General features: G+C 62.3%; 98 protein-coding genes, 1 tRNA gene, 2 pseudogenes and 2 riboswitches (1 of these 103 only partly in view). Of the genes and pseudogenes, 62 read left to right on the top strand and 39 right to left on the bottom strand.

Annotated elements, in window-relative coordinates:
• Positions 1-171: the 3' portion of a membrane protein insertion efficiency factor YidD gene (gene yidD / locus M0D65_RS24235; protein ID WP_091017557.1), read on the top strand. The gene continues 60 nt to the left of window position 1, outside the view; 171 of the gene's 231 nt are visible here — the last part of the coding sequence; its start codon lies beyond the left edge, outside the window; the stop codon is at positions 169-171.
• Between the two features lie 30 nt (positions 172-201).
• On the top strand, positions 202-1872 hold the full coding sequence (yidC, locus tag M0D65_RS24240) for a membrane protein insertase YidC (RefSeq protein ID WP_266254909.1): 1671 nt from the start codon (positions 202-204) through the stop codon (positions 1870-1872).
• A 119-nt stretch (positions 1873-1991) separates the two neighbouring features.
• Here yidC and M0D65_RS24245 read toward each other — a convergent pair whose 3' ends face one another.
• A complete protein-coding gene (locus M0D65_RS24245) occupies positions 1992-2414 on the bottom strand; it encodes a helix-turn-helix domain-containing protein (protein ID WP_170275890.1) in 423 nt (140 codons plus the stop codon).
• A 343-nt stretch (positions 2415-2757) separates the two neighbouring features.
• Between M0D65_RS24245 and mnmE the strand changes: the two genes are divergently transcribed.
• Positions 2758-4158: a tRNA uridine-5-carboxymethylaminomethyl(34) synthesis GTPase MnmE gene (gene mnmE, locus M0D65_RS24250; RefSeq protein WP_266254910.1), complete on the top strand. Its 1401-nt coding sequence runs from the start codon at positions 2758-2760 to the stop codon at positions 4156-4158.
• Between the two features lie 226 nt (positions 4159-4384).
• On the opposite strand, the gene M0D65_RS24255 is transcribed toward mnmE, so the two are convergent.
• On the bottom strand, positions 4385-4552 hold the full coding sequence (locus M0D65_RS24255; protein WP_170275873.1) for a hypothetical protein: 168 nt from the start codon (positions 4550-4552) through the stop codon (positions 4385-4387).
• A 692-nt stretch (positions 4553-5244) separates the two neighbouring features.
• On the opposite strand from M0D65_RS24255, the gene sap1 reads away from it, so the two are divergent.
• Both sap1 and M0D65_RS24265 read left to right on the top strand, forming a co-directional pair.
• The gene (gene sap1, locus M0D65_RS24260) at positions 5245-5586 is read left to right on the top strand and encodes a surface attachment protein Sap1 (RefSeq protein WP_266254911.1); all 342 of its coding nucleotides are present in this window, start codon (positions 5245-5247) and stop codon (positions 5584-5586) included.
• 275 nt (positions 5587-5861) lie between these two features.
• Positions 5862-6416 carry a YaeQ family protein gene (locus M0D65_RS24265; protein WP_266254912.1) on the top strand — a complete coding sequence of 185 codons (555 nt, stop codon included), beginning with the start codon at positions 5862-5864 and terminating at the stop codon, positions 6414-6416.
• 24 nt (positions 6417-6440) lie between these two features.
• On the opposite strand, the gene M0D65_RS24270 is transcribed toward M0D65_RS24265, so the two are convergent.
• The gene (locus tag M0D65_RS24270; RefSeq protein WP_266254913.1) at positions 6441-6866 is read right to left on the bottom strand and encodes a VOC family protein; all 426 of its coding nucleotides are present in this window, start codon (positions 6864-6866) and stop codon (positions 6441-6443) included.
• A gap of 499 nt (positions 6867-7365) precedes the next feature.
• Between M0D65_RS24270 and ada the strand changes: the two genes are divergently transcribed.
• The 4 genes from ada (at position 7366) to M0D65_RS24290 (ending at position 12051) form a co-directional block, all read left to right on the top strand.
• Complete coding sequence (ada, locus tag M0D65_RS24275; RefSeq protein WP_266254914.1) at positions 7366-8475, top strand: bifunctional DNA-binding transcriptional regulator/O6-methylguanine-DNA methyltransferase Ada; 1110 nt, start codon at positions 7366-7368, stop codon at positions 8473-8475.
• On the top strand, positions 8364-9392 hold the full coding sequence (locus tag M0D65_RS24280) for a DNA-3-methyladenine glycosylase (RefSeq protein ID WP_266255066.1): 1029 nt from the start codon (positions 8364-8366) through the stop codon (positions 9390-9392). Before ada ends, M0D65_RS24280 begins: the two co-directional genes overlap by 112 nt.
• A gap of 246 nt (positions 9393-9638) precedes the next feature.
• Complete coding sequence (gene gshA / locus M0D65_RS24285) at positions 9639-11252, top strand: glutamate--cysteine ligase (protein ID WP_266254915.1); 1614 nt, start codon at positions 9639-9641, stop codon at positions 11250-11252.
• Positions 11253-11544: 292 nt separating this feature from the next.
• A complete protein-coding gene (locus tag M0D65_RS24290) occupies positions 11545-12051 on the top strand; it encodes a hypothetical protein (RefSeq protein ID WP_266255067.1) in 507 nt (168 codons plus the stop codon).
• Between the two features lie 33 nt (positions 12052-12084).
• On the opposite strand, the gene M0D65_RS24295 is transcribed toward M0D65_RS24290, so the two are convergent.
• Positions 12085-13650, bottom strand: coding sequence for a DHA2 family efflux MFS transporter permease subunit (locus tag M0D65_RS24295; protein WP_266254916.1), 1566 nt, complete (start codon positions 13648-13650; stop codon positions 12085-12087).
• Between the two features lie 138 nt (positions 13651-13788).
• On the bottom strand, positions 13789-14313 hold the full coding sequence (locus M0D65_RS24300; RefSeq protein ID WP_091016949.1) for a MarR family winged helix-turn-helix transcriptional regulator: 525 nt from the start codon (positions 14311-14313) through the stop codon (positions 13789-13791).
• A gap of 242 nt (positions 14314-14555) precedes the next feature.
• Between M0D65_RS24300 and M0D65_RS24305 the strand changes: the two genes are divergently transcribed.
• Both M0D65_RS24305 and M0D65_RS24310 read left to right on the top strand, forming a co-directional pair.
• Positions 14556-14930 carry a hypothetical protein gene (locus M0D65_RS24305; protein ID WP_266254917.1) on the top strand — a complete coding sequence of 125 codons (375 nt, stop codon included), beginning with the start codon at positions 14556-14558 and terminating at the stop codon, positions 14928-14930.
• A 276-nt stretch (positions 14931-15206) separates the two neighbouring features.
• Positions 15207-16817: an efflux transporter outer membrane subunit gene (locus tag M0D65_RS24310; protein ID WP_266254918.1), complete on the top strand. Its 1611-nt coding sequence runs from the start codon at positions 15207-15209 to the stop codon at positions 16815-16817.
• A gap of 30 nt (positions 16818-16847) precedes the next feature.
• Here the strand turns inward: M0D65_RS24310 and M0D65_RS24315 are convergent, their stop codons facing one another.
• The 8 genes from M0D65_RS24315 to gspG are packed head-to-tail and all read right to left on the bottom strand — an operon-like array spanning position 16848 to position 22960.
• On the bottom strand, positions 16848-17627 hold the full coding sequence (locus tag M0D65_RS24315) for a type II secretion system protein N (RefSeq protein ID WP_091016956.1): 780 nt from the start codon (positions 17625-17627) through the stop codon (positions 16848-16850).
• A gap of 31 nt (positions 17628-17658) precedes the next feature.
• Positions 17659-18162 carry a type II secretion system protein M gene (gene gspM / locus M0D65_RS24320; RefSeq protein WP_266254919.1) on the bottom strand — a complete coding sequence of 168 codons (504 nt, stop codon included), beginning with the start codon at positions 18160-18162 and terminating at the stop codon, positions 17659-17661.
• The gene (gene gspL / locus M0D65_RS24325; RefSeq protein ID WP_091016959.1) at positions 18159-19541 is read right to left on the bottom strand and encodes a type II secretion system protein GspL; all 1383 of its coding nucleotides are present in this window, start codon (positions 19539-19541) and stop codon (positions 18159-18161) included. The genes gspM and gspL overlap by 4 nt, the downstream gene beginning before the upstream one ends.
• Positions 19542-19569: 28 nt before the next feature.
• The gene (gene gspK, locus M0D65_RS24330; protein ID WP_266254920.1) at positions 19570-20772 is read right to left on the bottom strand and encodes a type II secretion system minor pseudopilin GspK; all 1203 of its coding nucleotides are present in this window, start codon (positions 20770-20772) and stop codon (positions 19570-19572) included.
• A 35-nt stretch (positions 20773-20807) separates the two neighbouring features.
• Positions 20808-21506, bottom strand: coding sequence for a type II secretion system protein J (locus tag M0D65_RS24335; protein WP_266254921.1), 699 nt, complete (start codon positions 21504-21506; stop codon positions 20808-20810).
• Entirely contained in the window at positions 21484-21888 is a 405-nt protein-coding gene (gene gspI / locus M0D65_RS24340; protein ID WP_266254922.1) for a type II secretion system minor pseudopilin GspI, read from the bottom strand. Before gspI ends, M0D65_RS24335 begins: the two co-directional genes overlap by 23 nt.
• A 10-nt stretch (positions 21889-21898) precedes the next feature.
• Entirely contained in the window at positions 21899-22438 is a 540-nt protein-coding gene (locus M0D65_RS24345; protein ID WP_266254923.1) for a GspH/FimT family pseudopilin, read from the bottom strand.
• Between the two features lie 57 nt (positions 22439-22495).
• Entirely contained in the window at positions 22496-22960 is a 465-nt protein-coding gene (gene gspG / locus M0D65_RS24350; protein WP_091016972.1) for a type II secretion system major pseudopilin GspG, read from the bottom strand.
• 170 nt (positions 22961-23130) lie between these two features.
• Here gspG and M0D65_RS24355 point away from each other — a divergent pair, with 170 nt between their 5' ends.
• Entirely contained in the window at positions 23131-23541 is a 411-nt protein-coding gene (locus M0D65_RS24355) for a type II secretion system protein N (RefSeq protein WP_091016973.1), read from the top strand.
• Positions 23542-23588: 47 nt separating this feature from the next.
• Here M0D65_RS24355 and gspF read toward each other — a convergent pair whose 3' ends face one another.
• Genes gspF through gspD form a run of 3 tightly spaced genes read right to left on the bottom strand, consistent with a single transcriptional unit; the run spans position 23589 to position 28589 of the window.
• Positions 23589-24806 carry a type II secretion system inner membrane protein GspF gene (gene gspF, locus M0D65_RS24360; protein ID WP_266254924.1) on the bottom strand — a complete coding sequence of 406 codons (1218 nt, stop codon included), beginning with the start codon at positions 24804-24806 and terminating at the stop codon, positions 23589-23591.
• Positions 24807-24810: 4 nt separating this feature from the next.
• Complete coding sequence (gspE, locus tag M0D65_RS24365; protein ID WP_177228322.1) at positions 24811-26313, bottom strand: type II secretion system ATPase GspE; 1503 nt, start codon at positions 26311-26313, stop codon at positions 24811-24813.
• Between the two features lie 5 nt (positions 26314-26318).
• Entirely contained in the window at positions 26319-28589 is a 2271-nt protein-coding gene (gene gspD, locus M0D65_RS24370; RefSeq protein ID WP_266255068.1) for a type II secretion system secretin GspD, read from the bottom strand.
• Positions 28590-29152: 563 nt separating this feature from the next.
• Here gspD and M0D65_RS24375 point away from each other — a divergent pair.
• Positions 29153-29605 carry a lytic transglycosylase domain-containing protein gene (locus M0D65_RS24375; RefSeq protein WP_091016982.1) on the top strand — a complete coding sequence of 151 codons (453 nt, stop codon included), beginning with the start codon at positions 29153-29155 and terminating at the stop codon, positions 29603-29605.
• A 203-nt stretch (positions 29606-29808) separates the two neighbouring features.
• A complete protein-coding gene (locus tag M0D65_RS24380) occupies positions 29809-31098 on the top strand; it encodes a GTP-binding protein (protein WP_266254925.1) in 1290 nt (429 codons plus the stop codon).
• A gap of 157 nt (positions 31099-31255) precedes the next feature.
• Here the strand turns inward: M0D65_RS24380 and M0D65_RS24385 are convergent, their stop codons facing one another.
• A complete protein-coding gene (locus M0D65_RS24385; RefSeq protein WP_091016988.1) occupies positions 31256-31534 on the bottom strand; it encodes an HU family DNA-binding protein in 279 nt (92 codons plus the stop codon).
• Between the two features lie 428 nt (positions 31535-31962).
• Here M0D65_RS24385 and mnmC point away from each other — a divergent pair, with 428 nt between their 5' ends.
• From mnmC to M0D65_RS24420, 7 genes are all read left to right on the top strand, one after another.
• Positions 31963-33930 (top strand): bifunctional tRNA (5-methylaminomethyl-2-thiouridine)(34)-methyltransferase MnmD/FAD-dependent 5-carboxymethylaminomethyl-2-thiouridine(34) oxidoreductase MnmC, encoded by a 1968-nt coding sequence (gene mnmC, locus M0D65_RS24390; RefSeq protein WP_266254926.1) that lies wholly within the window; start codon positions 31963-31965, stop codon positions 33928-33930.
• An 822-nt stretch (positions 33931-34752) separates the two neighbouring features.
• A complete protein-coding gene (locus M0D65_RS24395; RefSeq protein ID WP_266254927.1) occupies positions 34753-35955 on the top strand; it encodes a cation:proton antiporter in 1203 nt (400 codons plus the stop codon).
• A gap of 76 nt (positions 35956-36031) precedes the next feature.
• Positions 36032-37147, top strand: a complete 1116-nt coding sequence (locus M0D65_RS24400) for a YbdK family carboxylate-amine ligase (RefSeq protein WP_091016996.1) — start codon at positions 36032-36034, stop codon at positions 37145-37147.
• A 611-nt stretch (positions 37148-37758) separates the two neighbouring features.
• Complete coding sequence (locus M0D65_RS24405; RefSeq protein WP_091017567.1) at positions 37759-38403, top strand: MarR family winged helix-turn-helix transcriptional regulator; 645 nt, start codon at positions 37759-37761, stop codon at positions 38401-38403.
• Between the two features lie 26 nt (positions 38404-38429).
• Complete coding sequence (locus M0D65_RS24410) at positions 38430-39143, top strand: glutamine amidotransferase (RefSeq protein WP_266254928.1); 714 nt, start codon at positions 38430-38432, stop codon at positions 39141-39143.
• A gap of 133 nt (positions 39144-39276) precedes the next feature.
• Positions 39277-40389 carry an NADH:flavin oxidoreductase/NADH oxidase gene (locus M0D65_RS24415; protein WP_266254929.1) on the top strand — a complete coding sequence of 371 codons (1113 nt, stop codon included), beginning with the start codon at positions 39277-39279 and terminating at the stop codon, positions 40387-40389.
• 183 nt (positions 40390-40572) lie between these two features.
• A complete protein-coding gene (locus tag M0D65_RS24420; protein ID WP_266254930.1) occupies positions 40573-41088 on the top strand; it encodes an SET domain-containing protein in 516 nt (171 codons plus the stop codon).
• Between the two features lie 31 nt (positions 41089-41119).
• On the opposite strand, the gene M0D65_RS24425 is transcribed toward M0D65_RS24420, so the two are convergent.
• On the bottom strand, positions 41120-42625 hold the full coding sequence (locus tag M0D65_RS24425; RefSeq protein ID WP_266254931.1) for a sensor histidine kinase: 1506 nt from the start codon (positions 42623-42625) through the stop codon (positions 41120-41122).
• Positions 42626-42799: 174 nt separating this feature from the next.
• Positions 42800-43486 (bottom strand): response regulator transcription factor, encoded by a 687-nt coding sequence (locus M0D65_RS24430; protein ID WP_075155370.1) that lies wholly within the window; start codon positions 43484-43486, stop codon positions 42800-42802.
• A gap of 117 nt (positions 43487-43603) precedes the next feature.
• Here M0D65_RS24430 and M0D65_RS24435 point away from each other — a divergent pair, with 117 nt between their 5' ends.
• Positions 43604-43828 carry a DUF3717 domain-containing protein gene (locus M0D65_RS24435; RefSeq protein ID WP_091017004.1) on the top strand — a complete coding sequence of 75 codons (225 nt, stop codon included), beginning with the start codon at positions 43604-43606 and terminating at the stop codon, positions 43826-43828.
• A gap of 108 nt (positions 43829-43936) precedes the next feature.
• Here M0D65_RS24435 and M0D65_RS24440 read toward each other — a convergent pair whose 3' ends face one another.
• A complete protein-coding gene (locus M0D65_RS24440; protein WP_091017006.1) occupies positions 43937-44242 on the bottom strand; it encodes a 4a-hydroxytetrahydrobiopterin dehydratase in 306 nt (101 codons plus the stop codon).
• 277 nt (positions 44243-44519) lie between these two features.
• On the opposite strand from M0D65_RS24440, the gene M0D65_RS24445 reads away from it, so the two are divergent.
• Positions 44520-45011 carry an Lrp/AsnC family transcriptional regulator gene (locus M0D65_RS24445; RefSeq protein WP_096721974.1) on the top strand — a complete coding sequence of 164 codons (492 nt, stop codon included), beginning with the start codon at positions 44520-44522 and terminating at the stop codon, positions 45009-45011.
• 147 nt (positions 45012-45158) lie between these two features.
• Here M0D65_RS24445 and M0D65_RS24450 read toward each other — a convergent pair whose 3' ends face one another.
• On the bottom strand, positions 45159-45695 hold the full coding sequence (locus M0D65_RS24450) for a class IV adenylate cyclase (protein WP_091017010.1): 537 nt from the start codon (positions 45693-45695) through the stop codon (positions 45159-45161).
• 237 nt (positions 45696-45932) lie between these two features.
• Positions 45933-46832 carry a LysR family transcriptional regulator gene (locus M0D65_RS24455; RefSeq protein ID WP_266254932.1) on the bottom strand — a complete coding sequence of 300 codons (900 nt, stop codon included), beginning with the start codon at positions 46830-46832 and terminating at the stop codon, positions 45933-45935.
• Positions 46833-46980: 148 nt separating this feature from the next.
• Here M0D65_RS24455 and M0D65_RS24460 point away from each other — a divergent pair, with 148 nt between their 5' ends.
• From M0D65_RS24460 to M0D65_RS24590, 27 genes and pseudogenes are all read left to right on the top strand, one after another.
• The gene (locus M0D65_RS24460; protein ID WP_266254933.1) at positions 46981-48504 is read left to right on the top strand and encodes a CoA-acylating methylmalonate-semialdehyde dehydrogenase; all 1524 of its coding nucleotides are present in this window, start codon (positions 46981-46983) and stop codon (positions 48502-48504) included.
• Between the two features lie 60 nt (positions 48505-48564).
• The gene (locus M0D65_RS24465; protein ID WP_266254934.1) at positions 48565-50286 is read left to right on the top strand and encodes a GMC family oxidoreductase; all 1722 of its coding nucleotides are present in this window, start codon (positions 48565-48567) and stop codon (positions 50284-50286) included.
• Between the two features lie 277 nt (positions 50287-50563).
• Positions 50564-51343 (top strand): ABC transporter ATP-binding protein, encoded by a 780-nt coding sequence (locus M0D65_RS24470; protein WP_091017019.1) that lies wholly within the window; start codon positions 50564-50566, stop codon positions 51341-51343.
• Positions 51340-52101 carry an ABC transporter ATP-binding protein gene (locus M0D65_RS24475; RefSeq protein WP_091017020.1) on the top strand — a complete coding sequence of 254 codons (762 nt, stop codon included), beginning with the start codon at positions 51340-51342 and terminating at the stop codon, positions 52099-52101. The genes M0D65_RS24470 and M0D65_RS24475 overlap by 4 nt, the downstream gene beginning before the upstream one ends.
• 41 nt (positions 52102-52142) lie before the next feature.
• Entirely contained in the window at positions 52143-53357 is a 1215-nt protein-coding gene (locus M0D65_RS24480) for an ABC transporter substrate-binding protein (protein ID WP_096721986.1), read from the top strand.
• Positions 53358-53448: 91 nt separating this feature from the next.
• A complete protein-coding gene (locus tag M0D65_RS24485; protein ID WP_091017025.1) occupies positions 53449-54333 on the top strand; it encodes a branched-chain amino acid ABC transporter permease in 885 nt (294 codons plus the stop codon).
• Positions 54333-55304, top strand: a complete 972-nt coding sequence (locus M0D65_RS24490; RefSeq protein WP_266254935.1) for a branched-chain amino acid ABC transporter permease — start codon at positions 54333-54335, stop codon at positions 55302-55304. The genes M0D65_RS24485 and M0D65_RS24490 overlap by 1 nt, the downstream gene beginning before the upstream one ends.
• A 602-nt stretch (positions 55305-55906) precedes the next feature.
• Positions 55907-56056 (top strand): annotated as a pseudogene (locus M0D65_RS24495) (branched-chain amino acid ABC transporter substrate-binding protein); the annotation flags it as partial.
• Between the two features lie 201 nt (positions 56057-56257).
• Complete coding sequence (locus M0D65_RS24500; RefSeq protein ID WP_266254936.1) at positions 56258-57421, top strand: ABC transporter substrate-binding protein; 1164 nt, start codon at positions 56258-56260, stop codon at positions 57419-57421.
• 185 nt (positions 57422-57606) lie between these two features.
• On the top strand, positions 57607-58662 hold the full coding sequence (locus M0D65_RS24505; protein ID WP_266254937.1) for a branched-chain amino acid ABC transporter permease: 1056 nt from the start codon (positions 57607-57609) through the stop codon (positions 58660-58662).
• Between the two features lie 4 nt (positions 58663-58666).
• Complete coding sequence (locus M0D65_RS24510) at positions 58667-60451, top strand: ATP-binding cassette domain-containing protein (RefSeq protein ID WP_266254938.1); 1785 nt, start codon at positions 58667-58669, stop codon at positions 60449-60451.
• Positions 60451-61218, top strand: coding sequence for an ABC transporter ATP-binding protein (locus tag M0D65_RS24515; protein WP_266255069.1), 768 nt, complete (start codon positions 60451-60453; stop codon positions 61216-61218). The genes M0D65_RS24510 and M0D65_RS24515 overlap by 1 nt, the downstream gene beginning before the upstream one ends.
• A 175-nt stretch (positions 61219-61393) precedes the next feature.
• Entirely contained in the window at positions 61394-63364 is a 1971-nt protein-coding gene (mnmG, locus tag M0D65_RS24520) for a tRNA uridine-5-carboxymethylaminomethyl(34) synthesis enzyme MnmG (protein WP_266254939.1), read from the top strand.
• On the top strand, positions 63361-64077 hold the full coding sequence (gene rsmG, locus M0D65_RS24525; RefSeq protein WP_266254940.1) for a 16S rRNA (guanine(527)-N(7))-methyltransferase RsmG: 717 nt from the start codon (positions 63361-63363) through the stop codon (positions 64075-64077). Before mnmG ends, rsmG begins: the two co-directional genes overlap by 4 nt.
• Positions 64078-64132: 55 nt before the next feature.
• Positions 64133-64903 carry a ParA family protein gene (locus M0D65_RS24530; RefSeq protein ID WP_266254941.1) on the top strand — a complete coding sequence of 257 codons (771 nt, stop codon included), beginning with the start codon at positions 64133-64135 and terminating at the stop codon, positions 64901-64903.
• A 38-nt stretch (positions 64904-64941) separates the two neighbouring features.
• Complete coding sequence (locus M0D65_RS24535; RefSeq protein WP_091017046.1) at positions 64942-65829, top strand: ParB/RepB/Spo0J family partition protein; 888 nt, start codon at positions 64942-64944, stop codon at positions 65827-65829.
• 54 nt (positions 65830-65883) lie between these two features.
• Positions 65884-66990 carry an SLC13 family permease gene (locus M0D65_RS24540; RefSeq protein ID WP_266255070.1) on the top strand — a complete coding sequence of 369 codons (1107 nt, stop codon included), beginning with the start codon at positions 65884-65886 and terminating at the stop codon, positions 66988-66990.
• Between the two features lie 280 nt (positions 66991-67270).
• Entirely contained in the window at positions 67271-67807 is a 537-nt protein-coding gene (locus M0D65_RS24545; RefSeq protein WP_091017048.1) for an ATP synthase subunit I, read from the top strand.
• 157 nt (positions 67808-67964) lie between these two features.
• Positions 67965-68816, top strand: a complete 852-nt coding sequence (gene atpB / locus M0D65_RS24550; RefSeq protein ID WP_091017051.1) for a F0F1 ATP synthase subunit A — start codon at positions 67965-67967, stop codon at positions 68814-68816.
• Positions 68817-68896: 80 nt separating this feature from the next.
• Positions 68897-69169: a F0F1 ATP synthase subunit C gene (atpE, locus tag M0D65_RS24555; RefSeq protein WP_091017054.1), complete on the top strand. Its 273-nt coding sequence runs from the start codon at positions 68897-68899 to the stop codon at positions 69167-69169.
• Positions 69170-69305: 136 nt separating this feature from the next.
• Positions 69306-69776 (top strand): F0F1 ATP synthase subunit B, encoded by a 471-nt coding sequence (locus tag M0D65_RS24560; protein ID WP_091017057.1) that lies wholly within the window; start codon positions 69306-69308, stop codon positions 69774-69776.
• A 2-nt stretch (positions 69777-69778) separates the two neighbouring features.
• The gene (locus M0D65_RS24565) at positions 69779-70318 is read left to right on the top strand and encodes a F0F1 ATP synthase subunit delta (protein WP_091017058.1); all 540 of its coding nucleotides are present in this window, start codon (positions 69779-69781) and stop codon (positions 70316-70318) included.
• Positions 70319-70376: 58 nt separating this feature from the next.
• The gene (gene atpA, locus M0D65_RS24570) at positions 70377-71918 is read left to right on the top strand and encodes a F0F1 ATP synthase subunit alpha (protein ID WP_091017059.1); all 1542 of its coding nucleotides are present in this window, start codon (positions 70377-70379) and stop codon (positions 71916-71918) included.
• Between the two features lie 105 nt (positions 71919-72023).
• Complete coding sequence (gene atpG / locus M0D65_RS24575) at positions 72024-72911, top strand: F0F1 ATP synthase subunit gamma (RefSeq protein WP_091017062.1); 888 nt, start codon at positions 72024-72026, stop codon at positions 72909-72911.
• Positions 72912-73002: 91 nt separating this feature from the next.
• A complete protein-coding gene (gene atpD / locus M0D65_RS24580; protein ID WP_091017064.1) occupies positions 73003-74397 on the top strand; it encodes a F0F1 ATP synthase subunit beta in 1395 nt (464 codons plus the stop codon).
• Positions 74398-74509: 112 nt separating this feature from the next.
• Positions 74510-74935: a F0F1 ATP synthase subunit epsilon gene (locus M0D65_RS24585; protein WP_087738538.1), complete on the top strand. Its 426-nt coding sequence runs from the start codon at positions 74510-74512 to the stop codon at positions 74933-74935.
• Positions 74936-75158: 223 nt separating this feature from the next.
• Positions 75159-76889, top strand: a complete 1731-nt coding sequence (locus M0D65_RS24590; RefSeq protein WP_266254942.1) for an AMP-binding protein — start codon at positions 75159-75161, stop codon at positions 76887-76889.
• Positions 76890-77713: 824 nt separating this feature from the next.
• Here M0D65_RS24590 and M0D65_RS24595 read toward each other — a convergent pair.
• Complete coding sequence (locus M0D65_RS24595; RefSeq protein ID WP_266254943.1) at positions 77714-78526, bottom strand: transporter substrate-binding domain-containing protein; 813 nt, start codon at positions 78524-78526, stop codon at positions 77714-77716.
• 239 nt (positions 78527-78765) lie between these two features.
• Here M0D65_RS24595 and hemE point away from each other — a divergent pair, with 239 nt between their 5' ends.
• From hemE to M0D65_RS24625, 6 genes are all read left to right on the top strand, one after another.
• Entirely contained in the window at positions 78766-79878 is a 1113-nt protein-coding gene (gene hemE / locus M0D65_RS24600) for a uroporphyrinogen decarboxylase (RefSeq protein ID WP_266254944.1), read from the top strand.
• Between the two features lie 443 nt (positions 79879-80321).
• Positions 80322-82658, top strand: a complete 2337-nt coding sequence (locus tag M0D65_RS24605) for a primosomal protein N' (protein ID WP_266254945.1) — start codon at positions 80322-80324, stop codon at positions 82656-82658.
• A 201-nt stretch (positions 82659-82859) separates the two neighbouring features.
• Positions 82860-84284 (top strand): YeiH family protein, encoded by a 1425-nt coding sequence (locus M0D65_RS24610; protein WP_266254946.1) that lies wholly within the window; start codon positions 82860-82862, stop codon positions 84282-84284.
• The gene (locus M0D65_RS24615) at positions 84281-84547 is read left to right on the top strand and encodes a hypothetical protein (RefSeq protein ID WP_266254947.1); all 267 of its coding nucleotides are present in this window, start codon (positions 84281-84283) and stop codon (positions 84545-84547) included. The genes M0D65_RS24610 and M0D65_RS24615 overlap by 4 nt, the downstream gene beginning before the upstream one ends.
• Before the next feature lie 494 nt (positions 84548-85041).
• Positions 85042-88998, top strand: coding sequence for a trifunctional transcriptional regulator/proline dehydrogenase/L-glutamate gamma-semialdehyde dehydrogenase (gene putA / locus M0D65_RS24620; RefSeq protein WP_266254948.1), 3957 nt, complete (start codon positions 85042-85044; stop codon positions 88996-88998).
• An 88-nt stretch (positions 88999-89086) separates the two neighbouring features.
• On the top strand, positions 89087-90235 hold the full coding sequence (locus tag M0D65_RS24625) for a branched-chain amino acid ABC transporter substrate-binding protein (RefSeq protein ID WP_091017082.1): 1149 nt from the start codon (positions 89087-89089) through the stop codon (positions 90233-90235).
• Between the two features lie 114 nt (positions 90236-90349).
• Here the strand turns inward: M0D65_RS24625 and M0D65_RS24630 are convergent, their stop codons facing one another.
• The 11 genes from M0D65_RS24630 to M0D65_RS24680 all read right to left on the bottom strand — a co-directional run bounded on the left by M0D65_RS24630 (position 90350) and on the right by M0D65_RS24680 (position 104619).
• Complete coding sequence (locus M0D65_RS24630) at positions 90350-91015, bottom strand: hypothetical protein (RefSeq protein ID WP_266254949.1); 666 nt, start codon at positions 91013-91015, stop codon at positions 90350-90352.
• On the bottom strand, positions 91012-91653 hold the full coding sequence (locus M0D65_RS24635; protein ID WP_266254950.1) for a glycosyltransferase family 32 protein: 642 nt from the start codon (positions 91651-91653) through the stop codon (positions 91012-91014). Before M0D65_RS24635 ends, M0D65_RS24630 begins: the two co-directional genes overlap by 4 nt.
• A gap of 28 nt (positions 91654-91681) precedes the next feature.
• Positions 91682-93145 (bottom strand): tetratricopeptide repeat protein, encoded by a 1464-nt coding sequence (locus tag M0D65_RS24640; RefSeq protein WP_266254951.1) that lies wholly within the window; start codon positions 93143-93145, stop codon positions 91682-91684.
• A gap of 206 nt (positions 93146-93351) precedes the next feature.
• The gene (locus tag M0D65_RS24645; RefSeq protein ID WP_266254952.1) at positions 93352-95061 is read right to left on the bottom strand and encodes a thiamine pyrophosphate-binding protein; all 1710 of its coding nucleotides are present in this window, start codon (positions 95059-95061) and stop codon (positions 93352-93354) included.
• Positions 95062-95260: 199 nt separating this feature from the next.
• Positions 95261-96649: an L-serine ammonia-lyase gene (locus M0D65_RS24650; RefSeq protein WP_266254953.1), complete on the bottom strand. Its 1389-nt coding sequence runs from the start codon at positions 96647-96649 to the stop codon at positions 95261-95263.
• A gap of 26 nt (positions 96650-96675) precedes the next feature.
• On the bottom strand, positions 96676-97842 hold the full coding sequence (locus M0D65_RS24655; RefSeq protein WP_266254954.1) for an alginate lyase family protein: 1167 nt from the start codon (positions 97840-97842) through the stop codon (positions 96676-96678).
• A 98-nt stretch (positions 97843-97940) separates the two neighbouring features.
• Positions 97941-100877 carry an aminomethyl-transferring glycine dehydrogenase gene (gene gcvP / locus M0D65_RS24660; protein WP_266254955.1) on the bottom strand — a complete coding sequence of 979 codons (2937 nt, stop codon included), beginning with the start codon at positions 100875-100877 and terminating at the stop codon, positions 97941-97943.
• Between the two features lie 73 nt (positions 100878-100950).
• Positions 100951-101331, bottom strand: a complete 381-nt coding sequence (gene gcvH, locus M0D65_RS24665) for a glycine cleavage system protein GcvH (protein ID WP_091017095.1) — start codon at positions 101329-101331, stop codon at positions 100951-100953.
• A gap of 56 nt (positions 101332-101387) precedes the next feature.
• Complete coding sequence (gcvT, locus tag M0D65_RS24670; protein ID WP_266254956.1) at positions 101388-102506, bottom strand: glycine cleavage system aminomethyltransferase GcvT; 1119 nt, start codon at positions 102504-102506, stop codon at positions 101388-101390.
• 79 nt (positions 102507-102585) lie between these two features.
• A riboswitch (glycine riboswitch) is annotated at positions 102586-102719 on the bottom strand.
• Positions 102720-102752: 33 nt separating this feature from the next.
• A riboswitch (glycine riboswitch) is annotated at positions 102753-102857 on the bottom strand.
• Positions 102858-103046: 189 nt separating this feature from the next.
• The gene (locus M0D65_RS24675; protein WP_091017099.1) at positions 103047-103397 is read right to left on the bottom strand and encodes a hypothetical protein; all 351 of its coding nucleotides are present in this window, start codon (positions 103395-103397) and stop codon (positions 103047-103049) included.
• A 172-nt stretch (positions 103398-103569) separates the two neighbouring features.
• Complete coding sequence (locus M0D65_RS24680; protein WP_266254957.1) at positions 103570-104619, bottom strand: oxidoreductase; 1050 nt, start codon at positions 104617-104619, stop codon at positions 103570-103572.
• 267 nt (positions 104620-104886) lie between these two features.
• Between M0D65_RS24680 and M0D65_RS24685 the strand changes: the two genes are divergently transcribed.
• Both M0D65_RS24685 and M0D65_RS24690 read left to right on the top strand, forming a co-directional pair.
• Positions 104887-106983 (top strand): UvrD-helicase domain-containing protein, encoded by a 2097-nt coding sequence (locus tag M0D65_RS24685; protein ID WP_266254958.1) that lies wholly within the window; start codon positions 104887-104889, stop codon positions 106981-106983.
• Positions 106984-107097: 114 nt separating this feature from the next.
• A complete protein-coding gene (locus M0D65_RS24690; RefSeq protein WP_266254959.1) occupies positions 107098-107715 on the top strand; it encodes a nuclear transport factor 2 family protein in 618 nt (205 codons plus the stop codon).
• Between the two features lie 134 nt (positions 107716-107849).
• Here the strand turns inward: M0D65_RS24690 and M0D65_RS24695 are convergent.
• Positions 107850-108464: pseudogene (locus M0D65_RS24695) on the bottom strand (cytochrome c5 family protein); the annotation flags it as partial.
• Positions 108465-108770: 306 nt separating this feature from the next.
• Here M0D65_RS24695 and M0D65_RS24700 point away from each other — a divergent pair.
• Positions 108771-108846: transfer RNA gene (locus tag M0D65_RS24700), tRNA-Arg, on the top strand.
• 20 nt (positions 108847-108866) lie between these two features.
• On the opposite strand, the gene M0D65_RS24705 is transcribed toward M0D65_RS24700, so the two are convergent.
• The gene (locus M0D65_RS24705) at positions 108867-109898 is read right to left on the bottom strand and encodes an AraC family transcriptional regulator (RefSeq protein ID WP_266254960.1); all 1032 of its coding nucleotides are present in this window, start codon (positions 109896-109898) and stop codon (positions 108867-108869) included.
• A 178-nt stretch (positions 109899-110076) separates the two neighbouring features.
• On the opposite strand from M0D65_RS24705, the gene M0D65_RS24710 reads away from it, so the two are divergent.
• Complete coding sequence (locus tag M0D65_RS24710) at positions 110077-111003, top strand: triacylglycerol lipase (protein WP_266254961.1); 927 nt, start codon at positions 110077-110079, stop codon at positions 111001-111003.
• 79 nt (positions 111004-111082) lie between these two features.
• Here the strand turns inward: M0D65_RS24710 and M0D65_RS24715 are convergent, their stop codons facing one another.
• The 3 genes from M0D65_RS24715 to M0D65_RS24725 all read right to left on the bottom strand — a co-directional run bounded on the left by M0D65_RS24715 (position 111083) and on the right by M0D65_RS24725 (position 113692).
• Positions 111083-112099 (bottom strand): NAD(P)-dependent alcohol dehydrogenase, encoded by a 1017-nt coding sequence (locus M0D65_RS24715; protein ID WP_266254962.1) that lies wholly within the window; start codon positions 112097-112099, stop codon positions 111083-111085.
• Positions 112100-112305: 206 nt separating this feature from the next.
• Positions 112306-113154 (bottom strand): AraC family transcriptional regulator, encoded by an 849-nt coding sequence (locus tag M0D65_RS24720; protein WP_266254964.1) that lies wholly within the window; start codon positions 113152-113154, stop codon positions 112306-112308.
• A 289-nt stretch (positions 113155-113443) separates the two neighbouring features.
• Positions 113444-113692 (bottom strand): hypothetical protein, encoded by a 249-nt coding sequence (locus tag M0D65_RS24725; RefSeq protein WP_266254965.1) that lies wholly within the window; start codon positions 113690-113692, stop codon positions 113444-113446.
• 196 nt (positions 113693-113888) lie between these two features.
• On the opposite strand from M0D65_RS24725, the gene M0D65_RS24730 reads away from it, so the two are divergent.
• Both M0D65_RS24730 and M0D65_RS24735 read left to right on the top strand, forming a co-directional pair.
• Positions 113889-114581, top strand: coding sequence for a DUF4336 domain-containing protein (locus M0D65_RS24730; RefSeq protein WP_266254966.1), 693 nt, complete (start codon positions 113889-113891; stop codon positions 114579-114581).
• Positions 114582-114702: 121 nt separating this feature from the next.
• Positions 114703-115305, top strand: coding sequence for a TetR/AcrR family transcriptional regulator (locus M0D65_RS24735; RefSeq protein WP_266254967.1), 603 nt, complete (start codon positions 114703-114705; stop codon positions 115303-115305).
• Positions 115306-115343 lie beyond the last annotated feature (38 nt).

Genomic DNA, 115343 nt, shown 5'->3' on the forward strand with positions numbered 1-115343 from the left:
GGCGACCGGTGCCGTTTTTATCCTTCCTGTTCCGATTACGCGCGCGAAGCAATCCAGTATCATGGCGCCGCGCGCGGAACTTACCTCGCCGCCAGGCGCCTGTGCCGCTGCCACCCGTTTTCGGCGGGCGGCATCGATCTCGTCCCGCCTCCCACTTCTGAAAAGCGCTGACGCGCCGTTCCCTCGACACTGAGACAACGCATGGATATCAAACGCACCGTCCTATGGGTCATCTTCTTCATGTCAGCTGTCTTGCTGTTCGACAACTGGCAGCGCGACCACGGACGTCCGTCGATGTTCTTCCCGGGCGCCACGCAGACGCATACCGCGGCAGGCGCCGCGCCGGGAACAACGACACCAGGAACCCAGTCCGCCGATCTGCCCACGGCCAATACGGCTGCGGGTACAGCGGCGCCCGGTAGCACGACGCCGGCCGCCGCCCAGGCGCAGCTGGTTCCGTTCAGTACCGACGTCTATAGCGGTCAGATCGACACCCGCGGCGGCACGCTGTCCAAGCTGTCGCTGATCAAGCATGGCGACGGCTCGCAGCCGGACCTCGTCATCACGCTGTTCGATCACACCGCCGATCACACGTATCTCGCGCGCACGGGCCTGCTCGGTGGCGATTTCCCGAACCACACTGACATCTTCACGCCGGTGCCCAACCAGCCGCACGATCTGACCGGCGACGCGAAGACGTTCCAGCTCAGCTTCGAATCGCCGGTAAAGGGCGGTGTGAAGGTCGTGAAGACGTACACGTTCACGCGCGGCAGCTACGTGATCGGCGTCGATACGAAGATCGTCAACGTGGGCACCGTGCCGGTCACGCCGACCGTCTATATGGAACTGGTGCGCGACAGCCAGCCGGTCGAAACGCCGCGCTTCTCGCACACGTTCATCGGACCGGCGGTCTACACGGCTGAGCATCACTTCCAGAAGATGACGTTCAGCGACGTCGACAAGAACAAGCAGGACTACGCGACCTCCGCCGATAACGGCTGGATCGCGATGGTCCAGCATTACTTTGCGACGGCGTGGATTCCGCAGCAGGGCGCGAAGCGCGACATCTATGTCGAAAAGATCGACCCGTCGCTGTATCGCGTGGGTGTGAAGGAACCGGTCGCGACGATTGCACCGGGACAGTCCGCTAATGTATCCGCGGAGCTTTTCGCTGGTCCGGAAGAAGAGCGCATGCTCGAAGGTATCGCGCCGGGTCTCGAACTCGTGAAGGACTATGGCTGGGTGACGATCATCGCGAAGCCGCTGTTCTGGTTGCTCGAGAAGATCCACAGCTATGTCGGCAACTGGGGCTGGTCGATCGTGCTGCTCACGCTGCTGATCAAGGCCGTGTTCTTCCCGCTGTCGGCGGCGAGCTACAAGTCGATGGCCCGCATGAAGGCGATCACGCCGCGCATGCAGGCGCTGCGCGAACGCTTCAAGGGCGATCCGCAGAAGATGAACTCGGCGCTGATGGAGCTGTACAAGACCGAGAAGGTCAATCCGTTCGGCGGCTGTCTGCCGGTGGTGATCCAGATCCCGGTGTTTATCTCGCTGTACTGGGTGCTGCTGTCGTCGGTGGAAATGCGCGGCGCGCCGTGGATGCTCTGGATTCACGATCTGTCGCAGCAAGACCCGTTCTTCATCCTGCCGGTGCTGATGGCTGTCTCGATGTTCCTGCAGACGCGTCTCAACCCGACGCCGCCGGACCCTGTGCAAGCCAAGATGATGATGTTCATGCCGATCGCGTTCTCGGTGATGTTCTTCTTCTTCCCGGCCGGTCTGGTGCTGTATTACGTGGTGAACAACGTGCTGTCGATCGCACAGCAGTACTACATCACGCGGATGATGGGCTCGAAGAAGAAGGCTGCCTGAGTCTGAGTTTGTCGGGCGAAACGGGAGACGTTGCCCGTTTCGCCCCAGTAAAAAACCGCCCGGTGCAGTTCATGCACCGGGCGGTTTTTTTATGCGGGTACGGCTTCCGCTTGCTGCGCTCAATCCTTGTCGGCGTCGCCGTAAAACTGCGAAATCAGTTCCTGCACGAGATACCGGTGATGCGGCGTCAACGCTTCGATCTTCGATGCGAGTTCCAGCGCCTCGGGAGACAGCGGATACTTCTCGCCGCGCGCTCTCGGCTTCGGCACCGTACGCTTCGCGTCGCCAGGTGGCGGCCCGTAGTGCAGCCAGTGCAGATCGACGTCGAGCCATTCGGCTAGCGTCTGTAGTTTGTCGGCGGTGGGGATCGTGCGGCCGCTCAACCACTTGTGCGCGGTTTGCGGCGAAATCGGATGCGCGCCGCGATACCGCAGATTGAAATGCAGCGCGAGCTCGGTTGGACCTTGAGGCGTCTCGGGGGCACGGCGCATCGCGAACTGCAGACGTTCGGTGAAGGCGGCTTTTTCTTCGGCGGTAGGCATGGCCGGATTGTGCAATTCGAGTGGTGTGACGCCGACAACCAGTTGCGCTATATTTATCTCTATTTAGTTATAAATAGCCCAACAATTGACTGACCTGGGACGAAACCCGGAACAGTCCGGCCACGCACGAAGCTCATTCTGGAAGCATGCGAGCGCAATTGTCGCGACAGATTGCCCGGCTCGCGATCAACCGCCATTATCTCAATTAAGATACTTCCTAGCCATTCTGACCGAAGACCGCGTGCAGACGCGCTCCAGCGCCCGTCCAAAGCGCCGAAAGCGCGCGCGTTACAATGCGTCGCACTTCATACAGCCCGCCGTCGACCACCTCCCTTCGTCCATCATGCTCGCCACCGATTCCGATCCCATCGTCGCCATCGCCACCGCTCCGGGCCGGGGTGGAATCGGCGTGGTGCGAATCTCGTTCGGACGAGCTGGCAAAGCGGCCGGCGCATTAATCGAGGCGCTGACGGGCCAGGCGCTCGCGCCGCGGCATGCGAGCTACGTGCCGTTTCTCGATGGCAAGGGCGAAGCGCTCGATCGCGGCATTGCGCTGTATTTTCCGGCGCCTCACTCGTACACCGGCGAGCACGTATTCGAACTGCAGGGACACGGTGGCCCGATCGTGCTGCAACTGGTCCTGCAGCGTTGCATCGACGCCGGCCGCGCATTGGGCCTGCGCCTCGCGGAACCCGGTGAATTCACGCGTCGCGCGTTCCTCAACGACAAGCTCGATCTCGCCCAGGCGGAAGCCGTCGCCGATCTGATCGAGGCGAGTACCGAAGCTGCTGCGCGTTCTGCAGGCCGCTCGCTCGATGGTGCGTTTTCACGTGACATCCATGCGCTCGTCGAAGAAACGATCACGCTGCGGATGCTGGTCGAAGCGACGCTCGACTTTCCGGAAGAAGAGATCGACTTCCTCGAAGCCGCCGATGCGCGCGGCAAGCTCGCCCGGATCCGCCAACAACTCGCGAACGTGCTCGCCGAAGCGAAGCAGGGAGCGCTGCTGCGTGAAGGACTGTCGGTAGTGCTCGCCGGGCAACCGAACGTCGGCAAATCGTCGCTACTGAATGCGCTTGCGGGCGCGGAGCTGGCCATCGTCACACCGATTGCCGGCACGACGCGCGACAAGGTCGCGCAGACCATCCAGATCGAAGGCATTCCGCTGCACGTGATCGACACCGCGGGTCTGCGCGAAACCGACGACGAAGTGGAAAAGATCGGCATCGCGCGCACGTGGAACGAGATCGAGCGGGCCGACGTCGTGCTGCATCTGCTCGACGCGCGCAGCGGCATGACCGACGACGACGTTACGATCGCCGCGCGATTTCCCGCCGGCGTGCCGGTCGTGCGAGTGCTCAACAAGACCGATTTGACGGGGCTTCCGGCTGCGGTGACGTTGCCCGGAGACGGTGCCGCCGGTTCGGATCTGCGCGAAGTGCGGCTCTCGGCCAAACAAGGCGACGGTATCGGGTTGTTGCGCGAAGAACTGTTGCGTATCGCGGGCTGGCAGGCGGGCGCGGAAAGCGTGTACCTTGCGCGCGAACGGCATCTGATTGCGTTGCGCGCGGCGCAGGAACATCTGATGCTGGCGGCTCAACATGCGGATCAAAACGCGCAGGCGCTGGATCTGTTTGCAGAAGAGTTGCGTCTCGGCCAGGAGCAGCTCAATTCGATCACCGGTGAGTTCACGTCCGACGATCTGCTTGGGGTGATCTTTAGCCGGTTTTGCATTGGGAAATAACGCGTATCGAGGCGCTTGCCTCGCGCGTCCCAATTGCAAAATGTGCAGCAACGTCAAAGATGGTCAATTCCACGCTTAAGAACTTGCCTGCGACCGCACACACACCCAGACTCTGGCAGTGACGTGCATGTATGGCGTTATGTGTGTGGTTAGGCCGCAGTTCCACGAACGCTGCGGCTTTTTTTTGCCCGCACGTTTTGTGCTCGACACCAATGCGCCGTCGCGTTCAGTGAGGATGCCGCAGGCTGCGAATCGGATGGCGCCAGTCGATGCGTCGTGGCGGCGATTGCTGCTCGCGGTCGCGATGTTCCTGCCATAGCTCGTCGGAGAATAGAAACGCGACGATCAATAGCGGCACGACCAGAAATGCGCCCAATATCAGGTGCTCGATCACGATGGCCTCCGATCTTCGTCACGCTGTTCTTTCATTGTAGGCGCACTGCGCGGCGAGTAGGTGAGCTGCCCCTCATACGCAGTCAACTGGCAGTCCGGCACCGGTTACCACCAACGTCTCGGGGTCACTGAAGATCATGACCGATCCCACTCCCGAAGCCATCGCGAACGGAAGCCCGTGAGGGAGTGTCATACCGTTATCCCCGAAGGCCGCCCGATTTATCGACGAACTTTTGCGCGGCGCCAGCGCCTCCCCAACCGTCAAGCCGCTCATTCGCAGGTCCGCAAAAATGAACCTGGCATCATTTTTATTCTGCGCGCGCGACTTTCTAGTGGTTTTACGCTTAATTCACTAAACGACTTTGTGTGCGCCGCATCAAGCGGTTGCGGCATTTGTATTAAGTCGCTTAATTGAGTCTCCGCGTTTACGCGAATCACCGCGGCAAACCGTTGCAATTAAAGGGTGAGACTAAAAGCCATTATTGAAAACGCATCATCGCTGTGGTGCTTTCACCCCACTTTCAGAGGTAAATCGGCGGACTGCGCAGGGTGCGACAATTCGCCACTGTTGCAAGCGCACACAAGATGTGCTTGTACTCGGCGCTGCATTTTATACAGTGCAAGGTGCGGGTACCCCATTGAAGTTAAATACATAGCTAACCTGAGTAATATCGCCCGCACGGAGGCAGTAACATGATCAAGCGTGTCGCTCTTCTTTTTGCAGTTGTGGGACTGGCTGTCGCGTCGGCGGTTCAGGCGCAGGATAACGTGATCAAACCGCAGCAGACGATCCAGTTCAAGCCTAATGCGTATGGCTGTCTGTCGAAGGACAAACTCGATGCAGCCGATCAGCACGCCCAAGCCGGCGAGCAGCAGAAAATGCAGGAATTTTTCTCCGGCTATCAGTGCTTGTCGACTCCTGAAAATGCGAGCTTCCGCGTGGTACGCGTGGTCGGACACGATATTGAATTCGTGAATTCCGGCAACAGCGACACGGAGGGGCTCTGGGCCAACGATAGATTCATCAAGCAATAACGCTGCATCTAGCGCTATTGGCGAATAGCCGATAGGCCGAACGTGCAGAGATTATCCGGCCTTTTACGGGCCAGCGTTGATTCGCGTATATAAAAGGCGGCTGGGAATTATCCCAGCCGCCTTTTTCATTGTGGCTCGTTTTCCCGCGCCGCCGCCCACCTTGCAGCACAGATGCCGCGCACATTCGGTATCATCACGCGCTGACTACCCAGACTTGGCGGACCCGCCACTCTTCGATTTCTCTCAGGCCCGTCACATTGGGCCCCTGGTGCTGCATGGCTCTCAAATCGACCATCTACAAAGCCGATCTACAGATCGCCGACATGGACCGGCACTACTACGCCGACCATACGCTCACGATCGCCCGCCATCCGTCCGAAACCGACGAGCGGATGATGGTTCGCGTCGCCGCATTCGCGCTGTTCGCGCAGGAGCGTCTGGAATTCTCGAAGGGTCTGTCCGATATCGACGAGCCGGATCTCTGGCAAAAGGACCTCACCGGTGCAATCGAGATGTGGATTGAAGTCGGGCAACCGGACGAGCGCCGCATCGCGAAAGCGAGCGGGCGCTCGAACGAGGTCGTTGTGATCGCATACGGCGGCCGTACGTCGGAGATCTGGTGGCAGGGCGTGCGCAGCAAGGTAGAGCGCCTGCGCAACGTGACGGTGTGGTCGCTCGGCGACGACGTCGCGGCCGCACTCGGCAAACTGGCGGAGCGCACGATGCGTCTGCAGTGCACGGTACAGGACGAGCAGGCGTGGCTGGGTTCGTCGGAAGCGGACCCGGTGCCGATCGAATGGACGGTGTTGAAGGAGCCGGCCAACGCGTGACGTCTCACGCGTTCGGCGCAGCGCTTAGAGCGAAGTGGCCCGCGCAGCGTCCGGCGGACCTTTGAGTTCGACCATGTTGCCCTCCGGATCGAACAGATACAGCGACGTGCCAAAGCCATCCGCGCCATAGCGCGTCCCCAGCTCGCCGATCCGCGCGCCGCATTCAGCGAGGTGTTTTTCCAGCGCAGCGGCATCGAACGGTTCGACGCGCAAACACAGGTGGTCCATGTTGCGTCCCGCGCCGGGCACGCCGTTCTCCACACGATCGATTTTGCTGCCCACCGCCAGCAGATCGATCAGCGACCGTCCCGCACGCAACTGCACGAGCCCGATTTCGCGCTGCTCCTTCTCGACGCTGCATCCAAGTACGTCGCAATAGAAGCGGGTCATGGCCTCGAGATCGGCGGAACGAAGCACGACGTGGTCGATCTCTCGAATGTGAATCTGCATGGAGCGCACTCCCTTACCGGTTCAGTCCGCGGGTTATTCCGGCTGCGGCTGGCTAGTGGAAGTTTAAAAGAAAGACCGGGTATCTGCCGGCACGACGAAGAGGCGAAGCGGCAAATGGCGCGCTCGCGTACGGTTTCATGGAGCTGACCCGGGCGCTGCCCCGGCGGAGGATTGCCCGGAACGCAGGCGAAAAAAAGCCCGCTCACTGGGAGCGGGCTTAATCCATATCAGGAGGAGACATGGAGGAGACAAGAGTGACTATACACACGGGGTTGGTGCGACGCAATAACTTTTTAAGGGAAAACCCGGAAATTAACATTCCCTGACAACTCCCCACTGCAAGCGGGGTCGGAGCCCGCTTCGGAACAGTTGCGGATGGCCACCCCACGGGCCTGAAGGGCTTCACGACGGGCTCCAATGACAGAGCAAGATCCGGAGCGTACTGTGTCGACCTGCGGACTAAATTGGTGAACATCGAAACTGTCTCCCGGAATCCACGATGAAAACCGCCTATACCACCTCTGCCGAACGCTGGGCCGCCGTCACAGGCCGCGACACCGATGCCGACGGTACTTTCTTCTACGGCGTCAAAACGACCGGCGTGTTCTGCCGCCCGTCGTGCGCGTCGCGCCAGCCGCGTCGCGAGAACGTCGATTTTTTCCCGTCCACCGATGAAGCGCGCGCCGCCGGCTACCGCGACTGCAAGCGTTGCCAGCCAGGTCGCCTGCCGCGTGAGATCGAGATCGTGAACCGCGCATGCGCGGCGCTCGACGCCGATCCGCAGGAACGTCTGACATTGCAGCAGTTGAGCGATCTCGTGCACGTGAGTCCGTTTCATCTGCAGCGTCTTTTCAAGCGTGTCGTCGGTGTGTCGCCGCGGCAGTATCAGGCCGCGCAGCGCGGCGCCGCGTTGCGCGATGCGCTCGCCCGCGGCACAGCAGTGACGCGTGCAAGCGTCGATGCGGGCTTCGGCTCACCATCGCGGATGTACGACAGCGCCGCCGCCGAACTCGGCATGGCGCCGTCCGCGTATCGCCGCAAGGGCGCGGGCCTCGTCGTGCACTACGCGAGCGCCTCGACGCCGCTCGGCCTCGTGCTCGTTGCCGCGACTGGCAAAGGCATCTGCAAGATCGCATTCGGCGATGACGCTACGACACTCGTCGACGAACTGCGCGGCGAATTCGCCAACGCCGAATTCATCGACGATCCCGCGCGGCTCGCACCGTTCATCGAACAGATCGATGCGTATCTGCACGGCACCCGTGAGCGCATCGACCTGCCGCTCGACATCGCCGCCACCGCGTTCCGGCAGCGTGTGTGGGAAGCCTTGCAGCGCATTCCGTACGGCGAGACGCGCAGTTACTCGGACATCGCCGAGGAGGTCGGCTCGCCGCGCGCCGTGCGCGCGGTGGCAAGCGCGTGTGCATCGAACCCGGTAGCGCTCGCGATTCCATGTCATCGAGTGATACAAAAGGGTGGCGCACTGGCCGGCTATCGCTGGGGTTTGCCGCGCAAAGCCGCGCTGCTCGATGCGGAAGCGCACCACACCGGCGCGACGTCCGCCCCCGTTACGATGGCAGTCGCCGCCGACCTGGATCACGCCGCTTGACGACCGATCTTGCTCATAGCGCCTCGCTCGAGTTGCCGTTCAAGGCGCCTTTCGACTGGCCGCGCTTGCTGCGTTTCTTCAAAGGGCGCGCGACGCCAGGCGTCGAAGCGGTCGAGGACGGCGCCTATCGCCGCGCGATCGACTGGGCCGGCGACGCCGGCACGCTGACCGTACGACTGCATCCACGCAAGCGCTGCATCGTCGCCACCATCGACGGCGCCGCGAGCCGGCACGCAGACGCGCTCGCCGCGCCGATCGCGCGCATGTTCGATCTGCACGCGAACCCGAAGGCAATCGGCGCGCATTTCGCCGAAGACCCATGGCTCGCACAGCTCTTCGATGCCGCCCCAGGATTACGCGTGCCGGGCGCGTGGTCCGGCTTCGAACTCGTGGTGCGCGCGATCGTTGGTCAACAGGTCAGCGTGAAAGCCGCGACGACGATCATCGGTCGTCTCGTGCAACGCGCCGGCGAACGTATCGACGATCATCCGCACGAACACACCGCGTGGCGTTTTCCAACGCCCGCCGCGCTCGCCGCCGTCGACCTCGCAAAGATCGGCATGCCCGGCAAGCGGGTTGCCGCGCTGCAGGGTTTTGCGCAGGCGGTCGCGAGCGGCGACGTGCCGCTCGACAACAGCGCCGTAGACGCAACTGCGTTGCGCGCCGCGTTGCTCGCATTGCCGGGCATCGGCCCCTGGACGGTCGAATACGTCGCGATGCGCGCGTGGCGCGACATGGACGCGTGGCCCGCATCGGATCTCGTCCTGATGCAATCGATCGCGGCACGTCATCCGTCACTGGTACGTCCGACGCAGCAACGCGCGCGTACCGATGCATGGCGACCGTGGCGCGCGTATGCGGCGATGCATCTGTGGAACGAAATCGCGGATCGCGCGGGCGCGGCACGCGGCGGCTAGCAGGCAAAGCAGGGCAGGGCAGGACAGGGCGCGACAAGGCACGCATCGAACGACGACCACAACCCGAAACGCATCGGCAGTGCCGCGCAAAAAACCCTGTCATGGCACGTAAAAGCAGCGCCGAGGGCACCTCAAGCAGGTCTCGTGGCGAGATGTTAAAGTGCCCGCTACCAAGAATCCGCCGAACGTTGTCGGCCGCCGCCGGCGGTCATGGCGGCAGACAACGCCCGACCTGCAACTGCATCGATGCCAAATACATCTTCTCCCCATACGACCGACGTGCTGTCCCATCGCCTGTCCGTGCTGAGCGCGGGCCCGCAGGCCGATGCGCTGACTGCCGGCCTGCGCGGCATCGAAAAGGAAAGCTTGCGCGTTACGCCTGCCGGTCGCCTCGCGATGACGGCGCATCCGCGCTCGTTCGGCTCGGCGCTCACACATCCGTCGCTGACTACCGACTATTCGGAAGCACTGGTCGAACTGATCACGCCGGCGGAACAAGACGTCTCGATGACGCTGGAGCAGCTCGATACGCTGCATCGATTCGTCTATACAAAGCTGGACAGCGAAATCTTGTGGAACAACTCGATGCCCGCGCTGCTGCCCGCGGACGACGAGATTCCGATCGCGCGTTACGGCACGTCGAACATCGGCGAGCTGAAGTATGTGTATCGCGTCGGCCTCTCGTTGCGTTATGGCCGCACGATGCAATGTATCGCGGGGATCCATTACAACTACTCGCTGAGCGAAGAAGTGTGGCGTCTGCTGCACGCGGACCAGCAATCTACAGCGAGCCCTGTCGATTTCCAGTCGGAGCGCTATCTCGCACTGATTCGCAATTTTCGACGCACCAGCTGGCTGCTGATGTACCTGTTCGGCGCGTCGCCCGCGCTCGACCGGCGCTTTCTGCGCGATCGTCCGCACACGCTCGAAACCTTCGATGCCGACACGCTCTATCGTCCGTATGCGACGAGCCTGCGCATGAGCGATCTCGGTTATTCGAATACGACCGCCCAATCCGCGCTGCGCGCCGACTACAACACGTTGCCGGGCTATCTCGACGCGCTCACGCAGGCCGTGAGCCAGCCGTATCCGCAGTACGAAGCGATCGGCACGCATCGCGACGGCAAGTGGGTGCAGATCAACACCAACGTGCTGCAGATCGAAAACGAGTTTTATTCGACCATCCGCCCGAAACGCGTCACGTATCCCGGCGAGCGCCCGCTGCATGCGCTGGCGACACGCGGTGTGCAATACGTCGAAGTGCGCTGCATGGACATCGATCCGTTCGAGCCAGTCGGCATTTCGCTCGAAACCTCGCGCTTTCTCGATGCGTATCTGCTCGTCTGCGCACTCGACGACAGTGCACCGTTGCCGCCCGATGCGTACTGCGAAGCAAACCAGAATTTCAGCGCCGTGACGTCGGAAGGGCGCAAGCCGGGGCTCGAGTTGACGCGCGACGGCAAGACCGTGTCGATGATCGACTGGGCGAATGAGTTGCTCGCAAAGATCGATCTTGCGGCGGCCAGGCTCGATGCATTGCACGGCGACGATCGTCACGCGCGCTCAGTCACTACACAACGCGCCAAGCTCGCCGATGTGTCGCTGACGCCCTCGGCACGCGTACTGAAAACGATGCGTGAACGCGAACAAAGCTTCCTCGCGTTCGGTCTCGCGCAAAGCGAAGCGCATGCGGCATGGTTCCGCAGTCGTCCGCTCGATGCAGCAAAAGAGAAAGAGATGACCGAACTCGCCGCGCAATCGCTCAGCGAGCAGGCCACGCTCGAGCGGGAAGAGGTTGGTTCGTTCGATGCGTTTATCGCCGCGTATCGCGCGTATACGTTGAACCGCTTTAGCGTGTAGGCAACCGGTCGCCATACGGCTGTATCGCAGCGAGGTCCGGCAGGTGGCAGCGGCGTCAGAAGAAAGAGGGCAGTCCAGACGGACTGCCTTTTTGTTTGCGCCTCGCTATCAGAGATCGCGACATCGCAACATCGCACCGCAACCGATAAGCACCACGGCACGGCGATTGCTGCAAAAAAAGGACTGGCAGGATTTCCCGGAATCGCGAACCCGTTGAAACACGCGTGCCTTACGGGAGTCCAACGACTATGCTCTTTCCAGCGACCCGCTTCGCCAACGGAGGAATACCTTGATCAAGCAATACCTGTCGATCGCCGCGCTCTGTACTTTCGGCACGCTCGTCGCCGGTTGTTCTACCCGCGGCCAGGTCCAACCCGATGTCATGCAGATCGCCACCGCGCCGCTAACGTGCTCAAGCAAGGCGGAGTGCGATCTCTGGTGGCAGCGCGCGCAAACATGGGTAACGGGTCACTCGCGTTATCCACTTGAATCGAGCAGCGATACGTTGATCCAGACCACCGGTCCCGACGGCGGCAAACGCGCCCTCGCGTACGAGATCACGAAGACGCCAAACAACGACGGCACCTCGACGATCGGCTTCGCAGCGCATTGCGATAGCGCGCTCGGCTGCAAACCCGACCCGTGGCAAGCCGGTGCGGACTTCAAGCTGTTTGTGCGCAACGGCACAGCGAACGCGCCCGCACCGGGCAGCACGCCGGCTCCCGCCGCAGCGCTGGCACCGGACGCGATGCCCGCACAGTCGATCGCCTCGCCAACCGGAGAACCGGCTTCTCAGTGATCGGCAACCGCACACTGTTCGTCTCGCGCGGCGTCAGTGCCCCATTGACGCCGCCGCGCCTTTCTTCGGCTTCGTGATCCAGACCAGCGCCGCCAGAAAAATAAAACCGACGCACGAGATGCGGAAGAAATCGTTGGTCGCCATCATGAAGCCCTGCTGCGTCACGATCTCGTTCAACTGTGCAGTCACGCTTTGTCCCGCAACGCCGAGCGAAGACAACGCATCGCGATAGGCGTTCGTGTTCTGCGAATACACATTGACCGATTCCGACAACACCGCGTGGTGATAGATCGCGTCGTTCTCCCAATACGTCGTGCTGATCGCAGTACCGATTGCGCCCGACAACGTGCGGAAAAAATTCGACAGACCGGAGGCGCTCGCGAGCCGTTCGTCGGACATGCTCGATAGCGTGATCGTCGTCATCGGCACGAAGAAACACGCCACGCCGATGCCTTGCACGAGCCGTGGCCAGATCACATGGTTGAACGGAACATCGAGCGTGAAGGTCGAGTTCCAGAACGATACGAATGCGAACACGACGAAGGCGAAACTCGCGACCAATCGCACATTGAGCCGGTGTATGTTGCGGCCGATCAGCGGCGAGAGGATCAGCGCGAGAAAACCGACCGGCGCGGTAGCGAGCCCGGCGAGCCCTGGGGTATAGCCCATCACCGTCTGTAGCCACAGCGGAAAGATCACCACCGAGCCGAAGAACGCCATGAAACCGCCGGCGATGATCAATACGCCGAGCGCGAAGTTGCGATCCTTGAACAGCGTCAGGTCGACGATCGGTTCCTTCTCCGTCAACTCCCAGACAAGCAAAAACGCAATCGATACAACCGCGGTGATGGCAAGCCCGACGATGAAACTGGAATTGAACCAGTCGCGATCCTTACCGAGGTCGAGCACCATCTGCAGACACGACACGCCGATCACGAGCAACGCTAACCCGATCGCGTCGATACGCTGCTTCGCCGTCTTCGTTTCGCGGCCGCGCAGCAGGAAGAATGCGCAGGCGCCCGAGAACAGACCGATCGGCAGATTGATGTAGAAGATCCATGGCCATGTGTAGTTGTCGGTGATCCAGCCGCCCATCACCGGCCCGAAGATAGGCGCGACGATCACCGTCATCGCCCATAAACCGAGTGCGAGCCCGCGTTTCTCGGGCGGATACGAGCGCATCAGGATGGTTTGCGACAGCGGCACCATCGGACCGGACACGAGCCCTTGAAGCAGCCGGAACGCGATCAACGATTCGAAGTTCTGCGCGAACCCGCACGCCGCCGACGCGATCGTGAACAGCACGACCGACAGCGTGAACAGCCGCACCTCGCCGACCCGCCGCGCGAGCCATCCAGTGAGCGGTACGGCGATCGCCGATGCCACCGAATACGACGAGATCACCCACGTACCTTCGCTCGTCGACACGCCAAGGCTGCCGGAGATGGTCGGCACGGCGACGTTCGCGATCGACGTATCGAGCACTTCCATGAAGGTGCCGAGCGCGAGGCCGACGGTCAGCAACGCGAGCCTGCCGCCGGCGAGCGGGGCAGGTTCAGCGGGCGCGGCAGGCGCGGCGGCGGAAGCCGTGGCGGCCATAATTTCTCCTCATCGGGCCAACACTTGTCGTGGCACCCATATGCTGTTGCTATTAAGCAGATATTTCATGCACCTGCACTCTCTGCCCAGACAGACATTCGATTAAAGCAATGGCGCCCGAAAGCGCCCCCGACTGACTTACTCGTCGCCTTCCTCCGACGACTTTTCCCGCACCCCACACACCCCGGCGAGCACATTGCCAGGAGCCTGCGCGCCGGTTCCGTTCGCGATGAAACGACCGAGCAGATTCACCAGGGTGGCGACTTCGTCGGCGGAGAATCCGTGCAACTGTTCGTTCAGCACCGCTTTGCCGAGTGCCGGCAGTTGACTCGCGGCTTCGCGCCCGGCCGGCGTCAGTTCGAGCTTGACGATACGCCGGTCGGTTTCGCTACGCGTACGTTCGATAAACCCCTTCTTTTCCAGCCTGTCGAGCATCCGCGTCATCGATCCGCTGTCGTACGACATCACCCGCGACAGCTCGAACGGCGTCGTCGCCCGACCACACCACAACAGCATGACTACGCCGACCTGCGGCGCGGTCAATCCCAGCGGCTTCACGGCCCGATCCATCCGCTCGAGAAATACCTCGCGTGCCTTCGCCAGGTAATAGCCGAGGCTCGATTCGATAGGTGTCTCACCTGTGCGATGGGGACTGTCATTCATGGGAGTCGTACGTGGAGCCGAAAAATTGCAGCGGATTTTATTTACCTGGACCGATTCGCCGGTCGACGCCTGAGCCAAAAACAACAAGGACTGTCAGGTTAAGCGGAAGTATCTTGAAATTTGATTGCATAGTCAATATTATTGCAGGCAACGAGTTACGCGCGTTTTCGCGCCACCCGAGACCATGTTCTGACCGCTTTGCCGCGTACAGCGTCCCGCTGCCACGCATAAGGATTCCCGCGATGCTGTACCTGAAAAACACCCTCGGCGGCCTGGGCCGCTCCATCACCGACACCGCACTGCACACGTTCCAGGGCTCGCATCGCTGGTGGAAGCTGGCGCTGTATGCGGCGATGTTCGTGTTGCCTGGGGGATCGCTGGGTGTGCTGCTGCTCGCGTGGATCGAAAGTCGTCGGGCGCGTCGCAACGGGCCGGCCGGGGCAGCGGCGGTGGAACGGCTGGGGGCGCTTCAGCCTGCCGTCGCGGGCAAAGGATCGGGAGCCGCAGCCGCATCGCTGGTGCCGGGCGCATCGGTTTGCCAGTCGCGCGGCAACGCGCCGGTGTGCCGTGCCGCCGCGGGCAAGCTCGCGCGACAAAGCCTCAGCGAACGCGTCTGAATCGCAACACGCGGGCCAAGGTCGGTTCGCCGTTGCACGACCATCTCTGCCGGTATCCATTGCGGTTGCCTCCTCGGCCAGGTAACGCCACGTAACCGGCCGGAACTCCCGGTAACACACCCAAGCCTCGCCCCACATTACTCTTCCTGTTTTCCGCGCCGGAGGCGTCGCGTAAGCTACCATTCCGGTGCCGTCGCGACACACCGTCTTCTCGCCTCGCGGATGACCGCCCGGCCGCCAGAGCGCCGGCCGGCCGAATCGACAGGAACCCTTTGCATGCCGTTTGACCGTATCTCGCACCCGCTGGTAGTTGCGCCACGCATCCTGACGCTCGCTGTGGCGGCAACGGTCGCGACCGTGCTCGCCGGTTGCGCGGTCGGGCCGAACTACAAGCGGCCCGATGTCTCGGTTCCGGCGGCGTATAAGGAAGCCGCGCCGGAAGCAACGCAGCAAGCTGCGGACGGCTGGAAAACCGCCCAGCCCGCCGATCAGCATGATCGCGGAGCATGGTGGACCATCTATAACGACGCGCAGCTCAACGCGCTCGAAGACAAGTTGAACACCGCGAATCAGACCGTTGCGCAATTCGCGGCAGCGTACCGGCAGGCGCGCGCGCTCGTTGCCGAGGCGCGCGCATCGTATTTCCCGGTCATTAGTGCATCGGGGTCCGGCTCGCGGAGCCGCGCGGCGACGGGGACGAACAACAGCAGTTCCACACGGCCGAATTCGAGCGTCATCGGCAACAACTTCAGCGCATCGCTCGACGCCACCTGGGAGCCCGATCTGTGGGGCAAGGTGAGCCGCACGGTAAGCGCGCAGGAGGCCGGCCAGCAAGGCGCAGCCGCCGATCTCGCCAACGCCCGGCTGTCCGCGCAGGGCACGCTCGCCCAGACCTACTTCTCGCTGCGCTCGCTCGACGCCCAGCAAAAGCTGCTCGACGACACCGTCGCCGCCTACGAGCGTTCGCTGCAACTCACGCAGAACCAGTACGCCCAGGGCGTCGCCGCGCGTTCCGATGTGATCCAGGCACAGACGCAGTTGCAGTCCGCCCAGGCCGCGGCAATCGATAACGGCGTCGCACGCGCGCAGGACGAACATGCGATAGCGGTACTCGTCGGCGAACCGGCGTCGACCTTCTCGCTGGCCCAGGTACCGCTCGACGCCACGCCGCCTCCCGTCCCCGAACAGATGCCATCGGCGCTGCTCGAACGGCGGCCCGATATCGCTTCGGCGGAACGCAAGGCGGCGGCAGCCAACGAGCAGATCGGCATCGCGATTGCCGCGTTCTTCCCGACCTTGACGCTGTCCGCGAGCGGCGGCTTCCAGAACTCGGTGTTTTCGCAACTACTGACGGCGCCGTCGCGTTTCTGGACCGTCGGCCCGCAGCTCGCGGCGACGCTCTTCGACGCCGGTTTGCGTAGCGCGCAGACCGATGCCGCACGCGCCGCCTACGACCAGCAGGTCGCAACCTACCGGCAAACCGTGCTGGCCGCGTTCCAGGACGTCGAGGACAACCTCGCATCGCAGCGCATCCTCGCGCGGGAAATCGTCGTCCAGCAGCAAGCCGTCGATTCAGCCCGCCAGGCACTCGACATCATCACGAACCAGTACAAGTCAGGCACCGTCGCCTACCTGAGCGTACTGACCGCGCAGACCACCGCGTTCACGGCGGAACAGAAGCTCGCGAACCTTGCGGGCCAGCGGATGGTGTCGTCGGTGGGACTGGTGAAGGCGCTGGGCGGCGGCTGGGATGTGTCGCAGATGGCTCGCGAGACGGGGGCTGTGGCGGCTCCGGCGGCGGGTGCTTCGGGCGTGTCGGGAGCCTCGGGCACGTCGGCTGTATCGGCCACGCCGGTCGCGCAAAGCGGGGCGGTTATCAGCAACTAATCGCGGCGGAGTCCCCGCCGCGTCAGCCCATCACCGCGTAAAAGTCAGCGCAACCGTACCCGGCCCATTCGGACGCCCGAGCAGGTTCAACAGCCCCGCGAGGTTGTCCTTCTGATCAGGCGACGCGCTCGCCGTACCCTGAAACGACGATCCGCCATTGCCCAGCGTGCCATGCCCATCGAGCAGCAACGGCCCCTTTAACGTCGACAGATCGAGCGTCGACGCCGCGCCCTCCGCCTGAAACACCACCCGGTACGATCCCAACGGCTTGACCCGCGAAACACGCGAACTCATATCGTTGAGCGTGACGGTCAACTGACCGAACGACTGGCCGCGAAACGCGCGCCAGTCGGTCCACGACAGCCGCACGTCGCCTTGCAGATCGAGCGTATTGAACGGTGCGCCGAGCCCCGTCAGCAGCGAAGCCGGCACGGCAATGCTGCCCGCCGACAGCGTCGCGCTACTCGCCGCGGCATCGACGTTCACCGGATCGGGCATCGCCTCGCTCTGCCGCATCTCCATCCGCACCCGGCCGATAAAGAGCGGCCAGAACGCCGTGCGCCATTCGATCCGCCCAGGCAGCAGCGTCGCCGCGCTCGCATCCGGTCCCGCAGCGAGCATCAGCGTCGCCGAGCCGTGCCACAGCGAGCCCGCCGGATCGACGAGGTTGATATGTCCTTGCGTCTTCTTCGCGAACTGCGGCGTGATCCAGGCAGCCGGCAACATCGCCAGCAGCACGACCGCGCACGATACCGTCCCCACCAGCACCCACGGCAGCACGACGCGGGCGCGTCGTATCCAGAGACTCATGCCAAACCTTGTGCTTGTGCAGTGATAGCGGTCATTTCGTGGTCGACGGTTGCAGCGACGCCGTCAGGTCGACCTGACCGTCGGCCTTCAGCGCCGTCACGTGCGCCTCGGCCACCTGCACTTTCAACTGCTTGCGCACGTCGTCGAGCCACTGGATCCATGCCGGAAAGGACGCATTCTTCAACTGCACCTGAACGACATCGCCGAGTACCTGCACCTGGGTGGGCGCGAGACCGTGTTCGGTGAGCGAGGTGGACAGTGCATCCTTGAGCGCACCGCCGGTTGGCGCCACGCCTTGCGCGGCGCCCGACAGCGCCTGCGCTTCGTTGGCCTGCGCGGTCATCTCCGCGAGATGCCGCTGCATCGCGGGCAAATCGTCGCGCAGATGCGCACGGCCCTGCTGCGCCGGCGCCCACAGCACCGACCAGCCGATCACGATGGCCAGCGCCACGCCGCCCCACGTAAGCAGCGCCTTTTCACGCGCATTGCGCGCGTCCCAGAATGTCGCCCAGGCTTCGAGTAATTGCGCTTTCATTGTGCGTTCCCGTGCTTGATCGTCCACTTGCCGACGGTGTCGCTATCGACCGTGCCGGACAGCCCGTTACCAGCAAGCCGCTTGGCCAGATCCGGATCGACCTTGACCTCGGGCTTGAACGTCACGTCGAGGCGCCGCTCGTGATAATCGAGCGCAGCGACCGCGTTCACCGGAATCGGCCCGAGCGAACGTGCCAGACCGTCGGCCAGCGACAGGAAATCGTCCGGCGACAGTTCGCCCGCGGCTACGCGCAGTTGTTGCAACTGGCGCGTCATCTGATCGGGCGCATCGAGCACGACGGTCGTCTTCGGGAACGCATTCAGCAGCAGTTCGGTCATCTGCGCGCTCAACGCGTCGCGTTGCCGCGCGAGCATCAGCCATTGCACATTCGTACAGATGATCGCCACCACCAGCGCCGCCACCCCCAGCAACACGGGGACACGCAAACGCCGCAGCGTCGCGCGATCGAGCCGCCACGGCTGCGACGCGAATTCGAACTGGCACAGGTCGAAGCGGCTCTCCAGCGCGCGCCGCGCCAGGGTTTCGAACGGTAGCGGCTGCGCACCGGTTACGTACGACGCGAGACTGCCGCGCGCATTTCCGGCAAGACGCGGCTCGCTGCCCGGCATGTCGGTCAGTACGTGCAGCTTGACGGGAGCGGCGCCCGATAGCGCGGTAAGGGTCGTTTGCACCGTGCTCGCGGGCACGGCCAGCCCTTCGCCGAGCACACCGCGCAGCACAGCCAGTTCGACACGCGGCGCGCCGGTGTCGAGCGCGGCCTCGCCAAGTAGCGCCGGTGCAGTCGACACCACCGTGCCAAGCACCGCGGCGACCACCGTCGTCAGTTCAGCCGCAGCGGCGGCCAGTTCTTCGACGCTCGGTTGCGCGGCCTCGGCGTCGCCGGGCTCGGTTGCCTTCCCGGGTGCTCCTAGCGGCGCCGCGGACGGCAGACAGCGCGTCACCGGTACCGCACGCAAACTGCGATGTCCCGCAGCGGTAAACGATTCGGTGATGAACCTGAACCAGCCGCGATCGATGATCGCAACCACATGCCGACGCTCGTCGAGCGGCTTGGGGTCGACGGCGATGTGACAGGTTTGCGGGTCCTGGATCAGTTGATCCTCGACGATGTTCGGCAACGCCTGACGCAACCGCGGGCCCTTCAACGGCGGCAACGCGGTGGCAAGCATCAGCACATCGCGCGCAGCGACCATCAGCACGGTCGACGATGCGCGCGGCAGCAACGCGAGCGCCGAACGGCCCGCGCGTTGCGTGCGCCCGGACTTGTCGAGCAGCAGAAACGGCAGCTCCGGCAGTTGCCATTCCTGCGATGGAACCGCCGGGTCGCGCGGCGGCAGTAGAACGATCAGTGTGCTCAAAGGCCACTCTCTGCGGAAAAGGCGTTGTTCATAGTTGGTCTCGCACCCGCACGATACGGGTGGTATGCGTCAACGAGTCGCGATAGACGAGCGTCGTGCGGTCCACTTCCGCGCGCTCGTGCTGCACGCGGCCGTGGACCAGGAAATAACTGGTGTTCACATCGAGCTGGTTCGGATCGATCAATACGTTCTGCACGCCGGCGGCCTGCAGCGCGAGCGTCACATCGCCGACGTTGCGGAAGAACACTGTTTCGCGGCGTGCGACCAGTGCCTGCGCGTTCGACAGATTCATGCCGGGCACAACGGCGGCGATCACTTCGGCGGTGGCGGTGTTCATGTTGATCGGGGTGGCTGTTGGCAGCACGGTCACGAACGGGCGCAGGCGGGCGACCTGTTCCGATGTGAAACCGGGCACGTCGAGCAGCGAATCGACGCTGGTCATCTGCAGCGGCGGGACACCCGTGTCGCTGCTGTCGTCGTCGATGCCGGGCTTGTCGGTGAAGTTGCTGCCATCGCCACCGCCCCCACCGCCGATCGTCTGCGTCGAACCCGGTCCGCCCGTAAGCGGCGGCGCCTGAAAACGGGTTGCCGAGTGCAACAGCGCGAGGCGCACCTGGATCGCCGTGGTCTTGGCGAGCTGGCCGTTGATGCCGAGCATCGTGAGCAAACGCTGGAATGCCTGGATCTGCGCGATGTCGAGTTGCAGCGTGCCGGGCGCAGGGCTCGACACGAGATTGCGCAGATTGAATTTCGCTTCGGCGTCTTCGATCGAACCGGACAGATACGTGTCCGAGCCTTCCTGTGCACGTTTTTCGCCGATCTGCCCGAGAAAATCCGAGAGCCGTGTCTTGGCGATGGGCACGCCCCATACGCCACCGAGGTACGTGATACCGCCCGAGCTATCGGCTTCCGAGCGCAGGATCAGACGGGTCCAGTCGAGCGCGCCGCGCGACACCCATTGCGCCTGCGCGAGCAGACGCTGGTTCTCGATGCGACGGATCTGCACCTGCTGGCGATACAACATGCCCGACACGAGGATGGCCGACAGCGCGACGACCAGCAGTGCGCTGATGATGGCCGCGCCACGCTCGCGCCCTGCTTGACGAGGACCACGCAGAGGACCACGCAGAGGACCGTGTACATGCGGGCCGCGACGGCGAGCGCAGGCGCGGCCGGGGGCAGTGCCCCGCCGGACCGGCAGCCATGCTCGCATCGCCTCAACGCCCCTCATGTCTCACTCCATCGCTCCGTCGCTCCAGCACCTGATCACTCGCCGACCAGAAACACGCGCGTCACCGGCTTCGCCAGCGACGTCGCTCCGATACTGACCTCGAGCCCGCTCACGGCACGCGGCAACGGCGCATTGCCAAGCTGCGGCACCTTGAGGTTATTGGCGTTCTCGGTAATCGCGGACTGCACGTCGGTCATCTGTGTGGTCCAGCCGACTTTCGGCACGTAGAGCCGTGCGTTGATCGCTCCAACGCCGCTCATCAGCGCCACCGAACTCCAGTCATTCTCGCTGCCCGCCTGCAACGCACGCTGCAAGTCGTTCAGGTTGCCGAGCGGCGGCGACACGTAGCGGACCACTCGCCCATTGCCGATGCGGTAACGCACCACCTCCAGACGCGGCGCGACACCCGGTGCATTGAGCTCGCGAACGATCTGCAGCACATTGCCGCGCACCGATACCGCCGGCTGGCCCGCTTCGTCGTCGGTGGCCGCCTGGCGTGCGTCGATGCGCATCTGATCGAACATCTGCGCGAACACGCGCTCGTCTTCCATCGCGTTGGTAATCGTCTGCCGGCCGCGCATGATCTGGTCGAGCCCGCGCCACGACAACACCGCAATGACCGCCATGATCGCGATTGCCACCAGCAACTCGATCAGCGTGAAGCCGGCCACCGTCCTGCGACCGGTTCGCACGGTCTCGGGTCGGCGGCGCTCAGAGCGAACGATTGGTTTCATTCGCCACCACCGTCACCATCTCCGCGAGATTGCCCGGACGTCCGGACAACGTCACCGTCACTTCCACGCGGCGGAATAATGGGTTCGGCGTTCCCGCCACATTCTCCGTGCACGTCAGCTGCAAATTACCTTGCGAACAGTCGAAAGTCTGCGACCCGATATCGGGCCATGTATGTGTCAAGCGCAACTGCGCGAGCGCATTGTCGGCGCTCCAGCCGGCCAGCAAGCGTCGGTGCAGATCCGCTTCGCCGGTGGCGAGACTACCCACCGCGCGCAGCGACGCCGACAACGCCACCGCGATGATCGCGAGTGCGACGAGCACCTCGATCATCGTGAAGCCACGCGCGGCCGCACGGCCCACGACGCGGCTCCGACCTTCCATTCGCCGCATCTCAACGCACCTCATAGCGGCCATTGCCCGTACCGATGATCGTCGCGCGGTTACCCGTCGCCGAATACAACGTGACCTGCACCGGTTCGTCGATACTCTCGGTGCCGAACACGATGCGATCCGGATGCGTGTCCGAGCCGGGATAGTCGATCGCTACACCGGTCACGCCACCTTGCCATTGACGCTGGCCAAGCAGATCGTCGCGCAACGGACGCCAGCCGTCTTCGGAATGCACCTCGAAGCGAAAGCCGCCATCGAGCGGTTGCCATGCGATCGGCCGGGCTCGCACCTGCGCCTCGTCGCCCGCCGATTCGAACAGCAACGCAAGACGCTGCGCCTCTTCGTTCAGATCGGTACGCGGATTGCGGTTCAGCGACATCGACGCCAGCGATAGCAGCAGCCCCGCGATCACCAGCACCACCATCATTTCCAGCAGCGTAAAACCGCGCTGCCGCAGCGCGCGCCGCGACGCCGCATGCGGCGCGCATGGTACCGACGCCTCGCACGAAACGTCGGCATGAAACGGGCAGGGCATACGCATGGTGCGAGCGGTCGTGCGAAAGGGCGAGTGGACGCGGATCAGAAAACTATCGGCGCGTTATTGCCACGAACCCACGTCGGCGTCGTTGCCTTCGCCTCCGGGCTTACCGTCTGCTCCATAGCTGAACACATCGATGTCGCCGTGCACGCCCGGATTCAGATACTGATACGCATTGCCCCACGGATCGTTCGGCAGGCGCTCGAGATAACCGCCGTCCTTCCAGTTGTTCGGTACCGGGTCGGTGGTCGGCTTTTCGATCAGTGCGCGCAGGCCCTGGTCCTGAGACGGATAACGGCCGTTATCGAGGCGATACAGTTTCATCGCCTGCATGACGGTGCCGATGTCCTGCTTGGCGGCGACACGACGCGCTTCGTCCGGGCGGCTCATGATCTTCGGCACGATCAGCGCGGCCAGAATACCGAGAATCGCGATCACCACCATGACTTCGATCAACGTGAACCCCCGTTGACGGCCAGCGCGCACACCCGCGATTTCAGCGCGGCGATTGGTCCACATCTGCATAGCTTGCTACCTCGTTCAAAAAATTGGGCTCTCGATTTTGCCGGGTCAGGGCGCACTTCGCTACGTCGCGTGGGACGCTATTGAACACGCCCGACCGGTCATTTTAATGTCATGTGGTTGCAGGGTTTCAACTCAACGCAAAATTCACAATAGTCCGTACAATATGGCGCATGAACGCTATCCAAACCCGCCTCCTGTCGCTCGCGCTGTTCGCCGTATTCTGCGCGACGCTTACGTACTGGATCGTCACGCTCACGTCGCATCCGGCGCCTGTGCCGGCTGCGGCAGCCCGCGTTCCGGTGTCCACCGACCAGGCCGCCACGATATTCGGCGGACAGCTCACACGCAGCGTCAATCAGAACGTGCGGCTGTTCGGCATCCTTGTGCTAAACGGCGGTTCGTCCGCGATTGTCAGCACCGGTGACGAACCGCCGCGGGCCGTGTCGCTCGGCGGTAAGCTTATGCAAGGAGCAACGCTTGCCGAAGTACGCCCCCGCTCGATCATCATCGATCGCAACGGTGCGCATTCCGAAGTGTTCCTGCCCGCCAACGCACCTGGCCCTACCATCTACGTTCGCTAACGTTCGTCGATACTGCGCGGTACCGAGTGCCGCGCTTTCGCATCACATCACTGCACCAGATTGTTCAACTCGATGATCGGCAGCATCACCGCCAGCACGATCACCAGCACCACACCACCCATCGCGAGAATCAGCAGCGGCTCCAGCAGACTGGTGAGAAACATCGTGCGCCGTTCGAGCTCGCGCGATTCGCCTTCCGAGGCGCGATCGAGCATCGTCGTCACGTCGCCGGTCGCTTCGCCTGAGCGGATCAGGTGCACGAGCACCGGCGGAAATGTCTTCGTATTGCCGAGCGCGCGCGACAGCGACGTACCTTCACGCACACGCACGATCGCATCGTCGATGTTGTTGCGCATCGCCTTGTTGCTCAGTGTTTCGCTTGCCGCCTGCAACGCGCGCAGGATTGGCACACCGGCTGCCGTCAGGATGCCGAGCGTACTCGCGAAGCGCACCGTGTTGTAGCCGCGCACGAGTTTGCCGGCGAGCGGCGCCGTGAGCACCCAGCGGTCGAACGCGAGGCGTGGTCCGGCCTGTCGCAGCGTCGCGCGCACGATGTAGGCGACCACCGCGATCGCGATCAACGTCGCCCACCACCAGTGCCGCACAAAGCCGGACAACGCCATCATCATGATGGTAAGAAACGGCAGCTGCTGCTTGGTACTCGCGAACACGCTAACCACCTGCGGCACCACGTAGCTCAGCAGGAACGTCACGATGCCGAAGGCGATCAGTGTGACGATGCCCGGGTACGTGAACGCGAGCACGATTTTCTGCTTCAGCTGGTTGCTCTGTTCGATGTAGTCGGCGAGGCGCGACAGCACGAGGCCGAGCTTGCCGGTATGTTCGCCCGCTGCCACCAGCGCGCGATAGATCTCGGGGAAATCGCGCGGATGCTGGGACAGCGCATTCGCAAGCGAATGGCCACCGAGCACTTCTGCGCGAATCGACGCCATCAGCTCGCGGATGTAATCGCGCTCCGACTGATCGGTGAGAACGGACAGCGCTTCGTCGAGCGGCAGGCCGGCGATCAGCAGACTGGCGAGCTGGCGCGTGACGATAGCCTGCTCGCGTTGCGACAGCCGGCGACCAAGCGAGAGCCGCTGCTGCCGCTCGCCGCGCGTGCGGGTCGCGGCCGGTTCGACCACCAGTGGCGTCAGTCCCTGGGTACGCAACTGCGTGCGCGCACCGCGCGCGCTGTCGGCATCGAGTACGCCTTTCTGCGCCTTGCCGGCCGCATCGATTGCTTCGAAACGAAATGCCGGCATGCTTTTACACTCCGCCTGTCACGCGAATCACTTCTTCAAGCGAGGTGAGTCCCGACGCGAGCCAGCGGTCGCCGTCTTCGCGCAGCGTGCGCATGCCCTGCTCACGACCCGCCTGGAGAATTTCGGCATCGGGTGCGTTGCGGTGAACCAGCGTGCGGATGTGGTCGTCGATCAGCAGCAATTCATAGACACCGCGACGTCCCGCATAGCCGGAGTGACCGCACTTGTCGCAGCCCACCGGATGCCATTGTGTATGCCGTTGGCCGTCTTCGCCTTCCTCGATGCGCTCTTCCTTGCAGACCGGGCACAACCGTCGTACCAGCCGCTGCGCGAGCACGCCGAGCAGCGACGACGCGAGCAGGTACGGCTCGACGCCCATGTCGGTCAACCGCGTCACCGCCGATGCCGCATCGTTCGTGTGCAGCGTGGCAAGCACAAGGTGACCCGTCAGCGAGGCCTGCACCGCGATCTGCGCGGTTTCAAGGTCGCGGATTTCACCGATCATGATCACGTCCGGGTCTTGCCGCAGAATCGAGCGCAGTGCGCGCGCGAACGACATGCCGATACGTTCGTTCACCTGCGTCTGGCCGATGCCGGACAGGTCGTATTCGATCGGGTCCTCGACGGTCATGATGTTCGTCGTCGTGGTTTCGAGCCGCGACATCGACGCATACAGCGTCGTCGTCTTGCCCGAGCCGGTCGGCCCCGTGACGAGCACGATGCCGTGCGGCCGCGAGATCAGCTTGTCGAACTTCACGAGCGTGTCGGCGGCCATGCCGAGTGCTTCGAGGTTCAGCCGGCCTGCGTCTTTTTCCAGCAGACGCAGCACCGCGCGTTCGCCGTGGCCCGTCGGCAGCGTCGATACGCGCACGTCGACCGGACGGCCGCCGACGCGCAACGTGATGCGACCATCTTGCGGCAGACGCTTCTCGGCGATATCGAGCTGCGCCATGATCTTGATCCGCGAGATCAGTGCGCCGTGCAGTGCTTTCTTCGGTCGCACGACATCGCGTAGCGTGCCGTCGACGCGAAAACGCACCACGGAGGCATTCTCGAACGGTTCGATGTGAATATCCGATGCCTGTTCGCGCGCGGCCTGCGTGAGCAGCGCGTTGATCATGCGGATGATCGGCGCATCGTCTTCCGACTCCAGCAGATCCTCGACCTCGGGAATCTCCTGCATCAGTCGCGACAGATCGACTTCGCCTTCCACTTCGCCGACCACCTGCGCCGCGCTACCGTCCTGGCGCGCGTACGCCTGGTTGATTGCCTGTACGAGGTCGTCGGGGGGTATGCGCAGCACCGACAGCGCGCCGAAATTGCGTCCCACTTCGGCGAGCGCGGCATCGGTCGTGCGTTCGCTGATCCACACTTCGAGACCATCGGCGTGCTGATGCGCGATCAGGATCTGACCGGCCTTCGCGAAACCGTAGGGCAACAGGCGAGCGGCAAGCGGCGAGGGCGGCTCGCGCTCGCCGGAAGCTGTTGCAGCCGGTGCCGGTGCCAGCGTGCTCACGGATGGGCTCCTGGGGATTCGAGGGGGGCGGCGGGGGTGCTTGCGGGGGTGGAGGCACCAGGCAGCTGCCGGGTCGCCTGCTCACGCCGCATCTTGTCGATATCGAACAGGTTCAGTTTCGATCCACCTTCCGCAGGACCGATCGGCATCGGCGGAGTCACCGGATCGTCCTTGTCCAGGATCAGGTTGTTGTCCGACTTGTATGCACCCTGTACGCCCTGTATGTAGTCATAGCGATTCTGCGTGATCGCCTGAGCGGTAGCACGGTCGTTGATGATCACAGGACGTAGAAACACCAGCAGGTTGGTCTTCGTGCGGCTCTTCGATTCCGAGCGGAACAACTGGCCGATCCACGGGATGTCGCCGAGCAGCGGAACCTTGCTGTTGTTGACCTGATAGTTGTCCTGCATCAAGCCACCCAGCACGATGATCTCACCGTCGTCGGCGAGTACCGTCGACTGAATCGAACGCTTGTTAAACGTCGGACCGTTCGGGTTGAGCGCCACGTTCTGCGAACCGTTGACGATGTTCGAGTCTTCAGTAGCGAGTTGCAGTTTGAGAAGCCCGCCTTCGGTGATCTGCGGCTTGATATCCAGCGTCAGGCCGACGTCGACCCGATCGACCGTGTTGAACGTACTGGGGTTGCTGCCGCTGGTACTGGTGAGGTTCGCATACGACCCGGTCGTGATCGGCACGTTCTGGCCGACCACGATCTTGGCTTCTTCGTTGTCGAGCGTGATGAGGTTAGGCGTCGACAGCACGTTCACATCACCGGACTGGGACAATGCCTGCAGCAACGCGCCCAACCCCTTGACGCCGAAGACGTTGTGAAGCCAGCCTACGTTGAGCCCCTGCGAGATGCCGTTCAGCACCCCCGCCGTGCCGGCAGCGCCTCCGGCCAGGCCTGCGGTCAGGCTGGTGATCGTGTTGCCGCTGTTTGAAAAATTAGTACCGGCGAGGAGTGCATTGTTGCCGATCTGCCATTGGATCCCGAGGTCAGCATTGTTATTCGCCGACAACTCAACAATCAGCGCTTCGATGTAGACCTGTGCACGCCGCGCGTCCAACTGATCGATCACCGCCCGCAGGTTGCGGTATATCGCGTCCGGCGCAGTGATGATCAGCGAGTTGGTGGCCGGGTCGGCCTGGATCATGCCACCCGCCTGGTTATCATCACCCTTGTCCTTGTCACCGCCGAGCAGGCCCGCGGCGGCGGTGCCACCGCCTTGCGAACCCGACGAGCCGGACGAACCACCGAACGACGACGATGAACTGCCAAGCCCAGACGGCAGCGGCGGCGTGCCCGAGGAACCTGTCGAGAAACTCCCGCCGCTCGACGACGACGAGTTACCGTTCTGGTTGAACGAATTCGCATCGTTGGAGCTGGCCGACGAACCGCTATCACCGCCCTTGCCCATCATGCCGCGCAACGTCTTCGCGAGCTTCACTGCATCCGCGTTGCGCAATGGCACCACATGCATGTTGCCCATCTTCGAGGTCGGTGCATCGAGTTCTTTCGCGAGCTCTTTCGCTGCGTTAAGCCGTGCAGTATTCGACGCACGCAGCAACAGCGAGTTAGTGCGGGCATCCGCAGTGACGGAAACCTTCAACGTCGTATCCGTACTACCGATCGCACCCGGATCGAGCATCTTCGACAGCGACTGTGCGGTGTCGAGTGCATTCGCGTTACGCAGCGGTATAACGGCCACCTGCTGACCCGCCGCCGTATCGACACCCGCGATAATCTGCGCGATACGCCGCACGTTATCCGCGTAGTCGGTCACGACGAGCGTGTTGTTCGCAGGGTAGGCGGCCACCGTGTTGTTCGGCGAGATCAGCGGACGCAGCACCGGCAACAGATTGTTGGCCGATTCGTTCTTCAGCTGGAACACCTGCGTGATCACCTGGTCGCCGCGCGCGGCAGGTGCGTTGCCGACATAAGTCGGCACACCCTGCAGCTTCGCATCGGCTTCCGGCACGACCTTCAATACGCCGTGATCCTGGACCAGAGAGAACCCTTGCATCCGCAACGCGGATTGCAATGTCTTGAGCGCCTGATCTTCAGGCACCGGGTTTTCCGAAACGAGATTGAGTTGACCCTTTACGCGCGGGTCGACAATGATCGTTTTGCCAGTCGCTGCGCCAATTGCTTTCGCCACCTGATCAATGTCAGCGTTGACGAAATTGAGTGTCACCTGTGCGTGTGCAATCTGCGCGGTGATCAGTCCAGCAACCAGCAGCGCAGTGGTAACGCGCCGCAATGCCATACGATTTATTCTCATGGAATGTGATGTCGATACCGGCGACTATCTTCAGTCACCGACGGTCATGCGCGGCGGATATCCGGGCAGCGGCAACCTCCTCGCTTGCTTTCACGCTCTGGAACAGCGATGGAGCCCAGTCCAGGTGCGTGCTACCCAATATCCTAAAAGTTTGCACAGTAGCAGCTTTTCATGTCGAATTTGTCACAAAAGAATTGACGCAGTGAATTTCCTCTAATCGTCGGTCTGTGCCGTTAAGTTTTCGAAAGTTATCGAAAGTTTTCGACATCGCGATTGCCGATTTCGGGCTCGCCGTCGTTATAACAGAGACAGACGTCCGGAAGATTTCGCTTTTTCGATGCCTATGTCGGTCAGCCAACTTGACGCATGCCAGCCTGCCGGTATGATACGGGCGGTTCGGCATCGAAAGGCGTCGCTTGAACCGGGGTTTTCCCGTATTCCAGTTAGTGCGCTGCTCCAAAAATTTGGGATTTTCGAACGCGTCGCATGTTTTCCATGCATCCGGCCTGGCAATCCTGAACGTTCCACTGGGATGTCTTATCTGATCGATGAAACTGGCTGCCTTCACCGTTGCCGCTGCCGTTGCGCTAGGTGCACTGTGTGCCGCCGGGCCCGCGCGCGCGGATTGCTTCGACGAGGCGGCAAACTATCAGAAGGTGAACCCGCTCATCCTGCGCGCCATCGCGTGGCAGGAATCGCATAACCGGCCGGAAGCGCTGCATAAGAACGCGAACGGCTCGACCGACTACGGCGTGATGCAGATCAATTCGATCCATCTGCCCACGCTCGCTCACTACGGCATTTCATCCGATACGCTGATGCAGCCGTGCAAGAACGTCTACATCGCCGCCTGGCATCTGCGCCAGAAGATGAACAAATACGGGAATACCTGGCAGGCGGTCGGCGCGTACCACTCGGAAACGCCGTCGCTGCGCGATCAGTACGCGAAGCAGATCGTCGCCATTCTGCAGAAATGGAACCTGTTGCAGGCGTCGCGCTGAGTAGCGCGCGTCACGTTGCCGGTCAACCCGAAGCCTTCCACCTCACGCTTTTCGTCGTGCCCCAGGCTACCGCGAACCTCGGGTGCGCCAGGCGGCCGCGCGGCGTTTGATGCACAATGCGGCTTCGTGCTGCCGCCGGGCGTCCAGGGTCTCATTACGCCGGGGCCGGCCGCCTCCCATTTCCTCCTGCTTTCCGTACTGCGATGAACCAGCCGCCACTGCCCGTCACCGTGCTCTCGGGTTTTCTGGGCGCGGGCAAGACCACGCTCCTCAATCACATCCTCGCAAACCGCGCGGGCTTGCGCGTGGCCGTGATCGTCAACGATCTCGCCGCCGTCAACATCGATGCCGCACTCGTGCGCGATGCCGCCGCGTTGTCGCACGTCGAGGAACAGCTCGTCGAGATGTCGAACGGTTGCATCTGCTGCACGCTGCGCGACGATCTGCTGACCGAGATCCGGCGGCTTGCCGGCGAACAGCGTTTCGATGCAATCCTGATTGAATCGACCGGTATTGCCGAACCGATGCCGATCGCCGAAACCTTCACGTTCGTCGACGACGACGGCGTGTCGCTATCCGACGTTGCGCGGCTCGATACGATGGTGACTGTCGTCGACGCGTTCAACTTCCTGCGCGACTATGCCTGCGCCGATGCGCTCGCCGAACGCGGCCTCGCCGCCACCGACGAAGACGATCGCACGCTCGTCGAATTGCTGATCGAGCAGATTGAGTTCTGCGACGTACTGGTAGTGAACAAGACCGATCTCGTCAGTGCCGACGATCTCGCGCGTCTGCAGCACATTCTTGCTCACATCAATCCGCGTGCGGTACAGGTTTTGAGCCGCTTTGGCGTAGTTCCGCTCGCCGAAGTGCTCGATACGAAACGCTTCGATTTCGACGAAGCGTCGAATGCGCCGGGCTGGCTCGCCTCGCTGCAACACGATCACGACCACGCGCATCACGGCGAAGCCGACGAGTTCGGTATCGGCAACTTCGTTTATCGCGCGCGCAGGCCGTTTCATCCAGAACGTCTGTGGGCACTGCTGCATGAAGAGTGGAAAGGCGTACTGCGTAGCAAAGGCTTTTTCTGGCTCGCGACGCGCAATGACATTGCAGGTTCGCTATCGCAGGCAGGCGGCGCATGTCGCCATGGGCCGGCGGGAATGTGGTGGGCCGCGCAGGACCATAGCGAGTGGCCCGAGGGCGACGACGAGCTGCTCGCGGAAATCACCGCCGACTGGCACGGCGATCTGCAGGATACGAGTATCGGCGACCGTCGTCAGGAACTGGTGATGATCGGTGTCGATATCGATCCGGCGCTGTGGCGTGGAAAATTCGATGCGTGTCTGTTGAACGACGACGAGTACGCGCAGGGAGCCGAAGCCTGGTCGCATTTCGCCGATCCGTTCCCCGCGTGGAATCTCGATGCCGAAGACGATCATGACCACGATCACGATCACGGCGATGGAGAAATCGTGCATCGGCACGACTAGAACGACTCAACAAAAAAGACTGGCGACACACGTCGCCAGTCCACATGCACACACCGAAAAAGCCGATAAAAAATCGCCGCGCAAAAAACGAAAACAAAAAACGCGGACGAAAAAAAACCCGCCTGAGGCGGGCGTCAACAAAAAAGCAACCGGGTGCTTAACGCTTGTTTACTGCGTCCTTGAACGCTTTACCAGCCGTGAACTTGACAGTCTTGGCGGCCGGGATCTTGATAGTTTCGCCGGTCTTCGGGTTGCGGCCCGTACGTGCTGCGCGCTTGCCCGAACCGAAGCTGCCAAAGCCGATCAACTGGACCGAGTCACCTTTTGACACAGCCTTCTTGACCACTTCAAGCAACGTGTCCAGCGTTTCACCGGTTTGAGCCTTGCTGGCGCCCGTCTGTCCTGCGACGGCGTCGATCAGTTCCTGTTTGTTCATTAAGGTTCCTTTCTGAGTTTAGGTTGACACGAACAGCGCGAACGCGCCGATTATACGTGCGCGAGCCGCGCCATTGAGCAGCGACGGCTCCGGAAGCGGTCCGGACAAATGCGTCGCGCAAGGTACTGCATGACGGCCGTGCTGCCGCTTCCCTCCGCGGCGCTTGCTATGATAGCGCAGCGCAAACCCATGCAGGATAAGGGTTTCGAAGAATTACAGCGTTCTTTACGCGTTTCTCCTATGGAAAGTGCCGTTTTTGACCTCGACGGAACCCTGCTTACCGCGCGACACCAGTTTTTGTCGCCGTCGAGCGTTGGTTTTTGCCAACGCGGCGCGCCCAGAATCGCGCCCGCAGTCCGCGAAACCCGCACTGGGCGAGCCTTTCCCGGCAGTCTCCCGATGTCTGTTCGAGTGTTTTTTCACCACGCATGACCGACCCGCTCATCCCTGCGACGCTCGCATTTCGCGATAACGGCACACCGTTTTCGCCGCGTCACGACGACATTTATCACAGCGCGGTCGGCGGTTTGGCTCAGGCCGAATACGTGTTCTTGCACGGCAATGGTCTGCCGGAACGATGGCAAGGTCGGCGGATTTTCACCGTGCTGGAAACCGGCTTCGGCATGGGAATCAACTTCCTCGCGACGTGGGCCGCGTGGCGCGCGGACCCTGCGCGCTGCGAGCGGTTGCATTTCGTTTCGACGGAAAAGTACCCGTTTACCGAGGCCGATTTGCGTGCGGCTTACGCGGCGACGGTTGCGGAAACATCGATCGTGGAGCTTGCACAGACACTCGCCGAGGCGTGGCCGACACTCGTGCCCGGTGTGCATCGACTCGAATTCGAGGGCGGTCGTGTCACGCTGACGCTCGCCTTCGGCGATGCGCTCGAGACACTGCCGTCGCTGTGGTTGCGTGCCGATGCGTTCTATCTCGACGGTTTCTCGCCGGCGAAAAATCCCGAATTGTGGACGCCGCCAATCTTCAAGATGCTCGCGCGCCTCGCCGGTGACGACGCAACCTTCGCCACCTACACAAGCGCCGGCGATGTGAAACGCGCGCTCACGCAAACCGGCTTCGAGTATCGCAAGGTGGATGGTTTCGGCTGGAAACGCGCGATGCTGGTCGGTCGTTTCGCGCCGCGTTGGCGCGTACGCCGACACGAGCCGCCGGTACCACTCGCCGTCAACGCACGACATGCCGTCGTGATCGGTATAGGGCTCGCGGGATGTGCAGCAATCGAACGACTCGCTGCGCGCGGCTGGCAAATCACGTCGCTCGAGCGACATGCCGGCATTGCACGCGAAACATCAGGCAATCCTGCGGGCGTTTTTCATCCGCAGCTTTCGCGCGATGACAGCGGCACGTCGCGCATTACGCGCGCCGGTTTTGCGTACGCATTACAGCGCTGGATCGCACTCGAACACGCAGGTCATGATTTCGCGCGCAGCACCCAGGGCCTGCTGCAACTCGCCGCTGACGACGCCGAACTGCAAGCCATGACCGACGCGTTCACCGCGTTCGCGTGGCCGCGTGATTTTGTCGCACCGCTGTCGCGCGACGAAGCACAACGTATCGCGAAGGTGCCGCTCGCATACGGTGGATGGTTTTACCCGCACGGCGGCTGGCTCGATCCCGCTGCGCTATGTACAGCGCAATGCGCCGCGGCCGGCACGCAGCTCGAACGGCGTTTCGGTGTTGAAGTTGCACGGATCGAACGCAGCGGCGATCAATGGATCGTGATCGATACGTCGGGTCGCGCAATCATTTCGGCGCCTGTGGTGATCGTAGCGAACGCACATGAGGCCGCCCGCATCGCTGGCCTCCAGCATGCCGCGACACAGCGTGTACGCGGCCAGCTCACCCTACTGCCGCGCGGCAGCATCGTGACGCCGCACGTGCCGGTCATCGGTGCGGGCTACGCTGTACCGCTCGCCGACGGCGCTACGCTGAGCGGCGCGACCTACCACGTCGACGACATGGACACATCCGTGCGCTCCGCTGATCACCTCGCGAATCTCGAACGCCTCGCGGAAATGATGCCGTCGCTGGATCCCGCATTGCGAACACAAGACCCGTCGACGTTCGCGGGGCGCGTCGCGTTTCGCTGTGTCGCACACGACCGCCTGCCGATGATCGGTCAGCTCGCCGACGAAGCCGCCGCTACGCGCGACGCCGAACGTCTGCGCGGTGCATGGCCGCTGGATCTACCTCGCGCGGACGGTCTATATGGCGCGTTCGCTTATGGCTCGCGCGGTCTGGTGTGGGCGGCGCTCGGTGCCGAACTGATCGCCTCGCAGGTCGAAGGCGAGCCGTGGCCAATCGAGCGCGACCTCGCCGAAGCCATCGACCCAGCGCGCTTCCTGCTACGCGCGCTGCGACAAAGCACGATCCGCTGAACCAATCCCCCTTCATCTCCTTCAACGCGCACCAGACTTGTCCACGCCAGGCTGTGGATAACTATCGGGAATGCGCGCGCAACTCGTGTGGACTCGATGTGGACGTAAACGGGGTAACTTCGTTTCGGCGCGCGCCGCGGCAAAGTTATGCAAAGAAGCCAGCCGCTGTCGCATACGCTTTGCGTCCGGTTATGCGTTCGCCAAGCAGATGATTCATTTCGGTAAACCGGGGTTGTCCACAGAAATGCGACCCCTTTGTTAACTGCTACTACGTATACATACAGGTAAACCATTTAAACCAAAGGGCTGCACGAGTTGTCCGACGATCGCAGCCGAAAAACAACCTGCATGTCCCATCGATCTATCTCTGCTAATGCAGTGAAACCGGATGAAACCCCTTTCGATAGCCGGTCGCTTTTTCCTTCAATCCCGCACGATCGCGGTTGGTTTTACCGTTTTGCAAGCATGTTCGAGACACTTTCAGTCGAGTACGAAAAAGCTGTGGCACAATCGCCGTTCTTCCCGCGTTGCCGTTGCTTCGAGCGACGGACGCATCAACGGAACGGTTGCCGGTCAATCAGAATCTGATTCGAAAGTCGACGGCGTTCTTTTCATACGGGCCGACTGCTCCCGCTGCGCGACATCCGTTGCGACAGGCAGTGATGCAGTACCGGTTCGTTCTGTTTTCATCCGATCGTTGACAGCTCGCGATGTGGATCGGCCGCAGCGTATTCGCCATGAACGCGGTGTACGCTCAGTCCTCCACAACGCTCCCCGCACGAGGCGGGTACAGCTGTCGCTGCCAAAGGAGAAGCCACCACGATGAAGTCGGCGTTTTCATTTTTTCCCGCGTGGCCACTCATGCCCGACGCAATTTTCTGGGCCGGTCTGGCATTGCTCGCAGCAGGGCTGTGCGGCGAGCTCTGTTATCGCGCGTGGCATCTGCCACGTATCTCCGGCTATGCGGTGATCGGTCTGATCGCCGGTGCGGCGGGCTCGGGTGTGATCGATGCGAGTGCGGCATCGGCTGCTCGACCGCTGCTCGACGTCGCGCTCGGGCTACTGCTGTTCGAACTTGGCAGCCGGCTCGACCTACGCTGGATGCGCCGCAATTACTGGCTGATTCTCTCGAGCTTCGCCGAGTCGACGCTGACCTTCATCTTCGTACTCGTCGTCTTGCTGTTCCTCAAAGTGCCGACGATGGTCGCGATGGTGCTCGCATCGATCGCCATGGCAACGTCGCCCGCGATGGTGATCCAGCTGAAGACCGAGTTGCGCGCAGAAGGGCAGGTGACGCAACGTCTGATGGCGCTCACTGCGCTGAACAGCATGTATGCGGTCGTGATCGAAAAGCTCGCATCGAGCTGGCTGCATCAGGAGGTGTACGGCAACGTATTCGCAACAATCCTGCAGCCGTTGTATCTGCTGATCGGTTCGTTGATCCTGGCATATGGGCTCGCGCGCGCCTGTAATTTCTTCTATCGACGCATGAACATGCAGGACGAGCATTCGTTCGTCGCATTGTTCGGTCTCGTGCTGCTGGCCATTGCAGTCGCGCATCTGTTCAAGCTGTCGACGATCCTGAGTCTGCTCGCCGCCGGCATCATCGTGAAGAATCTCGAAGCGCGTCCGCAACTCTGGCCGCAGCATTTCGGCACAGCCGGATGGCTGCTGACGGTGATCCTGTTCGTGCTGACGCTCACCACGTTCGAGTGGAAAGATATCGCGCTCGGTGGCGTCGCCGCAGTGGGATTGATCATCGCGCGGCTCATCGCCAAACTGCTCGGCGTGCTAGCCTTCGCGAAACCGAGCGGGCTGAACTGGAAGCAGGGCGTCGCGCTCGGTTTGTCGTTATCGCCGATGTCGGCGCTTGCGTATCTGCTCGTCGACGACACCTACACGCTGTACCCGAATTTCGATCCGATGCTGCGCGCGGTGGTGATGTGCTCGATCGTCGTGTTGCAGATCGTCAGCCCGTGGCTGGTCTATCGCAGTCTTGCGCTCGTTGGCGAGCGCCGCGAGTAGACGAACACCTTCATATACCGCTTTGCCATGGCCGGATGTCTTCGAAACATCCGGCCGATTTGACCCAGGGAACGCCATGTCACTCGAACCCTTCGTCGATTCGAAACCGTTCACATTCGGTATCGAACTCGAAATGCAGATCGTCAACACACACGATTACGATCTGACCAAAGCCGGCACCGATCTGCTGCGGCTCATCAAGGATGAAAAAATTCCGGGCAACATCACGCCGGAAATCACCGAGAGCATGATCGAGCTGTCCACCGGCATCTGTACTTCGCACGAGCAGGCCGTCACCGATCTGCGCACGATCCGCGACACGCTCGTTGCAGCCGCCGACCGCCTGAACGTCGGTCTGTGCGGTGGTGGCACGCACGCATTCCAGCAATGGAGCGAACGGCAGATCGTCGATACGCCGCGTTTCCAGTACCTGTCCGAGCTTTACGGCTACCTCGCGAAACAGTTCACGGTGTTCGGCCAGCACGTGCACATCGGTTGTCCGGATTCGGATAGCGCGCTGTATCTATTGCATTCGATGTCGCGCTTTATTCCACATTTCATCGCGCTGTCGGCATCGTCGCCGTTCGTGCAGGGTGTCGACACGGGCTTTCATTCGGCTCGCCTGAACTCGGTATTCGCGTTTCCGTTGTCGGGCCGCGCACCGTTCGTACTCACGTGGGACAGCTTCGAGGAATACTTCTCGAAGATGGTGAACACGGGCGTCGTCAACAGCATGAAAGATTTCTACTGGGACATCCGTCCCAAACCGGGCTTCGGCACGATCGAAGTCCGCGTGATGGACACGCCGTTTTCCGTCGACCGCGCTGCGGCGATCGCCTGCTACATCCAGACGCTGGCACGCCACCTGTTGCTCGATAAACCGCTGATGCCGAAAGAGGACGACTACCTCGTCTACACGTTCAACCGTTTCGAGGCCTGCCGCTTCGGTCTGGCGGGCACCTGCATCGATCCGCAGACCGGCGAACGCAAGACGATTTCCGAAGACATCATCGAGACGCTCGAGCGCATCGCACCGCATGCCGAAGCACTCGGTTCCGGCCGGGCGCTCGACGAAGTCGGCGCGATTGCACGTAGCCAGATCAACGATGCGACCTGGCTGCGCGGCGTCGTTACCGAAGAAAAATCGTTGCACGAAGCAGTGCGGCAGCAGTGCCTGCAATGGCGGGCGTAGCAAACGGGTACGCGGAAATCGTGTCAACCCCAGGTCTTGAACCCTCATGAACCCGCTTTGTGCGGGTTTTTTTATTTCCGACAGGACCTTCCCAAGGTTTTTATAGAACTGATGTATACGTTTGTAGTAGTAGTTAACAAGGGTCGACGGCTTCTGTGGACAACCCGATAATTCCCTGCAGAGTCATCGTGCTGCACGCAGCACAACCGCGCGATTCGTCTGTGTGCAGAGCACGCGGAACGCGGATAACCCGAGAGGCCGGCCGATCGCCCTGCGAGTTGTCAAGAAACCGTGCACAGGTTGTTAAGCGCTTGTCCCGTAGTTATCCACAGATTCTGTCGGATAACTTAGCTGTACGATTCGCCGCTCTCGAATAGAATGTTGTTTCCGTACTCCGCGTCGTCGTTCGAGTGGATGTGTCCCACGAGTAATGAAATGAAAGAAGCGCGAGAAAACAGTACGGTACTTTTTTGAGATACTTTATAAATTAGTAGATGTAAGAAGTCGACCCGCCCGGGATTCAGGCGGAAGTGCCCCCACCAGGCTGCCGGCGTTTTGACGCATGGCGACCGACCATGCAGCGAAAAGCTGTCAACAACCAAACAAAGATCATGAGCGAAGGCGTTTACGGAGAGCAGGCGATGGGACGTGTCACCCACAGCCTGTTACGACTGAGCACGGCCATGCGGAGCCAGGCATGGGAATGGGCGGAAGGTGCGGGTCTCACACCGACCCAGGGAGAAATCCTCGTGCTGCTGATGCAGCGCAAGGGGCCGATGCGACTGGGCGAGATCGCCCGTGAAACCGCACTGACCGCTGCCACGACGAGCGACGCGGTAAGCACGCTGGAAGGCAAGGGGCTTGTCGAAAAACGTCGTGCACTCGACGACGGCCGCGCACTGGCGGTGCGTCTAACCACACGCGGACGAACTGCGGCGAAACGCGCGGCGCAATGGCCGGACTTCCTGTCGAAAGCGGTCGGCACGTTGCGCGCCGACGAGCAATCGGCTTTCTATCGCACGCTGCTGAAGACGATTCGCCAGCTCGAAGCACAGGGCCACATTCCGCTACACCGCATGTGTGTGACCTGCACGTATTTCGAGCCGAGCAAGAATCCGAAGAAGACGCCGCATCATTGTGCGTTGCTCGACCTGTCGCTGGCGGATACCGATCTGCGTCTCGACTGCTCGGTTCACGAGACGGCTGATGTCGCGACACAGAAAAAGACCTGGAAGGTGTTTGTCCAGCACGTCTGAGCTCAACCTGACGACGGAAGCCGCCGATGAATCCAGAAGTTCTGGCCATCCGCCATGTGCACTTCGAGGATCTGGGCAGTCTCGAACTGGTCCTCGGCGAGCGTAGCCGTCCGGTGCGCTATCTCGACGTGGGGTTTGCGCGCATCGAGGCGCCGGACCCTGTTGCGCCGTCCCTGATGGTCGTACTGGGCGGCCCGATCAATGCCTGCGACGATCTGCGTTATCCCGCGCTGGTGCCGCTCGTCGAGAAGATCGAGAAGCGTATTGCGGCAGGCCTGCCGACGCTCGGCATCTGTCTCGGTGCGCAGCTCATCGCACGTGTGCTCGGGGCGCGTGTCTACAAGGGTGCGCAGACCGAACTCGGCTGGTCGCCGCTGACGCTGACCGACGCGGGTCGCGCGTCGCCGGTGCGGCATCTGGATGCTACGCAGACCTCGATGCTGCACTGGCACGGCGACACTTTCGATCTGCCGGACGGTGCCACGCGTCTCGCATCGACAGCAGTGTGCGAGAACCAGGCGTTCGCGTGGGGAGATCATGTGCTCGGTTTGCAGTGTCATCCGGAGATTCGGGCGGACCGCTTCGAGCCCTGGCTGGTCGGTCACGCTGCCGAAATCGCCGCCGAAGGCGCGGACGTTCTGCAACTGCGCGACGACACGGCGCGTCTCGGACCGGCTCTTGAAGCCGCCGCGCGTCGCATGTTCGGCGAGTGGCTCGATCAGGTCGACGCGAAGCCGTAACGCTTGCTCGAGTGCCGGTTTAGCGGGGCTATCTGCGCGTTCGCGTGCCTCCGGTAGCGCGGTCCGGCGCCCTGCAGCAAATTAACCGCGGTGCTATCCTCGGTCGCTCATTCGCCTTCCCGGATCCCAATCCATGAGCGCTCTGTTTTCTTCGCTCACGCTGCGCAGCGTGACGCTTCCGAACCGTATCGTCGTCTCCCCGATGTGCCAGTATTCCGCCGAACGCGGCGAAGCCACCGCATGGCACATGATCCACCTCGGCCATCTCGCGCTGTCGGGCGCAGGTCTGTTGTGCATCGAAGCGACGGCCGTCGAACCGGACGGTCGCATCACTCCCGGCGATCTCGGATTGTGGGACGACGCCACCGAAGCGGCGCTCAAGCCGGTGCTCGCCGCGATTCGCAAGCACTCCCATATTCGCGTCGCGATGCAGCTTGCTCACGCGGGACGCAAGGCATCGAGCGCCGCGCCGTGGGACGGCGGCCAGTTGATTCCGGTGGCGGACGGCGGCTGGTTGCCGCATGCGCCTTCGGCGGTGCCGCACAAGGATGGCGAAGAGCCGCCGCTCGCGCTCGACGCGGCCGGCCTTAACCGCATCCGCGAAGCGTTTGCCGCAACGGCCCGACGCGCAGTCCGGCTGGGCATCGATGCACTTGAGGTACATGCCGCGCACGGCTACCTGCTGCACCAGTTCCTGTCTCCGCTCGCGAATCAACGTACCGACGAATACGGCGGCTCGCTTGAAAACCGGATGCGTTTTCCGCTGGAGATTTTTGACATCGTGCGCGCGGTGTTCCCCGCCGATAAACCGGTCGGCGTGCGCGTTTCGGCGAGCGACTGGGTAGAGGGCGGCTGGACGCTCGACGACACGCTCGCCTTTGCCGCCGAGCTGAAAAAACGCGGTTGCGACTGGATCGACGCATCGTCGGGCGGTGTCTCGCCGCTGCAGAAGATCCCGCTCGAGCCGGGTTATCAGGTGCCGTTTGCACGCGCCATCAAGCACGCGACAGGTCTGCCGACCATCGCCGTGGGTCTGATCACCGAGGCCACCCATGCGGAGCAGATCATCAGTGAAGGCGCTGCCGACCTCGTCGCGATGGCCCGCGCGATGCTCTACGATCCGCGCTGGCCGTGGCATGCAGCAGCGCAACTGGGCGCCAGCGTCGAGGCTCCGCCGCAATACTGGCGCTCGCAGCCACGCGATCAGAAGGCGTTGTTCGGCGAGATTTCGTTTGGGCAACGCTGAGCAGGCTTATTGACTGTTGAACGAAGCCAGTCCAAGCGTGTAGGATGCCGATTGTGCCGCACATGCGGCACAGGTCGACGCGGCGCCCGCAAGGCGCCGCGTTTGCTATGAGCGTCGCGAAGGCCGGCGCATCGTCGCCGTGACTGGACTTTTCACCTCCCGTTTTTCACAAGGATTCATTCAATGGGTTCACGCAGGATCGCCGTGCGCCGTTCAGGCGTACACGGCAAGGGTGTATTTGCCACCGGAGCGATCGCGACGGGTGAGCGCGTGATCGAGTACAAGGGCGAACGGATCTCGTGGAAGGAAGCCTTGCGCCGTCATCCGCACAATCCGGCTGAACCGAATCACACGTTCTACTTCGCACTCGATAACGGCGACGTGATCGACGGCAAGGTGGACGGCAACAACGCGCGCTGGATCAACCATTCGTGCGGGCCGAACTGCGAAGCCGAAGAGATCGACGGGCAGGTATTCATTCACGCGCTGCGCGACATCGAGGTCGATGAAGAACTGTTCTACGACTATGGCCTCGTGATCGATTCGCGCCAGACGAAGAAGCTCAAGCGCGAGTACGAGTGCCGTTGCGGATCGCGCAAGTGCCGCGGCACGATGCTCGCGCCGCCGGACAAGCCCGAAAAATCGTCGAAGAAAGACGCGTCGAAAAAGGACGCAAAGAAAGGCAAGAAGAAGAAATAGGGCAACGCTGCGCGATGCGCGCAGCCCGTTGCTAGAAATCGATCGGCGCCTGGTGCGCCGATTTCTTTTCGCTGCGCCGTTCGTCGCGGGCACCGGTATCGGCCGCGCTACCTGCTGCAACCAGCGGGATCCGCACGATGAAGCGCGCACCGCCCTCCGGCGCGTCCTCGTAATGCACACTGCCGTGATGCAGCGCCATGATGTCGTGGACGATCGCAAGGCCGAGACCCGCGCCGCTGTCCACGCCGCCATCGCTCTGACCGTCGCCGCGGAAGAACCGTTTGAACAGATCGGCCTGCTGGTTCTTCGGCACACCCGGCCCGTTGTCCTCGACGATGATCTCCGCTGTGGCCACATCTTCGATCAATACCTGCGATACCGTGACCGTGATGCGGCCGCCGTCGAAGCGCGACGGCGGTACGTACTTCAGCGCGTTGTCGAGCAGGTTCGCGATCACCTCGTGCAGCAGCACGGGGTTGCCGCGGGCAATCAGCGGATGGCCGTTTTCCGGATCGTCGAGACGCTGGAAGCCGAGGTCGACGTGCACGCCGAGCGCGCGCGGCACCCATTCCGCACCGGTTTCGAACGCGAGTGCCGCCATGTCGACGCTCACGAAGCGCGCAGCCTGTTCGCCCGGTTCCGCACGCGCCAGCGACAGCAACTGGTTGGACAGCCGCACCGCGCGATCGGCTGCGGCGCGCAGCTCGTGCACAGCGGCCAGCGCCAGTTGCGGGTCGCGCGCGACGGCGGCCTGCTCGGCATGCAGCTTGACCGCGGTGAGCGGCGTACGCAGCTGGTGGGCGGCGTCGGCGATGAACTTGCGCTGGGCGTCGAGGGCGGTTTTCAGGCGTCCGAGCAACGCGTTCAGCGCACCTGTCAGCGGCCGGATTTCGACTGGCACATAGGTTTCGTCGACAGGCTCGAGCGAGGTATGGGTTTGCCGGTTCAGCGAATCGGCGAGATCGGTCAACGGGTTGAGCTGCTGGTTCACGACGCGCCAAACGATCACCCAGCCGGCCAGCAGCAGCAAAAGCAGCGGCATCATGATGGCGACGAGGAATTCCGCGGCGATCTGGAAGCGGTGACGGACCGGCTGGCCTACTTCGACGACGATCGGATTGCCCGCCGGCTGATCGACGCGGACCTGAGCCACGCGCACCGTGGTGCCTTCATGTTCGGCCTCGAACACGTACGCGTAATGCATGCGGCGCACGCTGACACCTTGTAGCGGCAGCTTCGGGTCGCCGGCAATTTCAGTTTCGCCGTCGCTGATCCGGTACACGAGCTGTTCGACGGGATCGGAGAACATCGCCTGCGCGAGCGGCGGCACGGTGATCGACGCATCGGGACCGGCGATCTGGATCTGCTTGGAGATGGCGGTAGCGAGATCGGCCAGCGAGCGGTCGACGACATGCTGCGTGTATTGCCACGCAAGCCAGTACGCAATCAGGCCGCTCATCAGCGCGAGCAGCGAAAGCGGGGCGGCGAGGCGGCGCAGCAACGAGCGCCGCAAGCTGTTTGCGGCTGGGTAGGGCATGGTCGTGGACAAGCTCGACAGCGGGTCGTGGGCGAAAGAACCGCGCTGCGTCGGCCTGAGCCGGCGCAGCGCGCAGCAAGCCTGCATCATAGCGTGCATTGCCGGGCGCGCGCCGCTGTCCCTGCCCAGGGCGGGCAGGGAGGAGTCCCGAGGGGCTCCGATATCGCGCCGCGGTTATGCCGCCTGGCGGATTTCCTGCAGCAGGTAGCCGAAGCCGCGCACCGTGACGATTTCGACGCGGCAGCTCTCGAGTTTCTTGCGCACGCGGTGCACATAGACTTCGATCGCGGTATCGCCGAGATCGCCGCCGAAGTGCGTCAGGTGATCCTGCAACTGCGCCTTGCTGACCACGCGGCCGTGGCGCAGCAACAGCATTTCGAGCACGGCGAATTCGCGCGGCGACAGTTCGAGCGGCTTGTCGTCGTTGAAGATGCGGCGGTCGACACCCGACAGGCGCACACCGCCCAGTGACACTTCCGGACGCGGCATATCGCCGTGCGGACCGCTGCGGCGCATCACGGCGCGGATGCGTGCTTCGAGTTCGGCGGGTTCGAACGGCTTCAGCATGTAGTCGTCGGCGCCCGAATTCAGGCCCTGCACACGGTCGTTCAGCTCGTCGCGCGCGGTCAGCACAATGACCGGCGTGTGCCGGTTGCTCTGGCGAAAGCGCGACAGCAGCGTCATTCCGTCGATGCCGGGCAGACCCAGATCGAGGATCACGAGTTCGTGGCGGTTTTGGGTGAGGGCCTGTTCGGCGAAGATGCCGTCGTGGACCATGTCGACCGTGAAGCCGGCTTGTTCGAGGCTGCTTTGGATGCCGCGTGCGATGGGGCGGTCATCTTCGATCAGAAGGAGTCGCATGGATTTCGCTCAAGTACAATGGGTTAGGCATATCAGGTCACGGTTCGCCGCGGTGTCTGCTGCGCGGGAACCGTGCAGCGTTGCCGTACGATACGCCAGTGTGCAACCACGAGAATCATGTCCGATATTACGATCCACGAACTGGAAGCCGCGATCAACTTCTGGCGCGCCCGCTCACCTGCAAGCGGCGACGAACTTGTTCTGTGCAAGGAGGCTAGCGCGCTCTCCAAGCCCTATGCGCTGATGATTGTACAGCGTCAGAACGCGCTGGCGCGGGAACGTTTAGACCCCATCGCCGGCGATGCCTGGGATTCTTACACCCGCCTTAAGAATGGCCTGTAGAACTGAAGGTTTGCACGCCTGCCAACCTCCAAACCCCTTTCATCCTCTGCGCGCGGCCTGTTCCGGCCGCTAATTGCGGGTCTAAATCAACCCGGCGCCAGCCCTGCATCAGTCCCGCGACGCCGTTTTCGCAATCCCGTCAATAAACTGCGCGAGCTTGATATCCCGCTCGGTCAGACCATTCGCCTCGTGCGTCGACAGCGTGATTTCCACCTTGTTATAGACGTTGAACCACTCGGGATGGTGGTCCATCTCCTGTGCCTTGATGGCTACGCGCGTCATGAAGCCGAAGGCCTCGTTGAAATCGGCGAAGCTGAACTGGCGCTGGATCGCGTCGCGGCCCGTAGCAGCGTTCCAGCCGGCAAGGCTCGCGAGTTGGGTCGCGCGTTCTTCGGAAGTCAGTTTGTGGATCATGGTGTCACCTGCCTGTAGATGGATCGGGCGCGCCGGGGGCAGTAGAGCGCCGCTCCGGTTGACTTGGGCGCATGCCCCGAGCCATCCATTCTCACGCTTTTCCGCGCGGTGGGTACTGGGGATGCGGGGATGCGCGCGGCGCTGCAGGCACGGGCCGATTCAGGTAGATTTGCAGGCTTAGAGCGGGCATCGCGCTTAATGAGCGCATATTCGTCAGTTTAAATTCGATCAATGCGATTAGTTCGCATATCAGTCGAGAAATACGCGGAGAGGCTTCATGCTTGAACTGGATCACTTCGATCTCGCGCTGCTGGAGGTGTTGCAGCGCTTCGGCCGGGCTACCCATCAGCAGCTCGGCGAGCAGGTGCCGCTGTCGCCGTCGCAGATCGGCCGCCGGCTCCAGCGGCTCGAAGCGACCGGCATCGTGGATGGTTATCGCGTCGTGCTGCGGCCGGAGAAACTCGGTCTCGGTGTCACGGCCTTCACCAGTCTGAAGCTCGCGCATCACGGCGATTCGATCATCGAGCAGTTCCAGCAGCAGATCGACGCGCTACCGGAAGTGCTCGAATGTCACGCCGTGGTCGGCGATGCCGATTATCTGCTACGCATCGTCGCGCCGGACCTCGGCTCGCTGTCGTCGTTCGTGATGAAGAAATTGATGCGGGTGACGGGTGTCGACAGCGTGCGCTCGAATATCGTGCTGACCACGTTCAAGCGCAACGGGCCGCTGCCGCTCGGTCATCTGGCGGCTGGGGCGGCGCCGGCCTGATATCCCCGGCCTGCGGGGCCGCACACGCCTTTGGGTGCGAGGGCCTCGTAACCGGACTTCATCCGGCAGCTTGCAGCGACCTCCGATTCGATCGTCGGGGCGTTCCAGCTGCCCCGATTCGACCATCGAGCAGTTCTCGCAGAAGAATCACGCAGCCTGCAACGGCTCCGAATCCGCGTTCAGCAAGTCCACATAGGCCACGGCCACGAGATCCGACTCCGGCACGCCGAGCTTCGCGAACATCGCGTGAGCTTCGACTTCACCGCCTTCTTCGTCATCGTCCTGCGCCAGCAGCACTTCGAGTTCGATGAAATCGCCAAGGCCGTCGACGCGATCAAGATGAATCCGCGTGCGCCCCACCACGTACACATGCCTTTCCTTGGTCACGATGCCGCGCGTCGTGAGCGCGGTGGCGAGCAGCGAATGCATCGCTTCCGGGTTCGTCACGGGGCTGCGCGTGTAGTACGAGGCTTTCGGACCGTCGCGGTCGTCGCGCTGGTAGAAGATCAGTTCGGCGGGTGTGCCGTCGTCGAACTGGCGCAGTTTCAGGCGCCCGCGCGGCACGTCGTAGAAGAAATCCTGCTGGCGAAAGATCAGCGGCGCTTCAGGCGAGAGTTCGGCGGCGCGGGCGAGCAGCTGGTCGAATTGCCGCGCGCGGGCCTTGATTTCGATGTTGCGTGCCATATGAAGCTCCTGGTGAAACGACGGACGATGGATGGCTGAACCGCAGCGCTCGCAATAACCTGGCGACGTATGCGGACCGGAACCGGGAGTAAAAACGGCTGTACGGCGGGGAGGCGCCGTGCACAAAGTCTGAATCTAGCAAAAAGCGCGTGACGGTGTTGTTACGCCGGCCTTTATCAGCGCTGCTCATATTGCAAACGATACCGCGGTACCTCGCGCGCCGTCAGTCATGCGGTGTCAAGCGGACCATTGCTGCTCGATCAGCTTCAGCGCCGCGGTGATCGCGGGTTCCTCCTTGCGCGCAGCCAGCGTGACGAATGCGAGTTCGGTCGGCACCGTAATGCCGTCGACGATCGTTAGCGCATGGGCATGCGCCTGAGCCAGCGCGGTGGCATCGCGGGCGAGTGTGAGGCCAACGCCCGATTTGACGAGATCAAGCATCGACGGCTCCTGGTCGACTTCCGCGACCTTGACCGGCGTGACGCCGGCCTCCGCGAACCGGCGCGACAACAAACGGTGATGCGCCGATGCCGGCGGCGTCCAGATCCACGGCAGTGCGGCGAGCGCGCGCCAGTCGCGCGCGCCCTTGACCCGGTCTTTCCACCCCGCGGGAGCGAGCACCCGGTACTGGAAGTGCGTCAGCGTCACCGCATGAAAAACGCTGCCGTCACGCCCCTCGTCCTCGGCGGGCCGACCGATGTAGTAGCCCACGTCGAGTTCGCGTGCCCGCACCTGGTCGAGCACCCAGCCGGACATGCCGTGCCGCAGCGCGGTTTCGATGTGCGGCCAGGTTTCGACGAGCTGCTTCAGAAAGCCGCCGAGGCGCAGGAATTCCGGGTCGAGGATCGTGCCGATACGCAGCCGTCCGCGGATCTCGTGGCGCAGCGTTGCGGCCGCGCGCTGCACGTCGCCGGCCGCGACCAGTGCGCGTTCGGCGTGCGGCAGCAGCGACTGGCCGTCGCGCGTCAGCGTGAGGCCGTGCGAGGTGCGCGTGAAAAGCATCACGCCAAGCGTTTCCTGCAGATTCTTGATCTGCAGGCTCACGGCCGGCTGGGTCAGGTGCAGGTGCACGGCCGCGCGCGTGAGGTTGCCCTCGCGCGCGACGGTCACGAACGCCCGTAGAAGGGTCAAGTCCATAGCGTCGGGTCCATCCGCTGATATTAGCGTGACTTATAACGCAATTGAGCATAACTCATTGGATTTGCTGCGGGCCTGGCGATTACGCTGTGCATCAGTGAATTCGCGAAGCTGCGGCTACGCCTGACACCCACCGAACGAGGAACCCATGAGCGAGACACATCAAAACGAAACGCGCGTGCGCGCACTGACCCACATGATCAACGGCCGCGCGGTCGAAGGCACGAGCGACCGTTTCGGCGACGTCTTCAACCCGGCGCTCGGCAAGGTGAGTGCCCGCGTGCCGCTCGCGAGCGTCGCTGAAGTCGATGCCGCAGTGGCCGCCGCGAAAGCCGCGTTCCCGGCATGGAGCGAAACCGCCCCGATCAAGCGCGCGCGCGTGATGTTCAAGTTCAAGGAACTGCTCGACCGGCACCACGACGAGCTGGCCGAGCTGATCACCCGCGAACACGGCAAGGTGTTTTCCGATGCGAAGGGCGAGGTGATGCGCGGCATCGAGATCGTCGAATTCGCGTGCGGCATTCCGAATCTGCTGAAGACCGATTTCACCGATCAGATCGGCGGTGGCATCGACAACTGGAATCTGCGCCAGCCGCTCGGTGTGGTTGCCGGCATCACGCCGTTCAACTTTCCGATGATGGTGCCGGCGTGGATGTTCCCGGTTGCGATCGCATGCGGCAATACGTTCGTGCTGAAGCCATCGGAGCGGGATCCGTCGGCCGCGGTGCGGCTGGCCGAACTGCTGAAGGAAGCCGGTCTGCCCGACGGCGTATTCAACGTCGTGCACGGCGACAAGGTCGCCGTTGATGCGCTGCTCGTGCATCCGGACGTGAGCGCGCTGTCGTTTGTCGGCTCGACGCCGATTGCCGAATACATCTATACGGAAGGCACGAAGCACGGCAAGCGCGTGCAGGCGCTGGGCGGCGCGAAGAATCATCTGGTGGTGATGCCCGATGCGGATCTCGATCAAGCCGTCGATGCGCTGATCGGCGCGGCCTACGGTTCGGCCGGCGAGCGTTGCATGGCGATTTCGGTAGCGGTGGCGGTCGGCCACATTGCAGACGAACTGATCGAACGACTGACGCCGCGCGTGAAGGCGCTGAAGATTCTCAACGGTATGGATGGCGAAGCTGAGATGGGTCCGCTCGTCACAGCGGTGCATCGCGAGAAGGTGAAGGGTTATATCGATGCCGGCGTCGCAGCAGGTGCGAAGCTGGTGGTCGATGGGCGCGGGCATGAAGTGGCCGGTCACGAGCAGGGGTTCTTCCTCGGCGGCACGTTGTTCGACGGCGTGAAGACCGACATGACCATTTATCGCGAAGAGATTTTCGGGCCGGTGCTGTGCATCGTGCGCGTGCCGGACTTCGCTTCCGCAGTCGAGCTGATCAACGCCAACGAATTCGCGAACGGCGTATCGCTTTTCACCTCCGATGGTGGCGTCGCGCGCGCGTTCTCGCGGCAGATCCAGATCGGCATGGTCGGCATCAACGTGCCGATTCCGGTACCGATGGCATGGCATTCGTTCGGCGGCTGGAAGCGTTCGCTGTTTGGCGATCACCATGCGTACGGCGAAGAAGGCGTGCGGTTCTATACGCGCTACAAGAGCATCATGCAGCGCTGGCCCGACAGTATCGCGAAGGGCGCCGAGTTCACGATGCCGGTGGCGAAGTAACACACACGCTGTAACTGTCAGCATGCATGCCGCGGACGGCGGCTCATGAAGGAGACGACGGTGAGCAAGACTGAAGGTGACGCACGTGCGTCCAGTCGTACGCTGGAAGGCGAGTTCGACTACATCGTGATCGGCGCGGGGACGGCGGGCTGTGTGCTCGCCAACCGGCTGACCGAAGACCCGGATGTGTCGGTGCTGCTGCTCGAAGCGGGTGGCAAGGACGATTACCACTGGATCCACGTGCCGGTCGGGTACCTGTACTGCATTGGCAATCCGCGCACCGACTGGCTCTACAAGACGCAACCGGAAGCAGGCCTCAATGGCCGCTCGCTGTCGTATCCACGCGGCCGCGTGCTCGGCGGCAGCTCGTCGATCAACGGCATGATCTATATGCGTGGACAGCGCGAAGACTACGACGAGTGGGCGCGCGTGACCGGCGACTCCGCATGGTCGTGGAACGCGGTGCTGCCGGTCTTCAAACGCAGCGAGGATCATCACGGCGGCGCGAACGAATGGCACGGCAGCGGTGGCCCGTGGCGGGTCGAGAAGCAACGCCTGCAATGGAAGATTCTCGAGACCTTCGCACAGGCCGCACAGCAAACCGGCATTCCCGGCACCGACGATTTCAACCGCGGCGACAACACCGGTGTCGGCTACTTCGACGTCAACCAGAAGCGCGGCATTCGCTGGAACGCATCGAAGGCCTATCTACGCGCGGCGTCTGCGCGTCCGAACCTGACCATCATCACCGGCGCCGTTACGCAGCGCGTCGTATTCGAAGGCAAGCGCTGCGTCGGCGTCGAGTATCGCGGCAACGGTGTCGACTATCTCGCGAAGGCGCGCTGCGAAGTGGTGCTGAGTTCGGGATCGGTCAACTCGCCGCATCTGCTGGAGCTGTCCGGTGTCGGCGACGGTACGCGTCTGCAGGGACTCGGTATCGACGTCGTGCACGATCTGCGCGGCGTCGGCGAGAACCTGCAGGACCATCTGCAATTGCGCATGGCATTCAAGGTGGACGGTGTGCGCACGCTCAACACGTTGTCCGCGCACTGGTGGGGCAAGCTGCAGATCGGTTTGCAGTACGCGTTGTTCCAGAGCGGCCCGATGTCGATGTCGCCGTCGCAACTCGGCGCGTTCGCGAAGTCCGATCCCGACGATCCATCGCTCACGCGCCCCGATCTGCAGTATCACGTGCAGCCGTTGTCGCTCGATCGCTTCGGCGAACCGCTGCATCGTTTCAATGCGTTCACGGCGTCGGTGTGTCACCTGCGTCCCACGTCGCGCGGCAGCGTACACATCGCATCACGCGATCCGCATGCGGCACCGGCGATCGCACCGAACTATCTCTCCACCGACTACGACCTTCGCGTTGCCGCAAACGCATTGCGTCTCACGCGCCGTATCGTCGGTGCAAGCGCACTGGCGCGCTACCGGCCGCAAGAGATCCTGCCCGGTCTCCAGTTCCAGACGGAAGAAGAACTGCGGGCCGCAGCGGGTCAGGTCGGCACGACCATCTTCCATCCGGTCGGCACCTGCCGCATGGGCACCGCCGACGATACCGGCGCCGTGGTCGACAGTCGCTTGCGAGTGCTCGGTGTGGAAGGACTACGAGTCGTCGATGCATCGGTGATGCCGAACATCACGTCGGGCAACACGAACTCGCCGACGTTGATGATCGCCGAGCGCGCGAGTGAAATGATTCGTGCCGACCGCCGCGCACGCATCGCCGCTTCGGCTTCGTCAACCCACCCTGCCTCTTCGCCTGCCATGTCGATTGCATGACATGTGCGTCAGTGCTTTCCCGTAGACACAAACGCCTGGCTGCACCAAAACGCCGCCGGGCGTCGACGCGTCGCTAAGGGCCACTAAGTGCAAATCCCAATGATTGCGCTGCATCATTGGGGCGACAATGGCCTCCATGCTGCGGGGTGCGGCATGGACTACCGTCCGTATTGACGCACCACGTCATGAACGACACAAGAGGTGTCGTTATCTTCATGTCGCGGGGGCGTCGCGCGGAAGATCGTCGCGCTTCGCCTTACTTCGCATGGAAGGGAACATGATTCTCGGCGATACGATTCTCGAGACGCGGGGACTGACACGGGAGTTCAAAGGCTTCATCGCCGTCAACGGGGTGAACCTGCGCGTGCGCCGAGGCTCCATCCATGCGCTCATCGGCCCGAACGGCGCCGGCAAGACCACCTGCTTCAATCTGCTCACGAAGTTTCTCGTGCCCACTGCCGGGCAGATCGTGTTCAACGGTGTCGACATCACGGGCGAACGGCCGGCGCAGATCGCGCGGCGCGGCATCATCCGCTCGTTTCAGATCTCCGCAGTGTTTCCACATCTGACGGTGTTGCAGAACGTTCGCGTCGGTTTGCAGCGTTCGCTCGGCACCGCATTTCACTTCTGGAAAAGCGAACGCACGCTGCGCGAACTCGACGATCGCGCGATGGATCTGCTCACGCAGGTCGGGCTCACCGATTTCGCCGATGTGCCGACTGTCGAGCTTTCATACGGCCGCAAGCGCGCGCTTGAAATTGCCACGACGCTCGCGATGGAACCGGAACTGATGCTGCTTGACGAACCGACGCAAGGCATGGGACACGAAGACGTGGACCGCGTCACGGCGCTGATCAAAAAAGTATCGAGCGGTCGCACCATCCTCATGGTCGAGCACAACATGAACGTGATTGCCGGCATCTCCGACACGATCACGGTCCTGCAACGGGGCGAAGTGCTCGCCGAAGGCAGCTACGCCGAAGTCTCGAAGAACGCGCTCGTGATGCAGGCCTATATGGGCAGTGCCGAGGCAGCGCTGGCAGGAGCCCATGCATGAACACAGTGACCGAACGCGAGAACATCGAGGTCAGCGACGCGGCAAGCAGCGCGGAGCCGGCACTGGAAATTGCCGGACTACAGGCGTGGTACGGCGAATCCCACATATTGCACGGCGTCGATCTGACTGTGCACCGCGGCGAGGTCGTTACGCTGCTCGGCCGCAATGGTGCAGGGCGCACCACGACGTTGCGCGCGATCATGGGGCTGACCGGTCGGCGGACCGGTTCGATTCGCATCGGGGGGCGCGAGACGATCGCGCTGGCAACGCATCGCATCGCGCATTGCGGGATCGGTTATTGCCCCGAAGAGCGCGGCATTTTCTCGAGCCTGTCGTGCGAAGAGAACCTGCTGTTGCCGCCGCTGGTCGGTGCGACTACGAACGCGATGTCGCTCGACGAAATCTACGCGATGTTTCCGAATCTCGCGGAGCGCCGCATGAGCCAGGGCACGCGCCTCTCCGGTGGCGAGCAGCAGATGCTTGCGGTCGCGCGCATTCTGCGCACCGGTGCGAACCTGCTGCTGCTCGATGAAATTTCGGAAGGACTTGCACCGGTCATCGTGCAGACGCTTGCACGGATGATCATGACGCTGAAAGCGCGCGGCTACACGATCGTGATGGTCGAACAGAATTTTCGCTTTGCCGCGCCGCTCGCCGATCGCTTCTATGTGATGGAGCATGGACGTATCGTCGAACACTTCGGGGCCGGGGAACTCGAATGCAAGATGCCGGTGCTGCACGACCTGCTCGGGGTTTGAAACCAGATCTAACAACAACGCATGAAACGAAGGAGACACGCATGAAAAGGACCACACTCGCGCGACTATCGTCATTCTGTTTTGCGCTCGCCGCAGGCGCCGCGCTGACGATCGGCACGGCGCGGGCAGCCGACGATGCGGTAAAGATCGGTTTCATCACTGACCTGTCGGGCCTCTACGCCGACATCGACGGTCAGGGCGGGCTTGAGTCGATCCGCATGGCAATCGCGGATTTCGGCGGCAAGGTGAACGGCAAGCCGATCCAGCTCGTCTACGCGGATCACCAGAACAAGGCGGACATTGCAGCATCGCGGGCGCGCGAATGGTTCGACCGCGACGGCGTCGATCTGCTGATCGGCGGCACGAATTCGGCAACCGGTCTCGCGATGAACCAGGTCGCGGGCGAGAAGCACAAGGTGTACATCAACGTGGGCGCGGGCGCCGATACGATGACGAACGAACAGTGCACGCCGTACACGATCCACTATGCGTACGACACGGTCGCGCTCGCCAAGGGCACCGGCTCCGCGGTGACGAAGCAGGGCGGCAAGACGTGGTACTTCCTGACCGCCGACTACGCGTTCGGCAAGGCGCTGGAAAAAGCGACCTCGGATGTCGTGAAAGCGAACGGCGGCCAGGTACTCGGCGCGGTGCGGGCGCCGCTGTCGGCGTCGGACTTCTCGTCGTTCCTGTTGCAGGCGCAGGCGTCGAAGGCGCAGATTCTCGGCCTCGCGAACGCCGGCGGCGACACGGTTAACTCGATCAAGGCAGCGAAGGAGTTCGGCATCACGAAGACGATGAAGCTGGCCGCGCTGCTGGTGTTTATCGACGACATCCATAGTCTCGGGCTCGAAACCACCCAGGGCCTCGTGCTGACTGACAGCTGGTACTGGAACAAGGACGAGACGACACGCAAGTGGGCGCAGCGCTACTTCGACAAGATGAAGAAGATGCCGTCGAGCCTGCAAGCCGCCGACTACTCCGCTGCGACGAATTACCTGAAGGCGGTGCAAGCAGTTGGCTCGACCGATTCCGACAAGGTGATGGCGCAACTCAAGAAGCAGAAGATCGACGACTTTTACGCGAAGGGCTACATCCGTCAGGACGGCAGCATGATCCACGACATGTACCTGATGCAGGTGAAGACGCCCGCTGAATCGAAAGAGCCGTGGGACTACTACAAGATCACCGCGACGATTCCTGGCGAACAGGCCTTTACGACGAAGCAGGAAACGCGCTGCGCGTTGTGGAAGTAGGCGAGGACTGAGGTCGCCCGCCAGATGTGACGCGCCGCCGGCGGGCGGCTGGCCGTAATTGGTTTCACCTTGACGACGGAATACGCGTTCAATGGATATCTTTGGCATTCCGCTGCCGGCGATGCTGAGCCAGTTGCTGCTCGGGCTCGTGAACGGCTCGTTCTATGCAATTCTGAGCCTGGGTCTCGCAGTGATCTTCGGCTTGCTCAACGTGATCAACTTCGCCCACGGCGCGTTGTTCATGCTGGGCGCCATGCTCGCATGGATGGGGCTGTCGTATTTCAATCTGCCGTACTGGGTCATGCTGGTGCTTGCGCCGCTGATCGTCGGTGTACTCGGCATGGCCATCGAACGCTCGATGCTGCGCTGGTTGTACAAGCTCGATCATCTGTATGGGCTGTTGCTGACCTTCGGGATCACGCTGGTTGTCGAAGGGGTGTTCCGCTCGATCTACGGGTCTTCGGGGCAGCCGTACGACGTTCCTGAGGCGCTCTCGGGTGCGACCAACCTCGGCTTCATGTTCCTGCCGAACTATCGTGCGTGGGTCGTGGTGGCGTCGCTGGTGGTCTGCTTCGCGACCTGGTTCGTGATCGAGCGCACGCGTCTTGGCGCGTATCTGCGCGCGGGCACCGAGAATCCCAAACTCGTCGAAGCGTTCGGCATCAATGTGCCGCGCATGGTGACGCTCACCTATGGCTTCGGTGTCGCGCTCGCGGCGTTTGCCGGTGTGCTCGCCGCACCGGTCATCCAGGTCTCGCCGCTCATGGGCCAACCGATGATCATCACTGTCTTCGCCGTCGTCGTGATCGGCGGGATGGGCTCAATCATGGGATCGATCGTCACGGGGTTGATGCTCGGTGTGATCGAAGGGCTCACGCGCGTGTTCTATCCGGAAGCCTCGGCGACCGTGGTGTTCGTCATCATGGCGCTCGTGCTGCTGATCCGGCCGGCTGGGCTCTTCGGCAAGGAAAAGTGATGCAGAAGAAAGCGCTCTATGGTCTGTTGCTGCTCGTGCTCCTCGTCGTGCCGTTTGTCGGCGTATATCCGCTGTTCGTGATGAAGGTGCTGTGCTTCGCGCTGTTCGCAGCGGCGTTCAACCTGCTGATCGGTTACACCGGTCTGCTGTCGTTCGGTCACGCGATGTTTCTGGCCACGGCCGGCTATACGACCGGCTACGCGATCCAGACGCTCGGACTCACGCCGGAACTCGGTGTGCTCGCGGGCGTCGTCGCAGCGACGCTGCTAGGGCTTGTGGTCGGGCTCTTTGCGATCCGTCGGCAGGGTATTTACTTCGCGATGGTGACGCTCGCGCTCGCGCAGATGGTGTACTTCGTGTATCTGCAGGCGCCGTTCACGCATGGCGAAGACGGACTGCAAGGCGTGCCGCGCGGCAAGCTGTTCGGTCTGCTCGATCTCGGTCCCGACCTGACGCTCTACTACGTGGTACTCGCGGCGATGGTGCTCGTGTTCCTGCTGATCGTACGCATCGTGCATTCGCCGTTCGGCCAGGTGCTGACCGCGATCAAGGAGAACGAGCCGCGTGCGATATCGCTGGGTTACGACACCGATCGCTTCAAGCTGCTCGCCTTTATTCTCTCCGCGGGGATTGCGGGGCTTGCCGGCTCGCTGAAGGTGCTCGTGCTCGGCTTCGAAACGCTCGGCGATGCGTACTGGACGATGTCGGGGCTTGTCATCCTGATGACGCTGGTTGGCGGCATGGGCACGCTGTTTGGACCGCTGCTCGGCGCGGCGCTGATCGTCGCACTCGAAGACCGTCTCGGCGATATCGGCACGGCGCTCGCATCGTGGACCGGGGTCGACTGGTTTCGCTCGCTCGGTGAATCCGCAACCATCGTCACCGGGCTGATTTTTATCGCCTGCGTGCTGGCATTCCGGCGTGGCATTGTCGGTGAAATTGTCGCGCGTGTGAGACCCTTGCGCGCATGAAACGCGCGATTGAAAAAATGCTTCGGTCTCCGAGGTAAATCGCAAAGTTAATCGCACGAAGCTGCGTGTGAACGGCGCAAATAATCGCGCTGTTTATGCGTGCTGAGACGCCCCAAATCAGTGCCGCAGTGCACCACTAGGGTAAATGCTAGTTGCCCGTCCAGGGGCCGCCGTTTAATCTTCACGCAGTTCTGATGCACCGCGAAAATTTGCAGGTGGAGAACGAGGAGACATGAGGCACTCAGTGCCCACACGAAAGCGCTGTTGGATGATTCCAACAGCGCTTTTTATTTTGTGCGTTCGCTAATTTTTATTCGTTCGCACACCCGCATTTTCGTTATCGCGCGCGTTTGTCCCCATGCCGGTGCGCACGGCATTTTCCATTTGTCTGATGCTTGCAAAACGCTTGCCGCGCGCAGTTAGCGTCCGTTAAACTCGCCATTCACCGACCGGTTGGTCGGTATTTGAAATCGCCAGATCTGATTCGAACAAACTCGGCGACGCAGCGAACAACGGGTGTGAGGAGCGCAATGAAGCGGGCTTGGCATTGGACCAGTGCGGCATCGATCGTGACGGCGAGAGTCGGGGTAGCGAGCAACCCCGCATTGCGCACGGCACTCGAGCGCACTAAGCATCTGCTCGCGTCACACGGCATCTTCAATATGAGCGCGAGCGAGCACGTCGGTCTCGACCAGCGGACGCGCGTGATGGTGCAGATTGTCGGCAGCAAGTCGCAACTTGCTGTCGACTGAACGGAGAACTGGCGAACTGGACCGGACACTCAAAAGGCACGTGCAATCGACGTGCCTTTTTTGTTGCGCATGTTGTGCATGTTGCGTATCTGCCGAGCAGGGAAAACCATGCTTGGCATGCCCGGACCCGATCACTAGATTCAAGAGCCCGGCTCGCGGCCGGATCACACGGTAGGTAGACAAGGCGTTTGGAGACGGACCATGAAAACGACAAGACAACAGTGGGTGCGCGCCGGCATTGCCGCGGCGCTGGTGTGCGGGGCAGGTGTGGCGAACGCGCAGGTGAAGATCGGCGTGACGCTGTCGACGACGGGACCGGCAGCATCGCTCGGCATTCCGGAGAAGAACACGATCGCGTTGTTGCCGAAGGAAATCGGCGGCAAGAGCGTCGAGTACATCGTGCTAGACGATGCATCCGATACGAGCCACGCGGTGCAGAACACGCACAAGCTGATCGATGAGGATCACGTCGACGCGATCGTCGGCTCGACGGTCACGCCGAACGCGCTCGCGATGCTCGACGTGGCGTCGCAGGGCAAGACGCCGGTGATCTCGCTGGCGGCGTCGGCGGCGATCATCTCGCCGATGGATGCGAAGCGCGCGTGGGCGTTCAAGCCACCGCAGAACGACAGCCTGATGGCCGACGCAATCGCCGACTATATGGAGCGGCATGGCGTGAAGACGGTCGGCTTCGTCGGTTTTGCGGATGCGTACGGCGACAGCTGGTACAACGTGTTCAGTACGGCCGCGAATGCCCATCACCTGAAACTGGTGTCGAACGAACGCTTTAACCGCACCGATGCGTCGGTGACCGGGCAGGTGTTGAAGATCATGGGCACCAATCCGGATGCGATCCTGATTGCCGGTTCGGGCACGCCGGCAGCGCTGCCCGCGAAGACGCTGAAGGAGCGCGGCTACAAGGGCAAGGTCTATCAGACCCACGGCGTCGCGAATAACGACTTCCTGCGCGTGTGCGGCAAGGATTGCGAAGGTGAACTGCTGCCAGCCGGCCCGATTCTGGTCGCCGATCAACTGCCCGATTCGAACCCGGTGAAGAAGTCGTCGCTTGCGTACAAGGCAGCGTATGAAGCGGCCTATGGAACGGGCTCAGTGGCGACGTTCGGCGGTCATGCATGGGATGCAGGCCAGATGCTGCAGCGGGCGATTCCAGAGGCGCTAAAGAAGGCCCAGCCGGGTACACCTGAGTTCCGCGAGGCGCTGCGCAGCGCGCTCGAAAACATCAAGGAACTGCCGGTTTCGCACGGCATCATGAACACCACGCCGACCGACCATAACGGCCTCGACAAACGCGCCCGCGTGATCGTCGAAGTCGTCGACGGCAAGTGGAAGCTGCAAAACGACTGAAGCGGTACGCGCCTCTCGCGCATGGGCGGCGCTGACGCCGCCCGTTTTTCTGATCGACGACAATGGCACCCGCCCACCGCATTGCGGTGCGGTGGGTCAGTCACGCGCGCCGCTGTTTGCGCGTCGCTGCGGCGTGGGTCCGCGGTGGCCGGTTTCGAGGTTCAGGCAACACACGAAGAGGAAGTATGGATCTATCAATTGCGGCGATCCTCGCGCAAGACGGGATCACCACTGGTGCGATCTATGCGCTGCTCGCGCTGGCACTGGTGCTCGTGTTCTCGGTCACGCGTGTGATCTTTATCCCGCAGGGCGAATTCGTTTCGTATGGCGCGCTCACGCTTGCCGCGCTGCAGACGCAGAAATTTCCAGCGACCTGCTGGCTGCTGATCGCCATGGGTGTCGCGTGTTTCGTCGTGGAGACGGCAGGGCTCGCGCGGCACGCGGAACGCCGCAGGCACGCAGCGCGCACGCTCGCTGTGCTGGCCGGCAAGTATCTGCTGTTTCCGGTGGCGGTCTATGCGGTGACGCGCGGCGCTTTCATGCATCCGCTGCCGATGATCGTGCAGATCGCGCTCACGCTGCTGATCGTGATTCCGATGGGACCATTCCTGTACCGGCTCGCTTATGAGCCGATCGCCGAAGCCACCACCTTGCTGTTGCTGATCGTCGCGGTTGCGGTGCACTTCGCGCTGGTTGGCCTCGGACTCGTGATGTTCGGCGCGGAAGGTTCGCGGACCAACGCGTTTTCCGATGCGACGTTCAACCTCGGCAGTCTGTCGATCTCGGGGCAAAGCCTGTGGGTGGTCGGCACTGCCGTCGTGCTGATCGTGGCGCTGTATCTGTATTTCGACCGCACGATTTCCGGCAAGGCACTGCGCGCAACGTCGGTGAACCGGCTCGGCGCGCGGCTCGTCGGTATCGGTACGACCCAGGCCGGACGTCTCGCCTTTACGCTCGCCGCAGGGCTCGGCGTACTGTGCGGCATCCTCGTCGCACCACTCACGACGATCTACTACGACTCCGGCTTCCTGATCGGGTTGAAGGGCTTTGTCGGGGCGATCATCGGCGGGCTGGTCAGCTATCCGCTTGCCGCGGCCGGCTCGGTGCTGGTCGGTGTGCTCGAATCGTATTCGTCGTTCTGGGCGAGCGCCTACAAGGAAGTGATCGTGTTCACGTTGATCATCCCGGTGCTGCTGTGGCGCAGTCTTGCGAGCCCGCATGCCGAAGAGGACGAGGACTGACACGATGAAATCTCTCTTCAGAAACGGGCTGTTCTGGGTGTTCCTCGTGGTGATGTTCGCGTTGCCGGTGCTGCCGGGTGCGGTTCGTGTGCCCGAGTACTGGGTAACGCTGCTTAACTACATCGGCTTGTATTCGATCGTCGCAATCGGGCTCGTGCTGCTCACCGGCATTGGCGGGATGACGAGCTTTGGGCAGGCTGCTTTCGTTGGCGTTGGTGCGTATGCGACTGCGTATCTAACGACGCAGTTCGGCGTATCGCCGTGGCTCGCGTTGATCGTCGGTGTGTTGCTCACGGCGTTGATCGCGTTGCTACTCGGCCTGGTGACGATGCGCTTGTCCGGCCACTTTCTGCCGCTTGGGACGATCGCGTGGGGGCTTGCGCTGTTCTACCTGTTCGGCAATCTCGAGATGCTCGGCAAGTACGACGGCATCAACGGCATTCCGGTACTCAACGTGTTCGGCATTGCGCTCGAATCGGGTCGCCACATCTATTACCTGATCTGGATCGTCGTGCTCGCTGCGGTCGTGTCTGTTCAGAACCTGCTTAATAGTCGACCGGGGCGGGCGATTCGCGCGCTGCGCGGCGGTGGTCTGATGGCCGAGGCGATGGGCGTGAATACGGCATGGATGCGTGTGGTGATCTTCGTCTATGCCGCTGTGCTGGCGTCGATCTCGGGCTTTCTGTACGCGCATCTGCAGCGCTCGGTGAATCCGACGCCGTTTGGTCTGAATCACGGGATCGAGTTTCTGTTCATGGCCGTGGTGGGCGGGGTCGCGCATGTGTGGGGCGCAGTACTGGGCGCAGCCATCCTCACGATCCTGCAGGACTATCTGCAAACCTTGCTGCCGAAGCTGCTCGGTGAGAACGGCAACTTCGAGGTGATCGTCTTCGGCATTCTGATGGTGCTGCTGCTTCAGTATGCGCGTCAGGGTGTGTGGCCTTTCGTTGCGCGACTGTTCCCGCGCGGTCCTCGGGCACACGTGCCGGAGCATGCCGAAGCATTGCCGCAGCGCAGCAAGCCTACCGCCGGCGAATCGCTGTTGAGTGTCGACAAGGCGCGCAAGCAGTTCGGCGGTCTGGTTGCCGTCAACGACGTCAGCTTCGAAGTGCAGGCTGGACAGATCATCGGTTTGATCGGACCGAACGGTGCCGGTAAGTCGACGACCTTCAATCTCGTGACCGGCGTGCTACAGGCGACCAGCGGCGAAATCAGGTTCCGCGGCGAGCGGATCGATGCGCTGAATTCACGTGAAATCGTTAAACGCGGAATCGGCCGGACGTTCCAGCACGTGAAGTTGCTGCCGGGTATGACGGTGCTCGAGAACGTTGCGATCGGTGCGCATCTGCGTGGACATGCCGGCGTGTGGCGCAGCGTCGCCCGGTTGAACCAGGCGGAAGAGGGGCGACTCATGGCGGAGGCAGCGCGGCAGATTCGTCGGGTCGGGCTGGAGCAGCATATGTTTGAGGAGGCAGGCGGTCTCGCGCTCGGACAGCAACGGATTCTCGAAATTGCGCGTGCGCTGTGTTGCGATCCGACGCTGCTGCTGCTCGACGAGCCCGCGGCGGGGCTGCGCTACCAGGAAAAGCAGCAGCTCGCGACGCTACTGCGCAAGTTGAAGGAAGAGGGCATGAGCGTGCTGCTGGTCGAGCACGATATGGATTTCGTGATGAATCTGACCGATCGCCTCGTGGTCATGGAATTCGGCACGCGTATAGCCGAAGGGTTGCCGCAGGACGTGCAGAAAGATCCGGCGGTGCTGGAAGCCTATCTCGGCGGGGTGGAATGATGACGACGCAAGCAAACAGTACCGCGGAGCCGATCCTTAAAGTGAGCAGCCTCGCGGTTCGCTACGGCAAGGTCGAGGCGCTGCACGGCGCGGCGATCGAAGTTCGCGCGGGACAGATCGTGTCGGTGATCGGACCGAACGGGGCGGGCAAGTCCACGCTGCTGAATGCGATCATGGGCGCGTTGCCCGTGATCGGCCATGCGAAAGGGGCGATCGTCTATCGCGGCGAAGACGTTAGTGCGATCCCGGTCGAGAAACGTGTCGCGCGCGGCATGTGTCTGGTGCCGGAGAAGCGCGAGCTCTTCGCGACGATGACCGTCGAAGACAACCTGGTGCTCGGTGCCTATCGGCGCAAGCGCGCCGGCGAACGGAATTATCTTGATCAGCTTGAGCCGGTTTTCGCCCTCTTTCCGCGGCTGAAGGAACGGCGCAAGCAGGCAGCGGGCACGCTGTCGGGCGGCGAACGGCAGATGCTCGCAGTGGGACGTGCGCTGATGGGGAAGCCGGACTTGCTGATGCTCGACGAACCGAGCCTCGGGCTGGCGCCGCTTATCGTGAAAGAGATCTTCCACATCATCAGCGCACTGCGGACGAGCAATGTCGCCACACTGCTGATCGAACAGAACGCGCGAGCCGCGCTGCAGATTTCCGACTACGGCTACGTTCTCGAAACCGGAGAGCTGGCGCTGGAAGGGCCGGCGAGCGAGCTTGCGCAGAATCCCCGGGTTATCGAAACCTATCTGGGTTTGGTGAAGAAAGTCGCGTAACGCATTCGGTTGCGACTGCCGATCGGCAAACCAGGCGCCGTGTTTCACGTGAAACACGGCGCTTTTTTATCGCTAGCCGCTCGGACGAAATTCGGGCCAATAGCGAACCCGCTATAATTCGCGCATACATTTTCCTGAGAAAGGCTTACGCAGGGTTTCTTGCGTGAGATCCGCGATGCTTTATCCCACAGAATTTGACGTAATCGTCGTCGGCGGCGGCCATGCTGGCACGGAGGCCGCTTTGGCCTCTGCGCGCATGGGCAACACGACGCTCCTGCTCACGCACAACATCGAAACGCTCGGTCAGATGAGCTGCAACCCGTCGATTGGCGGGATCGGTAAAGGTCATCTGGTCAAGGAAGTCGATGCGTTGGGCGGCGTGATGGCGGCGGCAACGGACGAGGGTGGCATCCAGTTTCGCATTCTCAATTCGTCGAAAGGACCGGCCGTCCGCGCAACGCGGGCGCAGGCGGACCGTCTGCTTTATAAGCAGGCGATCCGGCATCGTCTCGAGAATCAGCCGAATCTCTGGCTGTTCCAGCAGGCCGTCGAGGATCTGATGGTCGAAGGCGACCGGGTAGTCGGCGCGGTGACCCAGGTGGGAGTTCGCTTCCGGTCACGTGCAGTCGTGCTCACGGCGGGGACTTTTCTCGATGGAAAGATTCATGTCGGCTTGAACAACTACACCGGCGGTCGAGCGGGCGATCCGGCGGCGGTTTCTTTGTCCGCGCGGCTCAAAGAATTGAAGCTGCCGCAGGGACGGCTGAAAACCGGTACTCCGCCGCGTATCGACGGTCGCACGATCGATTTTTCGAAGCTCGAAGAACAACCCGGCGATCTCGATCCGGTGCCGGTGTTTTCCTTTCTCGGCAACGCGGCTCAACATCCGCGGCAGGTGCCGTGCTGGGTGACGCATACCAACGCGCGGACACACGACATCATCCGCAGTGGTCTCGACCGGTCGCCTATGTATACAGGCGTGATCGAAGGGGTGGGGCCGCGGTACTGCCCGTCGATCGAGGACAAGATCCATCGCTTTGCATCGAAAGAGTCGCACCAGATCTTCCTCGAGCCGGAAGGGCTCACGACCAACGAGTTCTACCCGAACGGTATTTCGACGAGCTTGCCTTTCGATATCCAGCTCGAGCTTGTCCGCTCGATGAACGGACTTGAGCACGCGCACATCCTCCGGCCGGGCTATGCGATCGAGTACGACTACTTCGATCCGCGTGGATTGAAGGCATCGCTGGAGACCAAGGTTATCAACGGGCTGTTCTTCGCGGGTCAGATCAACGGCACGACCGGTTATGAGGAAGCGGCCGCTCAAGGTTTGCTGGCCGGTATCAACGCAGGTTTGCAGGTGCAGGGCAAGGATGCGTGGTGCCCGCGCCGCGATCAGGCGTATCTCGGTGTGCTCGTCGACGATCTGGTCACGCGCGGCGTGTCTGAGCCGTATCGGATGTTCACGAGCCGGGCGGAGTATCGCTTGAGCTTGCGCGAAGACAACGCCGACATGCGCTTGACGGAAGCGGGCCGTGAACTCGGTGTGGTCGACGACGCCCGTTGGGACGCATTCAGCCGCAAGCGCGACGCTGTTTCACGTGAAACAGAGCGGCTGCGTGCAACGTGGGTTAATCCGAAGACGTTGCCCGCCGAAGAAGCGACCGCGTTGCTCGGCAAGGCAATCGATCACGAATACAGTCTGGCCGACCTGCTGCGTCGTCCGGGTGTGAGCTACGACGGCATTTGCGGCTTGCGCGACGGCACATGTGGCCCCGCTGAGCCACTCGCCACCGATGAAGTTCTGCTCGCCCAGATCAAGGAGCAGATCGAGATCGCGATCAAGTATCAGGGTTACATCGAGCGGCAGGCCGACGAAATCGAGCGCAATGAAGCGCACGAAAACACGCGGTTGCCCGACGGCCTCGATTACGCCGAGGTCCGAGGTCTTTCGTTCGAAGCGCGCCAGAAATTGACGCAGTTCCGCCCGGAGACGATTGGTCAGGCGTCGCGTATTTCAGGCATCACACCCGCAGCCATTTCATTGCTGATGGTCCATCTGAAGCGCGGCTTGGGGCGGCGTGTGGCAAAACCCGTGGGCAGCGAAAGCAACGGCGACAGCGGCAGCACCCCGGTGGTCCAATGACGGCACAGCAACACCGAAGCACCGGCCGCTCCGATGCCGATCGCGAAGCATGGGCCGTCCTGCTGAAAGAGGGCGCCGCCGAACTGGGCGTTCAACTCAGCGACGCGCAACTGGGCAAGCTGCTCGACTACGTCGCGCTGCTGATCAAGTGGAACGCCGTCTACAATCTGACGGCGATCCGCGATCCGCGCCAGATGGTCATTCAGCACATCCTCGATTCCCTTTCGATCGTTCCGCATCTGGCAGCACGCGGTCCTTCGTCGGCACTCGACGTCGGCTCGGGCGGCGGCCTGCCGGGCATCGTCCTCGCCATCGCATTTCCAGACTGGACCGTCACGCTGAACGACATTGTTCAGAAGAAAACGGCTTTCCAGGCGCAAGCCAAGGCCGAACTTGGGCTGGCGAATCTGTCCGTAGTGACGGGACGGGTTGAAACACTGCGCCCCGGCGTCGAGGTGCCCGGTCAATTCGATGTGATCGTCTCGCGCGCATTCGCAGAGCTCGCGGATTTCGTTACACTGGCCCGTCATCTCGTTGCGCCGAACGGCGCGATCTGGGCGATGAAGGGTATACGCCCCGATGGCGAGATCGAAAGATTGCCGGCCGGCGCCCGCGCGCAGCAGATTATCCGGCTCAATGTGCCGTCGCTCGATGCAGAACGGCATCTGATCGAAGTCATCGTGGACGCGGACAGTCAGCCTCGCGAAGCGTGACACAACAGCACCGCATTATTCCAATCATCCAGGGTCGAAAAGGGACACACCAACGATGGCAAAAATCTTCTGCGTTGCGAACCAGAAGGGCGGCGTCGGCAAGACGACGACAGCAGTCAATCTCGCCGCGAGCCTCGCATCGCAGGGACAACGTGTTCTGCTCATCGACCTGGACCCGCAGGGCAACGCGACGATGGGGAGCGGCGTCGACAAGTCGGCGTGCGAGAGCACGGTGTACGAAGTGCTTGTAGACGGGGTTCGGATCGCGGATGCACGTGTGCGGCCTGAAGCGATCATGTACGACGTGTTGCCGGCCAACCGCGAACTGGCCGGCGCCGAAGTCGAACTGGTCAGTGTGCAGAACCGCGAGCGTCAGCTTAAAAACGCGCTCGAGCATGTCACCGGTGACTACGATTTCGTGCTGATCGATTGCCCGCCGGCACTTTCCTTGCTGACGTTGAACGGCCTGTGCGCAGCGCACGGCGTGGTGATTCCGATGCAGTGCGAATACTTCGCGCTCGAGGGCCTGTCCGATCTCGTGAATACGATCAAGCAGGTGCACGCGAACCTGAACCGCGACCTGAAGGTGATCGGCTTGCTGCGCGTGATGTTCGATCCGCGCATCACGCTGCAGCAGCAGGTATCGGATCAGTTGAAGGAGCATTTCGGCGACAAGGTGTTCGACGTCGTGATTCCGCGCAACGTACGGCTGGCAGAGGCGCCCAGCTACGGTTTGCCGGGCGTGGTGTTCGACCGCGCATCGCGTGGCGCGCAGGCCTACGTGCAGTTCGGCGCGGAAATGATTGAACGGGTCCGCGCGCTTTGACGCGCGGCGATGCATCCCAAGCGGATCGAGGAAGCACGATGAATGCAGTAGCAAGAAAGAAGGGGCTGGGCCGCGGGCTGGAAGCGTTGCTGGGCGGTAGCGCGGATATCACTGAAGCGGTGAAGATCGACAGCGCGCCGCATGTGCTGCCGCTCGGTAAATTGCAGGCTGGCAAGTATCAGCCGCGTACGCGGATGGACGAGGGCGCGTTGCAGGAACTGGCCGCGAGCATTCGCGCCCAGGGTTTGATGCAGCCGATCCTCGTGCGGCCCGTGAACGAAGAGATGTACGAGATCATCGCGGGCGAGCGACGCTTCCGCGCGGCGCGGCTGGCGGGTCTCTCCGAAGTGCCAGTGCTGGTCAGGGACGTGCCCGACCATACCGCCGCCGCGATGGCGCTGATCGAGAACATCCAGCGCGAAGACCTGAATCCGCTTGAAGAAGCGCAGGGCATCCAGCGGCTGCTCGATGAATTCAACTTCACGCACGAGCAGGCGGCCGAATCGGTAGGGCGCTCGCGTAGTGCGGTCTCGAACCTGCTGCGCCTGCTGAATCTCGCGGCGCCGGTGCAGACGATGTTGCTCGCCGGCGATCTCGACATGGGCCACGCGCGTGCGCTGCTCGCCGTCGATGCCGCGACGCAGATCACGCTCGCGAATCAGGTGGTCAACAAGCGGATGTCGGTGCGCGAGACCGAGAAGCTCGTAACAGCCACGACGAAGGCGGCTCCGGCGGTCAAGGCACGCGTGGCCAACGACGGCGGGCGCGATACACGCAGACTCGAAGAAGAACTATCGGATCTGCTCGCGTCGACCGTGAAAATCAAGCTCGGCCGGCGCGGCCGCGGCCATGTCACCATCGATTTCGGTGACCTCGACGCGCTCGAAGGGATTCTCGTTCGACTGCGCGGCAACGCTGCCGCGTGATGACCGTACGCCGTGCAGGATAACGCCAGCGCCGACAGGGCGCCCCAGCCTGTCCTGCGCAGGCTGCTAGGGCTCGCGACGAAGGAGCCGGTACTGTCGGTACTCGTCGTCGCGCTGATCGCCCTGCAGCTGTTTCATCCGAAGCCATGGACCGCGCTGCCGGCGCTGATCGACTGGCAAACGGTGCTGACGCTGGCGGGGCTGCTGATCCTGACGAAGGCCGTTGAATGGTCGGGATTCCTGATGTGGCTCGCGCATCGGGTCGTCCATCACATCCACTCGGAACGTGGTCTTGCGTGCCTGCTGATCGGCCTCGCGGCCGCGCTGTCGACACTGCTCACCAACGACGTTGCGCTTTTCGTCGTCATCCCGCTGACACTGTCGCTGCATCAACTGACGCCACTGCCGCTCCGGCGCCTCGTGATCTTCATCGCGCTCGCGGTGAATGCCGGCTCGGTTCTGACGCCGCTGGGTAATCCGCAGAATCTGTTTCTCTGGCAAACGAGCGGCGTGTCGTTCGGCGCTTTCGTCTGGGCGCTCGCACCGCTGTGCGCGGTGCTGATGGCGCTGCTCTATCTGCTCGCGGTGTTCGCGTTTCGCGCAGTACCGCTCGATCTGTCGAAGGATATCGACGCGCACCCCGTCGACCGCAGCCTGCTCGGCGTGGCCGTGCTGCTGTTTGCCGCGTTCGTCGTGCTGGCCGATGCGCACCACGCGGGAATCGGCCTCGCAGGCGTCGCGATCGGTTTCCTCGCGTGGCGTCCGAAGATCGTGCTGAAGATCGACTGGCTGTTGCTGCTGATCTTCGTGTTCATGTTCGTCGTGCTGCGCAGCGTTGCAGCGTTGCCGGCCGTGCATGAAAACGTCAGCCATCTCGGACTCACGACACCGCTGCGCGCTTATGCCGCCAGCGCCATTTTGTCGCAGGGCATCAGCAACGTACCGGCCGCGATCATGCTGGCCGAATTCACCCGCGACTGGCGTGCGCTTGCGTTCGGCGTCAGCGTCGGCGGCTTTGGCCTTGCGATCGGTTCGCTCGCCAACCTGATTGCCGTGCGGCTATCGGGCGAGCGCGGCATGTGGGGCGCCTTCCACCTTTACTCGCTGCCGTTCTGGCTGCTGAGCGGACTGGCCGGCGGTTTTCTGCTGTCGCATTTCTGACATCGCCTGCGCGGCACACTCGCACGAATTCGCGTGAAAACAGGAGACCGCACAAGACCGGAGCGGCTTTGCATCACGCCGCCTTACAGACACCGCCCGTAACCTTGTCAAGCCGTTTCTTCCGTATCGTGAAGCGACGTTTCACCCAGGCGATTGACGGGCCTAAAGTCTTGAATTGCCTGCAACTATCGCTTACAATCGCCCGGATTTATTTGCTAGGCAACCCCGTAAGTAGCGCGTAAGCCTCGCGGGCTGGAACAGGACTTTGCGGAAGATTGCGATGGCGGGTCAAGCGCCGAACCAAAGGCACGACGAACACCGCGCAGCGCATGATGTTTCTGCCGCGTCGTCCGGTGCAAACCCCGTGTCGCATGAAGACGCGTGGGATGCCGAGCAAGAGGATAAAAATATCGTTCCGCTCACGCGGGCTGAAGCAGAAAAACTGTTTGGCCCCAATGTGAGTCGTCCATCGCGCGTTACGCCTTTTCGGGTTGTGGCTGCGCAAATGGTTTTGTCCCTGGGTGCGACGCTGTTGTGGTGGCTTTTCTTCAAGCCGCCGGGCGCCGCTGCGCTGTCCGCGTTCCTGGGGGGAGCGATCTGCTGGGTGCCGAGCGCGCTGTTCGCGGCACGTCTGAAAACACTGAGTGGCGCCGCGACAGCGATGAGCTGGATGGTCGGCGAAGCGCTCAAGATGGGGGTGACGATTGCGATGTTTGTTGGCATCGCTTTCCGGTACCACGACGTTCAGTGGATCCCGCTGCTCGTGACCTACCTCATCGCGCTGAAGACGTACTGGATCGCGCTCGCCTTGCGGTGACGACGTAACAAACTAATGAGCCGGTGCACAGCACCGGCAAGAGGCGCGCGGCTGCAATACGACGCGACTCGACTCGCGCAGGTCTGTTCCCCGAGGCGCCTAACGGCGCCCGGAACGGCCTGAACCGATTTTCGACAATTTGGGTGGCATTAACGATATGGCAGCTAGCGAAGGCACGCACGCGATGGATCCGTCCGAGTACATCGCGCACCACTTGCAGAATTTTTCCACCTCGCACCAGACGTCGATCATCGATTTCCACGTGTGGAATCTGGACACGCTGTTCTGGTCGATCCTGTGCGGCCTCGCCACCATCGCGATCCTGACAGTTGCAGCACGCAAGGCGACGTCGGGCGTGCCGGGACGTTTCCAGTGCGCGATCGAAATGCTCGTCGAACTCGTCGAAGACCAGTCGAAATCCATCATCCACGGCAATCGCGCGTTTATCGCGCCGCTCGCGCTGACCGTCTTCGTCTGGGTCGCGCTGATGAACTCGCTCGACTTCATCCCTGTCGATCTCCCCGGCCACGTCATCGGCTGGCTCGGTCTGTCGGAAGCCATTCCCCATCATCGCATCGTCCCGACCGCTGACCTGAACGGCACGTTCGGCATCGCGCTCGGCGTGTTCGTGCTGATGATCTATTACAACTTCAAGATCAAGGGCGTCGGCGGCTTCGTGCACGAACTGCTGTCCGCTCCGTTCGGCGCACATCCGCTGCTGTGGATCCCGAACCTTTTCCTGAACATCATCGAGTTCGTCGCGAAGACGGTTTCGCTTGCCCTGCGGCTCTTCGGCAACATGTACGCAGGCGAACTGCTGTTCCTGCTGATTGCCCTGCTCGGCAGCCTCTGGACCTTCGGCGCGGACACGACGGTGCTTGGCTTCGTCGGCCATGTCATTGCAGGCAGCGTGTGGGCGATCTTCCACATCCTGATCGTTTTGTTGCAGGCGTTCATTTTCATGATGCTGACGCTGGTGTACATCGGCCAGGCACACGACAGCCACTAAACAGCGGCCAGTCGGATAAAAGAAGCGTTTTAGTTTTTTTAAATCCCAGTTCCAAAAAGACTTTTCACAAAGGAGTGATCATGCAAGCTTTCATCGCCAACATCCAGGGTCTGACCGCCATCGGTATCGGCATCATCATCGGCCTGGGTGCTGTCGGCGCCTGTATCGGTATCGGCCTGATGGGCGGCAAGTACATCGAAGCATGTGCACGCCAGCCTGAACTGATGAACCCGCTGCAAACCAAGATGTTCCTGCTGGCTGGTCTGATCGACGCGGCGTTCCTGATTGGCGTTGGTGTGGCAATGCTGTTTGCGTTCGCGAACCCGCTGCTGTCGAAGCTGGTAGCAGGCTGAGGTTCCTCGGAAGTGTGCGCCTGATCGCCAGTCGATGAGGCGCAGGGCGGAACGGGTACTAGGCGCTGATCGGGCAATGAATCGATGAGCGCCTTGCCGTTTCACTTTCCGAACCAGTAACGTTTAAGGAAACACCGTGAATCTCAACGCAACCTTGTTTGCGCAAATGGTCGTGTTCCTGATCCTCGCGTGGTTTGTGATGAAGTTCGTCTGGCCACCGATGATCAAAGCGCTCGACGAACGCTCGAAGAAGATCGCCGACGGTCTGTCCGCTGCTGAAAAAGGCAAGGCGGAGCTCGAAGCGGCTCACAAGCGTGTCGACCAGGAACTCGCGCAGGCGCGCAATGACGGTCAACAACGTATCGCTGACGCTGAAAAGCGCGCAGTATCGGTCGCAGACGAAATCAAGGCTCAGGCACATGCCGAAGCAGCCCGTATCGTCGCGCAGGCCAAGGCCGATGCCGAGCAGCAAGTGGTGAAGGCGCGCGAAACGCTGCGCGGCGAAGTCGCCGCACTCGCCGTGAAAGGCGCAGAGCAGATCCTGAAGCGCGAAGTCGACCAGTCGGCGCATGCCGACCTGCTGAATCAACTGAAAGCCGAGCTCTGATCATGGCCGAACTTGCAACCATCGCCCGTCCGTACGCAGAAGCGCTGTTTGGCGTGGCCGAAGCTGGTGACATCGCCGCCTGGTCCACGCTCGTGCAGGAGCTGGCACAGGTTGCGCGTCTGCCCGAAGTGCTGTCGGTCGCTACGAGCCCCAAAGTAAGCCGTGCCCAGGTCAGCGAACTGCTGCTGTCCGCGGTGAAGTCGCCGCTCAAGGACAACGCGCAGGCGAAGAATCTGGTGCAGATGCTGGTCGACAATCATCGCCTGCAGTTGCTGCCGGAAATCGCCACGCAGTTCGAAGCGTTGAAGAACGCTCGCGAAGGCGCAGCCGATGCGTCGATCGTCAGCGCGTTTCCGCTTGAAGGCGCGCAGTTGAACGACCTCATCGCAAGTCTTGAACGCAGGTTCCAGCGCAAGCTGAAGCCGACCGTCGAGGTCGACGCGTCGCTGATCGGCGGCGTGCGCGTGACGGTTGGCGACGAAGTGCTCGACGCCTCGGTTCGCGCACGGCTCGCCAGTATGCAGACGGCGCTTACCGCTTGAAGCGCCTGCAGCGCGTACGCGGCTGGCACGCAACAGAATTGACTATCAGGAGCGAATAATGCAACTCAATCCCTCTGAGATCAGCGAGCTGATCAAGAGCAGGATCCAGGGCCTTGAAGCGAGCGCAGACGTTCGCAACCAGGGCACTGTGATCTCCGTGACCGACGGTATCGTGCGTATTCACGGTCTGTCGGAAGTGATGCAGGGCGAAATGCTCGAATTCCCGGGCAACACGTTCGGTCTCGCGCTGAACCTCGAGCGCGACTCGGTTGGCGCCGTGATTCTGGGCGAATACGAACACATCTCGGAAGGCGACATCGTCAAGACGACGGGCCGCATTCTCGAAGTGCCGGTGGGTCCGGAACTGCTCGGCCGCGTGGTCGATGCGCTCGGCAACCCGATCGACGGCAAGGGCCCGATCAACGCAAAGAAGACCGACGCTATCGAAAAGATCGCGCCGGGCGTGATCTGGCGTAAGTCGGTGTCGGAGCCGGTACAAACGGGTCTGAAGTCGATCGACGCGATGGTGCCGGTTGGCCGTGGCCAGCGCGAGCTGATCATCGGCGACCGCCAATGCGGCAAGACCGCAGTTGCCGTCGACGCGATCATCAACCAGAAGGGCAAGAACCTCTTCTGTATCTACGTCGCGATCGGCCAGAAGGCTTCGTCGATCATGAACGTGGTGCGCAAGCTCGAAGAAACGGGCGCGCTCGAATACACGATCGTCGTCGCCGCGTCGGCGTCGGAATCAGCTGCGATGCAGTACCTCGCACCGTACGCCGGCTGCACGATGGGCGAATACTTCCGCGATCGCGGTCAAGACGCACTGATCGTGTATGACGATTTGACCAAGCAGGCCTGGGCTTACCGCCAGATCTCGCTGCTGCTGCGCCGTCCGCCGGGCCGTGAAGCGTACCCGGGCGACGTGTTCTATCTGCACTCGCGTCTGCTCGAGCGTGCGGCTCGCGTGTCGGAAGACTACGTCGAGAAGTTCACGAATGGCGAAGTGAAGGGCAAGAGCGGTTCGCTGACGGCACTGCCGGTCATCGAAACGCAAGCCGGCGACGTGACCGCCTTCGTTCCGACGAACGTGATCTCGATTACCGACGGCCAGATCTTCCTGGAAACCGACCTCTTCAACGCGGGTATCCGCCCGGCTATTAACGCCGGCGTGTCGGTATCGCGCGTGGGTGGTGCGGCTCAGACGAAGGTCGTGAAGAAGCTGTCGGGCGGTATCCGTACCGACCTCGCACAGTACCGTGAACTGGCCGCATTCGCGCAGTTCGCATCGGACCTCGACGAAGCGACCCGCAAGCAGCTCGAACGCGGCCGCCGCGTGACGGAACTGCTGAAGCAGCCGCAGTATCAGCCGCTGCAGGTGTGGGAACTGGCTGTCGCGCTGTTCGCAGCGAACAACGGTTACCTCGACGATCTGGAAGTTGCACAGGTGCTGCCGTTCGAAAAGGGCCTGCGCGAATTCCTGAAGACGAGTCACGCTGACCTGATCAAGCGCATCGAAGACACCAAGGAACTCTCGAAGGACGACGAAGCCCTGCTGCATACGGCTCTCAAAGACTTCAAGAAGTCCGGCGCTTACTGATCATGGGACTGGAGTAAGTGCTCTGCATGAGACCCGGGTAGCGCACTAAAGCGCGAACTCGGGTCGACAGCTCAAGCGCTGACTCAGGTCGACAAGGAGCAAGCAATGGCTGGAATGAAGGAAATTCGCGGCAAGATCAAGAGCGTGCAAAACACGCGCAAGATCACGAAAGCGATGGAGATGGTGGCTGCATCGAAGATGCGCCGCGCTCAGGAGCGCATGCGCGCTGCTCGCCCGTACGCCGACAAGGTCCGCGATATCGCTGCGCACATGAGCCGTTCGAACCCGGAGTATCGTCACCCGTTCATGGTGTCGAACGAAGGCGCGAAGACGGCCGGTCTCATCCTGGTCACGACCGATAAAGGTCTGTGCGGCGGGATGAACACGAACGTGATGCGTGCGTCGCTGCAGAAGTTCAAGGAACTGGAAGGCCAGGGCCAGACTATCGAAGCCACGGCCATCGGTAGCAAGGGTCTCGGTTTTCTGAACCGTCTGCGTGCGAAAGTGGTGTCGAACGTCGTGCAGCTTGGCGACACGCCGCACCTCGAAAAGCTGATCGGCGCGGTCAAGGTTCAGCTCGACATGTACTCGGAAGGCAAGGTTTCGGCGGTGTACCTCGCGTACACGCGCTTCGTCAATACGATGAAGCAGGAGCCCGTGATCGAGCAGTTGCTGCCGTTGTCGGCGGAACAGTTCGACAGCCAGCCGGAGTCGAACAGCGAAACGCCGAAAACCTCGTGGGACTACATCTACGAGCCGGACGCGCAAACCGTTGTCGACGAACTGCTGGTGCGCTATGTCGAGGCGCTGGTGTACCAGGCCGTAGCGGAAAACATGGCGTCGGAACAGTCGGCCCGCATGGTGGCGATGAAGGCGGCTTCGGACAATGCGAAGACCGTCATCAACGAACTGCAGCTGGTCTACAACAAGAGCCGCCAGGCCGCGATTACGAAGGAACTGTCGGAAATCGTCGGCGGCGCTGCCGCTGTCTGACCCTGCAGTCCGACCTTGTGGCAAGCCGGAATAAACGTCTCGAAACTGCGCCTTTGCGCGAGTAAAGAATCAAGTATCTAAAGGAAAAGCGATGAGTACTACTGCTTTGGTAGAAGGCAAGATCGTACAGTGCATCGGCGCGGTGATCGACGTGGAATTCCCGCGTGAAACCATGCCGAAGATTTACGACGCTCTCATTCTCGAAGGTTCGGAACTGACCCTCGAAGTCCAGCAGCAACTGGGCGACGGCGTCGTGCGGACCATCTGTCTGGGCGCATCCGACGGCCTGCGCCGCGGCGTGGTGGTGAAGAACACCGGCAAGCCGATCAGCGTGCCGGTCGGCAAGGCAACGCTCGGCCGGATCATGGACGTGCTCGGTCGCCCGATCGACGAAGCTGGCCCGATCTCGAGCGAAAAGACGCGCTCGATCCACCAGAAGGCTCCAGCGTTCGACGAACTGTCGCCGTCCACCGAACTGCTCGAAACCGGCATCAAGGTTATCGATCTGATCTGCCCGTTCGCGAAGGGCGGCAAGGTCGGTCTGTTCGGCGGTGCGGGCGTGGGCAAGACCGTCAACATGATGGAACTGATCAACAACATCGCGAAGGAACACGGTGGTTACTCCGTGTTCGCCGGTGTGGGCGAGCGTACCCGCGAAGGGAACGACTTCTATCATGAAATGAAGGACTCGAACGTTCTCGACAAGGTTGCGCTGGTGTACGGCCAGATGAACGAGCCGCCGGGCAACCGTCTGCGCGTGGCGCTGACCGGCCTGACGATGGCCGAGCACTTCCGTGACGAAGGCCTCGACGTGCTGTTCTTCGTCGACAACATCTACCGTTTCACGCTGGCCGGTACCGAAGTGTCGGCACTGCTCGGCCGGATGCCGTCGGCCGTGGGTTATCAGCCGACGCTGGCTGAAGAAATGGGCAAGCTGCAAGAGCGTATTACGTCGACCAAGACCGGCTCGATCACGTCGGTGCAGGCCGTGTACGTCCCTGCGGATGACTTGACCGACCCGTCGCCGGCTACGACCTTCGGCCACCTTGACGCAACCGTCGTGCTGTCGCGTGACATCGCGTCGCTGGGTATCTACCCGGCAGTCGACCCGCTCGATTCGACCTCGCGTCAGATCGACCCGAACGTGATCGGCGAAGAGCACTACTCGATCACGCGCGGCGTGCAGCAAACGCTGCAGCGCTACAAGGAACTGCGCGACATTATCGCGATTCTGGGCATGGACGAACTGGCACCGGAAGACAAGCTCGCTGTAGCGCGCGCGCGGAAGATCCAGCGTTTCCTGTCGCAGCCGTTCCACGTTGCGGAAGTGTTCACGGGTTCGCCGGGCAAGTACGTGCCGCTGAAGGAAACGATCCGCGGCTTCAAGATGATCGTTGGCGGCGAATGCGACCATCTGCCGGAACAGGCGTTCTACATGGTCGGCACGATCGACGAAGCCTTCGAAAAGGCCAAGAAGATCCAGTAAAGGTTGGGTGTAACGCAGCGGGCGCCGGCCTCGCGCGGTCAGCACGATCCACGTGCCGACCGCAACGCCGGTGCTCATGGTCTACGCTTAACCCAGTAGGAGTCGACAGGAAATGGCAACCATCAAGGTAGACGTCGTCAGCGCGGAAGAGCAGATCTTCTCGGGCCAGGCGAAATTCGTCGCACTGCCGGGCGAAGCGGGCGAGCTCGGCATCTTGCCGGGCCACACGCCGCTCATCACGCGGATTCGTCCGGGTGCGGTGCGTATCGAAGCGGAAAACGGCGAAGAAGAATTTGTGTTCGTCGCCGGCGGCATTCTCGAAGTGCAGCCGGGTGCGGTGACGGTTCTGGCCGACACGGCGATCCGCGGTAAGGATCTCGACGAAGCGAAGGCCGAACAGGCTCGCAAGCGTGCGGAAGAGGCGCTGCAGAACACGGGCTCGAACCTCGAATACGCGACCGCTCAGGCGGAACTGGCGTATGCGACGGCGCAGCTCGCGGCAATTCAGCGTTTGCGCAAATTGCGCGGTCAGCACTGACGTAATCGCATTGAAGAAAAGCAGCCTGCGTGGCTGCTTTTTTTTCGCCTGTAGTTGACGGTTACGGAAAGGTGTTCGTGCGACGCGGTGCGATGTGATCTGATGCGATGTGCGCATACCGCGGGTAAGACTTGATGCCGCCAGGTCGTCCCGCAGTGGCAGAATCGGTTTCAAAATCATTGCAGGAAGCTCGGTCGATCGATTCTTCCTTGGAGACGACATCATGGCAACGCAAATCGCAGGCGACGGCGCATTGATCGAACCGAAAGACGGTCTGTCGTATGTGCGCGGCTCGACAGAGATCCCGCTCAGCGACGCTACGATCGCGCACTTCGTGCACGACACCGTAGCGCGTTTCGCCGACCGGCCCGCCGTCGTGTTCCGCGAGCAACGCATCCGCTGGACGTGGCGCGAATTCGCGCAGGAGATCGATGTGCTGGCGGCCGGGTTGCTCGCGCTCGGTATCGGTGCCGGTGACCGCGTCGGCATCTGGTCGCCCAATCGTGTCGAATGGCTGCTCACACAGTTCGCTACCGCGCGCATCGGAGCAGTGCTGGTCAACATCAATCCGGCTTACCGGCTGGCCGAACTCGAGTACGCGCTGAACGCGGTGAGCTGCAAGGCGATCATCGCCGCCGAGCGTTTCAAGACGTCGATGTATCTGGAGATGCTGCAGGAACTGGCACCCGAACTCGCGAGCGCAACGCCCGGCGATCTGCACGCCGCGCGCCTGCCAGAATTGCGCATCGTAATTCGCATGTGCGATACCGAAACGCCGGGCATGCTGAGCTTTTCCGAGGTGGTCGAGCAGGGGCGGGCGACGCTCGATACAGCGAAACTCGATGCGATCGACGCAACGCTGCACGCCGACGATCCGATCAACATCCAGTTCACGAGCGGCACGACCGGTAATCCAAAGGGAGCGACGCTCACGCACCGCAACGTCGTCAATAACGCCCGCTATATCGCGCTGGCGATGAAGCTGAGCGAAGCGGACGCGCTGTGCATTCCGGTGCCGCTATATCACTGCTTCGGGATGGTGCTCGCGGTGCTGGCGTGCGTATCGGTTGGCGCGAACATGGTGTTCCCAGGCGAAGCGTTCGATCCAGTGGCGACTCTCGCAGCGGTATCCGAGGAGCGTTGCACAGCACTGCACGGCGTGCCGACGATGTTCATCGCCGAACTCGATCACCCCGACTTCGCGAGCTACGACTTATCGCGTCTGCGGACCGGCATCATGGCAGGCTCGCCGTGTCCGATCGAGACGATGAAGCGCGTCGTATCGAAGATGCATCTGGCCGAGATCACGATTGCGTACGGCATGACGGAAACGAGCCCGGTGTCGTTCCAGAGTTCGACGACCGATCCGCTCGACAAACGCACGACCACGGTCGGACGCATCCAGCCGCATCTCGAAGTGAAGATCGTCGACGCGCTCGGCAACATCGTGCCCGTCGGCGAGACCGGCGAGCTGTGCACGAAGGGCTATTCAGTGATGCGCGGCTATTGGGGCGATGAGACGAAGACGCGCGAGAGCATCGTCGATGGCTGGATGCACACCGGCGATCTCGCGACGCTCGATGCCGAGGGCTACTGCAATATCGTCGGTCGCCTGAAGGACATGTTGATTCGCGGCGGCGAGAACATCTATCCGCGCGAGATCGAAGAGTTTCTGTTCCGTCATCCGAAGATCCAGAGCGTGCAGGTGTTCGGCGTGCCCGATGCGAAGTACGGCGAGGAAGTGTGCGCGTGGGTCGTGCTGCGTCCCGGCGAGCAGACTACGGCGGAGGAAGTGCAGGAATTCTGTCGCGGGCAGATCGCGCATTACAAGGTGCCGAAGTACATCCGCTTCGTCGACGAACTACCGATGACGGTAACCGGCAAGGTACAGAAGTTCGTCATGCGCGAGCGGATGATGCGCGAGCTGCAGATCAAGGAAAACAAGACTGCATAAGCGCGAAGGCCGCGCAAAATGCGCGGCCAGTGTGGCAAGCGAAGCTCGATTGGAGCGACGTCAGGTGTGACCGGAGTCCGCATGCAAACACGAACTTCGATCGGCACAAACGTTAGACGCAAACGTTTGGCTGGGCGAAAAAAAAGCGGGCCTGGAGCCCGCTAAAAACCACACGCTACGGGGTTAGCGCGAGGAGACCAATGGAGGAACCGGGGAACGACGCAATAACGTCGACCACGAATCCAGCAGGGATGCCCCTTCGCAGGGCTTCGGCATACGCCGACCGGCAAGTGCTTCATGTCCGCTCACACTACGCACCTGGCCACATCCGTGTTGGAACCGTTGAAAGGCATTGTGGGCGAATAAACCTATGAGCGCGGTAACAAAGTGTTTCAGGTTGTAACGCCCGCCAGATAAGGCTCTCCGGGATTTTTTTCCATTTGAAAAGGTTTAAAACATCATTTTTACCGATGCTTAAACAGGCGCTTGAAGTGATTCGACTAATACGATCTGTGAAGCATAGAGAGGTGTTCACCAGACGGTTAAACGAGCTAAAAAATTGCATGGAAAGACATGCCAGCATCGTGAGTGATTGATCCGTGACAGGCAGGATTCTTATCAAACTGAAATAAAAGATGCACTGTTGCGATGCATCGCGGATCGCGGCGTTTCGACAAGGTGAAGAAAAAAATGCGGGTGGCATGCCTGGGCGGTGTTTTCGGCATTTGCCTACCGGCGCAGACTCGGCAAGAGCATCGCCCGTGGCCATTCATACGCGAAAAAAAAAGCCAGCGTTAGCCGGCTTCGTGATGTCACCCAGACGCTCACTTCAACCACTTATCCGAGATCGCCTGATACTCGCCGGTCGCCTGCAGCAGATGCAGCCACTGGTCGACATACTGCTGGAACACGACATCGCCGCGCGGCACGAGCCACGCTTTCTCTCCGTACTGGAACGGTTTGTCCGGATGTACCGAGCAGAGTCCGGGGTTCAACTTTTGCTGCAGCAGCGTCTCCGAAGCGTCGGTCACCATCACGTCGGCCTTGCCCGCGAGGATCTGTTTGAAGATCGTCACGTTGTCGGGATAGACGGTCAGCGTTGCGTGCGGGAAATACTGCTTCGCGAAGCGTTCGTTGGTGCCGCCGGGATTCACGATCACGCGCGTCGACGGCTGGTCGATCTGCGCGACGGTCTGGAATTTCGCCACGTCGTCGCAGCGCGCGATCGGCGCCTTGCCGTCGATCTGATACGGCTGCGTGAAGAACGCGCGCCGCTGCCGGTCGAGCGTTGTCGACACGCCGCCCACAGCAACGTCGCACTTCGCGATGAAGTCGTTCATCAGATTCGACCACGACGTTTTGACGAACTCCGCCTTCACGCCGAGCGACTTCGCCAGCGAGTTGGTCATATCGATGTCGATACCTTCGAACTGACCATCTGGCCTGAGGAACGAATACGGCTTGTAGTCGCCGGTGGTGCACGCGCGCAGGGTGCCGCGCGCGAGGATGTCGTCGAGCCGCGATGCCGGAACGGCGGCGGGGGCGGTCGCCGCCGACGACGTAGGTGCCGTTTGAGCTGACACAGTACCGGCGCACAACAGTGCACCGAGGGCTGCGAATGCGTGAATCTTTTTCATCGGGTCTCCGTGTCGAGCCAGTCCAGGTTAGCGCGCCAGTGCGCTAACCGGCTCCCATGCGAGGCTTATCGTTTGTCGTATGCAACAAGGCCGCTGATCATAGCCCGGCAATATAGCGATGAAAATCTCCGACCAACACCCAAGCGCCACACCGAATGCCTCAACTTATCCCGCACATCAATCACGATGTCCCGAGCCACGTCCGGTAAAATGCCTCTTTGCCTTCTGTCGTGCGCAACGTGGCCCATCAACTTCTCAACGATACTTTTCTGCGCGCGCTGCTGCGCGAGCCGACCGACTACACGCCGATCTGGCTCATGCGTCAGGCGGGCCGCTATCTGCCCGAGTACAACGCGACGCGCGCTCGAGCTGGCAGCTTCCTCGGCCTCGCGAAGAACCCGGCCTACGCAACCGAAGTCACGTTGCAGCCGCTCGATCGTTATCCGCTCGACGCCGCGATCCTGTTCTCCGACATCCTGACGATCCCCGATGCGATGGGCCTCGGTCTCGACTTCGCCGCTGGCGAGGGGCCGAAGTTCGCGCGCCCCGTGCGGACAGAAGACGACGTCGCACGGCTCGCCGTGCCCGACATCGATGCCACGCTGCGCTACGTGACCGACGCGGTCAGCGAGATCCGCCGCGCGCTGACCGATGCACAGGGCCGCCAGCGCGTGCCGCTGATCGGCTTCTCCGGCAGCCCGTGGACGCTCGCGTGCTACATGGTCGAAGGCGCCGGTTCCGACGATTTCCGCACCGTGAAGTCGATGCTGTACAGCCGTCCCGACCTAATGCACCGCATTCTCGAGATCAACGCGCAAGCGGTGGCCGCTTACCTGAACGCGCAGATCGAAGCGGGCGCCCAGGCCGTGATGATCTTCGACACCTGGGGCGGCGCGCTCGCGGACGGCATCTATCAACGCTTTTCGCTGCACTACATCGAGCAGGTCGTCGCGCAGCTGAAGCGCGAGCACGATGGCCAGCGTGTGCCGGTCATCACGTTCACGAAGGGCGGCGGCCTCTGGCTGGAAGATATCGCGGCGACTGGAGTAGATGCGGTCGGCCTCGACTGGACCGTCAATCTCACGCAGGCACGCGAGCGCGTCGGCGCGAAGGTCGCGCTTCAAGGCAACATCGATCCCTCCGTGCTGTTCGCACCGCCGTCGGCGATTCGCAGCGAAGCGCGCGCGGTGCTCGACAGCTTCGGCGATCATCCGGGGCATGTGTTCAATCTCGGGCACGGCATCTCGCAGTTCACACCGCCGGAAAATGTCGCCGAACTCGTCGACGAAGTGCACCGACATAGCCGGGCGATGCGTGCTGCATCGGCTGGCGCGGGTGCGAATGCGTCTTGAGTACATGACGCTTTTGTTGCGATGCGGTGACGCGGGCTCTCACTCTAAGGGTGAACCGGCCCTACCGGGGCCGCCGGGCGGTCATTTGCAGTTGTCAAGACTTGACTTATACACATTCCTCTCGTTGCGGCGCGGTAGAAGGTTTCATCGCTCGATAATCGTTGCAAGTCAAGTGCGTTTTGAGGCTATCCCTTGACTGGCAAGGGTTTCCGCGAGGTAGGCAAAACCGTGTGAAATCCGATAGGAGGCCGGCCGGACGCCGTTTTCCGCGCTTCTGAGCAGAGTTCTTAACAAAGTTATCCACAGGCATTGATCGGATGGCAATTGTTCAGCCGAATCCAAAACTTAGCGCTGAAAGTGATGTTTTACTTTAACTTCGGCCGGTATCTCACCGGTTCGCAGGGAGCGCTGTCCGGGGACTGCGAACGGGCGGCGGCAAGCGAGTGAGCCCGAGATTCGTCCGCGTCGCGCTCGATCACCCGCTGCCGACCCTCTTCGACTACCGCTGCGACGAGCGCTTTGCGCCGACGCCGGGCATGCTCGTCGCGGTGCCGTTCGGCAAGCGCCAGGTGGTCGGGCTCGTGTGCGAAGTGACCACTGACACTGACGTTCCGCCTGAGCGGCTGCGGGCGGTGGACGATCTCTGCAGCGCTTGCCCGCCGTTGTCGGCGCACTGGCTCGCGCTCGCCGCCTTTGCCGCGGACTATTATCAGCGCGGTCTTGGCGAGGTCGCGTTGCCTGCGCTGCCGCAGGCACTGCGCGATGCGTCGCGGTGGGCGCGCCTGCTCGCACCCGACGAGCGATACCGTTTGCTGCCTGCCGGCAGCATCGCGTTGCCCGATGCGGTGCCGGCGCGCGCCACTGCGCTGCGGCGTCTCGCGGCGGCGCTTGGCGAAACTGGCGCGCTGTCGGCGGCCGAAGCCCGTGCGCTTCATCCGAAGGCAATCGCTACGCTCGACGCGTGGTGCACGGAAGGTTGGGTTGCGCTCGATGTGATCGAAGCCGCGGCGGGATATAGCGCACCTGCCGAACTGGATGCACATCGGCAGTCGAACGCGCTGGGTGCAACGCAGGCAGCGATCGCCGCGAATAACCTGACTGCAGAGAACACACCGACCGCGCAGCTCAACACCCCCCCAACGCTCCCCACCCTCACCGACGAACAAGCCGCCGCCGTCGACGCAATCCGCGAGACCCAGGGTTTCGCATCGTTCCTGCTACACGGCGTGACCGGCAGTGGCAAAACCGAGGTCTATCTCCGCGCGCTAGCCGATCTACTCGCAAGACGACCCGACGCGCAGGCCCTGGTACTGGTCCCGGAAATCAATCTCACACCGCAGTTCGAAGCCGCGTTCCGCGCACGTTTCGCGATGCTGCCCGACAGCGCGATCGTGACGCTGCATAGCGGCCTCGCGGAAGGCGAGCGCGCGCGCAACTGGCTCGCCGCCCACACCGGCCGAGCGCACATCGTGCTCGGCACGCGACTCGCCGTGCTGGCATCGTTGCCCAAACTCGCGCTGGTCGTCGTCGACGAAGAACACGACCCTGCGTACAAGCAGCAGGAAGGTTTGCGCTACTCGGCCCGCGATCTCGCCGTCTGGCGCGCCAAGCAGCTTGACGTACCGGTGGTGCTCGGCTCCGCAACGCCATCGCTGGAAAGCTGGTGGCAGGCGGATCAAGGTCGCTACCGACGTCTGACGCTATCGCGCCGCGCCGTGGCCGACGCGGTGTTGCCGTCGGTCCGGCTGATCGACCTCGAAGAAGAGCGGCGGCGCGGCCGGGCATCGGTGGAAGGATTGTCGGGGCCGCTGCTTGCCGCACTGCGAACGCGACTCGAGCGCGGCGAGCAAAGCCTCGTCTTCCTCAACCGGCGCGGCTATGCACCGGTGTTGTCGTGCGATGCCTGCGGTTGGGTGGCAGGCTGCCCGCGTTGCAGCGCCTACGTCGTTCTGCACAAGCCGGAACGCGCACTGCGTTGTCACCATTGCGGCTGGGAATCGCGAATTCCACGCGCCTGTCCCGATTGCGGCAACGTCGATATCGCGCCGCTCGGGCGCGGCACGCAGCGCGTCGAAGAGACACTCGCCACCGCGGTGCCCGGCGCGCGCGTGCTGCGTATCGATGCCGACAGCACGCGCCGCAAGGGCAGTGCGCAGGCGCTGTTTTCCGACGTGCATGCGGGGGAAGTCGACATCCTCGTCGGCACGCAGATGATCGCGAAGGGACACGATTTTCAGCGCGTGTCGCTGGTCGGCGTGCTGAATGCCGACACCGCGCTGTTCTCGCACGATTTCCGCGCCAGCGAGCGCCTGTTTGCACAACTGATGCAGGTCAGCGGCCGGGCCGGGCGCGCCGGGCTGCCCGGCGAGGTGCTCGTGCAGACCCGTTATCCGCGGCATGCGCTGTATCACGCGCTGGCGCGCCACGACTATGTCGGTTTCGCCACGTCGACGCTGTCGGAGCGGCGCGACGCCCAGTTGCCGCCGTTCGTCTATCAGGCGCTGCTGCGCGCCGAGGGGCGCACGCTCGAAGCGGCACTCGCGTTCCTGCAGCAGGCTGCGGCGGCGTTGACGGAGATTCCGTCCGCGGAACGCGTTACCGTCTACGACGCCGTACCGATGACGATCGTCAAAGTGATGCACGTGCATCGCGCGCAACTGCTGGTGGAAAGCGCGTCGCGCGGCGCGCTGCAGGCGACGCTGCATGCATGGCAACCGATGCTGCGCGCATTGAAGGGCGTGCTGCGCTGGAATCTCGAAGTCGATCCGCTCGACATCTGATCTGCATAGACAGCCGCACAACCCGCGCGGAGACACGCCGGCTAATCCCTTTAAGTCATATTCATAGAGCGAAAGGTCGTTTCGTTTTCGACTGCGGCTCAACTATATTTCGCCGAATCGGCGCATGTTTCGCTGCACTTTCCACAACAATTCATCTTCCATCAGCGCGCCGACGATCTACTACTTTCCGGGGCATTGCCGATGAGCGACACCAATCAGAGTCTGCCGGCGCACGCACAGCCGGCCGCCGATACCGCCCACAGCACGCGCGGCGGCGGTCTCTTCTCCACCGAAGACTGGTGGGCCGTCTGGGTCGGCCTGCTGACTATCCTGATTGCGTGGGCGTTGTTCGCCTCGGGTAGCAGCATCAAATGGATCGCGGTTGCACCGGCCAAATGGTCGAGCGTCGGCCAGGCCGCCGGCGATCTGGCAAAACATCTACCGAACTACGTCGCGTTGTTCGTCGGCTTTGCCGTGCTGTTCGGCGTGAGCCTCGCTGCGCTAAAACAGCGCCTTGCGCACTTCCTGCCGTCGTTCCTGATTCTCTTCGTCGTCTCGGTGCTGATCTTCGTGCTCGGCGCGTGGGTCAACGCCTCGAAGTACGACCTCGAGCCGCCGCTGGTTGCACTGGTGCTCGGTCTCATCGTGTCGAACGTGTTCACGCTGCCGGAATGGTTCAAGGCCGGCCTGCGCGTCGAGTTTTATATCAAGGTCGGCATCGTGCTGCTCGGCGCGACGCTGCCGTTCACGCTGATCGTGTGGGCGGGGCCGGTCGCGATCGGCCAGGCGACGATCGTGTCGTTGATCACGTTCTTCGTGATCTTCTTTGCTGGTAGAGCGTTCGGCCTTGAACACCGCTTTGCCGCAGTGCTTGGTGTGGGCGGCGCGGTGTGCGGCGTGTCGGGCGCGATTGCGATTGCCGGCGCGGTGCGGGCGAAACGCGAGCAGGCATCGGTGGCGATTACGCTGGTTATCGCGTGGGCGATCGTGATGATCTTCGTGCTGCCGTTCGCGTCGCGTGCGCTCGGTCTGTCAACGGCCGTCGGCGGTGCGTGGATCGGCACCTCCGAGTTCGCGGATGCCGCTGGCATCGCGGCTGCGCAGGCATACGGCGACCTCGCGAAGCAGGCTGGCAGCACGATCGCCGGTGCGCCCGATGCAGCGTTGCAGGCATTCACGTTGATGAAGGTGGTCGGCCGCGATATCTGGATCGGCGTCTGGGCGTTCGTGCTCGCGATCGTCGCGACGACGCGCTGGGACACCGATGCTACGGGCGTGAAAGCGAAGGTCGATGCCGGCGAGATCTGGGCGCGCTTTCCGAAGTTCGTGATCGGTTTCGTGATCGCGTCGCTGCTAGTGACGTGGATTACCCGGCACTACTCGCTGGTGGATTACCGCAAGGTCGTGACTCCGGAATTCGTCGCACCGATCACAGCGCTGCGCACCTGGGCGTTCATCTTCTGCTTCTTCAGCATCGGGCTGACGACGCGACTGCGTTCGCTGACGGCCACCGGCGTGCGTCCGTTCCTTGCGTTCACGGCTGGAGTCGCGGTCAATATCGTGATCGGCTATGTGCTGTCGGCGCATGTGTTTGCGCCGTACTGGAACAGTCTGGGGCAGGGATGAGGGGCGTGACAAACAATGCGGCGCGTGCGGCGAGCGCAACCGCCCACGGCGGCGAAGCCTTCGCGGCGCCGCATGATGCACACTGCGCCGCATGCCGTCACCGTGCCGACGACCGTCACGTTCTGGAGCAGAAGATCCCTGGCCTGGTGGTGTTCGGCTCCGGCTTCGGCGCGAGCGTCGCTACCAGCCGGCTGTGCCGCGTGCACGACCAGCTCGTCTCGCCCGACGACACCTGTGGCCAGTTCAGCCCACTCACCGCGTAACGCACACGCCGCAGGGCGCGACTGACCGCTTCAACGCTCCGCCGGAACCTCAGCCCCCAGCCTCGCCGGCGCCTTACGCGCCTCCCGCTCGGCCTCCCGCCGCGTCGCGGAGCAAGTCGCGCCGCGAATAAAGAAGATGGCGCAGAGCGCGCACATCGCCCAGATACCTGCAATTACCACCCACTTTTCCATTTCACTGTTCCCCGAGACGGCCTTCTGCACGCTGATGAGCGTGTTCTGTGTGATCTGTATAACGGCCGAACAGCCATTCCGGTTGAGGGCAACCCTCAAGAAAACCGCCAGGGTAAATCCCGATCACGGTCTGCACCGGACCACGCCATGCGGTTCGGCGCAAACCGTTACCCAGTAAAGGTTTGGCGATGGTGCAACCGCAACAGTGGACTGGTTGCACCTTTTTATTGGGAGGCGTACGATTCGGCCAACTTTTTAGTCTTTGGCCGGCGTCCGTCCAGCTGGCCCGTACAGAAGGAAACATGGCTAGCACCACCCTTGGCGTCAAGGTCGACGACCTCCTGCGCACCCGGCTGAAAGATGCCGCGACCCGTCTCGAACGCACCCCGCACTGGCTGATCAAGCAGGCGATCTTCGCTTACCTCGAGAAAATCGAGCACGGCCAGTTGCCCGCCGAACTTTCCGGCACGCACGGTTCGACCGAACTGGCCGATGCCGCCAGCGTCGAGGCGGAAGAAGACGGCGCCTCCCATCCGTTCCTCGAATTTGCGCAGAACGTGCAGCCGCAATCGGTGCTGCGCGCGGCGATCACAGCCGCGTACCGCCGGCCTGAGCCCGAGTGCGTGCCGTTCCTGATCGGCCAGGCGCGTTTGCCCGCGAATCTCGCCAGCGAGGTCGAGGCGCTGGCCGGCCGACTCGTCGAGACACTGCGCGCGAAGCGTTCAGGCGGCGGCGTCGAAGGCTTGATCCACGAGTTCTCGCTGTCGAGCCAGGAAGGCGTCGCACTGATGTGTCTCGCCGAGGCGCTGCTACGCATTCCCGACCGCGCGACGCGCGATGCGTTGATCCGCGACAAGATCAGCAAGGGCGACTGGAAGTCGCATGTCGGCCAGGCGCCGTCGCTGTTCGTCAACGCCGCAACCTGGGGCTTGATGATCACCGGCAAGCTGATCACGACGAACAGCGAGACGGGTCTGTCGTCGGCGCTGACGCGCATGATCGGCAAGGGCGGCGAGCCGCTGATCCGCAAGGGCGTCGACATGGCGATGCGCCTGATGGGCGAACAGTTCGTCACCGGCGAAAACATTTCCGAAGCGCTCGCGAACAGCCGCAAATACGAAGCACGCGGCTTTCGCTACTCGTACGACATGCTCGGCGAAGCGGCGACGACCGAAGCCGATGCGCAGCGCTACTACGCATCGTACGAACAGGCGATCCACGCGATCGGCAAGGCCGCCGGTGGCCGTGGCATCTATGAAGGCCCGGGCATCTCGATCAAGCTGTCGGCGCTGCACGCACGCTACTCGCGCGCGCAGCACGAACGCACGATGAGCGAGCTGCTGCCGCGTGTGCGCGCGCTGGCCATCCTCGCGCGCCGCTACGACATCGGCCTGAACATCGACGCCGAAGAAGCGGATCGCCTCGAAATCTCGCTCGATCTGCTCGAAGCGCTGTGCTTCGATCCGGAGCTGGCGGGCTGGAACGGCATCGGTTTTGTCGTGCAGGCGTATCAGAAGCGTTGCCCGTTCGTGATCGACTACATCGTCGATCTGGCACGCCGCAGCCGTCACCGCATCATGGTGCGGCTCGTGAAGGGCGCGTACTGGGATACCGAAATCAAGCGCGCGCAGGTGGATGGGCTCGAAGGCTATCCGGTGTACACGCGCAAGATCTACACCGACGTGTCGTACGTGGCGTGCGCGAAGAAGCTGCTCAGCGCGCCCGATGCGGTGTACCCGCAGTTCGCGACGCACAACGCGCACACGCTGGCGGCGATCTATCACCTCGCTGGGCAGAATTACTATCCTGGCCAGTATGAGTTCCAGTGCCTGCACGGCATGGGCGAACCGCTGTACGAAGAAGTGACCGGCCCGCTCTCCGCAGGAAAACTGAACCGGCCGTGCCGCGTGTATGCGCCGGTCGGTACGCACGAAACACTGCTCGCATACCTCGTGCGCCGTCTGCTCGAGAACGGCGCAAATACGTCGTTCGTGAACCGCATCGCCGACGAATCCGTGCCGGTCAAGGAGCTGATCGCCGATCCGGTCGACGAAGCCACGAAGGTCGTGCCGCTCGGCGCTCCGCACGCGAAGATTCCGCTGCCGCGCAATCTGTACGGCGCGGAGCGCGTCAATTCGATGGGCCTCGATCTGTCGAACGAGCACCGACTCGCGTCGCTGTCGTCGGCGTTGCTGGCGAGTGCGCATCATCCGTGGCGCGCCGCGCCGATGCTCGAAGATCACGCGATCCCCGACGGAGCAGCGCGCGACGTGCGCAATCCCGCCGATCATCGCGACCTGGTCGGCACCGTCGTCGATGCAACATCCGAACAGGTTAGCGCTGCACTGACGCACGCCGTGTCCGCCGCACCGATCTGGCAAGCGACGCCGGTCGAAGCGCGCGCCGATTGCCTTGCGCGCGCCGCCGATCTGCTCGAAGCGCAGATGCATACGTTGATGGGTCTCGTCGTGCGCGAAGCGGGCAAGTCGCTGGCGAACGCGGTGTCGGAAATCCGCGAAGCGATCGATTTCCTGCGCTACTACTCGACGCAGATCCGCAGCGAGTTTTCGAACGATACGCACCGGCCGCTCGGCCCAGTGGTGTGCATCAGCCCGTGGAATTTCCCGCTCGCGATCTTCATGGGCCAGGTAGCTGCGGCGCTGGCCGCCGGCAACACGGTGCTAGCAAAACCTGCCGAACAAACCCCGCTGATCGCCGCCCAGGCCGTGCGCATCCTGCGCGAAGCCGGCGTGCCGGCGGGCGCAGTGCAACTGCTGCCGGGCGATGGCGAAACGGTCGGCGCAGCACTGGTTGCCGATGCACGCGTGCGTGCGGTGATGTTCACCGGTTCGACGGAAGTCGCGCGCCTGATCAACAAAACCCTGTCGAACCGCCTCGACGCCGACGGCCGCCCGATCCCCTTGATCGCCGAAACCGGCGGCCAGAACGCGATGATCGTCGACTCGTCGGCGCTTGCGGAACAGGTCGTCGCGGACGTGCTGCAGTCGTCATTCGATTCGGCTGGTCAACGGTGTTCCGCGTTGCGCGTTCTGTGTCTGCAGGATGATGTTGCGGACCGCACGCTCGACATGCTGACCGGCGCGATGCGCGAACTCGCGGTGGGCAATCCGGATCGGTTGTCGGTGGATGTCGGTCCGGTGATCGATGCCGAAGCGAAGCGCGGCATCGATGCGCACATTGCAGCGATGCGCGACAAGGGTCGCAAAGTGGTTCAGCTGTCGATGCCCGACGGCGGCACGCACGGCACGTTCGTTCCGCCTACCTTGATCGAGCTCGACAGCATCGACGAACTGAAGCGCGAAGTATTTGGTCCCGTGCTGCACGTCGTGCGTTATCGCCGCAGTGCGCTCGACAAGCTGCTCGAACAGATTCGCGCGACCGGTTATGGTCTGACGCTCGGCATTCATACGCGTATCGATGAGACGATTGCGCATGTGCTGGCTCGTGCGCATGTCGGCAACATCTATGTGAACCGCAATGTGATCGGGGCGGTGGTCGGGGTGCAGCCGTTCGGTGGCGAGGGACTGTCGGGCACCGGTCCGAAAGCAGGCGGCGCGCTGTATCTGCAGCGGCTGCTGGCCACGCGCCCGGCTGGCCTGCCGAAGTCGCTTGCACAGACGCTCATGGTGGACGCACCGCAAACAGCGGAAAACAGCGACAATCCACACTCTGTGCCGTCCGCCCAGGCCGCGCTGACTACGTTGCGCGACTGGCTGATCGGCGAGCGCGAAGCCGCGCTGGCGGCGCGCTGCGAAGCGTATCTGGCGCACGTGCTGGCCGGCGCGACCGCCGTGCTGGCAGGCCCGACCGGCGAGCGCAACACGTACACGCTCAGCGCACGCGGCACCGTGCTGTGCGTACCGACCACCGCGAGCGGTGCGCGTGTGCAGTTCGCCGCGGCGCTGGCCACCGGCAACCGCGCGTTGTTTGAAGGCGCGGCCGGCGAGCAACTCGTGGCCGCGTTGCCCGCCGCGCTGAAGCAGCACGCGAGCGTACGCAAGAACGCCGACGCCGCCTTCGATGCCGTGCTGTTCGAAGGCGACAGCGACGAACTACTCGCGCTGGTGAAGGAAGTCGCGAAACGTTCGGGACCGATCGTCTCGGTGCAGGGCGTCGCCGCGCGGGCACTGGAAAGCGGCGAGGAAGATTACGCGCTCGAACGTCTGCTGACGGAGCGTTCGGTGAGCGTGAATACAGCAGCAGCAGGGGGCAATGCTAATTTGATGACGATCGGTTGAGCGAACCTTATCGATCCATTCAAAAAATAACGGAAGCGGTACGGCGACCCCGCAATCGCTCCATTTACACCTGAACCAAGGAGAAGCTATGCAACACACGATGAAACAGCTGGCAGGCGCAACACTGGTTGCCGCAATGTCGCTGGCGGGGACCGCACACGCGCAGCAGGCAGAGGACGTCAAGGTTGGCTTCGCAGGTCCGATGACAGGCGCCCAGGCGCACTACGGCAAGGACTTCCAGAACGGCATCACGCTCGCCATCGAAGACATCAATGCGACGAAGCCGGTGATCGGCGGCAAGCCGGTGCGCTTCGTGCTGGATTCGGCCGATGACCAGGCCGATCCGCGCACGGGCACGACCGTGGCACAGAAGCTCGTCGACGACGGCATCAAGGGCATGCTCGGTCACTTCAATTCGGGCACGACGATTCCGGCTTCGCGCATCTATGCAAACGCGGGCATTCCGGAAATCGCGATGGCGACCGCGCCTGAGTACACGCAGCAAGGCTTCAAGACCACGTTCCGCATGATGACGTCCGACACGCAGCAAGGTTCGGTCGCCGGTACGTTCGCGGTGAAGAAGCTCGGCGTGAAGAAGATCGCGATTGTCGACGACCGCACGGCATACGGCCAGGGTCTGGCCGACCAGTTCGAGAAGGCCGCGAAGGCAGCCGGTGGCACGATCGTCGATCGTGAATACACGAACGACAAGGCCGTCGACTTCAAGTCGATCCTGACCAAGCTGAAGGCTGCGAACCCGGACCTGATCTATTACGGCGGCGCCGATTCGCAGGCTGCACCGATGGCCAAGCAGATGAAGGCACTGGGCGTAAAAGCCCCGCTGATGGGCGGCGAAATGGTTCACACACCGACCTTCCTGCAACTCGCGGGTGACGCGGCGAACGGTACGGTGGCATCGCTGGCTGGTTTGCCGCTGGAAGAAATGCCGGGTGGCAACGACTACGTCGCGAAGTACAAGAAGCGTTTCGGTGAAGACGTGCAGACGTACTCGCCGTACGCCTACGACGGCGCGATGGCGATGTTTGCCGCGATGAAGAAGGCGAACTCGACCGATCCGGCCAAGTACCTGCCGTTCCTCGCGAAGACCGACATGCCGGCTGTCACGTCGAAGAGCCTGCAGTACGACGCCAAGGGCGACCTGAAGAACGGCGGCATCACGCTGTATAAGGTTGTCGACGGTAAGTGGACGACGCTGGAAAGCGTGGGCGGTAAGTAAGCTTTAGTACGCTGCCTGGCGACAAGACACGTCACACGTCACGTCGCGCTGGATGGAAAAAATGCCTTGAGGCTTCGCGGCTTCAAGGCATTTTTGTTTGTGGCGCAAGCAACGCTACGATGCGTCGACCGGCGCTTCCTTCGATGCAATCAGCAGCAGCGAAATGTTGTTGAAGAAGAACATCCCCTTCACATGCCACGACGTGTACTTACGGATTACGTTGAGCAGCGTGTACGGCGTGAACCAGTAGTTATGATCGGGATGCACGATCTCGACGAAGGTCTCGTCGCGATCGACGAAATCGAAGTGCCGCGGATAGCACTGCACGGCATCGGGCACGGTAATCACGACATTGCCGAAATCGATCCGGTCGATCTGTTCGAGAAACGACGCGACATTGCCGACGTGTTCGAGCACTTCGGGGATCAGCACGATATCGACGGGGCCTTGCACCTGTGCGAGGTCCGCATACAGCGGTTGATCGCAGTGCTGCGCGAGTTCGCGCAAGCCGTTCTCGTCGGCGTCGACGCCGATCAACTCCGTGCAGACACCGGAGTTCAGCAGGCTCAGATGCAGGTTGCTGCGCGGATCGAAAATCGGCGAATCGACGCAGCCTACGTGCAACACGCGCTTGCCCGTGCACATGCTGACTAGCGCAGCCGTGCGGTCGTGCTTCGCGAGTTGCCGCGATACGGCGACCTTCTGCACGAAGAACGGCGCATGCAACTGTTCAAGCACGCTATGCGCCGGCTGGACGGGAGGAATATTGGCTGTGCTCAATTGAATTCCAGTGCACGAAGGCTTTCGTAGTTGTTGAACGTGCTGCCCCAGAACTGCTTCGCGTACACGCGGCCGCTGCCTGTATAGGTCTGGCCGCTGTGATGACGCGGAATGAAGTAGTGACTAGGGAACACTGTCAGATCATTCGGCTTGAACTCATGCACGGCCTGCGTGAAGCGCAGCGGCCCGACTGTTTTCCATGCGCGGTCGTTGCAGACGGTGGGCAGCCGGCGAATATCGTCGACCATCTTCTTGAAGAGCGGATGCCCTGGCCGCGCACCGACATAACCGGCGGCCATCAGGCCCGGCGCGGCGAGTTCGTTTTCCCAGCACGTGAAGAGATCGCAGTCGAACAGCTCGGCATCGAGCGGACGTACGCAGATGCTGTCGGCATCGACGGCGAACCCGCCGTACCAGTAGAGAAACTGCCAGCGCATCAAGTCGGCGACACCGTTCAGTTCCTTCGACCACATCTCCTGCATCTGCGCAGCGTTAGGCCAGCGATGATTGCGCAGGTCGTCGTTGCCCCAGATGCGGATCTGCAGACCCGGGTTGAACTTGCGCCACGTGTCGATGCAGTTGTCCGGGCGTTTCGACGGATCGCCTACCCAGATGATGTGCAGCAGTTTCGGAATCATGGCTATGGAGTCGTGGGAGAGAGCAGCATCACACGCGATGCTTCAGATACGTCGACCACTTCTGATGCGCGCGGTAGTACGCCTCTTCCTCCGCGCTCAAACCCGACTCCTTGTACCAGGGCAGATGCCGGCATGTGTAGCGGCCTGCGAAGCGGATGCCGCAGATATGCCGCTCGCGATTGAAATAGCGCTTGTTGTAGACAGCGAACGTTGTGTCGAGCGGCGCGTTGTAGATCGGATCGCCGCGCAGCGTTGCGCCGATCTGCTGCTGCCAGAAGCGCGATTCCCACTCCCAGATCGAATAGTCGCGATCGCCGTAACGGAAGCGGTCATCCTGCATCGTGTGTGGGTTCGCTATGTCGAGTGCGAAGCCTGCCTTGCCGACGCGGAAATGTTCGGTGGCTTCGATCAGTTCGAAGAGGAATTCGCGTGGCAGCGCACGGTTGAATTCGAGGTCGGGGTCGGTAATGCAGAAAATGTCCGGTAGCCGCGCGTAGTTCGCTTCAGATAAAAAGATGCTGTGCGGCCCTGCGTTGTGGTCGAGCTTGACCACAACGTGTTCGTCCTGAAGCGTGTCGAGATACGACAGCATTTCGGGCGCGCTCGATGCGTTGTCGACGATCACGAGGTTGCGCAGACCGGCTGCCTGCAACTGCGGAATCATGTTGCGCAGGTACGTCGCGTTGTTGAACGTCGGAATCAGCACGGGGACGTTCGCGACGAGACCGCCGGCGAGATGTCGATAGAAGCGGCTATCTGCGTGCGTTGCGGCGGCGTCGGCGTACGTGAGTGGCGCGATGGCAGGTGCGGACGATGCGACCGGCGCACTGGGCGCGGCGGCTTCGGCCTCAGCGGCGGCCAGCGCATCGGCCAGATCGCTCTGCACGCCTTCGTCGTCGGGAAGAAGGGTTGCTGCACGACGCAACGGTTCCACCGCGGCCGCGTGCTTGCCCTGTTGCGTGAACGCGGTTGCCAGCGCCTGCCAGCCCAGCGCTAAATCCGGCAGCAGTGCAGTCAGCTGACCAGCCACCGATTCCGCGTCTTCAAAGCGTCGTTTATCGAGCAGCACCGCGAGCGTCGACATGAACTCCGCGACGAGCGCGGCCAGCTCTTCCTCAGATGCATCCGCAATCTGCGCAGGCTGCAGATCGAGTGCGACCGGATCGACGCCACGTTGCTGCGCTTCCTGCACGACCTGACGCGCGGTTTCGGTCCAGCCAGCGTTCGTCAGCGCATCGATGTAGCCGGTCCAGAAGCGCGGCTCCGCGGGCGCGGCTTCGATCGCGGCGCGGAAATACGGCTGCGCGCTATCGAGCCGGTTCGATTGGGCGATCGCCATACCGAGCAGATGGTTGGCGTCGGCGTTATCGGGCAGCGCTGCAAGAATCCGCCGATACGCCGCTTCGGCTTCGCCGTAGCGCCCCGACTGTTGATGAGCGACCGCCTGCTCGAGCTCGGCGCCGAGGTCGACCGCGGTGAGGGTGTCATTCATGAGCGAAGGTGGCGCGAAGTTGGCAAGTTTGGCGACAGTGGGATTTGCGCAGGCATTTCCCGATTTGACGCATATTGCCTACAACGGCACGCGACGCATTGGCCGAACAGAAGGCGAATTGGTGCGCTTTTCGATTGTTCGCGGGGGGAGGGGGAGACCGGCCGTCCGCTCGCGAACGGCCGTAGTGATTCAGGCTGAGACGAAGACTAGCTGGCAGCGCCCCGCAGCTTGCGCCCTTGCTCGCGAACCTGTTCGAGCGTCGCGCCCGGCGTGCTCGCTTCCTGCGGCATGCGGATTTCGATCAGCGCTGCACGTTTCGCGGCGCGCGCGCGTTCTAAAGCGGGCAGGAAATCGGCGGTGCGCTCGACGGTTTCGCCATGCGCGCCGAACGAGCGCGCGAACGCGGCGAAGTCCGGGTTGGTGAGCCCCGTGCCATGCACGCGATTCGGATAATGCCGCTCCTGATGCATGCGGATCGTGCCGAAGTGGCTGTTGTTCACGACGATGAACAGCACATGCAGGTCGTACTGCATTGCCGTCGCGAGTTCCTGCGCGGCCATCATGAAGCAACCGTCGCCGGCCAGCGCGACCACGTCCCGGTCGCGATACAGCGACTTCGCCGCAATCGCGGCCGGCACGCCGTAGCCCATCGCACCGCTCGTCGGTGCGAGTTGCGAGCGGAAATGCCGATACGAAAAATGCCGATGCAGCCACGTCGCGTAGTTGCCTGCGCCGTTGGTCACGATTGCATCGACGGGCAGGTGCTCGCGCAACTGCTGCATCACTTCGCCGAGCTGGACGTCGCCAGGGATCGTGCGCGGCTTGCGCCATTCGAGGTACGCGCCGTGCGCTTCTTCGGCTGTGCCGGCCCACGGTAGCGTCGCGGGCGCTTTCAGCGCGGCAAGCTGCTCGGCCAGTTCCGGCATGCCGGAGACGATCGGCAGATCGGCGGCATACACGCGGCCCAGTTCTTCGGCACCTTGATGCACGTGCACGAGCGTTTGTTTGGTCTTCGGAATCTCGAGCAACGTGTAGCCGTTGGTCGTCGCTTCGCCGAGCCGCGGGCCGAAGGCGAGCAGCAAGTCGGCGTCACTGATCCGTTTGGCGAGCGCGGGGTTGATGCCGAGGCCGACATCGCCGGCGTAGTTCGGATGTTCGTTATCGAGCGTGTCCTGAAAGCGGAACGCGAGTCCGACCGGCAGTTGCCACTGCTCGACGAAGCGCTGTAGATCCGCGCATGCAGCCGGCGTCCAGCCGCTGCCGCCGGCGATCAGCATCGGCCGTTGCGCGCCTTCGAGCAGTTGCCGCAAGCGCTCGATCTGCGCGGGCGCGGGCGCTGCCGCCACGCGATGGTAACGAGGTGCGCCCGGCACGACCGGACACAGGTCGCTCAACACGTCTTCGGGAAGCGACAGCACGACCGGGCCAGGGCGGCCCGACGTCGCGGTATGGAACGCGTGGCTCAGGTATTCGGGAATGCGCCGCGGATCGTCGATCTGCGCGACCCACTTCGCCATCTGGCCAAACATGCGCCGATAGTCGATTTCCTGGAACGCCTCGCGATCCAGATGCTCGCGTGCGCACTGGCCGATCAGCAGGATCATCGGCGTCGAGTCCTGAAACGCCGTATGCACGCCGATCGATGCATGCGTCGCACCCGGTCCGCGCGTGACGAGCGCGACACCCGGCCGCCCCGTCAGCTTGCCGGTCGCTTCCGCCATGTTGGCTGCCGCCGCTTCGTGCCGGCAGACGATCGTCTCGATGCGCTCCGTTTCATCGTGCAGCGAATCGAGCACGGCGAGAAAGCTTTCGCCAGGCACGCAGAAAACACGTTCGACGCCATGCGTAAGCAGCGCATCGACGACAAGGCGCGCACCGGTAGTGGTGGCGGAGGCGGAATCGTTCGGCAGCGGCATTGCAGAAAATCCTCGTGAGGTGGTCGGACAAATCGGTGAGTGATCTGGCTTCGACAGCTTACGCCGGGAGGCGCGCGAATGTCACGGGCGCCGCCGCGTGCGCCGCGGTAGCCGCAAAGCGGGCCGCACGCTTACAGAAGCGCTACAGGCGAGCGGCCGCGCTTGAAAAACCGCTAGCAAGCCTGAAGCCCGAGTCGCATCAGCATTCGACGATATTCACCGCCAGCCCGCCGCGCGACGTTTCCTTGTACTTGGTCTTCATGTCGGCGCCGGTTTCGCGCATCGTCTTGATGACCGAATCGAGCGATACGTAGTGGCTGCCGTCGCCGCGCAGCGCCATGCGTGCGGCGTTGACCGCCTTCACCGACGCCATTGCATTGCGTTCGATGCACGGAATCTGCACCATCCCGCCGACCGGATCGCAGGTCAGGCCGAGGTTGTGTTCCATGCCGATCTCGGCGGCGTTCTCGACCTGCGAGGGTGTGCCGCCCATCACCGCTGCGAGCGCGGCGGCCGCCATCGAGCATGCGACTCCCACTTCGCCCTGGCAGCCCACTTCGGCGCCGGAGATCGATGCGTTCAGCTTGTAGAGGATGCCGATTGCCGCAGCGGTCATCAGGAAGTCGATCACGCCTTGCTGGTTCGAGCCGGGCATGAAGCGCATGTAGTAATGCAGCACGGCCGGGATGATGCCGGCCGCGCCGTTGGTCGGCGCGGTGACGACACGGCCGCCGGCCGCGTTCTCTTCGTTCACCGCGATCGCATACAGGTTGATCCAGTCGATCATCGACAGCGGATCCTGCAGCGCGCGCTCCGGGTTACCCGACAGCGAGCGATACAGCTGCGGCGCGCGACGCTTGACCTGGAACGGCCCCGGCAGCGTGCCGTCGGCATCGGGGTTGCCGATACCGCAGCCGCGCGCCACGCACGACTGCATCACGTCCCAGATTTTCAGCAGGCCGGCGCGCGTTTCTTCTTCGGTATGCCACGCACGCTCGTTGTCCCACATCAGCTGCGCAATCGACTTGCCGCTCTCGGCACACATCGCGAGCAGATCATTGCCGCTGCGAAACGGGTACGGCAGCTGGTCGGCAGCCGACAGCACTTTCGTGTTCGGTGCGCCGGCCGTCACGACGAAACCGCCACCTACGGATAGATACGTCGACTCGCGCAGCGCGGCGCCTTGCGCATCGAAGGCGCGCAGCGTCAGGCCGTTCGGATGTTCGGCAAGCGCCTGGCGATAGAACGAGATGTGATCTTTCAGCACGAACGGCACGTCGTGCTTGCCGAGCAGCGACAGCGTGCGCGACTTGCGAATCGCTTCGAGTCGCTCGACGATCGTGTCGGGATTGACGGTGTCGGGCGCATCGCCAAGCAGGCCGAGCATCACGCCGCGATCGGTGCCGTGGCCTTTACCGGTCGCGCCGAGCGAACCGTACAGATCGACTTTCACGGAAGCCGTGTTCGCGAGCAGCCCATCGCGTTCGAGCCCCTGCACGAACATCAGCGCGGCGCGCATCGGCCCGACCGTGTGCGAACTGGAAGGACCAATGCCGATCTTGAAGAGGTCGAACACGCTGACGGCCATTACTGCTCCTGCAAATAGAAGTGGGGTTAGCGCGCCGGCAGCGGCAGACACACGGCGAGCCACGCAGGCGGCGTCGGTGCGAGCCGCAGTGCGATCGGCGCGTAACGCCCATCGAGCCGCGCGGCAAGGTGAAACAGTTCTGTCGCGCTCTTCGGGTCCCACGGACCCGCGTAGCCGGGCAAACCGGCCTCGCGACGTTTGGCATCGAACGGTACGTTCGAATGCACGAATTCTTCATGCGTCTTCGTACCGAGCGCGTACGGCGTGAGCCAGTTCATCGCAGCGGCGAGCGACGCACCGCTCGCTGCGCGTTGCGGCAACCAGTTGCGGTTGTGACGGCGCGCGGCGAGTGCCGCCGTGACGAGCGGTTGCAGATCGTAGGTCACGTAATGCAGCGCATCGCGTTCCGCGAAATCGACCGTCGATCCATCGGGCGCAATGTTGTCGCCCACATGCTCGACGAACAGCCGCTGCGCCGCATCGATCATCTTGCGGTTGTCGAGCGTAAAAGCCGCCATCGAGATCAGCTTGACCCGATGGCTCTGCCAGTTGTTGCGATACGTACCGGTGAGCGGGCGCGGCTGCGCGTCGATCTGCTCGATGTAGCCGTTGGCGAGCTTCGTCAGGAACGCCATCGCTGCATTGCGCGTTTTTACCGGCAGCGCGCTCGCGGTCATGTCGTAGGCGAGGATCAATCCTTCGAAATGCGTTTCGTCGATGGGATTGAAGCTCGGCTGATAGGTCGTGACCCACGCATACAGCAGCCGGTCGACGAACTTCAGATAGCGGTCGTCACTGGTTGCGCGCCACGCGAGCGCCGCGTCGCGCAACAGATCGAGATCCTTCTCGGCCTCGACGCTCTGGTCGTAAATGCCCTCGTGCGGCAGCGTGCCTTCGGTATGCAGTCGCGCCACGGCATGCGCCGGATCGTTCAGATGCGCCTGCACGTTTGCTACCAGCGCCTTGACGCCCAGATCGGCATTCGTGCGTTCGCTCGCTTGCAGCGCCGGCGCGGCGCAGAAATTCATCGCCGCGCGCGCATGCTGCACACCCAGCAGCAGCATTCCACCGAGCAGCATCGCAGCCAGCGGCGTCTTCGTTTCCCGCCTGCGGGGCACATCCGTCGTCGCCGCCGTTGACACACCACCCATCGACACGGACCGGCATTGCATCGTTCGCACCATTCTCGCCATGCGAAACTCCTTCGTTAGGCTGATTCGGTGTGTGATGTTAGCCGGTCCTGCGTTAAAACGGTGCAACGAGGTTGCACCCTGACTGTTGCCTGCTTATGTCACGAGTAGTCGGCGATCGGTACGCACGAGCAGAACAGATTGCGGTCGCCGTACGCGTTGTCGGCGCGACCAACCGGCGGCCAGTACTTGCGCGCAACCAGCGAAGCGAGCGGATACGCGGCGGCTTCGCGTGCATACGCGTGCTTCCAGCCGTCGTCGACCACGACTGCCGCGGTATGCGGCGCGTGCTTCAGCGGATTGTCCTCGCGGTCCGCGCGACCTTCCTCGACGGCGCGAATCTCATTGCGGATCGCGATCATCGCCTCGACGAAACGATCGAGTTCTTCCTTCGATTCCGACTCGGTCGGCTCGACCATCAGCGTGCCGGGCACCGGGAAGCTCATCGTCGGGGCGTGGAAGCCGTAGTCGATCAGGCGCTTGGCGACGTCGTCGACGGTGATGCCGCTCGTGTCCTTGATCGGGCGCAGGTCGAGAATGCATTCGTGCGCGACGAGTCCGCCCGGGCCCGAGTACAGCACCGGGTAGTGCGGCGCGAGCTTCTTCGCGACGTAATTGGCGTTGAGGATCGCGGTTTCGGTCGCTGCGGTGAGGTTCTTCGCGCCCATCATCGCGATGTACATCCACGAGATCGGCAGGATCGAGGCGGAGCCGTACGGCGCCGACGATACCGCGCCGATGCCTTGCGGCGCACGCTCATAGCCCGACGACACCTGGTTCGGCAGGAACTTCGCCAGATGCGCGCCGACTGCGACCGGACCGACGCCCGGGCCGCCGCCGCCGTGCGGAATACAGAACGTCTTGTGCAGGTTCAGGTGCGACACGTCGCCGCCGAACTGGCCCGGCGCCGTGAGACCGACCATCGCGTTCATGTTCGCGCCGTCCACGTACACCTGGCCGCCGTGTGCATGAACGATTTCGCAGATCTCGCGGACGTTCTGTTCGAACACGCCGTGTGTAGACGGATACGTGATCATGATCGCGGCGAGCTTGTCCTTGTGCTGCCCGGCCTTCGCCTTCAGGTCGTCGATGTCGACGTTACCTTGCGCATCGCAGGCCACTACCACGACCTGCATGCCGGCCATCTGTGCCGATGCCGGGTTCGTGCCGTGCGCGGAAGCGGGAATCAGACACACGTTGCGATGACCTTCGCCGCGCGACTCGTGATACGCGTGGATGATCAGCAGGCCCGCGTACTCGCCTTGCGAACCGGCATTCGGTTGCAGCGACACGGCAGCGTAGCCGGTCGCGGCGACCAGCATCTGTTCGAGCTGATCGATCATCTCGCGATAACCAACCGTCTGCGCAGCCGGTGCGAACGGATGGATCTGGCCGAATTCGGGCCACGTGACCGGCAGCATTTCGGAGGTCGCGTTGAGCTTCATCGTGCACGAACCGAGCGGGATCATCGAGCGGTCGAGCGCGAGGTCCTTGTCCGCCAGACTGCGCAGATAACGCAGCATTTCGGTTTCGGAATGGTGACGGTTGAAGACGTGGTGCGTCAGGTACGTACTTGTGCGGGCGAGTTCCGACGGAATCGATGCAGCGTCGGCCTTCGTCAGTTCGGCGTCGAGCGTGTCGATCTGCGGCACATCTGCCGAACCCGCGGCTTGCGCGAACACCGCCAGAAGATCGGCGAGATCGCCGCGCGTGGTGGTTTCATCGATCGACAGGCCGACGCGCGTGTCGCTCACGCGGCGCAGGTTGATGCGTTTCGCCACGGCTGCGTCGAGCAGCGCCTGGGTGCGGGCGCCGGTGTCGAACGTGAGCGTGTCGAAGAACGTCGTATTGACGGCCGTGTAGCCAAGCTGTTTCGCGCCGGCCGCGAGCAGCGCCGCGATGCGGTTCACGCGCAGCGCGATTGTCTTCAGGCCGTGCGGGCCGTGATAGACCGCGTACATGCTCGCCATGATCGCGAGCAGTGCTTGCGCCGTGCAGACATTCGAGGTCGCTTTTTCGCGGCGGATATGCTGTTCGCGCGTTTGCAGTGCGAGACGCAGCGCGGGCTTGCCTTGCGCATCGACGGTCACGCCAACCAGGCGCCCCGGCATCTGTCGCTTGAATTCGTCGCGCACCGCGAGGTACGCCGCGTGCGGACCGCCGAAGCCAACCGGCACACCAAAACGTTGCGAGTTGCCGACCGCGACGTCCGCGCCCCATTCGCCGGGCGGCGTCAGCACGGTCAGCGCGAGCAGATCGGCGGCGGCGACCACGTGGCCGCCCGCTGCATGGATCGCTTCGGCGAGCGCGCGGTAGTCGTGCACATCGCCGTTCACGCCCGGGTATTGCAGCAGCACACCGAAAGCATTCGCGTGCGCGGCTTCGGCGGCGGGGCCGACCTTGACCTCGATGCCGACCGGCTTCGCGCGCGTCTTTACGACTTCGATGGTTTGCGGCAGCACGTCGTCAGCGACGTAGAACACGTTCGATTGCGGCTTGCCCGTGCGTTGCAACAGCGTCATCGCTTCGGCGGCGGCCGTGGCTTCGTCGAGCAGCGAGGCGTTGGAGATGGCGAGACCCGTCAGGTCGACGATCATCTGCTGGAAATTCAGCAGCGCTTCGAGCCGGCCTTGCGAGATTTCGGGTTGATACGGCGTGTACGCGGTGTACCACGCCGGGTTTTCGAGCACGTTGCGCAGGATCACCGCCGGCGTGTGCGCGTTGTAATAGCCCTGGCCGATATAGGAGCGGAACACCTGGTTCTGATCCGCCAGCTCGCGCAGTGCGGCGAGCGCTTCCGCTTCGCTCTTCGGCTGGGCGAACGGGCCGAGCGGCAGCGTTTCAGTGCGGCGGATTGCTTGCGGAATTACCGCGTCGATCAGGGCGGCACGCGACGCGAAACCGAGCGCGTCGAGCATGGCTTGCTGATCGGCGCCATCCGGGCCGATGTGCCGTTCGGCGAATGCGTCGTGCACTTCGAGCGCGGCGAGCGAGAGAGGGGTGCGGTTCATCAGACGATCCGGATGTTCGAGCTTCATGGCAGTCCTGCGGGCGCGGGGCGCGGCTCAGGCGACTGGGCCGGCGCGCGCCGCGCGGTTCGTGAGTAAAAAGTTAATCGATCAGCTTGCTGTAGGCGGCGGCGTCGATCAGCTTGTCGGTCGATGCGCCGGCCGCGAGCTTGATCTTGAAGAGCCATACGCCATACGGGTCGCCGTTGACGTCTTCAGGTGAGTCGGCGGCTTCTGCGTTGATCGCGACGATCTCGCCCGATACCGGCGAATAGACGTCGGATGCAGCCTTCACCGATTCGACGACGCCGATCGCGTCGCCTTCCTTCACCTGCTTGCCGACTGCGGGCAGTTCGAGGAAGACGATGTCGCCGAGCGTGCTTTGCGCGTGGTCGGTGATGCCGACCGTCAGCGTGCCGTCCGCTTCGGTGCGGATCCATTCGTGTTCTTCGGTGTATTTCAGATCGGCCGGGACGTTGCTCATCGGATGCTCCTGGTGTGTATGCGTTAGGTAAGGGTCGGGCGCCGCGGGGCGGGCGGTCAGACAGCCAGCACTTTGCCGTTGCGCACGAACGGCAGTTTTACCACGCGCGCGGGAAAACTCTTGTCGCGGATCTGCACCTGCACCGTGTCGCCGATCGCAACGGCCGTCGGCACGCGCGCGAACGCGATCGATTCCTGCATCGTCGGCGAAAACGTGCCGCTCGTGATCTCGCCGTCGCCGTGCGGCGTGACGACCTTTTGATGCGCGCGCAGCACGCCGCCCGCCTTGCCGTTTTCCTTCAGCAGGATCAGCCCGACGAACGTGCTGCGCGAGCCGTTCGCCTCGAGCGGCGCGCGGCCGACGAAGTCGCGCGGCTGCGTGAGATCGACTGTCCATGCGAGACCGGCGTCGAGCGGCGAGACGTTGTCGTCCATGTCCTGACCGTACAGATTCATGCCTGCTTCGAGGCGCAGCGTGTCGCGCGCGCCGAGACCGCACGGGCTGACGCCCTGGCGTTGCAGCGCGTCCCAGAACTCGCAGACGAAGCTGGCCGGCAGCACGATTTCGAAGCCGTCTTCGCCGGTGTAGCCGGTGCGCGCGACCATCAACTCGCCGAACGGCGTGTTGTCGATCTTCGCGGCGTTGAAGGGCTTCAGGAGTTCGGTGGCGGTGCGGGTGGACGGTGCGACCTGCCAGACCTTGTTGCGTGCGTTCGGACCTTGCACGGCGACGATCGCGAGATCACGACGCGGCGTGATGGTCAGATCGTAGTTGCCCGTCGTATTGAGCTGGTTGAACCACGCGAGGTCTTTTTCGGCGGTACCGGCGTTGACCACGACGCGGAAGGTGTCGTCGGCGAAGTAATAGACGATCAGATCGTCGATCACGCCGCCGTTCGGGTTCAGCATGCACGAATAGAGCGCGCGGCCCGGCGTTTGCAGTTTGCCGACGTTGTTGGCGAGCGCGTGCTCGAAGAAGGCGCGCGCCTTGGCGCCGGTCACATCGACGACGCACATGTGCGAGACGTCGAACATGCCGGCATCGGTGCGCACCGCGCGGTGTTCGTCGATCTGCGAACCGTAGTTGACAGGCATGTCCCAGCCGCCAAAGTCGACCATGCGTGCTTTAAGCGCGCAATGCGTGGCGTGGAGCGGGGTGTGTTTGGGTTCGGTCATCGGGGCCTCGGGCGTTTCGCAAACAAAAAAGGCCATGCGGCGCAATCCTCGCGGCCTGCTGCCTGCGAGCGATACGGTGCATGACCCCTCTGTCCTCGATACCTGAGAGATTGCGCCACCACGACTGTGCAACGGTGTCGTGACGAAACGCGCGCCCCTTCGGTGGGCAGCTTGCCAGAATGGTGGCTACTGCCGCTCTCCAGAGTGCGAAAACCGGTGCCAGATGATGCACGGCGACAGACGGATTTCGACGCGGTCGGTCCTTTTGCCTGAGAGTTTGTGGGTGTGCCCCTTCGGCGGCGCGGCCTGCTTGAAACTGCGATGGCCAGCGCGCTCTCCCGACGCGTGCGGCCGAATGTACGCGAGGCCCGGAGGCTTGTCAAATGGACGATTGGGAGCCGCACGGGGGCGTGCATGGCGATGCCCGGCACGGTGCTGCGGGTCAAAAATATGGGTGGATTGAGGCGGCCTGGCAGGCGCAAAAATGCGGACGGCCCGCGCAGCGTGATGCCGTGCGGGCCGTCTTTGGAAAGCAGGCGCTTACTGGTCGATAGCGTGCGCGGCGCCGTCGAGTTCCTGATTCAGCACGCGCTGTTCGTCGCTGGAGAGACCGACGCCGTGCTGCGCGGCCATGTCGCGCGATTCCTGACGGATTACGTCAAGCCGGTGATGCAGCGCGGCGCCTTGCGGCGGCGGATAGTAGCCCTGGTTCACGCGGTTATCGATGCGACGGCCCAGGTTGTCGATGCGGCCGTTGACCTGATCGAAACGCTGGATCGCAACTTCTCGCGGAGTCGGACCCGTGTGCACGGTCTCCGGCGGCGCGACCACACAGGCCGCCAGCGACGAAACCAGCGCGACGCCTGCCAGTGCGCGAATGAAGCGTTGCATACCTTTCTCCTTGTTGCCTTGTTGTTGTGTCCGGGATTGTCGCCGGTCCGAAACGTTACCGCACAAGAACGACCGGCCGGTAACGCGCGATGACGTGCCGGGCCGTTTATTTGTAACCGTTTGTGCGGTGGTGGGTTTCTTTCGGTTTGTCAGGTTTTCCGTGCTCAGCCGCTTAGCTGTGACGTGCGAATGGTAGCCGGCGGCCTTCTTCTGCGCTGCGGGCGGCGAGTTCGATGATCGTCATCACGTCGACGGCGTCTTGCGGGCTGACCGGGAACGGTGTGCCTTCGCGAATCGACGCCGCGACTGCGCGATAGAAGTCGGCGTAGGCGCCGTCGAGCGTTGGCAGATCGCGTTCTACTTCGTCGTCGCCTTCCAGCACGCGCAGCCGGCCCGGTGTGTTGCCTCCGCCGAAGCCCGGCTGGCCGGGACGCAAGCCGGCCTTCAACTGGTCTTCCTGCGTATCGAGGCCGTGCTTCACATAACTGCCGCGCGTTCCGTGGATCGCGAAGCGCGGCGGCGCGAGCGCCGTCAGCGCGCTCGCATGCAGGACGACTTCGAGGTTCGGGTAGCCGAGCTGCAGATGTACGTAATCAGGGGCGCTGCCTGCGTCGCGATGCAGCGCGACGGTTGCGTACACCGTGGACGGCGCGCCGAACAACGCCAGCGCCTGGTCGATCAGATGCGGCCCGAGGTCGAACAGCAGGCCGCCGCCGCGCGTCGCGTCTTCGCGCCAGCGCTGCCGCACGAACGGACGGAAGCGGTCGAAATGCGATTCGAAATGCGTGACGCGACCGAGTTGCCCACTTGCAAGCAATGCACGCACGGTGAGAAAGTCGCCGTCCCAACGACGGTTGTGAAACGGCGCGAACAACAGGCCCTTCGTGTGGGCGAGATCGGCGAGCGCGCGGGCTTCGTCGGCGGTTAGCGTGACGGGTTTGTCGACGACTACATGCTTGCCGCCTTCGAGTGCACGTTTCGCGAGATCGTAGTGCGTGTCGTTCGGCGTCGCGATGACGATGCATTCGATGTCGTCGAGTGCGACGAGCGCATTGATATCGCGGACGATCTTCGCATCCGGAAAGTCGGCCTGCGCGCGTTCGGGCTGACCGGTGGCGATGGCGGCGACGCTTGCGCGTCCGCAATGGGCGATGACCGGCGCGTGAAAAGTCTGGCCGGCGAAACCGTAACCCATCAGGCCGGTTTTTAGCGGTGAAGTCATGGGAGCATTTCCTGCGATAAAAGCTAAAAGGGCGCGCAACGGCGACATTCTGGCATGGCCGGCGCGCAGATCGTGCGCGGGGTGTGACGTTACGGCTGTGTGGCATGCGGCGCGGTGCCGCTTAAGGCGGTTGTGCGATACATGAGATGTCGTTCATCCGTGTTAACATCGCCGGTCTCGCGCAACGGGGATCTACGTAGGTAAGCCGTTGCGCCGCATGTCTCAAGGGTCCTTGCGCCCTCAACCGTTACACCCCATCCACTGACGATGTCCGCAGGTCTAAACCCCGCTCAAAACGAAGCGGTGCGCTATCTCGATGGTCCGTGTCTTGTGCTAGCCGGTGCCGGCAGCGGCAAGACGCGCGTTATCACGCAGAAGATCGCGCATCTGATCGAAGCCAAAGGCTTCGAGCCGCGCCACATCGCCGCCGTCACGTTCACGAACAAGGCCGCGGCGGAAATGCGCGAGCGCGTCGGCAAACTGCTCGAAGGCAAGACGCTCACGACGCCGGGCAAGGAAGGCCGCAAGGTCCCCGTCAATCAGCTCACCGTGTGTACGTTCCATTCGCTGGGCGTGCAGATCCTGCGCCTGGAAGCCGAGCATGTGGGCCTGAAGCCGGGGTTCTCGATCATGGATTCCGACGACTGCTTCGGCATGGTGCAGGAACAGATCGGCACGACGGACAAGGGCTTGATCCGCAAGATCCAGTCGATCATCTCGCTGTGGAAGAACGGCCTCATCATGCCCGACGAGGCGATGGCGATCGCTGCGAATGAAGATGAGCAACAGGCGGCGATTGTTTATCGCAACTATGTGGCGACGCTGCACGCGTACCAGGCCGTCGATTTCGACGATCTGATCCGTTTGCCCGCTGAGCTGTTCGCGCGGAACGAGCAGGTGCGCGACCGCTGGCAGAACAAACTGCGCTACCTGCTGATCGACGAGTACCAGGACACCAACGCGTGTCAGTACGAACTGCTCAAGCAACTGGCTGGCCCGCGCGCTGCGTTTACCGCGGTGGGCGACGACGACCAGGCGATCTACGGATGGCGTGGCGCCACGCTCGAAAATCTTGCGCAGCTGGGCAAGGATTTTCCGAAGCTGCATCTGGTGAAGCTCGAACAGAACTATCGGTCGACGGTGCGTATTCTGACTGCGGCCAATAACGTCATTGCGAATAATCCGAAGCTGTTCGAGAAGAAGTTGTGGTCCGAGCACGGCATGGGCGACACGATTTCGGTGACGCCTTGCAACGATGAAGAGCATGAAGCGGAATCGGTGGTGTTCAGGCTGTCCGCGCACAAGTTTGAACGGCGTGCACAGTTTCGCGATTACGCGATCCTGTATCGCGGGAATTTTCAGGCGCGGATCTTTGAACAGGTGCTGCGGCGCGAGCGGATTCCGTATGTGCTCTCGGGTGGCCAGTCGTTTTTCGACAAGGCCGAGATCAAGGATATCTGCGCGTATCTGCGCTTGATCGCGAATGCCGACGACGATCCTGCTTTCATCCGCGCGATCACTACGCCGCGGCGTGGTGTCGGCAATACGACGCTCGAAGCGCTTGGGTCGTTTGCGGGGCAGGCGAAGGTGTCGCTGTTCGAGGCGGTCTATATGGGCGGTATCGAGGCGCGCTTGTCGGCCCGCCAGGTCGAACCGCTGCGCGCGTTCTGCGATTTCATGCAACGCCTTACCGATCGCGCGGATAAGGATGCCGCGACGACGCTGCTCGACGACATGATGGAGGCGATCCATTACGAGGCGTACCTGTACGACACGTTCGATGAGCGCCAGGCGCAGTCGAAGTGGCAGAACGTGCTCGAGTTTATCGAGTGGTTAAAGCGTAAGGGCACGAAGCCCGAGCCGGAGATTTCCGCGGATGGCGACAGCGAAGAAACCGGCTATGACAACGCCGACGGTCTCGCGGATACCGGCAAGAATCTGCTGGGGTTGATCCAGACGGTCGCGCTGATGTCGATGCTCGAAGGGAAAGAAGAGGATCCCGATGCGGTGCGGTTATCTACGGTGCATGCGTCGAAGGGGCTTGAGTATCCGCATGTGTTTCTGGTCGGCGTCGAGGAAGGGATCATGCCGCATCGCGGTGGGTCCGACGATGCGCCAATCGACGATGCGCGTATCGAAGAAGAACGGCGTTTAATGTACGTCGCGATTACGCGTGCGCAGCGCAGCTTGCATCTGAACTGGTGCAAGAAGCGCAAGCGGGCGCGGGAGACGGTGGTGTGCGAGCCGTCGCGGTTTATTCCAGAGATGGAGCTTGATGACGCGCCGCCGCCTACCGCCGATGAGGCGCCGATGTCGCCGAAGGATCGGTTGGCGAGTTTGAAGGCGTTGTTGCAGAAGCCTTGAGTGTGTTGGGCTTTGTGTGGGGGGAGATGGGAAGACCCTGACCGCACGAGGCTCATCGATCGCGGCAGTGATTATGCGCGTTAGAGTGGCACGGCCTGTTCAGCCGAGAATTCCATGCGTTTGTCGCTGCCTCCCACCCCGTACCGCGTTGCGCTCGAAACCTATATCGACGCGAAGGACAACACGCGGCCAGAGCGTATCGACGAGATCTTCGCGGCCAATGCCGTGCTCACGTTCTCCCTTGCCACCGAAAACATTGCTTTCCCGGCTCGCACCGTGGGCGCGCCTGCGATCGCGAAGACGCTCGTCAGCGATTTTGGTGCGCAATACGCGCGATGCAGGACGTACTACGTATGCGACTCGCTTCATGTGAGCGGGACCGAGGACGCAACTGACGCGCGCGTCGATGCGCTGCCGTGGCTCGTGGTGATGCGCGAACCCGCGACCGGGTCGTTGCGGGTTGGGCACGGTGTCTATCAATGGATGTTTGCGCGCGCTGCGGGCGGTGTGCGGGCGACGCGCCTTCACATCCACATCGCGCGGATGGATATCGTGGCGGACCCGGACGGTGCGGCGCTCGCGACGTTGCAGGATGGATTGAGCTACCCGTGGTTGCGGCCCGAGGCGTTGAGAGAACGTTTTCTTTCGATTGCACGCGAGGTGCCGGCGCTGGGCTTTGTCGAAGCCTTTAGCGAGCCGGTAATGATGCCGGTTGCATCGCTTCCAAAATGAAAAATCCCTGCGGCGTGCGGTTGCACGTGCAGGGATGATGTTGCTTCGCGGCGCTGACCATGTAACCGACTGACTGCGGCAATGGCGGCGGTCGCTGCCGCCTCGCTGCTGTTACCCGTTACCTGTTAGCCGCCGGCAGATGCGCCTGATGCAGGTGCTGCGCCAGAAGCGGCTGCTGCGCCGGATGCCGCCGTGGCGTCAGAAGCAGGTGCGGCTCCCGATGCAGCTGCAGCACCGGATGCCGCCGCCGGCACTGGCGGATCGCCGAACTTGCCGCCCGAATTGTCGGCCATGTAGGCGACGGCGAGACCGATTTCGTAATCGCTGTAGTCGTCGGGGCTCGTGCCGCCGCGCGCGGGCATCGCACCGGTACCGGTTAGCGCGGTATGCCAGAGCGTAGCGAAGCCTTGCGCGATGCGCGGGGCCCAGTCGCCGGTGTTGGAGAACTTCGGCGCGCCGGCTACACCGGCCGCATGGCATGCCGAACAGACGGCCTGATAGACCTGCTGACCGGTTTTGTAGACGCGCGGCGCATTGGCGTCGCGAATGGCGACCTGAGCGATTGGCGCGATCCGCTCGCCAACGGCGGCATCGGTGAGGCTGTCGGTGCCTGCGCCGGTGCGCGTCGAGTTGTTAACGTAGTACGCGAGCAGGATGATGATAATTACGGGGACAGCAAAACCGGCAATGATGGCGGCAATGAGCTGCGCGGGGGTTTTGATCGGGGCTTCGTGTGGTGCTTCGCTCATGCTTGTCTCGTCTCCCATCGGTATTGTGAGCGGTACAGCGTGACAGCTACGACCTGTTGTTAATTTATCGCCACGCCGATTATAGACGGAAGGTTTAAGTGAGGGCGAGCGGGCTTGCTGACTTGTTCAGCAGTCGTTTACCCGGAGTGATGGGTCCCTTTGCTTTGGTTTGGCCGCTTTTGGTCCGGCCGGAGCCCGTCTGTCAAGGCCGTGCGGTGGACGGGTAGCGGGAAACCGGGTATCCTCTCGGTCTCGCTGGCGCTGCCTCCTCGTCTTCCTCGCAGGTTGCGGCGCTTTCGCGTTAATGCGCCCGTAGCTCAATGGATAGAGTACTGCCCTCCGAAGGCAGGGGTTGCTGGTTCGATCCCAGCCGGGCGCACCACTCCCTCGCACCCCAACCCCCTACGTCGACATCGCCCCCACCCGATATCGTTGCGGCGTGATCCCCGTCCAACGCTTGAACGCATGCTGAAACGCACTCTGCTCGGTATACCCAAGCATAAAAGCAACCTCAGCCAGCGAGTGTTGCGACAACGCCAGATAAGATTCGGCACGTTCGCGACGCACATCGTCCAGCACATCGCGGAACACATACGCACACTCGGACAGACGTCGGTGAAGCGTACGCGAGGAAATTCCCATGCGTTGCGCTATATCGACCGCGCGAATGCTGTCGATAGCAAGACCTTGGGTCAGCATGGCCTTGAGCTGACGCATGAACTCCGGCTCATCATCAGTCAACTGTCTTATCTGCGCCTCCGCCCGCGCACCGATGACACGAGCCATCTCCGCGCTGGCCATGATCACGGGTGCTTCCAGATAACTAGCAGGAAACATCAACTTGGTCTGCGCCGCTGCAAAGTTGACCCGACCGCCGAAGAACCGCTGATAAGCATCGGGATCCCGCGGTGTCGCGAACTGAAAATCGACATCCACAGGCGCAGTCTCCCGACCGATCAGCAGGCGGCTCATACGCACCCGAGTCGTCATGATCAACTGCGCCAACGCAGGCGGTGGCGCGGATGTACCCGACCAGTCCAGCGGCATTTCAACGCGATCACCATGCCGTACCAGCAGCGGCCGACCAATACCATGTACCAACCGCACATAGCGATCGTATTCCGCGAGCGCGCTGCCGAGGTTGGTACAGCACATCACCACATAACCGACAACGCCAAGGTGTCGTGGCGCGATAAGAATGCCTGCGTTGAAGCCTAGGTCGGGATCGCAAGTGACGGCTACCGCCCGCTCGAGGATGTCGAAATACGCCTCCGTCGTTAGCCGCAACGGCACGTCTACGGATTCAATCGCAGCTATCAGCGTAGCCCCGAAAAGTGCCTCGGGAGAATGACCGCGCGAACGCAGATAGTCCAGCAGCAGGCTGACATATTGTCCTGCAACCGTGCCTGCCATCTTCTTGTCGATAACGGCCATAGATCTCCCTGACATCGATAGATCTTCGTGGCGCAATTTCACAATGGCACGGCAAACGCTGTCAAGACAGCAGCAGTCTAGCGGGAAGAGTCTTCGTTGCAGGTCGACCTGTTCTCGAAGCAAACGCAGTGGCGATCGACGATGAGGCTTACACAAACACAACATTGGAGATACGAACATGAGTGAATATTCATTCCGCTTATCCCGTCTGTTCAACCTGCCTTCAATAGCCGCCCTGGTTACCGCACTTGTAGCAACTCCCACTTTCGCCAGCACGTACTCCGTGGCACCTAACATCGCCGTGGGCATTGTCAACGCACTTCCGAATCCGGCCGCGGCGCCTCCCGGCGCCAACCTGCAGTCATGCAGTCTTAAGCAGCATCCGTATCCAGTGGTTCTGGTAAACGGCACCTTCTCTGTGATGGAAGATGATTTCGGTGCGCTGGCGCCGGATCTGGCCAACGCCGGCTATTGCGTTTATACCTTCAATTACGGTGGCGCCAGTCCTAACAGTCTTATCCAGGCAACCGGCTCGGCGATTTCGTCGGCCTCGGTGCTTGCCAGTTACGTGCAGCAGGTGCTAAGCCAAACCGGAGCGACCAAGGTCGATCTGGTTGGCCACTCGCAGGGCGGTATGCTGGCCGAATATTATGCGAAGGTGATTGGCGGTGCTCCGTATATCCACAACCTCGTTGGCTTGTCGCCGACTACGCATGGCACGACCCTGGATGGGCTTACCCTTCTCGCTTCTGTCTTTCCGGGAGCCAATCAGCTTGTCGGTGCCGCCTGCCCGGCCTGCGCGGATCAAGAAAATGGCTCGGCGATGATCCAGCAACTCGACAGCGGCCCGATCGCACAGGCCGGTGTCGGTTACACGATTATCGAAACCAAAGACGAATTCGTCGTGACCCCGGTAGGCTCGTCTTTCATCAATGAGCCGGGCGTAACCAACGAATACGTGCAATCGTCCTGCCCGCTGGATGCGGTAGACCACGCCGATCTCTCCTACGACAACGTGGCAATCCAGCTGGTCAAGAACGCGCTCAGCCCGAGCACGGCACGGGCTCCGAACTGCGCGATTGCCTTCCCGTGGCCGGCGCAATAAATAGTGTTTCTTGATTTCCCGTACACGGTAGGGAGTTGGCCAACTTTCTGCCGTGTACGGGTTTTCAGCTCACACACCTCTATTCCCCAAGCAACACCACTTTCCCAAACCCACTCCTCCCCTCGTAGTACCTATAAGCCTCATGAGCCTGTGCAAACGGAAACGTCCGATCCATAACAGGCCGAATCTCCCGCGCACTCATAGCCTTGATCATCGCCTCAAGATCAACACGACTACCCACAAACAGCCGACGGATAGTCGTAAGTTTCGGCCCATAAGCACTCGCAGGAAGCACCAACGCGGATTGCTTCGCACTCTTCCAGATGAGAACGACGATCTCCGAATAACTAGCCGATGCAATCAAGGACTGCTCAATCGTTTCAGGCCCCATCGTTTCAACGACGAGATCTGCTCCAAGTCCACCAGTAAGCTCGCGCACTGCCGCACCCCACTGCGGAGTTTCGACGTAGTTAATAACGTGATCGGCCCCCAACGTCTTTAGCCTCTCAGCTTTAGCATCTTGAGACGTCGTCGCAATCACGCGGCAACCCATCATCTTTGCGAATTGCACAGCAAAGAGCGACACGTCCCCGGTGCCGAGCGTCAAAACAGTCTGGCCTGGCTTAAGCGACCCGGATCCCATGACCGAACACCACGCCGTCACACCTGCGCAGCTAAGACTCGCTCCCTCTTCCCACATCAAGTAGTCAGGCAGCCGAACAAGCCACTGCTCGTTAAACACAGCGAACTCGGCCGCCATACCGTCGACCGTGCAACCCAACTGATCCATGTAATCCGCGGCAAGGCGCCCATCCCGCCAGCGAGGCCAATAACTTCCGGTTACCCGGTCGCCGACCTTGAACCTGGAAACCTTGTCGCCGACGGCGACAACTTCGCCGGCACCGTCGCTCAACGGCACGACATCCGGCTTTGCCGGCAACGGATACGTCTTCCCCAGGATCATCAAGTCGCGTCGATTGAGCGACGCCGCGCGAACACGGATAACGACATCATTCGGACCAGGTTTCGGCTCGTCTCGATTGCGCAATACGATGCCTTCGGGTTTGCCAAATTCTTCCAGGTGATATGCCTGCATTTACATCTCCAATGTATTGACGATTGCGACGATCTCTCGCCGAGCCGTCGCATCTAGCCGGCGCAGAAAATCCAGGGTTCACGAATACGCTTCGTGGACGCAGCTTACGGCGCGGGAGATGGGAATACTTGGAGGATATTGCTGCTATTTTCGGGCCGGACTTGATTGCGGCGGCGTCGAGATTCCTGACGAGCTACAGCCCGTTCTCAGCGGAAAACACTCTGCAAATCTCGCGTCTCAGCACGTTTACCACGAGCCATCTGACGAAAACTTCCAGGCGGAACGCCCGCAGCCCGATGAAAGGTACGGGCGAAATTCGAAATGTCGCCAAAGCCAACATCGAGTGCGATCTCGCTGATGGACCTCGTATCGTCGGCCAGAAGACGGGCCGCATGGCGCAGCCTGCAGCGAACGAGATACTGATGTGGAGTAACGCCGAGCGCTTTAGAAAACACGCGAAGGAAATGGAAGTTGCTCAAACCCGCAACCTTGGCCGCACCTTCAAGATCGATGCCTTCCTGAGAATTTGCATCGATCCAGAGCGCTGCCTCGACGGCACGTCGGCGGTCGCTTCCAGTGGCGTCGGTCACTCTCTGCTTCCGGCCGGAGATCACTTCTGTCAGGCGCGCGGCAAAGAGCATGCCGATTTCGTCGAGCCCGACATCGCTCGTACCGTTGGCGGCGGCTTGCGCGAGCTCGCCGAGAACCATCATCTCGGCCAACGGTGGCACGCCGTCTACGTGCCAAACCTCCGGTGCGTCGCCGATCGCTTCGATCAATTCGGGCATGAAGCGAAAGGACAGGCACTCGCCGCTTACATTCCGATCGTGAGTACAAACATAATCGACACCGGGCCGTCCAACGAGAATCGACCCAGCAACAAGATCAAAGGATTTCCCGCGCGCCTGATATCCCAGGCTGCCCCGTGTCACATAGGAAATCGACGCCTCGCCGTGTGACCCCACCACTCTTGAATCGCAGCGGAAGTTAGCCACCGACATCGACGAATGGCTGAGTAACGTCTTCGCTACCCGGCCTACCTTAGGCATTCCCATTTCTCGACTCCTCAATTGGAGCAATCACAAAGGGACCTCGTTTAGCTCGCTCTGCCTATACGTCACTGTGCCGACGTGCTTCTATCTATTGCGACGCAGGTAACCGAAGAACTTCACGACACCAATCGCCACAACAAATACGACAAGCAAACGCGCGATATGTGAGAGATCGAGGGGCATGGTTGTAATCCTCGTTGGAACACGTAGTGTCACGGAGGATTATAGGCGTGCGTGGCAGATAGGGCTGGGCGTCTCGCGCCAGAACCTGAAGCAAAAAATAAGGATCCGCTTAATCCCCTTTCTTTCGTGACCACATGAAAGCGAGCCAACACAGTATCGCGCCCGCTACCCAGCCACGCGTGAACAGCAAGTCGACGTGCAGCAACCCCTCGAAGTTCGGCGCGTTTTCAAAGCGACATCGTTGATGCGCGCCGACCTGCATGCAGCCTGTTTGTATGTGGTGAACGTATGTGTACACCCGATAAAGCGCAACAGCCGTGATAATCAGGGCAACCCGCAACCATTTTTTCTTGTTCATCGAGATTGTCAACGTGGTTGAATGAATTGGACTATCTCCTACGACAGCGTGTACGTCAAACGCGATGTTTTATTGTGTCCGTAATCGTAAATGCACAATTGAAGCGTGTGAACATCGAGAGGGCGAGGCTGATTCGACTGCGAGATGTCCGCAGAAACCAACCCTCTCCAGCCCAACAGATCGACCAGGGAGCCGCATGAATCAAATCAAAACGAGCGAGCTTGAAAAGATTGCCGAGGACATCTGGGTGAGCAAAGCCCCGCACAGTTTTCTTGGGCTGCATGTCGACACACGCATGACGGTGATCCGTCTTTCGTCGGGCAAGGTGCTATTGCATTCCCCAGTGCCGATCACACCGGAGTTGCGCGCCCCCATCGATGCGATCGGCCCAGTCGGCCACATCGTCTGTCCGAATCTGTTTCACCACGTGTATGCGCAGCAGGCCCTGACGACCTATCCCGAGGCGAGGCTGTATGGACCAGAGAAACTACACCGGAAACGGCGCGATCTACGTTTTGATGCGGTCTTATCGGAAGAACCCGATCCTGACTGGCGCAGCGACCTCGTGTCGATCACGATCGCGGGCAGCCTGTTGAGGGAAACCGTCTTTTATCACCCGGCTTCGAAAACGCTCATCACCTCCGACCTCGTCGAAAACTTCAAGGCGCATTCGCACTGGCTCACGCGTGGCTATCTCAGGTTGAACGGCATGCTAGGCAACGTCACCTGGCCGCCCATGATGCGCGTGGTGTATATCAATCGACGCGCCGCAAGAGAAAGCGTGGCGCGCATCCTCGCATTGCCGTTCGAGCGTGTCGTCGTAGCGCATGGCGACGTGATTACGGACAATGCACGCGAGACCCTGAGGAAGGGGCTGGAATGGTTATAGCCAGGTGTGCGGAGCGGGTAATTCGGATCAGGTTGTCGATCTGACCTTGCGCGTATTTCCGGTCGCCCGGTTAGTGCCTATAATCCGGACATCCGTCCGAACTAGAAAATTCAATCGGCTTATGCCTATCCACCCGCCCAAACATCGCCCCGCTGCTCAGGCTCGCCGAACCGCTCTTCTGGAAGCGGCCATCGACGTCATTGCCGAAAAAGGCATCGACGGCGCTACGCATCGTGCTATCGCGGCGCGTGCAGAGATGCCGTTGTCGACCACCAGTTACTTCTTCGCATCCATCGACGAACTCGTCGCCGAAGCGATGCGGACCGTCGCTACCCGTCTGATTGCCCAGGTCGAAGATCTGATTCCGGACTTCGTCCGCGCGGACGAGGACGTGGATGAGTCGATAAACCGGTTCGCGAAAATGCTAACAGCGGTCCGTCCCGCCGAGGTCGCCGCCGAGTTTGAAATCTATTTGCAGTGCCGTCAGCGGCCTGAGTTGCAAGCCACCGCGCACCATATGATGGCTAGCTTCGAACAGGCCGCCGAAGCGGCCTTACGCGAGATGGGAGCCACCCGGCCCAACGAGGCAGCCCGGGTCATGATCGCGCTCCTCGACGGCTTCGCGTTACATCGATTGGCGTGGCCACGCGGCGATGCCGATCGGCGTGTACTTCTGAGCGGAATCCGCGCGCTGATGCGTGCCTACCTGCCGGACGACAAGTAACCCACGCGATATTCGACCGCAGCTCGACCCCGCATCAC

This window comes from Paraburkholderia sp. CHISQ3, from assembly GCF_030464945.1.
GTDB lineage: Bacteria > Pseudomonadota > Gammaproteobacteria > Burkholderiales > Burkholderiaceae > Paraburkholderia > Paraburkholderia megapolitana.

Excerpts from the sequence above, each read along its gene's own strand:
- yidC (WP_266254909.1), top strand. The coding sequence starts at position 202 with ATGGATATCAAACGCACCGTCCTATGGGTCATCTTCTTCATGTCAGCT.
- M0D65_RS24245 (WP_170275890.1), bottom strand. The coding sequence starts at position 2,414 with ATGCCTACCGCCGAAGAAAAAGCCGCCTTCACCGAACGTCTGCAGTTC.
- mnmE (WP_266254910.1), top strand. The coding sequence starts at position 2,758 with ATGCTCGCCACCGATTCCGATCCCATCGTCGCCATCGCCACCGCTCCG.
- sap1 (WP_266254911.1), top strand. The coding sequence starts at position 5,245 with ATGATCAAGCGTGTCGCTCTTCTTTTTGCAGTTGTGGGACTGGCTGTC.
- M0D65_RS24265 (WP_266254912.1), top strand. The coding sequence starts at position 5,862 with ATGGCTCTCAAATCGACCATCTACAAAGCCGATCTACAGATCGCCGAC.
- M0D65_RS24270 (WP_266254913.1), bottom strand. The coding sequence starts at position 6,866 with ATGCAGATTCACATTCGAGAGATCGACCACGTCGTGCTTCGTTCCGCC.
- ada (WP_266254914.1), top strand. The coding sequence starts at position 7,366 with ATGAAAACCGCCTATACCACCTCTGCCGAACGCTGGGCCGCCGTCACA.
- gshA (WP_266254915.1), top strand. The coding sequence starts at position 9,639 with ATGCCAAATACATCTTCTCCCCATACGACCGACGTGCTGTCCCATCGC.
- M0D65_RS24295 (WP_266254916.1), bottom strand. The coding sequence starts at position 13,650 with ATGGCCGCCACGGCTTCCGCCGCCGCGCCTGCCGCGCCCGCTGAACCT.
- M0D65_RS24300 (WP_091016949.1), bottom strand. The coding sequence starts at position 14,313 with ATGAATGACAGTCCCCATCGCACAGGTGAGACACCTATCGAATCGAGC.
- M0D65_RS24305 (WP_266254917.1), top strand. The coding sequence starts at position 14,556 with ATGCTGTACCTGAAAAACACCCTCGGCGGCCTGGGCCGCTCCATCACC.
- M0D65_RS24310 (WP_266254918.1), top strand. The coding sequence starts at position 15,207 with ATGCCGTTTGACCGTATCTCGCACCCGCTGGTAGTTGCGCCACGCATC.
- M0D65_RS24315 (WP_091016956.1), bottom strand. The coding sequence starts at position 17,627 with ATGAGTCTCTGGATACGACGCGCCCGCGTCGTGCTGCCGTGGGTGCTG.
- gspM (WP_266254919.1), bottom strand. The coding sequence starts at position 18,162 with ATGAAAGCGCAATTACTCGAAGCCTGGGCGACATTCTGGGACGCGCGC.
- gspK (WP_266254920.1), bottom strand. The coding sequence starts at position 20,772 with ATGAGGGGCGTTGAGGCGATGCGAGCATGGCTGCCGGTCCGGCGGGGC.
- M0D65_RS24335 (WP_266254921.1), bottom strand. The coding sequence starts at position 21,506 with ATGAAACCAATCGTTCGCTCTGAGCGCCGCCGACCCGAGACCGTGCGA.
- gspI (WP_266254922.1), bottom strand. The coding sequence starts at position 21,888 with ATGGAAGGTCGGAGCCGCGTCGTGGGCCGTGCGGCCGCGCGTGGCTTC.
- M0D65_RS24345 (WP_266254923.1), bottom strand. The coding sequence starts at position 22,438 with ATGCGTATGCCCTGCCCGTTTCATGCCGACGTTTCGTGCGAGGCGTCG.
- gspG (WP_091016972.1), bottom strand. The coding sequence starts at position 22,960 with ATGCAGATGTGGACCAATCGCCGCGCTGAAATCGCGGGTGTGCGCGCT.
- M0D65_RS24355 (WP_091016973.1), top strand. The coding sequence starts at position 23,131 with ATGAACGCTATCCAAACCCGCCTCCTGTCGCTCGCGCTGTTCGCCGTA.
- gspF (WP_266254924.1), bottom strand. The coding sequence starts at position 24,806 with ATGCCGGCATTTCGTTTCGAAGCAATCGATGCGGCCGGCAAGGCGCAG.
- gspD (WP_266255068.1), bottom strand. The coding sequence starts at position 28,589 with ATGGCATTGCGGCGCGTTACCACTGCGCTGCTGGTTGCTGGACTGATC.
- M0D65_RS24375 (WP_091016982.1), top strand. The coding sequence starts at position 29,153 with ATGAAACTGGCTGCCTTCACCGTTGCCGCTGCCGTTGCGCTAGGTGCA.
- M0D65_RS24380 (WP_266254925.1), top strand. The coding sequence starts at position 29,809 with ATGAACCAGCCGCCACTGCCCGTCACCGTGCTCTCGGGTTTTCTGGGC.
- M0D65_RS24385 (WP_091016988.1), bottom strand. The coding sequence starts at position 31,534 with ATGAACAAACAGGAACTGATCGACGCCGTCGCAGGACAGACGGGCGCC.
- mnmC (WP_266254926.1), top strand. The coding sequence starts at position 31,963 with ATGACCGACCCGCTCATCCCTGCGACGCTCGCATTTCGCGATAACGGC.
- M0D65_RS24395 (WP_266254927.1), top strand. The coding sequence starts at position 34,753 with ATGAAGTCGGCGTTTTCATTTTTTCCCGCGTGGCCACTCATGCCCGAC.
- M0D65_RS24400 (WP_091016996.1), top strand. The coding sequence starts at position 36,032 with ATGTCACTCGAACCCTTCGTCGATTCGAAACCGTTCACATTCGGTATC.
- M0D65_RS24405 (WP_091017567.1), top strand. The coding sequence starts at position 37,759 with ATGAGCGAAGGCGTTTACGGAGAGCAGGCGATGGGACGTGTCACCCAC.
- M0D65_RS24410 (WP_266254928.1), top strand. The coding sequence starts at position 38,430 with ATGAATCCAGAAGTTCTGGCCATCCGCCATGTGCACTTCGAGGATCTG.
- M0D65_RS24415 (WP_266254929.1), top strand. The coding sequence starts at position 39,277 with ATGAGCGCTCTGTTTTCTTCGCTCACGCTGCGCAGCGTGACGCTTCCG.
- M0D65_RS24420 (WP_266254930.1), top strand. The coding sequence starts at position 40,573 with ATGGGTTCACGCAGGATCGCCGTGCGCCGTTCAGGCGTACACGGCAAG.
- M0D65_RS24425 (WP_266254931.1), bottom strand. The coding sequence starts at position 42,625 with ATGCCCTACCCAGCCGCAAACAGCTTGCGGCGCTCGTTGCTGCGCCGC.
- M0D65_RS24430 (WP_075155370.1), bottom strand. The coding sequence starts at position 43,486 with ATGCGACTCCTTCTGATCGAAGATGACCGCCCCATCGCACGCGGCATC.
- M0D65_RS24435 (WP_091017004.1), top strand. The coding sequence starts at position 43,604 with ATGTCCGATATTACGATCCACGAACTGGAAGCCGCGATCAACTTCTGG.
- M0D65_RS24440 (WP_091017006.1), bottom strand. The coding sequence starts at position 44,242 with ATGATCCACAAACTGACTTCCGAAGAACGCGCGACCCAACTCGCGAGC.
- M0D65_RS24445 (WP_096721974.1), top strand. The coding sequence starts at position 44,520 with ATGCTTGAACTGGATCACTTCGATCTCGCGCTGCTGGAGGTGTTGCAG.
- M0D65_RS24450 (WP_091017010.1), bottom strand. The coding sequence starts at position 45,695 with ATGGCACGCAACATCGAAATCAAGGCCCGCGCGCGGCAATTCGACCAG.
- M0D65_RS24455 (WP_266254932.1), bottom strand. The coding sequence starts at position 46,832 with ATGGACTTGACCCTTCTACGGGCGTTCGTGACCGTCGCGCGCGAGGGC.
- M0D65_RS24460 (WP_266254933.1), top strand. The coding sequence starts at position 46,981 with ATGAGCGAGACACATCAAAACGAAACGCGCGTGCGCGCACTGACCCAC.
- M0D65_RS24470 (WP_091017019.1), top strand. The coding sequence starts at position 50,564 with ATGATTCTCGGCGATACGATTCTCGAGACGCGGGGACTGACACGGGAG.
- M0D65_RS24475 (WP_091017020.1), top strand. The coding sequence starts at position 51,340 with ATGAACACAGTGACCGAACGCGAGAACATCGAGGTCAGCGACGCGGCA.
- M0D65_RS24480 (WP_096721986.1), top strand. The coding sequence starts at position 52,143 with ATGAAAAGGACCACACTCGCGCGACTATCGTCATTCTGTTTTGCGCTC.
- M0D65_RS24485 (WP_091017025.1), top strand. The coding sequence starts at position 53,449 with ATGGATATCTTTGGCATTCCGCTGCCGGCGATGCTGAGCCAGTTGCTG.
- M0D65_RS24490 (WP_266254935.1), top strand. The coding sequence starts at position 54,333 with ATGCAGAAGAAAGCGCTCTATGGTCTGTTGCTGCTCGTGCTCCTCGTC.
- M0D65_RS24500 (WP_266254936.1), top strand. The coding sequence starts at position 56,258 with ATGAAAACGACAAGACAACAGTGGGTGCGCGCCGGCATTGCCGCGGCG.
- M0D65_RS24505 (WP_266254937.1), top strand. The coding sequence starts at position 57,607 with ATGGATCTATCAATTGCGGCGATCCTCGCGCAAGACGGGATCACCACT.
- M0D65_RS24510 (WP_266254938.1), top strand. The coding sequence starts at position 58,667 with ATGAAATCTCTCTTCAGAAACGGGCTGTTCTGGGTGTTCCTCGTGGTG.
- M0D65_RS24515 (WP_266255069.1), top strand. The coding sequence starts at position 60,451 with ATGACGACGCAAGCAAACAGTACCGCGGAGCCGATCCTTAAAGTGAGC.
- mnmG (WP_266254939.1), top strand. The coding sequence starts at position 61,394 with ATGCTTTATCCCACAGAATTTGACGTAATCGTCGTCGGCGGCGGCCAT.
- rsmG (WP_266254940.1), top strand. The coding sequence starts at position 63,361 with ATGACGGCACAGCAACACCGAAGCACCGGCCGCTCCGATGCCGATCGC.
- M0D65_RS24530 (WP_266254941.1), top strand. The coding sequence starts at position 64,133 with ATGGCAAAAATCTTCTGCGTTGCGAACCAGAAGGGCGGCGTCGGCAAG.
- M0D65_RS24535 (WP_091017046.1), top strand. The coding sequence starts at position 64,942 with ATGAATGCAGTAGCAAGAAAGAAGGGGCTGGGCCGCGGGCTGGAAGCG.
- M0D65_RS24545 (WP_091017048.1), top strand. The coding sequence starts at position 67,271 with ATGGCGGGTCAAGCGCCGAACCAAAGGCACGACGAACACCGCGCAGCG.
- atpB (WP_091017051.1), top strand. The coding sequence starts at position 67,965 with ATGGCAGCTAGCGAAGGCACGCACGCGATGGATCCGTCCGAGTACATC.
- atpE (WP_091017054.1), top strand. The coding sequence starts at position 68,897 with ATGCAAGCTTTCATCGCCAACATCCAGGGTCTGACCGCCATCGGTATC.
- M0D65_RS24565 (WP_091017058.1), top strand. The coding sequence starts at position 69,779 with ATGGCCGAACTTGCAACCATCGCCCGTCCGTACGCAGAAGCGCTGTTT.
- atpA (WP_091017059.1), top strand. The coding sequence starts at position 70,377 with ATGCAACTCAATCCCTCTGAGATCAGCGAGCTGATCAAGAGCAGGATC.
- atpG (WP_091017062.1), top strand. The coding sequence starts at position 72,024 with ATGGCTGGAATGAAGGAAATTCGCGGCAAGATCAAGAGCGTGCAAAAC.
- atpD (WP_091017064.1), top strand. The coding sequence starts at position 73,003 with ATGAGTACTACTGCTTTGGTAGAAGGCAAGATCGTACAGTGCATCGGC.
- M0D65_RS24585 (WP_087738538.1), top strand. The coding sequence starts at position 74,510 with ATGGCAACCATCAAGGTAGACGTCGTCAGCGCGGAAGAGCAGATCTTC.
- M0D65_RS24590 (WP_266254942.1), top strand. The coding sequence starts at position 75,159 with ATGGCAACGCAAATCGCAGGCGACGGCGCATTGATCGAACCGAAAGAC.
- M0D65_RS24595 (WP_266254943.1), bottom strand. The coding sequence starts at position 78,526 with ATGAAAAAGATTCACGCATTCGCAGCCCTCGGTGCACTGTTGTGCGCC.
- M0D65_RS24610 (WP_266254946.1), top strand. The coding sequence starts at position 82,860 with ATGAGCGACACCAATCAGAGTCTGCCGGCGCACGCACAGCCGGCCGCC.
- M0D65_RS24615 (WP_266254947.1), top strand. The coding sequence starts at position 84,281 with ATGAGGGGCGTGACAAACAATGCGGCGCGTGCGGCGAGCGCAACCGCC.
- putA (WP_266254948.1), top strand. The coding sequence starts at position 85,042 with ATGGCTAGCACCACCCTTGGCGTCAAGGTCGACGACCTCCTGCGCACC.
- M0D65_RS24625 (WP_091017082.1), top strand. The coding sequence starts at position 89,087 with ATGCAACACACGATGAAACAGCTGGCAGGCGCAACACTGGTTGCCGCA.
- M0D65_RS24635 (WP_266254950.1), bottom strand. The coding sequence starts at position 91,653 with ATGATTCCGAAACTGCTGCACATCATCTGGGTAGGCGATCCGTCGAAA.
- M0D65_RS24640 (WP_266254951.1), bottom strand. The coding sequence starts at position 93,145 with ATGAATGACACCCTCACCGCGGTCGACCTCGGCGCCGAGCTCGAGCAG.
- M0D65_RS24645 (WP_266254952.1), bottom strand. The coding sequence starts at position 95,061 with ATGCCGCTGCCGAACGATTCCGCCTCCGCCACCACTACCGGTGCGCGC.
- M0D65_RS24650 (WP_266254953.1), bottom strand. The coding sequence starts at position 96,649 with ATGGCCGTCAGCGTGTTCGACCTCTTCAAGATCGGCATTGGTCCTTCC.
- M0D65_RS24655 (WP_266254954.1), bottom strand. The coding sequence starts at position 97,842 with ATGGCGAGAATGGTGCGAACGATGCAATGCCGGTCCGTGTCGATGGGT.
- gcvP (WP_266254955.1), bottom strand. The coding sequence starts at position 100,877 with ATGAAGCTCGAACATCCGGATCGTCTGATGAACCGCACCCCTCTCTCG.
- gcvH (WP_091017095.1), bottom strand. The coding sequence starts at position 101,331 with ATGAGCAACGTCCCGGCCGATCTGAAATACACCGAAGAACACGAATGG.
- gcvT (WP_266254956.1), bottom strand. The coding sequence starts at position 102,506 with ATGACCGAACCCAAACACACCCCGCTCCACGCCACGCATTGCGCGCTT.
- M0D65_RS24675 (WP_091017099.1), bottom strand. The coding sequence starts at position 103,397 with ATGCAACGCTTCATTCGCGCACTGGCAGGCGTCGCGCTGGTTTCGTCG.
- M0D65_RS24680 (WP_266254957.1), bottom strand. The coding sequence starts at position 104,619 with ATGACTTCACCGCTAAAAACCGGCCTGATGGGTTACGGTTTCGCCGGC.
- M0D65_RS24685 (WP_266254958.1), top strand. The coding sequence starts at position 104,887 with ATGTCCGCAGGTCTAAACCCCGCTCAAAACGAAGCGGTGCGCTATCTC.
- M0D65_RS24690 (WP_266254959.1), top strand. The coding sequence starts at position 107,098 with ATGCGTTTGTCGCTGCCTCCCACCCCGTACCGCGTTGCGCTCGAAACC.
- M0D65_RS24705 (WP_266254960.1), bottom strand. The coding sequence starts at position 109,898 with ATGGCCGTTATCGACAAGAAGATGGCAGGCACGGTTGCAGGACAATAT.
- M0D65_RS24710 (WP_266254961.1), top strand. The coding sequence starts at position 110,077 with ATGAGTGAATATTCATTCCGCTTATCCCGTCTGTTCAACCTGCCTTCA.
- M0D65_RS24715 (WP_266254962.1), bottom strand. The coding sequence starts at position 112,099 with ATGCAGGCATATCACCTGGAAGAATTTGGCAAACCCGAAGGCATCGTA.
- M0D65_RS24720 (WP_266254964.1), bottom strand. The coding sequence starts at position 113,154 with ATGGGAATGCCTAAGGTAGGCCGGGTAGCGAAGACGTTACTCAGCCAT.
- M0D65_RS24725 (WP_266254965.1), bottom strand. The coding sequence starts at position 113,692 with ATGAACAAGAAAAAATGGTTGCGGGTTGCCCTGATTATCACGGCTGTT.
- M0D65_RS24730 (WP_266254966.1), top strand. The coding sequence starts at position 113,889 with ATGAATCAAATCAAAACGAGCGAGCTTGAAAAGATTGCCGAGGACATC.
- M0D65_RS24735 (WP_266254967.1), top strand. The coding sequence starts at position 114,703 with ATGCCTATCCACCCGCCCAAACATCGCCCCGCTGCTCAGGCTCGCCGA.